This window comes from Halanaerobium sehlinense, assembly GCF_055379485.1.
Genome location: NZ_AP042442.1, coordinates 1,903,157 through 2,018,499 on the forward strand (window position 1 = coordinate 1,903,157; position 115,343 = coordinate 2,018,499).

107 protein-coding genes, 7 tRNA genes, 3 other RNA genes and 1 pseudogene (2 of these 118 running past the window's edge) are annotated in these 115,343 nt (G+C 32.3%); 7 read left to right on the forward strand and 111 right to left on the reverse strand.

From position 1 onward, the window contains the following. From ACZ446_RS09320 to lepA, 60 genes and pseudogenes are all read right to left on the reverse strand, one after another. Positions 1 to 127, reverse strand: the beginning of a protein-coding gene (locus ACZ446_RS09320) for a cysteine desulfurase family protein (RefSeq protein ID WP_464392291.1). It extends 1,025 nt beyond the left edge of the window; 127 of the gene's 1,152 nt are visible here — the first part of the coding sequence; the start codon lies at positions 125 to 127; its stop codon lies off the left edge, out of view. Next, on the reverse strand, positions 128 to 586 hold the full coding sequence (locus tag ACZ446_RS09325; protein WP_464392292.1) for an RrF2 family transcriptional regulator: 459 nt from the start codon (positions 584 to 586) through the stop codon (positions 128 to 130). Positions 587 to 685: 99 nt separating this feature from the next. After that, positions 686 to 1,321, reverse strand: a complete 636-nt coding sequence (locus ACZ446_RS09330; RefSeq protein ID WP_464392293.1) for an IMPACT family protein — start codon at positions 1,319 to 1,321, stop codon at positions 686 to 688. After that, positions 1,321 to 2,661 carry a replication-associated recombination protein A gene (locus ACZ446_RS09335; protein WP_464392294.1) on the reverse strand — a complete coding sequence of 447 codons (1,341 nt, stop codon included), beginning with the start codon at positions 2,659 to 2,661 and terminating at the stop codon, positions 1,321 to 1,323. The genes ACZ446_RS09330 and ACZ446_RS09335 overlap by 1 nt, the downstream gene beginning before the upstream one ends. Positions 2,662 to 2,674: 13 nt before the next feature. Beyond that, positions 2,675 to 3,250: a 5-formyltetrahydrofolate cyclo-ligase gene (locus ACZ446_RS09340; RefSeq protein ID WP_464392295.1), complete on the reverse strand. Its 576-nt coding sequence runs from the start codon at positions 3,248 to 3,250 to the stop codon at positions 2,675 to 2,677. Positions 3,251 to 3,418: 168 nt separating this feature from the next. Continuing rightward, a non-coding RNA gene (ssrS, locus tag ACZ446_RS09345) (6S RNA) lies at positions 3,419 to 3,592 on the reverse strand. A gap of 68 nt (positions 3,593 to 3,660) precedes the next feature. Next, positions 3,661 to 5,436 (reverse strand): aspartate--tRNA ligase, encoded by a 1,776-nt coding sequence (gene aspS / locus ACZ446_RS09350; protein ID WP_464392296.1) that lies wholly within the window; start codon positions 5,434 to 5,436, stop codon positions 3,661 to 3,663. 1 nt (position 5,437) lies between these two features. Then, a pseudogene (gene hisS / locus ACZ446_RS09355) lies at positions 5,438 to 6,711 on the reverse strand (histidine--tRNA ligase). 129 nt (positions 6,712 to 6,840) lie between these two features. After that, complete coding sequence (locus tag ACZ446_RS09360; RefSeq protein ID WP_464392297.1) at positions 6,841 to 8,109, reverse strand: SurA N-terminal domain-containing protein; 1,269 nt, start codon at positions 8,107 to 8,109, stop codon at positions 6,841 to 6,843. Positions 8,110 to 8,210: 101 nt separating this feature from the next. Then, positions 8,211 to 8,837, reverse strand: coding sequence for an MBL fold metallo-hydrolase (locus ACZ446_RS09365; RefSeq protein WP_464392298.1), 627 nt, complete (start codon positions 8,835 to 8,837; stop codon positions 8,211 to 8,213). 20 nt (positions 8,838 to 8,857) lie between these two features. Beyond that, positions 8,858 to 9,307 carry a D-aminoacyl-tRNA deacylase gene (dtd, locus tag ACZ446_RS09370; protein WP_464392299.1) on the reverse strand — a complete coding sequence of 150 codons (450 nt, stop codon included), beginning with the start codon at positions 9,305 to 9,307 and terminating at the stop codon, positions 8,858 to 8,860. Between the two features lie 17 nt (positions 9,308 to 9,324). Beyond that, a complete protein-coding gene (locus ACZ446_RS09375) occupies positions 9,325 to 11,472 on the reverse strand; it encodes a RelA/SpoT family protein (protein ID WP_464392300.1) in 2,148 nt (715 codons plus the stop codon). A gap of 38 nt (positions 11,473 to 11,510) precedes the next feature. Beyond that, a complete protein-coding gene (locus ACZ446_RS09380; RefSeq protein WP_464392301.1) occupies positions 11,511 to 12,023 on the reverse strand; it encodes an adenine phosphoribosyltransferase in 513 nt (170 codons plus the stop codon). Beyond that, positions 12,013 to 14,232 (reverse strand): single-stranded-DNA-specific exonuclease RecJ, encoded by a 2,220-nt coding sequence (gene recJ / locus ACZ446_RS09385; protein WP_464392302.1) that lies wholly within the window; start codon positions 14,230 to 14,232, stop codon positions 12,013 to 12,015. The genes ACZ446_RS09380 and recJ overlap by 11 nt, the downstream gene beginning before the upstream one ends. A gap of 25 nt (positions 14,233 to 14,257) precedes the next feature. Beyond that, entirely contained in the window at positions 14,258 to 15,922 is a 1,665-nt protein-coding gene (locus ACZ446_RS09390) for an AarF/UbiB family protein (RefSeq protein WP_464392303.1), read from the reverse strand. A gap of 79 nt (positions 15,923 to 16,001) precedes the next feature. Next, positions 16,002 to 16,862 carry a protein translocase subunit SecF gene (gene secF / locus ACZ446_RS09395; protein WP_464392304.1) on the reverse strand — a complete coding sequence of 287 codons (861 nt, stop codon included), beginning with the start codon at positions 16,860 to 16,862 and terminating at the stop codon, positions 16,002 to 16,004. A 4-nt stretch (positions 16,863 to 16,866) separates the two neighbouring features. Continuing rightward, positions 16,867 to 18,075 (reverse strand): protein translocase subunit SecD, encoded by a 1,209-nt coding sequence (gene secD, locus ACZ446_RS09400; protein WP_464392305.1) that lies wholly within the window; start codon positions 18,073 to 18,075, stop codon positions 16,867 to 16,869. A gap of 29 nt (positions 18,076 to 18,104) precedes the next feature. Continuing rightward, positions 18,105 to 18,650, reverse strand: a complete 546-nt coding sequence (gene lepB / locus ACZ446_RS09405; RefSeq protein ID WP_464392306.1) for a signal peptidase I — start codon at positions 18,648 to 18,650, stop codon at positions 18,105 to 18,107. Between the two features lie 33 nt (positions 18,651 to 18,683). Beyond that, positions 18,684 to 18,992: a preprotein translocase subunit YajC gene (gene yajC, locus ACZ446_RS09410; RefSeq protein ID WP_464392307.1), complete on the reverse strand. Its 309-nt coding sequence runs from the start codon at positions 18,990 to 18,992 to the stop codon at positions 18,684 to 18,686. A 106-nt stretch (positions 18,993 to 19,098) separates the two neighbouring features. After that, on the reverse strand, positions 19,099 to 20,211 hold the full coding sequence (tgt, locus tag ACZ446_RS09415) for a tRNA guanosine(34) transglycosylase Tgt (RefSeq protein WP_464392308.1): 1,113 nt from the start codon (positions 20,209 to 20,211) through the stop codon (positions 19,099 to 19,101). A 1-nt stretch (position 20,212) separates the two neighbouring features. Then, on the reverse strand, positions 20,213 to 21,256 hold the full coding sequence (gene queA / locus ACZ446_RS09420) for a tRNA preQ1(34) S-adenosylmethionine ribosyltransferase-isomerase QueA (RefSeq protein WP_464392309.1): 1,044 nt from the start codon (positions 21,254 to 21,256) through the stop codon (positions 20,213 to 20,215). A gap of 40 nt (positions 21,257 to 21,296) precedes the next feature. Beyond that, positions 21,297 to 22,304, reverse strand: a complete 1,008-nt coding sequence (gene ruvB, locus ACZ446_RS09425; protein WP_464392310.1) for a Holliday junction branch migration DNA helicase RuvB — start codon at positions 22,302 to 22,304, stop codon at positions 21,297 to 21,299. Positions 22,305 to 22,306: 2 nt separating this feature from the next. Next, the gene (gene ruvA / locus ACZ446_RS09430; protein WP_464392311.1) at positions 22,307 to 22,903 is read right to left on the reverse strand and encodes a Holliday junction branch migration protein RuvA; all 597 of its coding nucleotides are present in this window, start codon (positions 22,901 to 22,903) and stop codon (positions 22,307 to 22,309) included. Continuing rightward, entirely contained in the window at positions 22,900 to 23,397 is a 498-nt protein-coding gene (ruvC, locus tag ACZ446_RS09435) for a crossover junction endodeoxyribonuclease RuvC (protein WP_464392312.1), read from the reverse strand. Before ruvC ends, ruvA begins: the two co-directional genes overlap by 4 nt. A gap of 154 nt (positions 23,398 to 23,551) precedes the next feature. Further along, positions 23,552 to 24,316, reverse strand: a complete 765-nt coding sequence (locus tag ACZ446_RS09440) for a YebC/PmpR family DNA-binding transcriptional regulator (RefSeq protein ID WP_464392313.1) — start codon at positions 24,314 to 24,316, stop codon at positions 23,552 to 23,554. Positions 24,317 to 24,379: 63 nt separating this feature from the next. Beyond that, complete coding sequence (locus ACZ446_RS09445) at positions 24,380 to 24,733, reverse strand: helix-turn-helix domain-containing protein (protein ID WP_464392314.1); 354 nt, start codon at positions 24,731 to 24,733, stop codon at positions 24,380 to 24,382. A gap of 206 nt (positions 24,734 to 24,939) precedes the next feature. After that, on the reverse strand, positions 24,940 to 25,149 hold the full coding sequence (locus ACZ446_RS09450; protein WP_464392315.1) for a hypothetical protein: 210 nt from the start codon (positions 25,147 to 25,149) through the stop codon (positions 24,940 to 24,942). Beyond that, positions 25,142 to 25,351: a hypothetical protein gene (locus ACZ446_RS09455; RefSeq protein WP_464392316.1), complete on the reverse strand. Its 210-nt coding sequence runs from the start codon at positions 25,349 to 25,351 to the stop codon at positions 25,142 to 25,144. The genes ACZ446_RS09450 and ACZ446_RS09455 overlap by 8 nt, the downstream gene beginning before the upstream one ends. A gap of 52 nt (positions 25,352 to 25,403) precedes the next feature. Beyond that, an RNA gene (gene rnpB, locus ACZ446_RS09460) (RNase P RNA component class A) lies at positions 25,404 to 25,740 on the reverse strand. A gap of 83 nt (positions 25,741 to 25,823) precedes the next feature. Beyond that, complete coding sequence (locus ACZ446_RS09465) at positions 25,824 to 26,939, reverse strand: Nif3-like dinuclear metal center hexameric protein (RefSeq protein WP_464392317.1); 1,116 nt, start codon at positions 26,937 to 26,939, stop codon at positions 25,824 to 25,826. Positions 26,940 to 27,024: 85 nt separating this feature from the next. Next, positions 27,025 to 27,101, reverse strand: a tRNA-Ile gene (locus tag ACZ446_RS09470). A gap of 149 nt (positions 27,102 to 27,250) precedes the next feature. After that, positions 27,251 to 28,342 (reverse strand): RNA polymerase sigma factor RpoD, encoded by a 1,092-nt coding sequence (gene rpoD, locus ACZ446_RS09475; RefSeq protein ID WP_464392318.1) that lies wholly within the window; start codon positions 28,340 to 28,342, stop codon positions 27,251 to 27,253. 1 nt (position 28,343) lies between these two features. Beyond that, complete coding sequence (gene dnaG, locus ACZ446_RS09480) at positions 28,344 to 30,155, reverse strand: DNA primase (RefSeq protein ID WP_464392319.1); 1,812 nt, start codon at positions 30,153 to 30,155, stop codon at positions 28,344 to 28,346. Positions 30,156 to 30,298: 143 nt separating this feature from the next. Next, entirely contained in the window at positions 30,299 to 31,309 is a 1,011-nt protein-coding gene (locus ACZ446_RS09485) for a deoxyguanosinetriphosphate triphosphohydrolase (protein WP_464392320.1), read from the reverse strand. 11 nt (positions 31,310 to 31,320) lie between these two features. After that, positions 31,321 to 32,127 (reverse strand): pyruvate, water dikinase regulatory protein, encoded by an 807-nt coding sequence (locus ACZ446_RS09490; RefSeq protein ID WP_464392321.1) that lies wholly within the window; start codon positions 32,125 to 32,127, stop codon positions 31,321 to 31,323. Positions 32,128 to 32,150: 23 nt separating this feature from the next. Then, entirely contained in the window at positions 32,151 to 34,214 is a 2,064-nt protein-coding gene (glyS, locus tag ACZ446_RS09495) for a glycine--tRNA ligase subunit beta (protein WP_464392322.1), read from the reverse strand. A 5-nt stretch (positions 34,215 to 34,219) separates the two neighbouring features. After that, positions 34,220 to 35,068, reverse strand: coding sequence for a glycine--tRNA ligase subunit alpha (glyQ, locus tag ACZ446_RS09500; protein WP_464392323.1), 849 nt, complete (start codon positions 35,066 to 35,068; stop codon positions 34,220 to 34,222). 78 nt (positions 35,069 to 35,146) lie between these two features. Continuing rightward, positions 35,147 to 35,914 carry a DNA repair protein RecO gene (gene recO, locus ACZ446_RS09505; protein WP_464392324.1) on the reverse strand — a complete coding sequence of 256 codons (768 nt, stop codon included), beginning with the start codon at positions 35,912 to 35,914 and terminating at the stop codon, positions 35,147 to 35,149. Positions 35,915 to 35,930: 16 nt separating this feature from the next. Further along, a complete protein-coding gene (gene deoC, locus ACZ446_RS09510) occupies positions 35,931 to 36,614 on the reverse strand; it encodes a deoxyribose-phosphate aldolase (protein WP_464392325.1) in 684 nt (227 codons plus the stop codon). Between the two features lie 84 nt (positions 36,615 to 36,698). Further along, positions 36,699 to 37,580 (reverse strand): GTPase Era, encoded by an 882-nt coding sequence (era, locus tag ACZ446_RS09515; RefSeq protein ID WP_464392326.1) that lies wholly within the window; start codon positions 37,578 to 37,580, stop codon positions 36,699 to 36,701. Next, on the reverse strand, positions 37,570 to 37,989 hold the full coding sequence (locus tag ACZ446_RS09520) for a cytidine deaminase (protein ID WP_464392327.1): 420 nt from the start codon (positions 37,987 to 37,989) through the stop codon (positions 37,570 to 37,572). The genes era and ACZ446_RS09520 overlap by 11 nt, the downstream gene beginning before the upstream one ends. A 33-nt stretch (positions 37,990 to 38,022) precedes the next feature. Then, on the reverse strand, positions 38,023 to 39,108 hold the full coding sequence (locus ACZ446_RS09525) for a DUF3048 domain-containing protein (protein ID WP_464392328.1): 1,086 nt from the start codon (positions 39,106 to 39,108) through the stop codon (positions 38,023 to 38,025). A 20-nt stretch (positions 39,109 to 39,128) separates the two neighbouring features. Then, a complete protein-coding gene (locus ACZ446_RS09530) occupies positions 39,129 to 40,385 on the reverse strand; it encodes a hemolysin family protein (RefSeq protein WP_464392329.1) in 1,257 nt (418 codons plus the stop codon). A gap of 30 nt (positions 40,386 to 40,415) precedes the next feature. Continuing rightward, positions 40,416 to 41,117, reverse strand: coding sequence for a diacylglycerol kinase (locus ACZ446_RS09535; RefSeq protein WP_464392330.1), 702 nt, complete (start codon positions 41,115 to 41,117; stop codon positions 40,416 to 40,418). Between the two features lie 8 nt (positions 41,118 to 41,125). Continuing rightward, positions 41,126 to 41,557, reverse strand: a complete 432-nt coding sequence (gene ybeY, locus ACZ446_RS09540; RefSeq protein ID WP_464392331.1) for an rRNA maturation RNase YbeY — start codon at positions 41,555 to 41,557, stop codon at positions 41,126 to 41,128. After that, the gene (locus tag ACZ446_RS09545; protein WP_464392332.1) at positions 41,550 to 43,799 is read right to left on the reverse strand and encodes an HD family phosphohydrolase; all 2,250 of its coding nucleotides are present in this window, start codon (positions 43,797 to 43,799) and stop codon (positions 41,550 to 41,552) included. Before ACZ446_RS09545 ends, ybeY begins: the two co-directional genes overlap by 8 nt. A gap of 11 nt (positions 43,800 to 43,810) precedes the next feature. Beyond that, positions 43,811 to 44,770 carry a PhoH family protein gene (locus ACZ446_RS09550; RefSeq protein WP_464392333.1) on the reverse strand — a complete coding sequence of 320 codons (960 nt, stop codon included), beginning with the start codon at positions 44,768 to 44,770 and terminating at the stop codon, positions 43,811 to 43,813. A 118-nt stretch (positions 44,771 to 44,888) separates the two neighbouring features. Then, entirely contained in the window at positions 44,889 to 45,302 is a 414-nt protein-coding gene (locus ACZ446_RS09555) for a hypothetical protein (RefSeq protein ID WP_464392334.1), read from the reverse strand. 81 nt (positions 45,303 to 45,383) lie between these two features. Further along, positions 45,384 to 46,361 carry a flotillin-like protein FloA gene (floA, locus tag ACZ446_RS09560; RefSeq protein ID WP_464392335.1) on the reverse strand — a complete coding sequence of 326 codons (978 nt, stop codon included), beginning with the start codon at positions 46,359 to 46,361 and terminating at the stop codon, positions 45,384 to 45,386. A gap of 3 nt (positions 46,362 to 46,364) precedes the next feature. Beyond that, positions 46,365 to 47,645 (reverse strand): NfeD family protein, encoded by a 1,281-nt coding sequence (locus tag ACZ446_RS09565; protein ID WP_464392336.1) that lies wholly within the window; start codon positions 47,643 to 47,645, stop codon positions 46,365 to 46,367. Positions 47,646 to 47,707: 62 nt separating this feature from the next. Further along, on the reverse strand, positions 47,708 to 48,157 hold the full coding sequence (locus ACZ446_RS09570; protein ID WP_464392337.1) for a GatB/YqeY domain-containing protein: 450 nt from the start codon (positions 48,155 to 48,157) through the stop codon (positions 47,708 to 47,710). 59 nt (positions 48,158 to 48,216) lie between these two features. Continuing rightward, a complete protein-coding gene (locus tag ACZ446_RS09575; protein WP_464392338.1) occupies positions 48,217 to 48,561 on the reverse strand; it encodes a histidine triad nucleotide-binding protein in 345 nt (114 codons plus the stop codon). A 107-nt stretch (positions 48,562 to 48,668) separates the two neighbouring features. After that, positions 48,669 to 49,979, reverse strand: coding sequence for a tRNA (N(6)-L-threonylcarbamoyladenosine(37)-C(2))-methylthiotransferase MtaB (gene mtaB, locus ACZ446_RS09580; RefSeq protein WP_464392339.1), 1,311 nt, complete (start codon positions 49,977 to 49,979; stop codon positions 48,669 to 48,671). A 1-nt stretch (position 49,980) separates the two neighbouring features. Next, complete coding sequence (locus tag ACZ446_RS09585; protein ID WP_464392340.1) at positions 49,981 to 50,733, reverse strand: 16S rRNA (uracil(1498)-N(3))-methyltransferase; 753 nt, start codon at positions 50,731 to 50,733, stop codon at positions 49,981 to 49,983. Between the two features lie 56 nt (positions 50,734 to 50,789). Continuing rightward, positions 50,790 to 51,914, reverse strand: a complete 1,125-nt coding sequence (gene dnaJ, locus ACZ446_RS09590; protein WP_464392341.1) for a molecular chaperone DnaJ — start codon at positions 51,912 to 51,914, stop codon at positions 50,790 to 50,792. An 87-nt stretch (positions 51,915 to 52,001) separates the two neighbouring features. After that, positions 52,002 to 53,885 (reverse strand): molecular chaperone DnaK, encoded by a 1,884-nt coding sequence (gene dnaK, locus ACZ446_RS09595; RefSeq protein WP_464392342.1) that lies wholly within the window; start codon positions 53,883 to 53,885, stop codon positions 52,002 to 52,004. A 101-nt stretch (positions 53,886 to 53,986) separates the two neighbouring features. Then, complete coding sequence (grpE, locus tag ACZ446_RS09600) at positions 53,987 to 54,622, reverse strand: nucleotide exchange factor GrpE (RefSeq protein WP_464392343.1); 636 nt, start codon at positions 54,620 to 54,622, stop codon at positions 53,987 to 53,989. 5 nt (positions 54,623 to 54,627) lie between these two features. Next, complete coding sequence (gene hrcA / locus ACZ446_RS09605) at positions 54,628 to 55,677, reverse strand: heat-inducible transcriptional repressor HrcA (protein ID WP_464392344.1); 1,050 nt, start codon at positions 55,675 to 55,677, stop codon at positions 54,628 to 54,630. A gap of 95 nt (positions 55,678 to 55,772) precedes the next feature. Then, a complete protein-coding gene (gene hemW, locus ACZ446_RS09610) occupies positions 55,773 to 56,936 on the reverse strand; it encodes a radical SAM family heme chaperone HemW (protein ID WP_464392345.1) in 1,164 nt (387 codons plus the stop codon). Continuing rightward, positions 56,929 to 58,716, reverse strand: coding sequence for a translation elongation factor 4 (lepA, locus tag ACZ446_RS09615; protein WP_464392346.1), 1,788 nt, complete (start codon positions 58,714 to 58,716; stop codon positions 56,929 to 56,931). The genes hemW and lepA overlap by 8 nt, the downstream gene beginning before the upstream one ends. Before the next feature lie 273 nt (positions 58,717 to 58,989). Here lepA and rpsT point away from each other — a divergent pair, with 273 nt between their 5' ends. Continuing rightward, positions 58,990 to 59,250, forward strand: a complete 261-nt coding sequence (gene rpsT, locus ACZ446_RS09620) for a 30S ribosomal protein S20 (protein ID WP_464392347.1) — start codon at positions 58,990 to 58,992, stop codon at positions 59,248 to 59,250. Positions 59,251 to 59,383: 133 nt separating this feature from the next. Here the strand turns inward: rpsT and holA are convergent, their stop codons facing one another. From holA to ACZ446_RS09665, 9 genes are all read right to left on the reverse strand, one after another. Beyond that, positions 59,384 to 60,391 carry a DNA polymerase III subunit delta gene (holA, locus tag ACZ446_RS09625; protein WP_464392348.1) on the reverse strand — a complete coding sequence of 336 codons (1,008 nt, stop codon included), beginning with the start codon at positions 60,389 to 60,391 and terminating at the stop codon, positions 59,384 to 59,386. 103 nt (positions 60,392 to 60,494) lie between these two features. Then, a complete protein-coding gene (locus tag ACZ446_RS09630; RefSeq protein WP_464392349.1) occupies positions 60,495 to 62,822 on the reverse strand; it encodes a DNA internalization-related competence protein ComEC/Rec2 in 2,328 nt (775 codons plus the stop codon). Further along, complete coding sequence (locus ACZ446_RS09635; RefSeq protein WP_464392350.1) at positions 62,819 to 63,472, reverse strand: helix-hairpin-helix domain-containing protein; 654 nt, start codon at positions 63,470 to 63,472, stop codon at positions 62,819 to 62,821. The genes ACZ446_RS09630 and ACZ446_RS09635 overlap by 4 nt, the downstream gene beginning before the upstream one ends. A 99-nt stretch (positions 63,473 to 63,571) precedes the next feature. Continuing rightward, complete coding sequence (udk, locus tag ACZ446_RS09640) at positions 63,572 to 64,186, reverse strand: uridine kinase (protein ID WP_464392351.1); 615 nt, start codon at positions 64,184 to 64,186, stop codon at positions 63,572 to 63,574. A gap of 39 nt (positions 64,187 to 64,225) precedes the next feature. After that, positions 64,226 to 64,441, reverse strand: coding sequence for a hypothetical protein (locus ACZ446_RS09645; protein WP_464392352.1), 216 nt, complete (start codon positions 64,439 to 64,441; stop codon positions 64,226 to 64,228). A gap of 21 nt (positions 64,442 to 64,462) precedes the next feature. Further along, on the reverse strand, positions 64,463 to 65,659 hold the full coding sequence (locus tag ACZ446_RS09650; RefSeq protein WP_464392353.1) for a patatin-like phospholipase family protein: 1,197 nt from the start codon (positions 65,657 to 65,659) through the stop codon (positions 64,463 to 64,465). A gap of 235 nt (positions 65,660 to 65,894) precedes the next feature. After that, positions 65,895 to 66,974 carry an aldose epimerase family protein gene (locus tag ACZ446_RS09655; RefSeq protein ID WP_464392354.1) on the reverse strand — a complete coding sequence of 360 codons (1,080 nt, stop codon included), beginning with the start codon at positions 66,972 to 66,974 and terminating at the stop codon, positions 65,895 to 65,897. Between the two features lie 65 nt (positions 66,975 to 67,039). Further along, complete coding sequence (locus ACZ446_RS09660) at positions 67,040 to 68,398, reverse strand: DUF711 family protein (RefSeq protein WP_464392355.1); 1,359 nt, start codon at positions 68,396 to 68,398, stop codon at positions 67,040 to 67,042. Between the two features lie 60 nt (positions 68,399 to 68,458). Then, entirely contained in the window at positions 68,459 to 68,728 is a 270-nt protein-coding gene (locus ACZ446_RS09665; protein ID WP_464394392.1) for an ACT domain-containing protein, read from the reverse strand. Positions 68,729 to 68,974: 246 nt separating this feature from the next. On the opposite strand from ACZ446_RS09665, the gene ACZ446_RS09670 reads away from it, so the two are divergent. Beyond that, a complete protein-coding gene (locus tag ACZ446_RS09670) occupies positions 68,975 to 69,985 on the forward strand; it encodes an SDR family oxidoreductase (RefSeq protein WP_464392356.1) in 1,011 nt (336 codons plus the stop codon). Between the two features lie 156 nt (positions 69,986 to 70,141). Here the strand turns inward: ACZ446_RS09670 and ACZ446_RS09675 are convergent, their stop codons facing one another. The 12 genes from ACZ446_RS09675 to ACZ446_RS09730 all read right to left on the reverse strand — a co-directional run bounded on the left by ACZ446_RS09675 (position 70,142) and on the right by ACZ446_RS09730 (position 83,969). Further along, complete coding sequence (locus ACZ446_RS09675) at positions 70,142 to 71,431, reverse strand: TRAP transporter large permease (RefSeq protein WP_464392357.1); 1,290 nt, start codon at positions 71,429 to 71,431, stop codon at positions 70,142 to 70,144. Beyond that, a complete protein-coding gene (locus ACZ446_RS09680; RefSeq protein ID WP_464392358.1) occupies positions 71,432 to 71,980 on the reverse strand; it encodes a TRAP transporter small permease in 549 nt (182 codons plus the stop codon). Positions 71,981 to 72,074: 94 nt separating this feature from the next. Continuing rightward, a complete protein-coding gene (locus tag ACZ446_RS09685; protein ID WP_464392359.1) occupies positions 72,075 to 73,055 on the reverse strand; it encodes a TRAP transporter substrate-binding protein in 981 nt (326 codons plus the stop codon). 128 nt (positions 73,056 to 73,183) lie between these two features. Then, on the reverse strand, positions 73,184 to 74,692 hold the full coding sequence (locus tag ACZ446_RS09690) for a response regulator transcription factor (protein WP_464392360.1): 1,509 nt from the start codon (positions 74,690 to 74,692) through the stop codon (positions 73,184 to 73,186). 21 nt (positions 74,693 to 74,713) lie between these two features. Beyond that, on the reverse strand, positions 74,714 to 76,012 hold the full coding sequence (locus ACZ446_RS09695; RefSeq protein WP_464392361.1) for a sensor histidine kinase: 1,299 nt from the start codon (positions 76,010 to 76,012) through the stop codon (positions 74,714 to 74,716). Positions 76,013 to 76,374: 362 nt separating this feature from the next. Then, the gene (locus ACZ446_RS09700) at positions 76,375 to 77,856 is read right to left on the reverse strand and encodes a glycoside hydrolase family 32 protein (RefSeq protein WP_464392362.1); all 1,482 of its coding nucleotides are present in this window, start codon (positions 77,854 to 77,856) and stop codon (positions 76,375 to 76,377) included. Between the two features lie 9 nt (positions 77,857 to 77,865). Beyond that, positions 77,866 to 79,788: a sucrose-specific PTS transporter subunit IIBC gene (locus tag ACZ446_RS09705; protein WP_464392363.1), complete on the reverse strand. Its 1,923-nt coding sequence runs from the start codon at positions 79,786 to 79,788 to the stop codon at positions 77,866 to 77,868. Positions 79,789 to 79,884: 96 nt separating this feature from the next. Next, the gene (locus tag ACZ446_RS09710) at positions 79,885 to 80,895 is read right to left on the reverse strand and encodes a LacI family DNA-binding transcriptional regulator (RefSeq protein WP_464392364.1); all 1,011 of its coding nucleotides are present in this window, start codon (positions 80,893 to 80,895) and stop codon (positions 79,885 to 79,887) included. Positions 80,896 to 81,015: 120 nt separating this feature from the next. Further along, the gene (locus ACZ446_RS09715) at positions 81,016 to 81,663 is read right to left on the reverse strand and encodes a hypothetical protein (protein ID WP_464392365.1); all 648 of its coding nucleotides are present in this window, start codon (positions 81,661 to 81,663) and stop codon (positions 81,016 to 81,018) included. Between the two features lie 176 nt (positions 81,664 to 81,839). Further along, a tRNA-Arg gene (locus ACZ446_RS09720) sits at positions 81,840 to 81,916 on the reverse strand. A gap of 51 nt (positions 81,917 to 81,967) precedes the next feature. Continuing rightward, entirely contained in the window at positions 81,968 to 82,930 is a 963-nt protein-coding gene (locus ACZ446_RS09725; protein ID WP_464392366.1) for a polyprenyl synthetase family protein, read from the reverse strand. Beyond that, positions 82,920 to 83,969 carry an FAD:protein FMN transferase gene (locus ACZ446_RS09730; protein ID WP_464392367.1) on the reverse strand — a complete coding sequence of 350 codons (1,050 nt, stop codon included), beginning with the start codon at positions 83,967 to 83,969 and terminating at the stop codon, positions 82,920 to 82,922. Before ACZ446_RS09730 ends, ACZ446_RS09725 begins: the two co-directional genes overlap by 11 nt. Positions 83,970 to 84,267: 298 nt before the next feature. Here ACZ446_RS09730 and ACZ446_RS09735 point away from each other — a divergent pair, with 298 nt between their 5' ends. Beyond that, complete coding sequence (locus ACZ446_RS09735) at positions 84,268 to 86,046, forward strand: FAD-dependent oxidoreductase (RefSeq protein WP_464392368.1); 1,779 nt, start codon at positions 84,268 to 84,270, stop codon at positions 86,044 to 86,046. Between the two features lie 134 nt (positions 86,047 to 86,180). Here the strand turns inward: ACZ446_RS09735 and ACZ446_RS09740 are convergent, their stop codons facing one another. The 22 genes from ACZ446_RS09740 to ACZ446_RS09845 all read right to left on the reverse strand — a co-directional run bounded on the left by ACZ446_RS09740 (position 86,181) and on the right by ACZ446_RS09845 (position 104,840). Continuing rightward, positions 86,181 to 87,107, reverse strand: coding sequence for a class I SAM-dependent DNA methyltransferase (locus tag ACZ446_RS09740; protein WP_464392369.1), 927 nt, complete (start codon positions 87,105 to 87,107; stop codon positions 86,181 to 86,183). Between the two features lie 2 nt (positions 87,108 to 87,109). Further along, positions 87,110 to 87,712 (reverse strand): ribosome biogenesis GTP-binding protein YihA/YsxC, encoded by a 603-nt coding sequence (gene yihA / locus ACZ446_RS09745; RefSeq protein WP_464392370.1) that lies wholly within the window; start codon positions 87,710 to 87,712, stop codon positions 87,110 to 87,112. Continuing rightward, positions 87,699 to 90,050, reverse strand: a complete 2,352-nt coding sequence (gene lon / locus ACZ446_RS09750; protein ID WP_464392371.1) for an endopeptidase La — start codon at positions 90,048 to 90,050, stop codon at positions 87,699 to 87,701. The genes yihA and lon overlap by 14 nt, the downstream gene beginning before the upstream one ends. A gap of 208 nt (positions 90,051 to 90,258) precedes the next feature. Next, a complete protein-coding gene (gene clpX / locus ACZ446_RS09755) occupies positions 90,259 to 91,530 on the reverse strand; it encodes an ATP-dependent Clp protease ATP-binding subunit ClpX (protein WP_464392372.1) in 1,272 nt (423 codons plus the stop codon). 21 nt (positions 91,531 to 91,551) lie between these two features. Beyond that, the gene (gene clpP, locus ACZ446_RS09760; RefSeq protein WP_464392373.1) at positions 91,552 to 92,148 is read right to left on the reverse strand and encodes an ATP-dependent Clp endopeptidase proteolytic subunit ClpP; all 597 of its coding nucleotides are present in this window, start codon (positions 92,146 to 92,148) and stop codon (positions 91,552 to 91,554) included. A 117-nt stretch (positions 92,149 to 92,265) separates the two neighbouring features. Then, entirely contained in the window at positions 92,266 to 93,546 is a 1,281-nt protein-coding gene (gene tig / locus ACZ446_RS09765) for a trigger factor (RefSeq protein WP_464392374.1), read from the reverse strand. Positions 93,547 to 93,659: 113 nt separating this feature from the next. Beyond that, positions 93,660 to 93,745, reverse strand: a tRNA-Leu gene (locus ACZ446_RS09770). Positions 93,746 to 93,953: 208 nt separating this feature from the next. Continuing rightward, positions 93,954 to 94,367: a YkvA family protein gene (locus ACZ446_RS09775; protein WP_464392375.1), complete on the reverse strand. Its 414-nt coding sequence runs from the start codon at positions 94,365 to 94,367 to the stop codon at positions 93,954 to 93,956. A 24-nt stretch (positions 94,368 to 94,391) separates the two neighbouring features. Beyond that, positions 94,392 to 95,024 carry a TetR/AcrR family transcriptional regulator gene (locus tag ACZ446_RS09780; RefSeq protein WP_464392376.1) on the reverse strand — a complete coding sequence of 211 codons (633 nt, stop codon included), beginning with the start codon at positions 95,022 to 95,024 and terminating at the stop codon, positions 94,392 to 94,394. Positions 95,025 to 95,253: 229 nt separating this feature from the next. Next, positions 95,254 to 95,330 (reverse strand) — tRNA-His (locus ACZ446_RS09785). 25 nt (positions 95,331 to 95,355) lie between these two features. After that, a tRNA-Arg gene (locus tag ACZ446_RS09790) sits at positions 95,356 to 95,433 on the reverse strand. A 6-nt stretch (positions 95,434 to 95,439) separates the two neighbouring features. Next, positions 95,440 to 95,516, reverse strand: a tRNA-Gly gene (locus tag ACZ446_RS09795). A gap of 25 nt (positions 95,517 to 95,541) precedes the next feature. Then, positions 95,542 to 95,618, reverse strand: a tRNA-Pro gene (locus ACZ446_RS09800). A gap of 139 nt (positions 95,619 to 95,757) precedes the next feature. Then, complete coding sequence (locus ACZ446_RS09805; RefSeq protein ID WP_464392377.1) at positions 95,758 to 96,357, reverse strand: XTP/dITP diphosphatase; 600 nt, start codon at positions 96,355 to 96,357, stop codon at positions 95,758 to 95,760. Between the two features lies 1 nt (position 96,358). Beyond that, positions 96,359 to 97,078 (reverse strand): ribonuclease PH, encoded by a 720-nt coding sequence (gene rph, locus ACZ446_RS09810; RefSeq protein WP_464392378.1) that lies wholly within the window; start codon positions 97,076 to 97,078, stop codon positions 96,359 to 96,361. A 25-nt stretch (positions 97,079 to 97,103) separates the two neighbouring features. Further along, positions 97,104 to 97,925, reverse strand: coding sequence for a glutamate racemase (murI, locus tag ACZ446_RS09815; RefSeq protein WP_464392379.1), 822 nt, complete (start codon positions 97,923 to 97,925; stop codon positions 97,104 to 97,106). Between the two features lie 25 nt (positions 97,926 to 97,950). Beyond that, a complete protein-coding gene (locus ACZ446_RS09820; RefSeq protein ID WP_464392380.1) occupies positions 97,951 to 98,490 on the reverse strand; it encodes a GerMN domain-containing protein in 540 nt (179 codons plus the stop codon). Between the two features lies 1 nt (position 98,491). Continuing rightward, a complete protein-coding gene (locus tag ACZ446_RS09825) occupies positions 98,492 to 100,747 on the reverse strand; it encodes an N-acetylmuramoyl-L-alanine amidase (RefSeq protein WP_464392381.1) in 2,256 nt (751 codons plus the stop codon). 18 nt (positions 100,748 to 100,765) lie between these two features. Continuing rightward, a complete protein-coding gene (locus ACZ446_RS09830) occupies positions 100,766 to 102,334 on the reverse strand; it encodes a sensor histidine kinase (protein WP_464392382.1) in 1,569 nt (522 codons plus the stop codon). A gap of 38 nt (positions 102,335 to 102,372) precedes the next feature. Beyond that, on the reverse strand, positions 102,373 to 103,296 hold the full coding sequence (locus ACZ446_RS09835) for an ABC transporter ATP-binding protein (protein WP_464392383.1): 924 nt from the start codon (positions 103,294 to 103,296) through the stop codon (positions 102,373 to 102,375). Continuing rightward, positions 103,289 to 103,786 (reverse strand): hypothetical protein, encoded by a 498-nt coding sequence (locus ACZ446_RS09840; RefSeq protein ID WP_464392384.1) that lies wholly within the window; start codon positions 103,784 to 103,786, stop codon positions 103,289 to 103,291. Before ACZ446_RS09840 ends, ACZ446_RS09835 begins: the two co-directional genes overlap by 8 nt. After that, on the reverse strand, positions 103,779 to 104,840 hold the full coding sequence (locus ACZ446_RS09845; RefSeq protein WP_464392385.1) for an ABC transporter permease: 1,062 nt from the start codon (positions 104,838 to 104,840) through the stop codon (positions 103,779 to 103,781). Before ACZ446_RS09845 ends, ACZ446_RS09840 begins: the two co-directional genes overlap by 8 nt. 335 nt (positions 104,841 to 105,175) lie before the next feature. Here ACZ446_RS09845 and ACZ446_RS09850 point away from each other — a divergent pair, with 335 nt between their 5' ends. The 4 genes from ACZ446_RS09850 to nagB all read left to right on the forward strand — a co-directional run bounded on the left by ACZ446_RS09850 (position 105,176) and on the right by nagB (position 107,972). After that, positions 105,176 to 105,760 (forward strand): chromate transporter, encoded by a 585-nt coding sequence (locus ACZ446_RS09850; protein ID WP_464392386.1) that lies wholly within the window; start codon positions 105,176 to 105,178, stop codon positions 105,758 to 105,760. Between the two features lie 2 nt (positions 105,761 to 105,762). Continuing rightward, positions 105,763 to 106,326, forward strand: coding sequence for a chromate transporter (locus ACZ446_RS09855; protein ID WP_464392387.1), 564 nt, complete (start codon positions 105,763 to 105,765; stop codon positions 106,324 to 106,326). 103 nt (positions 106,327 to 106,429) lie between these two features. Continuing rightward, the gene (locus ACZ446_RS09860; RefSeq protein ID WP_464392388.1) at positions 106,430 to 107,161 is read left to right on the forward strand and encodes a GntR family transcriptional regulator; all 732 of its coding nucleotides are present in this window, start codon (positions 106,430 to 106,432) and stop codon (positions 107,159 to 107,161) included. Between the two features lie 40 nt (positions 107,162 to 107,201). Beyond that, positions 107,202 to 107,972 carry a glucosamine-6-phosphate deaminase gene (gene nagB / locus ACZ446_RS09865; protein WP_464392389.1) on the forward strand — a complete coding sequence of 257 codons (771 nt, stop codon included), beginning with the start codon at positions 107,202 to 107,204 and terminating at the stop codon, positions 107,970 to 107,972. Here nagB and ACZ446_RS09870 read toward each other — a convergent pair. The 8 genes from ACZ446_RS09870 to ACZ446_RS09905 all read right to left on the reverse strand — a co-directional run. Continuing rightward, a complete protein-coding gene (locus ACZ446_RS09870) occupies positions 107,940 to 108,221 on the reverse strand; it encodes a DUF503 domain-containing protein (RefSeq protein ID WP_464392390.1) in 282 nt (93 codons plus the stop codon). The genes nagB and ACZ446_RS09870 overlap by 33 nt on opposite strands. A 36-nt stretch (positions 108,222 to 108,257) precedes the next feature. Next, the gene (locus tag ACZ446_RS09875; protein WP_464392391.1) at positions 108,258 to 109,367 is read right to left on the reverse strand and encodes a mechanosensitive ion channel family protein; all 1,110 of its coding nucleotides are present in this window, start codon (positions 109,365 to 109,367) and stop codon (positions 108,258 to 108,260) included. A 23-nt stretch (positions 109,368 to 109,390) separates the two neighbouring features. Continuing rightward, entirely contained in the window at positions 109,391 to 110,803 is a 1,413-nt protein-coding gene (locus ACZ446_RS09880; protein ID WP_464392392.1) for a GGDEF domain-containing protein, read from the reverse strand. Further along, complete coding sequence (locus ACZ446_RS09885; RefSeq protein ID WP_464392393.1) at positions 110,800 to 111,849, reverse strand: cobalamin-dependent protein; 1,050 nt, start codon at positions 111,847 to 111,849, stop codon at positions 110,800 to 110,802. Before ACZ446_RS09885 ends, ACZ446_RS09880 begins: the two co-directional genes overlap by 4 nt. Positions 111,850 to 111,991: 142 nt before the next feature. Then, positions 111,992 to 112,348: a transfer-messenger RNA gene (ssrA, locus tag ACZ446_RS09890) on the reverse strand. A 116-nt stretch (positions 112,349 to 112,464) separates the two neighbouring features. Then, complete coding sequence (gene smpB / locus ACZ446_RS09895; protein WP_464392394.1) at positions 112,465 to 112,947, reverse strand: SsrA-binding protein SmpB; 483 nt, start codon at positions 112,945 to 112,947, stop codon at positions 112,465 to 112,467. Positions 112,948 to 112,995: 48 nt separating this feature from the next. Then, a complete protein-coding gene (gene rnr / locus ACZ446_RS09900) occupies positions 112,996 to 115,143 on the reverse strand; it encodes a ribonuclease R (protein ID WP_464392395.1) in 2,148 nt (715 codons plus the stop codon). Between the two features lie 94 nt (positions 115,144 to 115,237). Next, positions 115,238 to 115,343 carry the end of an HDIG domain-containing metalloprotein gene (locus ACZ446_RS09905; RefSeq protein ID WP_464392396.1) on the reverse strand. The gene runs 446 nt beyond the window's last position, so 106 of the gene's 552 nt are visible here — the last part of the coding sequence; its start codon lies off the right edge, out of view; the stop codon is at positions 115,238 to 115,240.

Genomic DNA, 115,343 nt, shown 5'->3' on the forward strand with positions numbered 1-115,343 from the left:
CCTTTTGTCCAGAAAGATGTGAACTTGCAGGATTTGCATAAATTTGATTATAAAAGGGCTTCATTACTTCAATAACTTCTTCAGCTGCCGGAGTTGTTGCAGCATGATCAAAATAAATGTCCTTCATCTATTTTGCCTCTAACTTTTCTTTATTAAATTTCTCTTCTCTCTGCTTTTCCTGAATAGCTTTATCTCTTAAATCAGCAAGAGTCATATTTTCAATAACACCATTGATTGCATCTGCTAATTCTGACCATAAACCATGGATAACACATTTATCAACATAATTACAAAAATCGTCTTCTATAACACAATCAACTGGAGCAATAGGTCCTTCCAAGGTTGTAATAATTTGAGCAACCGTAATATCTTCTGGATCATGATTTAACATATAACCACCATGAGCTCCTCGTACACTTTTAACTAATTTTGCTTTCCTTAATGTAGCAAATAATTGTTCTAAATACTGCTCTGAAATATTTTGTCTTTCAGAAATTTCGCGAATAGGTATTGCCTTGCCTTCATCATGTTCGGCTAAATCTACTAATGCTCTTAAACCATATCTACCTTTCGTTGATACTCTCATATTTTCACCTCATATAAACTTGACATCAATAATCAACTTTCAATTAATTTTAACATATGATAAAAACACTGTCAATGTGGATTCCCAATAATATCAAGATTATTTGAATATACTCTTAATTATATTAAAACTGCAATCGGCTGCTGTCTTTTCTTTTATTATATTTTTTAGTCTCTCTTTAATAGCTGTCGGAATAACTGCTTTCACAACAGCACCTTGATTATTATATTCTGTATTTTTTATATCAGCTTTTAATGCTTCTAACTGACCTAAAACAATGCCAATTTTATCAAAAGAAGTTCCAACCTCTATCTGATAAAATTCATTTAATCTTTCTATTCCTGCTTCTGAAATTGCTAATCTTGCTGTATCACCATAGGCTCTGATTAGACCACCAATTCCAAGTTTTGTACCACCAAAATATCTTGTTACTATAATTACAGTGTTTATAAGTTCTGCCCCTTTGATAGCTTCCAAAATCGGAGGACCTGAAGATCCAGATGGTTCTCCATCATCATCAAAATATTCAATTGGATCCTGCTCAATTTTATCATTTTCAACTCTAAAGGCAGAAACATTGTGGGTAGCATCTGGATATTTACCCTTTATTTCTGAAATTCTTTGCTCTGCTTCTTCTCTATTTTCTACAGCAAAAATACTCCCATAAAATTTGCTGTCTTTAACCTGATTTCTGACTTCCATATTCTTAGCAGGTTTATTTTTAGAATTGGGCATTAATGATCACCTTCGCTACCATTTTCATTTCTTAAATATTTTAAAAACTTAGCTGTCTTTTTTTCTCTACCCATTTTACCTGGTTCGTAAAAAGAGACTGACTTCATATCTTCTGGTAAATAATTTTGTTCAACATAATTTTTTGAATAACTATGAGGATATTTATAGTCAATTCCATGTCCTAAATCTGAAGCACCAGCATAATGGCTGTCTTTAAGGTGAGGAGGCACACTACCAGCTTTATTATTTTCTACATAATCTACAGCACTATTAATTGCTTTAACTACAGAGTTGCTTTTAGGAGCAGAGGCAATATATATAACAGCTTCTGCCAAAGGAATTCTAGCTTCCGGAAAACCAATTTGTTCGACAGCTCTGGCAGCAGACTCCGCAATTATTAAGGCTGTAGGATCAGCCATCCCAACATCTTCTGCTGCATGAATAACCACTCGACGAGCAATAAATTTTGGATCTTCTCCACTAACTATCATCCGGGCTAACCAATAAATAGCTGCATCAGGATCTGAACCTCTCATACTCTTAATAAAAGCAGAAATAATATCATAATGATTATCACCAGATCGGTCATAATTCAAAATTTTCTTCTGCATCGAATCTTCAATAATTTCCTTATTTAAGTTTATTATTCCATCAACATCCGCTGGAGTTGTTAAAACTGCTAATTCCAACGTATTTAAAGCTACCCGAGCATCTCCATCAGCCAATTCAGCAATGAACTGGAGATCTTTGTCTGAAATATTAACATTTAGTTTGCCCAAACCTCGTTCTGCATCTTCTAACGATTTTTCCAAAATAGAAAAAATCTGTTCTGAATTGAGTTTTTCTAAGCGAAAAATTCTAGAGCGTGATAAAAGAGGGGAGTTGACTTCAAAATAAGGATTTTCAGTAGTTGCTCCAATCATAATTACAGTTCCATTTTCAACTGAAGGAAGTAACGCATCCTGCTGTGATTTATTAAAACGATGAATTTCATCAATAAAAAGTATTGTTTTTTTATTATATAAATTTCTATTAGATTTAGCTTTCTTTATAACCTCTCTAATATCCTTAACTCCAGATGTAACTGCATTTAATTTAACAAACTCAGCTTCAGTCTGATTAGCAATTACCTGGGCTAAACTTGTTTTTCCAGTACCCGGTGGACCATAAAAAATTAAAGATTGTAGTCGATCAGCTTTAATAGCTCTGCTTAATAACTTATTTTCTCCAACAATTTCTTCCTGTCCATAAAATTCAGCTAAAGCTCGAGGGCGCATTCGATAAGCTAAAGGTCGATCACTATTATCTTTTTTAGCATTAGTATTTTCAAAAAGATTCACATTTTCACCTCGATTATTTTGTATTAATAATCCTTTTTTCAGTAATAATTATATCAACAGGTACATCATGTGATTCCACTGGTATAGAATCAACTATAAAACAGTCATAAGAAAATCCTACTTTTAGAGAATTATTAGCATGTTTAGATAAAAAACTATCATAATAACCTCCACCATAACCTATCCGATAGCCTTCATAAGTAAAACAAGCTCCTGGGACAATTACTATATCCAAATCAGGCGGAATTTCTTCATCTCGAATTCTCTTTATTGGTTCTTGAACACCAAAAACCCCTTCTTTTAAATCTTGATTTAAATCATTTATTTTTGCAGTTCCAAGATCAATAACTTCTTTGCGGGTATAAGGTAAATATAATAAAAAACCTTGATCCAATAAGTCTTCTAAAAGTTCAAAAGTTTTGATTTCCTTCCTCATAGAAGCATAAGCCATTACTTTTTTAGCAGTTTTTAGCTGAGGTAGTTCCCAAAATTTTGCTATAATTTTTTTACTCCACTTGCTGACTTTTACAGAAGAAATTTTTGATCTTTCATTTAAATACTTTTTTCGTAATTGTTCTTTTTTGTTCATAAAAACACCCCGGATAAAAGTAATTTTACTTATTAATTCTAAATCTATAATAGCAGAAAAAATAGCTTACTGCAAAACTAAAATAACCGCTAAACCAAAATTTAAATCAAGCTGCTTTTTAAATATCATAAGCTAACAAAAAAGCTAACCTTATTTAGGTTAGCTAAAAGTTCATCCGCCGTGCCGGTTGATTTGGAATTTTGATCCCTGTCTGCCAAGTGGGTGCCCTCCTACCTGGTTTGTAGGTCCATCTAAGGCTTCTACGCCGCAGGTAGAGCTCAAGCTCCCTATGTCTAAGTGTTGGTCAAAATGTTTAATCATTGTCGAACACGGCAGATGATATTTACTTTTCTATAAATAATATTAACATATTTTTGTTAATGCTGCAAGCAGAAAAGCCTGCAGTTTCACTAAGAACGGATAGAAATTCCTAACTCCTGAAGCTGCTTTTTATCAACAACTGAAGGTGCATTTGTTAAAGGTGATGTTGCCTTTTGTGTTTTAGGAAAAGCAATTACATCTCTAATTGAATCTGTTCTACCAACAATCATCATTAAACGGTCAAGTCCAAAGGCAATTCCTCCGTGAGGTGGAGTTCCATAATCAAAAGCCTCCAGCAAATAACCAAATTTTTCCTGCTGCTGTTCTTTAGTTATTGATAATGCTGAAAAAACTTTTTCCTGCAGCTCATGGTTATTAATTCTGATACTTCCTCCGCCTAACTCTTCTCCATTTAATACTAAATCATAAGCCTTAGACCTAACAGCGGCAGGATCTTTTTCTAACTTCTCTATATCAGCCTCTTTTGGAGCAGTAAATGGATGATGAATTGCAGCTAAACGATCTTCTTCCTCATCATATTCAAATAATGGGAAGTCTACAATCCAGACAAATTCATATACTTCTTCTGGAATCAAATTATTTTCCTTGGCAATTTTTAAGCGCAAATTACCTAAAGCAGAAGCTACAATAGATTTGTTATCTGCAACAATTAAAAGAAGATCTCCTGCTTCAGCATTCATCTGCTCTTTTATCGCTTCAATTTCAGCTTCAGTTAAGAATTTAGCAATCGGAGATTTCAAACCGTCATCCCTTAAAGCAATCCAGGCTAAGCCTTTAGCTTTAAACATTTTTACATAATCTTCAAAATCATCAATTGTACTGCGCGGAGAATCAGCTCCACCTTTAAAATTAATACCTTTAACCTGACCTCCACTGGCTACAGTACCACTAAATATGTTAAATTCACTATCTTTTACTACTTCAGATAAGTCTTTAAGTTCCATTCCAAAACGCAAATCAGGTTTATCAGAACCAAAACGATTCATAGCTTCCTGATAAGACATTCTTTTGATCTTGGCTGGAACATCAATATTACCTATAGCAAATAAGTCTTTCATCAACCCTTCAGTAATTTCCATTACATCTTCCTGATTTACAAAAGACATTTCCATATCAATTTGAGTAAATTCTGGCTGCCTGTTAGCTCTTAAATCTTCATCTCTAAAACAGCGTGCTATTTGAAAATATTTTTCCATACCTGAGACCATTAAAAGCTGTTTGAAAATTTGAGGAGATTGTGGCAGTGCAAAAAATTGACCTGGGTTAACTCTGCTTGGAACTAAATAATCTCTTGCACCTTCAGGAGAACTTTTAGTTAAAATTGGTGTTTCAATTTCCCAAAAGCCCTGCTGATCAAGATAATCTCTACAAGCTTTGGTGATTTTATGCCTCAAGCCAATCATCTTAGTCATTTTTGGCCTTCTTAAATCCAAATATCTATACTTTAATCTAATATCTTCCCCAGTATCTATATTATCTTCAATTTGAATTGGTGGAGTCTTAGCTGCATCTAAAACTCTTAATTCTTCAGCTTTAATTTCAACTTCACCAGTTGGTAACTCATGGTTAACATTACCAGTAGGACGAGGTTCAACCTCACCAGAAATTGCAACAACATATTCTGAACGAAGGGTATCTGCTTTTTGAAACAATTTTTCTCCTGAATCTGGATTAAACACAACCTGAACAATACCACTTCTATCTCTGATATCGGTAAAAATAACACCACCGTGATCTCTTCTTTTTTGAACCCAACCCATGATAGTCACTTTTTTTTCGTTATCTTCTTTTCTTACTTCTCCACAAAGGTGGGTTCTCTTCAAATCTTTTATTGTTTCCCCCATTTTATAATTCCTCCTTATCTACTAGCTGCTTCATTTCCTCTAATAAATTGCTTAATTGAATTTCTTTTTCATTACCGGTTTTCATATTACGAATTGTAGCAGAGTTATTATTTAATTCATCTTCTCCAATGATTATTGTATATTCAGCATTCATTCTATCGGCTGATTTCATTTGGGAACCAACACTTCTATCTAAATAATCAATTTCAGTTTTAAAGCCCTGATTTCTTAGTTTATCGAGCAGCTTAAAAGATTCGACTTTTGCTTTTTTACCAATTACTGTTATGTATAGATCAACACCAGATTCTAAAGGCAGTTCAATTCCTTTAGCTTCCAGTGAAAGCAGTAATCGTTCAATACCTAAAGCAAAACCGATACCTGGAAGATCTCTATTTCCTATTTCTTCAGCCAGGCCGTTATAGCGACCGCCACCAAAAACAGTATCCTGAGCACCTAAAGCATTATCTTTAATTTCAAAAGCTGTATTAGTGTAATAATCTAAACCTCTCACCAGAAGTGGATTAATTATATAATCAAGATCTAAAACATCTAAATAATTCTGGACCTCATCAAAATGATCAGAACAACTTTCACAAAGATTATCAGTTATTTTTGGAGCTTCTTCAATTACTTTTTTACAGCTATCATTTTTGCAATCTAAAACTCTTAAAGGATTTCTTTCAATCCTACTCTGACAATTATCACATAATTGATCTTTGTTTTTAATAAGATAATTTTTTAACTTTTCAACATATGCAGGTCTACAATCTCCACATCCTACACTATTTAAATGGAGTTCTAAATTATCCAGACCAAATCCTGCAGCAGCCTAATACCTAAAGAGATAATTTCAGCGTCAAGTGCAGGATCATTAGAAGCTATTGCTTCTACACCCAGCTGATGAAACTGTCTAAATCTCCCTGACTGTGGCCTTTCATACCTGAACATAGGCCCAATATAATAATACTTTGTTGGTTGAGCCTGTCCGTAAATCTTATTTTCTAGAAATGACCTAATCACAGAAGCAGTTCCTTCAGGTCTTAAAGTAATACTTCTGCCTCCCTTATCTTCAAAAGTATACATTTCTTTTTCCACAATATCAGTTACTTCGCCGATACCTCTCTGAAAAAGCTCTGTATATTCAAAGATAGGTGTTCTAATTTCCTGATAATTATAGTTTGAAAATATTTCATGTGTCTTTTTCTCAACATACTGCCATTTTAAAGTATCTGGTGGAAGTATATCATTAGTTCCTCTTGGAGCATTAAACTTCATTTTTTAATTCACCTACTATTTATTCATTTGTTTTTTACTTTTATTTTTAGAAAATCTATCAGCTCAAACTCATTTAAAGAGTGAACTGATAGATTAATGGTTCTTAATAACAACTCATATAAATAAAATTTAATTATTATTTTCTGTTTCTAAAGGAGTTTCAACTTCGATATTTTCTTCCAATTCTGCCGCTTCTTCTTGAATTTCTTCAGCATTTTCAGTATCAATTTCAACATCTTCCTGGTTTTGCTGCATATTTTGACTTATTCTTTGTACTTCTTCGATAGCAGATTGAGCTTTTTCTTCAGCTCCGAGCTGGCTGTAAAGCATAAAAAGCTGATAATAAGTCATAAAATCATCTTCAGCACCAGCAGCTACTTCATCTAATAATGCAATTGCTTCATCATTTTTTTCTTGTTCAGCTAAAAATTGAGCAAAATTAAATTTTAAATCATTATTTTCAGGGAATGATTCAACTGCTGTTTCGTAAGTTTGCTCGGCTTTATCGTAATCATTCTGACCCTCATAGGCCTGTGCTAAATAACTATAGAAAATAGCATCAGTTTCTTCCTGTTCAACAAAAGTTTTAAACTCTTCTACAGCTTGATCATAATTTTCATTTTCTAAAGCATGATAAGCACTTAAAACCGGCTCATTAATAGTTATTTCTGCAGCTGCTTTTAATTCTTCTAACCAGCTGTTAACAGCCTGATTACGCTTTTGATTTCTAATTTCAGCTTCTAAATCAGCTTTAACATCTGCTAATTCTGGTCTTTCAGTTTCAGTTCTATCAGCTTCTACTGTTGATTCTTCCGAATCAGTGTCACGCTGAGGATATCTTTGATCATAAAGTTCCTGAATTTCTTGATCATTAACAGTAACTTCTGGAATGCTCTGATTAATAGTCTCAGTTATAGTCTTACTCTCTTCTAGATTGGCTTTAATATCTTCTCTTAACTGACCAATTGTATAACCCTGCTCAGCTAATGCATCAGCCAAATCCTGATCAGTCATTTCATTTTGATCTAAAATATTCTGATAATTTTCGTCTACTTCAGACTCTGAGACCTCTACATTAACTTCCATTTTTTCTGCCTGATCCATAATCAGTTTTCTTTCAATAAGAGCATCCAAAATATTATATCTAAATGGAATGATTTGAGTGCTGCTTAGATTAGATTGGGGCGCCTGCTGCTGTAAAAGTGTAAAATATTCCTGCTGTGAAATTTCAATCCCATTTACTTCAGCAATCACTGAAGGGTTCTGATTTGGAGACTGTCCGCCTCCACCTCTATTATTTAAATAAGCACCATAACCCATAAATCCTCCGGAAACTACAAAAGCAATTACTACTACATAAACAATAATTCTACTATTGTCGCGTAAAGTATCAAACAAACCTTACACTCTCCTCTCTTGTGTCATAAATTTTATAAAAAATATATAATAATTAAAATAATCCGATTTAATTTTAACCTATTAAAAATTAGATGTCAAACCTATTTAATTGCAGGCCATACTCTATTTTTAAAAGAACCAATATTACTCTTAGGACCATGACCTGGATAAAATACTGTATCCTCAGGTAATGAAAACAATTTCTTTTCTATCGAATTAATAAGCTGCTTAAAACTGCTGTCACTAAGATCAGTTCTTCCAACTCCTGTGGCAAAAATACAGTCACCAGAAAAAAGAATTTTATTGGTTTTCAAATAGATAGAAATACCGTCGTTACTATGTCCTGGTGTATAAAATATCTTTAGTTTCAAATTTTCAAAATCTATTATATCACCATCATTTAAAGCTCTGTCTAAAACTGGTGATTTAATTTTTTGCTGCATAAAAATTTCAGATAAGTTTAGCTTTGGATCTTTGAGTTTAAGATTGAGCTTTGGATGCCCCAATATTTCAGCACTAGTTTTCTCCTTTAGAAACTGATTTGCAGCTATGTGATCAAAGTGCCCATGAGTATTGATAACATATTTAAGCACCAAATTATTTTCCTGAAGATAATTATATAATCTTTCGCCTTCAGCTCCAGGATCAATTATAATTGCTTTTCCATTTTCAGAAACTAAATAGCATTTTGACATCAATTCTCCAACAGTAAATTCTTTTAATTCCATATACTCACCTATTCTAAAATTTAAAATTTCTTTTTACTATCAACTAAAATTGTTACAGGGCCATCATTTACTAATTTGACATCCATCATAGCCTGGAATTCACCAGTTTCAATCTTAAGTTCTGACTTTTTAGCCACTTCTACAAAATAATTATATAACTTTTCTGCCTCAGCTGGTGGTGCAGCCTCAAAAAAACTTGGTCTTCTCCCTTTACGGCAGTCACCAAAAAGAGTAAATTGTGAAACCAGCATTAAATCCTTATTTAAATCTAAAGCTGATAAGTTTAATTTATCATCTTCATCTTCAAATATTCTTAAATTAATTATTTTTTCTAAAAGATAATCTGCATCTTCCTGACTATCCTCTTTACCAATTCCTAAAAACACTAATAAACCGGAGTCAATTTCTCCGGTTATTTCAGCATCAACTTCAACTTTTGCATTTTTTACACGCTGAACTACTGCTCGCATTTATTTCCACTCCTTGTTTAAGCCGGTTTTGCTCGACTTACATTCAGAACTCCCGATATTGATTCAATTTTTTTCATAATATCATACATATGCTCTGTTGAACTTAATTCTAAAGATAAGTTGACTACAGCCCGATTTTGATCACTAGTTCTGGCCATTACTGATAATAAGTTTATTTTTTCTTCTTTAATAATATGTGTTATATCATTGAGCAGAGCACTTTTATTTACTGCATCAATCCTTAGATCAACCTGATAAGATTCAGTCCGTCCTCTTTCCCAGCTAACCTCTATAATTCTTTCTGGTTCACTATCAGCAAGGTTTTTTAAATTTTTACAGTCTGATCTATGAACTGAAACCCCTCTACCTCTAGTAATATAACCAACAATATCATCACCAGGTACAGGATTACAGCATTTTGCCATTCTGACCAGCATATCTTCCATACCCTTAACCGATACACCTTTATCAACTGAAGTTGATTTTTGCTGACTGGATGTTTGTTTCTTTTCTAAATCTTTTTCAGGTTCATAATCTTTAAATTTACTAACAACCTGTTTCGGACTAATATTGCTGTAACCAAGCTCTTCTAATAAATCATCAACATCTTTTCTACCTAATTCTTTTGTTATTTCTTTTAATTCTTTCTCTTTTTCTTTTTCACTTATATTAATATTATATTTATCAAGATGTTCATCTAGAATTCTATGACCTTTATCTATTATTTCATCTCGGCGCTGTTTTTTAAACCAGTGCTTTATTTTACTTCTAGCTTTAGATGTTTTAACAAATTTCAACCAGTCTCTAGATGGGCCATTACTTTTTTTAGAGGTCAATATTTCTACTATATCACTATTTTTAAGCTTGTATTCTAAAGGAACAATTTTACCATTAACCTTGGCTCCTACACAGCGATGCCCAACTTCAGTGTGAATATGATAGGCAAAATCAACAGGGGTACCACCTCTGGGAAGGGAGACAACATCTCCTTCTGGTGTGAACACAAAAACTTCATCTTCAAAAAGATCAATTTTCAGCGTCTCCATAAATTCCTGGGGTTCCTGAAGATCTTTCTGCCACTCTAAAAGTCTTCTTAACCAGGATAATTTTTCTTCAAATTTTTCATCGCCAACTTTACCCTCTTTATATCTCCAGTGAGCAGCAATTCCATATTCTGCAGTTTTATGCATTTCATAAGTTCTAATCTGAACCTCTAATGGATCCCCGTTAGGTGCAATAACTGTTGTGTGAAGTGATTGATACATATTAGATTTAGGCATTGCAATATAATCCTTAAATCTACCTGGCATAGGCTTCCATATTTCATGGATTATACCCAGAACTTCATAACATTCTTTTACATTTTCAACCAAAACTCTGACAGCTGTTAAATCATAAATTTCATCAAATTCAACTTCTTTACGGCTCATTTTGTTGTAAATACTGTAAAGATGCTTTGGACGACCATAAATTTCAGCCTCAATATCATGGTTTTTTAAAGTTGTTTTTAAAGTTTCTATAGCCTCTTGAATATCTTTTTCTCGCTGTTTACGATTAGCCTGAACTTTATGTGAAACTTCATAATACATTTCAGGTTTTAAATATCTAAAAGCTAAATCCTCTAATTCCCACTTGAGTTTAGACATCCCTAAACGGTGGGCAAGTGGAGCATAAATTTCTAGAGTTTCTTTAGATTTTTCTTTTCTTTTTTCCTTTTTTAGATAATTAAGAGTTCTCATATTATGCAGTCTATCAGCAAGTTTTATTAATACAACCCTAATATCTTCTGCCATAGCTACAAACATTTTTCGCAGACTCTCAGCCTGCTGATCTGCTTTAGTCTTAAACTGCATTCTAGTTAGTTTTGTGACTCCATCTACAATATGAGCCACCTCTTCTCCAAATTCTCTTTCAATTTCTTCACTGGTAATACCGGTATCTTCAACAACATCATGCAGTAATGATGAAACTATTGATACAATATCAAGTTCTAAATCAGCAAGAATTATAGCCACACCTAGTGGGTGTTCAACAAAAGGCTCACCTGAGACACGATACTGTTCATTATGTGCTCTCTCAGCATATTCATAAGCCTTTCTAACCATATCTAAATCTGGGTCATCCATATATAATTTTATTTTATCTAATAAGGTATCTAATTCCATCTATATTTATACTCCTTTAATTATCTGAAAGCAAAAAATTATTCAATTAAGAGTGACTTAACCTCATAATCTTTTAAAACTTCCCTACCGTCAAGTGCATCAAGTTCTAATAAAAATGCACAACCAACAACTTCTCCACCTAGTTCTTCTATCATTTCTGTTGCAGCAAGTGTAGTTCCTCCTGTAGCAAGCAAATCATCTACAATTAAAATCTTATCACCTTGATTAACTGCATCTTTATGTATTTCAATTTCATTCTTTCCATATTCCAGTTCATATGATTTTTTTAATACTTCATGTGGTAATTTACCCGGTTTTCTAATTGGAATAAACCCCTTGTCAAGTTCTATTGCCAGAGGTGTACCAACCAAAAATCCTCGAGCTTCAATTCCTACCACATAATCAATCTCATAATCTCTAAACATATCCGCCATTTTTTCTATGGCTTCTTTAAGTGCCTCCTTATCCCTCAATAGAGGTGTAATATCTTTAAATAAAATTCCTTCCTTGGGGAAATCGGGGATGCTTCTTATTTTGTCACTAAGATTCATTTTTATCCTCCTTAAAATTAGATACATTTGCAATCAGGTCAAAAAGATTTTTTTGGAAAGCTAAATCTTTAAATTCCATAAAATTATCCATTCGCCTGGATAATTTATTATATCGTACTGAGCCTTTAAAGTCCAATTCATTTTTGGGACTTGCTGACTGCTCCTGCTGCTTAAGAAATTCTATTACTTTCGAATTGTACTTAATATCTGAATTTCCAAAAACAAATATAACTTTAGTCATTTTTTTGCTGCATTTAAGCTGATAGTTATTGATTATTTCAGTAAATTGTTTAAAAGAAAAAGGAAGCGAATAAAAAATCAAATGGGAAAAAGTATTATTGAAATTATAGCTGCTGCCAAAAAAGTAATGGTTTTTAAATTTTTTCTTAAAATATACCTTCTTTTTTTTATGATTAATATAAACGGCAGCCTTTCTAACAGCTTTATTAGAAAGAAGTTTGTTCAAATTTAGCTTCTTATCACCACTGTTTCTGAAATCATAAAAATAATAGTCATTTTTTTTAAATACTAAGGCTGCGTTAGGATTGTCTGTTAGCCGATAATCATCAACTTTCACCTGAATACTTTCTTTACCACGCCAGCGATTAATTTCAGGTTGAGCTATTAAATCAAAGCTACCAGAAGCAATCTGGTCTACTTGATCACCTAAATTAAATCCTACAGCCTCCACTCCATTTTTTAAATAGATTTTAAGATGTTTATTATCTTTTCCCATTTGGTAACACTTTTTACTTTCTAGATTTTGAAAAAGAAATTTAGGAGCTGGATTTGCCACTCCAAAAGGCTTAAATTGATCTAAAGTTGATATAATATCCTGGTCAAGCTTTGAAACGTCATAATTTAGATCAATTCTTTTTCTTTTTAGAAATTCTTCTTCAGCTAAATTTGTCAAGAGATATTCTTTAAACTTATTTTTAAAGTTATTAATCTGCTCAAGCTTAACACTAAGTCCTGCCGCTGCTTTGTGCCCCCCAAAATCAATTATTTCAGACTGGCAGTGTTTTAATGCTTGATAAATATTTAAAGACGAAATACTTCGTGCTGATCCCTTTGCAGTTGATTTTTTTTCATCGACTGCAAATAAAATAACAGGTAAGTTATACTTCTCTAATAACCTTGAAGCTACTATCCCAATTATTCCCGAGTGCCAGTTTGCATCAGCTAATATTATTGACTTTTCTCTTTCTAAATCAATATTTTCGATCTTTCTTTCTGCTGCCTGATAAATTTTTTCCTCCTGCTGCTGTCGTTTCTTATTAGTTTTTATTAACTTTTCAGCAATCCTTTTTACTTCTCCCAGGTCTTCACTAATTAAAAGTTTTAATGCTTCTTGTGCATCATCAATCCTACCAGCAGCATTCAGAGGCGGGGCAATAATAAAGCCTATTTGTCCTGCACTTAGATTTTGTTTTTTTAGCTTTAATTTTTCAATTAAAATTTTTAAACCAAGAACTTTATCTTCTATGATCATTTCCAGACCATTTTTAACAAGTATTCTGTTTTCATTTTTTAAGGGAGCAATATCAGCAACTGTTCCTAAGGCAGTAATTGGCAGCAATTCCTCATTGATTTCTTTGACTGCTGCTGGATTTAGAGCTTGAACTAACTTATAAGCAGTTCCTACCCCTGCAATTTCTGAGGCAAAATATTCTTCTTCATCAACAAGATGGTGGTTAATTACCGCTTCAGCTTTAGGTAACTTTTTTGAAGGCGTATGGTGATCAGTAATTATTAAATCCACCCCTGCTTCTGAAAGATATTCAGCCTCTTTAAAAGCTGTAATTCCGCAATCAACAGTTATAATTAAATCAATATTTTCTTTGACTATTTTTTCTAAAGCTTTAATATTTAATCCATATCCATCCTTTATCCTATCCGGTAGATAATAATTTAGCTCAAGATTATACTCCTTTTTGAAAAATCTAAATAAAACTGCTGTCGAAGTTATTCCATCAACATCATAATCTCCATAGACTAAAACTTTTTCCTTATTTTCTACTGCTTTTTTTATTCTTTTAACTGCCTTTTTCATTCCAGGTAATAAAAAAGGGTCACTTAAATATTTTAAACTAGAGCTTAAATATATTTCTTTTTCTTTTTTTGTTTTAATACCTCTGTCAGCCAAAAGTTGATCTATATTTAGTTTTTCATCTTCCAAATAAGAATTCAATTCCCAAATTTTCTCCATTAAATATCACCAATATTATATTAATTTAGTATTTTCCTGATCTAAAAATTGAAATAACAAGTAATAATCCTAAAACACCTGCAAATGAATAACCAATAAAGCCAAGCAGGGGAATATTAAAAATACGCGGCTCCATATTTGTCTGAATTAATAAGGTTGATCCAATTATCAAAGAAGCAATTATTAAACTCATTGATAAACGATTTGAGATAATATCAAGTCTTGAAATTAAGTTTTCTAAATTAGTATGCCTAAAATTGATTGTAAAATCATCTTCAACTAATTTACTTAAAACTGATTTAAGCTGTTTATTTAATTCATATTTTTTGCGACCAAATTTCCAAATTTCAGATCCAAATCTAGAAACTATTTTATCCAGCTGTAGCCGATCATCTAAAATTTCATCAATGAACTCTTTTCCAACTTCTACAACATTGAAATCAGGATCCAAATCCTGCCCAACTCCTTCGCTAACAGCTATTGCTCTAAAAAGAAGAAAGAAGTCTTGAGGCATTCTGATCTGATGTTCATAAATAAAATATTGTAAATCTTCAAATACAGCTTTAATTTCAATATTTGATAGGTCACTGCCATAATATCTATCAAGTATTTTTTCCATATCAAGTTGAAACCGTCTTCTGTTAAAATTATCCGGCTTTTCACCTAATATTAAAATTACATCCATCAAAACATTTATTTTTTTGTTAACTAAAGCATAAAAAAGTAATGCCATTAAATCTCTATCTTCTTCGGTAATTCGTCCAACCATACCAAAATCGACATACGCTATTGTTTTGTCACCTGTAATAAAAATATTGCCCGGATGCGGATCAGCATGAAAAAACCCATTAATTAAAACCTGCCTCATTAGAGCCTTTGCTCCAAGTTCTGCAATAAACTTGTTGTGAGGGTGACTCTGATCAATATCCCGCAATTTAGTCCCTTTGATCTCTTCCATAATTAAAACATTAACAGTAGAAAGTTCAGAAAACACTTTGGGCGCTGTAATGTAAGGATTATCAGCAAAATCACTGCGAAAGCGAATGATATTTGCCATTTCTCCTTTAAAATTTAACTCATCTTTAATCGTTCTTTTAAATTCTTTAATAATTTCTACCGGTCTAATAATGGAGTTAAATAAATTTCTTTCAGCCGCCTGTTTAGCAAGACTTTCCATTATTTCAACATCTACATTAATCTTTTTGTCAATCCCAGGTCTTTTTACTTTCATAATAGCAGACCTATTATTTTTAAGCGTTATCTTATGAGTCTGTCCAATTGAAGCAGCAGCTTCGGCTTCTTTTTCAATTTTTATTATTTCTTCTTCATATTTGGAACCCAACTCATTTTTTAAAAATTCTTCTATAATCTCAAAATCTTCAGCAGGGACTTTATCCTGAAGTTTTCTCATCTCTGCAATAAAAGTTGGTGGGAAAACGTCTGCTCTTGTACTCAGCAGCTGTCCCAATTTTATATAAGCAGGACCTAATTCCTGCAGAACTTCTCTTATTTTAACAGCAAGCATTTTTCCTGTAGGTCTTTCTACCGTGTTTATTCTCTTTCTAAATGGTAAGTATTTATTCAATTCTAGCTGAGAAATTATAAAACCAAGCCCATTTTTAACAAGAATTTGTGCAATCTCACTGTAACGCTGAAAGTGCCTATAATGTTTGGGTAAGTTCATATCCATTTTATCACAGCCTTTTTTAAAGATAGAAACCCCTCCAAGCTTAAGGAGGGGTTTTATAGTCTAAATAAATTTCTAATTATTATCTACTGATTTTCTTCTGCCAGGTAACTAATAAAGGGCTGGCAACAAAAATTGAAGAATAGGTACCAGCAAACATACCAATAAAGAGAGCTAACATAAATGTTTGAATTGAAGCTCCTCCAAAGAAATAAATAGCTAAGATAGTAATTAATGTAGTTATCGAAGTGTTAATTGATCTTGGTAGTGTATCAACAACTGCAGTGTTTGCCTGTTCTATAAATGGAGCCTTATGCTTTAGTTTCATATTTTCTCTAATTCTATCAAAAATAACAATAGTATCATTAATAGAATAACCCACTATAGTTAATAATGCTGCTACAAAAGGTGTGTTAACTTCTCGACCTAAAATAGCGAAAATACCTAGAGTTATTAAAACATCATGCATTAAAGTAATAATAGAAACAACCGCAAATCTAAATTCAAAACGGAAACTGATATAAGCAACTATGGCGATTGAAGCTGCAATCATTGCCAGCAAAGCATTAATTCTTAATTCTCTACCAATAGTTGGCCCAACCATTTCTGTTCTCAACATTTCTGCGGATTCAAATTCATCTCTAATTGCATTATCTAAAGCAACAATCTCTTCAGATTCTAAAGTCTTAGCTCTAATAATTACTCCATGTTCGCCAGCAGCCTCAGACTGCTGAATTTTGCTGTCTTCTGCTATTTCTATTCTTTCCAAAACAGCTCTTACATCCTCTGAGCTAACATTCTCAGCAAAACTAAATTCCATTAATGTTCCACCATTAAAGTCAATTCCTAAATTTAAACCATTTATCATTAAAAATGCTAAACCGATTACAATAACTGTTATAGAAATTGTATACCACAATTTTCTTTTTCCTAAAATATCCACTTTATTACCCCTTTCTGACCCCGAAAGATTTATTTTCACGTAATAATTTACTGCCTGCAAAAATATCAATTACATTTCTTGTAACAAAGAAAGCAGTAAACATACTGACAATAATACCTATACCAAGTGTCACAGCAAAACCTCTAACTGTACCACTAGTAAAATAGGCCAGAATAAGAGCAGTCATAATAGTAGTTACATTAGCATCAATGATAGTTGTATAAGCTCTCTTAAAACCTGCGTCAATTGAAGCTCTAAGTGTCTTTCCAGATTTTAGCTCATCTTTTATTCTTTCAAAAATAATGATATTCGCATCAACTGCCATACCTATAGAAAGAATCAAACCAGCAATACCTGGTAAAGTTAAAGTAGCCTGCAGACCAGCCATCGTTCCCATTAATATCAAACCATAGATTGCTAGAATTACAGCCGCTAAAACACCAGGAAATCTATAATAGATAACCATATAAATTGCAACTAAGAGCAGACCAATTAGTCCAGCTCTAATACTTTTTTGAATAGAAATCGAACCTAAAGTAGGCCCTACTGTTCTAGTCTCAATTACATCAACAGGTACAGGTAATGCACCTTCTCTAATCAAAATTGCATCTTCTTCTGCAGCCTGTATTGTTTCATAACCGGTAATTTGACCTCTTTCTTCAATTACAGCTTGAACAGTTGGATTAGTCAGCTGTTCATTATCAAGGTAAATACCAATCTTTTTACCTATGTAGCGGCTTGTAATATCAGCAAACTCATCAGACCCCTCGTCTGTCAAAGTAAAAGCAATTACAGGCCTACCATACTGATCATGATCAGCTCGGGCATCTTTGACAGCTTCTCCGGTCATCAAAACCTCTCCAGCAGAGTTTTTAAAGGTTAACATTGCAGTTCTACCTATTGTTTCAATCGCCTCATTAGGGCTATCTACTGCAGGCAGTTCAACAATAATCCTGTCACTACCCTGCCTCTGGATTAAAGGCTCACTTAATCCTAACTGATTAACTCTGCGTTCAATAACACTTTGAATACCTGTCATAACTGTATCGTTAATTTCTCTTTCTTCTGTTGGCTGAGCCTGTAAAACTATATGGGCTCCCCCCTGTAAATCAAGTCCTAAATTAATACCATGCTGAAAGTATAAAAATGCAGCAAAGGCCATTATTGCTAAAATAATAATTAACTTAATTCTTCTTTTTTGTTTATACCTCATTAAATAAATGTCCTCCTAACAATAAACAATTAATTTTCAAATGATAAACTGTATTCCTGATGATCTATCACCCGCATTTCAGTTAAAGGCCAGTAAACCCAGAAAGCCTTCCCTGAAATATCATCATATTCTACAAAGCCAACAATACTACCAAATCTACTGTCAGCACTGTGATTTCGATTATCACCTAATACAAAAACTCTTTCTTCTGGCACCTCATAAGGACCAAAATCTCCAATCATTCTTTCCGGTAAATATTCTTCTTCTAAAGCCTCACCATTCACATAGGTAGTACCATCTTTAATATAGACAGTGTCACCTGGTTTACCAATCACTCTTTTAATATATTTTTGGTCTGGTGATCCTTTAGGAGCAAAAACTATAATATCCCCTCTTTCAGGTGGATGAAATCTATAAATAAACTTATTAACAAATAACCTTTCACCATCCTGAAGAGTGTTAGCCATTGACCTTCCATCTACTACAAATGACTGGGCAACAAATGTAATAATAAAGAAGGCCAGTATTCCAGCTATTACTAAAGATTGCAAAAATTCTTTGACTGCATTTTTCACATTATTTTCCCCCAGTTCTCAGCTAATCAGTTATTATTTGTCATTCTCATTTTTTTCTGTAATCTCTTCTTTTTTGCTGCTGCTTTTTTCTTCTACTCTAGAAATAGCATTCTTTATAAAATCAATATCAACATTAGAAGAAACCCTAATTCTAACATTGTTATCATTGATTTTAATAATCTTACCTTTAATACCACCAATAGTAACTATCTTATCACCAATTGCTAAATTATCTAACATGTTCTGATGTTCTTTTTTCTGTTTCTGTTGAGGTCTAATTAAAAAGAACCAAAAAATACCGAAAATTAAGACCCATGGTAAAATTGCGTATAAATATTCCATTTACTATCCTCTCCTAATTAATTTTTTTCTCTCATAACTATTTCAACAATAAATATGATATTCCTGCTAAAAGCTAAATATTATTTTAAAAAAATGTAAATAATATTTATTTTAGTTCATATTTACTATAAAACTCTTCTCTAAAATCAATGAAACTATCATTACTAATTGCATCTCTTATTTCTTCTGAAAATTTTAGCATGAAATATAAATTATGATAAGTAGTTAGCCTTACTCCTAAAATCTCATTTCTTTTAAGTAAATGCCTCACATAACCACGGCTGTAGTTTTGACAAACATGACAGTCACATTCTGAATCTAAAGGGGTGAAATCTTCTTTATAAGTTGCGTTTCTAATTGTTTTTCTGCCAGCATGGGTAAATATTTGTCCATGCCTGGCAATTCTAGTCGGCATAACACAGTCGAACATATCTATACCGTGGTAAATCCCTTCAAGTAAATCTTCTGGAGTTCCCACTCCCATTAAGTAACGCGGTTTATTTTTAGGCATTAAAGGGGTTGTGTGATCTAACATCTTATACATTTCTGATTTAGGTTCTCCCACACTTAAACCGCCAATTGAATAACCTGGAAAATCAAACTTTGTTGTTTCTTCAACACTCTGTTTTCTCAGTTCTGGATAAACACCGCCCTGGATTATACCAAATAATGCCTGTCCTTCTGCATCTTCCATTTCTTTTTTGCATCTTTCTGCCCAACGAAGAGTTCTATTTAAAGAGTTTTCTACATATTCTTTTTCAGCTGGGTAAGGCGGACATTCGTCAAAAGCCATTACAATATCAGATCCCAAATTCTGCTGAATCTGCATTGATTTTTCAGGAGAAATAAAATGTTTTGAACCATCTAGATGTGATTGGAAATAAACACCTTCTTCTTCAATTTCTCTTAGGTTTGCCAGTGAAAAAACCTGAAACCCTCCACTATCAGTTAGAATTGGACGGTCCCAATTCATAAATTTATGCAGACCACCAGCCTTAGCAATTAAATCATCACCTGGTCTTAAATAAAGATGATATGTGTTACCAAGTATAATCTGTGAACCAATTTCTTTTAATTCTCTGGAAGACATTGCTTTTACTGTCGCCTGAGTTCCAACTGGCATAAAAATTGGTGTTTCAATTTTTCCATGGTCTGTTGTGATTTCACCCAATCTCGCCTCTGATTTCTTATTTTCTTTAATTAACTTAAAATCAAACAAACTAATCTTCCTTCCTGTTTAAGATCAACATTGCATCTCCAAGACTAAAAAATCTATATTTATCTTCAACAGCTTTTTTATAAGCTGACAAGATAAAATCTTTACCTGCTAAAGCTGAAACAAGCATCAATAAAGTTGATTTGGGTAAATGAAAATTAGTAATTAAAGAATCAATTACCTTAAACTCATAACCTGGATAGATAAAAATATCTGTCCAACCTTTATATTCACTTAAATCTCCAGTTTGAGCAGCTGATTCTAAAGTTCTGGTAACTGTAGTACCGACTGCAATTATCTTATTACCTCTAGCCTTAACCTCTTTTATTTTAGCAGCCGTTTCAGCAGATATTTCCGCATATTCTTCATGCATTTCATGATCTTCTATTTCTTCACTTTTTACAGGTCTAAATGTTCCCAAACCTACATGAAGTGTTATATAATCTAAAATAACACCATACTCCTGCAGTTCTTTCAATAAATTTTTGGTAAAATGCAGACCTGCTGTAGGAGCAGCAGCTGATCCTTTCTTTTGACTGTAAACAGTTTGATAACGCTCAGGATCATCTAATTTCTCATTAATATATGGGGGGAGAGGCATTTCGCCAAGCTGGTTTAAAACTTCTTCAAAATCATAATTATCCTGATCCCAGCTGAATTCAACAATTCTACCACCAAAATCAGTATATTCAACAACCTCAGCTTTCAAAATGTCATTGAAATTTATTTTAACACCTTTTTTAGCTCTACGACCAGGTCTGACTAAAACCTCCCATCGGCCTTCGGCTAATTCGTTTAATAATAAAAGTTCAATTTCTGTACCTGTTGGAACTTTAGCCCCATATAATCTTGCTGGAATAACCCGGCTGTTGTTCATAATAATCATATCACCCGGTTCTAAATATTCCTTTAAATTCTTAAAAATGTTTTCTTTTATTTTATTCTGCCTGGGATTTAAAACCATCAATCTCGATTCATCTCTTTTCGGAAGAGGATTTTGTGCTATTAATTCTTCCGGAAGATGATAATCAAATTCCTCTACTTTCATTTGAAAATAACCTCCAAAAACATTAACTTTTTCTTGATTTTTATTCTGAGTTTTGCTTAATATCTAAATGTTGATAAGCCTTTGTAGTTGCTACTCTACCTCTTGGAGTTCTTTCTAAAAATCCAAGCTGCAGAAGGTATGGTTCATAAACATCTTCTATTGTTTCTGTTTCTTCACTAATAGCAGCAGCTAAAGTATTTAAACCTACAGGACCGCCCCTGAATTTCAACATTATAGTCTTTAATAATTTGTGATCAATTCTATCCAGTCCCAGCTCATCAATTTCTAGTAGTTTTAAAGCTGAATCAACAACTTCCCTATTAATTATACCATCTGCTTTAACTTCTGCAAAGTCCCTGACTCTCTTTAAGAGCCGATTAGCGATTCTAGGGGTACCACGTGAGCGGCGGGCAATTTCTAAAGCCCCATGTGATACAATATCAACATTTAAAATATCAGCAGATCTAGTGACTATTTCCTGCAGCTCTTCCTGTTTATAAAATTCCAAACGATTTATAACTCCAAACCTATCTCTAAGTGGTGAGCTAAGTCTACCGGCTTTAGTTGTAGCTCCAACCAGGGTGAAGGGAGCCAGGTCAAGCCTTACTGAACGAGCACTTGGACCCTTTCCAATTATTATATCCAAACAGTAATCTTCCATTGCTGGATATAAAACCTCTTCTACCATTTTATTTAATCTGTGGATTTCATCTATAAATAACACATCGCTTGGCTGTAAATTAGTTAATATCGAAGCTAAATCTCCAGGCCTTTCAATTGCCGGGCCAGAAGTTTGATGAATATTAACATTTAACTCATTTGCTATTATATTTGCAAGAGTGGTCTTACCAAGCCCTGGAGGACCGTAAAGCATGACATGGTCAAGAGCCTCTTTTCTGCCTCGAGCAGCCTGAATAAAAATCTTTAATTTTTCTTTTGTTTTATTCTGGCCAATATATTCACCTAAACTTAATGGTCTTAAACCTTTATCAACAGAATTATCATCTTTTTTCTTTTTTGGAGAAACAACTCGTCTTTCATTTTCCATTATTATCTCTCCTTACCAAGTTGGCTTAAAACTAATTTTATCTTTTCAGAAACATTTATATTATCTTCAAAGCTAAGTTCTCTTAAAGCTTTATTAATTTCAGAAATTTTATAACCTAAAGCTGTAAGAGCATCTACTACATCCTGCCTATCTCCATCAGCTCCACCAGTAAATTTGTTAGAATCATTTTGAAGATAAGCAAATTCTTCTAATTTGCTCTGCAGTTCCAGAATAAGTCTCTGAGCAGTTTTTGGACCAATACCTGAAATCTCTTTTAGCACTGCCTCGTTTTTTTGCATAATTGCACTTACAAATCTAGAAGCAGGCATTGTATTTAATATATTCAAACCAGCACTTGGACCAATACCGTTGACTGTTATTAATATTTCAAATAGTTCTTTACCTACCTTTTCCGGAAAAGCAAATAACTTTAGCGCATCTTCTCTAACATAAGTATATGTATAGACTTCTAACTCTTCTCCGACTAAAGGTTGTTTTTTAAAACCTGCCAGCTCTAATTCATAGCCAACTCCATTAATCTCTAGAATAATTTTATTAAGTTCAGAATTTATGACTTCTCCTTCTAAATAGCCAATCATAATCTTTCCTCCCATCCAGAATGAGCACTGTAAACATGTCCGTGACAGATTGAAATTGCCAGTGCATCAGCCGCATCATCCGGTCTTGGAAGTTCGGATAAATTCAGCAGCGATTTTACCATCTGCTGCACCTGCATTTTATCAGCCCTACCATAGCCAACTACTGCCTGTTTTATCTGCAGCGGAGTATATTCTGCCACTTTTAAACCAGCCTGAGAACCAGCTAATAGAATTACTCCTCTAGCCTGCCCAACAGCGATTGCAGTTTTCACATTTTTATTAAAAAATAATTCTTCAACTGCCATCTGCTCCGGTTTGAATTCTTTGATCAATGCTTCAATATTTCTATGAATAATTTCCAGTCTTTCTATATCCTCTTTATCTGCTGAAGTTTTAATGACTCCATATTCTAAAACTTCAAAATGATTTGTTTCTTTATCTACTAAGGCATAACCAATCGTGGCAAGCCCTGGATCAATACCTAAAATTCGCAAATCCCACACCCCATTCAAACTAATGTTTGAAATAATTATATCATATAAAGCTTAATTATAAAAACAAAAAAATAAAGACACTGTTATCCAGTGCCCTTATTAAAATCTAAATTTATTTTATAACAAAATCATTAAAATTAAATTAAAATATTAATTAATTTTCTTCTGCTTCTATTTCAGCTCTAACATCTTCTGGAATATTAAAATTAGAATAAACATCTTGAATATCATCATGATCTTCCAACTGTTCCATTAATCTTAACATTTTTTTGGCATCGCTTTTATCCAGAGTAACTTCATTATCTGGAACCATGGCTAAATCAGCAGACTCAAATTCATAGCCAGCTTCTTCTAAAGCTTCACGAGCAGTTTCATAATTGGAAGGATCAGTGTAAATCACTGCTTCTTCTTCACCATATTCTAAATCTTCTGCTCCTGCTTCGAGTGCTTCTAATAAAAGATCTTCTTCGCCAACTTCAAATTCATTTAGGTCAATTACTAATTCTCCTTTTCGCTGAAACATCCAGGCTACACAACCATTAGAACCCAGATTACCACCATTTTTATCAAGGATGTGGCGCACCTCTGAAGCAGTTCTATTTCGGTTGTCAGTCATTATATCTAAATATAATGCAACTCCACCAGGGCCATATCCCTCATAAACAAAGGACTCATAACTCATGCCTTCTAAATTACCAGTTCCTCGTTTAATCGCCCTCTCAATATTGTCATTTGGCATATTGTTATCTTTAGCCTTTTGAATAGCCATTCTGAGATCAGAATTCATCTCAGGGTCTCCGCCACCCTCTCTGGCAGCAACTGCAATTTTACGACTCAATTTTGAAAAAAGCTTACCTCTTCTCTTGTCTTCCTTTTGTTTTTTATGCTTTATATTAGCCCACTTAGAATGTCCGGCCATATAATAACCCTCCTTAAATCAAATTACAATCTTAAAATCAGTTTGCAGTTTATTGTACCATAATTATTCCTTTTTTTCAATATCAGGCTGATTGTCAATAATCTCGATTAGATTTTTAAGCAAAGTGTATATCATTTCTAACTCTTTTTGATTACGATTTAAAAGTAAATCTGTTATATTTGAGATTTGAATCTTAACATCTGAACTCAGATCGTAATTTATGAGCAGTTTATCTATACCTACTTCTAAAGCTTCAGCTATTTTATTCAAAGCTTTAAAAGATGGTTCTTTTTCTCCCCTTTCTACCTGTCCTATGTAAGTATAATGCAGCCCCGCCTTTTCCCCAAGATCTTCCTGAGTTAATTCCTGAACTCTTCGATATTCCTTAATTTTTTTACCTAAATCTTCTGTTTGCATTTACTTCACCTCTAACTATATATTAGAGTTTAAACCAGGATTTTTAAAGAGACTATAAATATTATAAAAAATAATATAAGTATTATTAATGTATTTAAGTATTTTTTTTAGTCTAACCAGCCATAAATAATAATTATAGTATAAATTAAAATTTTAAAGATCTTAAAATAATAAAAACCACAGCTGGTAGCTATGGTTTCTAAATCTTACTGCTGGGCTCTTAAATCATTTATCAAAGAAATTATTTTATCTCTGCCGCCATTATTCCAGCTATTTAAAAAGTTATTAATTTTTTCCTGATCATAACTGTTCAAATCTTTTCCTAAAATATCAAGTTCTAAATCATCTAATTCTTTCATAACATCTATTGCTTTTTTTAACGGGTACTGTACCTTATAGTATATCTGGTCAACCATTATTAGCCTCCTCAAGTATTTCTAAAAGATTTTCAAGAACGGGTATCGTTTCCCGTTCAATGTACCTTATGTAGGCTTCGAGTGTTATTATCCGATTATCTAATACTTTACTACTAATTTCAGGAGAGTAATTATTTAATTGCTCTGATTTGTTTACTGCCTCATCAATATAGTCTATTGCATCTATTACTGCCTTCTCCATCTCAACACCCCTTTTTTTGAGTTTTATAAAAATTAAAAAAATAATAGACAAAAAAATAAGTCAACCTATAAGCCGAGTTCTGTATTAAATGATCATCTGTCTAGGGGAACAGTTACCTGAACCCTCAAGCGTCCTTACCCGGAGAAAAGCGGATCACTCTTTCATCTCCCTATTTGGACTTACTCCAGATGGGGTTTACCTGGCATTCCAGTTACCTGAAATCCGGTAAGCTCTTACCTTACCTTTTCACCCTTACCTTAATTTAATAAGGCGGTATATTTCTGTGGCACTAGCCTGGGAGTTACCTCCACCGGGCGTTACCCGGCATCCTATCCTGTGGAGCTCGGACTTTCCTCATCAATTAATGATGCGATCATCTGGTTAACTTATTTTTTTACCATATAAAGTATACCACCAGTTTTACAATATGTCAAGCAAGCTGCTCAAGTTAAAACCCTTGAAATCATAGTAATCACTGATAATCCCAGGGTCTAGTTTTAAGCTCAGACTTATAAAAATTAAGCTCTTTTAATAACTTAGCAGATGCTTCTTTCTTTAACCTTTCAGTCAATAACTCTCTCACAAATTTTTCGCTTCCATAATGGCCAAAATCGATCAGATTAATTCCTAATTCTTCTGCCAACTGTGCTTCATGATACTTAACATCTCCTGTCAAATATAAATCTGCCCCCTGGTAATAAGCATCCTTAATAAAATCAGCCCCGCTACCACTGCAGAGAGCAACTTTTTTAAGCTTATTTTTAGCCCTTACTACTTTTATTACATCTAAATCATATATATCTTTTATTTGATCTAAAAAAGGCTGCAGTTCTATTTCAAATTTAAAATCGGCGATCCTTCCTATTCCGTGTTCAGTTTTTAAATTTTCCATTTCATATAAGTCCCAAGCCGGTTCTTCATAAGGGTGAACTTTTATAAGTTCTTTAACCACCTTATCTAATTTGTCATCTTCGACAATTACCTCAAAACGATACTCTCTTACTTCATTTAAGACATTTTTTTTACCCAAATGAGGATTAGAGTCTTCTAAGGGTTTGAAATTTCCGGTCCCCTGCTGGTAAAAACCGCTGTGGCTGTAATTTTTATATTCCCCGGCTCCCTTTGCATAAACTGCATCCCTTACTTTTGGAAAATCATTCTCAGGAATAAATGTTACCAGTTTATGATAGTTTTTGCTTTTGGTGGTTTTTAACAGAGAAATATTTTCTACATCTAATTTGTTAATTAGATAATCATTTAAGCCACCTTCAGCAATATCTAAGTTGGTGTGGGCAGAAAATAAAACAATATTATTTTTTATCAGTTCAAAAATTAGTCTTCCACTTTCATTTTGAGTATTAATTGATTTAATGCCTTTAAATATAAAAGGGTGGTGGGTAATAATTAATTGACAATTTTTTTCTAATGCCTCATTTAAAACTTCCTGATTGAAATCAAGTGCTATTAAAATATTTTCAACTTCTTGGTTGACATCTCCTACTTGTAAGCCAACATTATCCCAGTCTTCTGCCAATTCTTTTGGAGCAATTTTGCCCATTAACTGTATGACTTCCGCTGCTTTAATCATGGATAAAGCCCCCTTATTTATCAATACTTTTCATTATTATAAATCAAAAAAACCCTGCTCCGATTGAGAACAGGGTGTTAGTATCTGGTGGGCCCACCAGGATTCGAACCTGGGACCAACCGGTTATGAGCCGGTTGCTCTGACCAACTGAGCTATGGGCCCGCTACAAATTAAATTAATTTGTGACGACAAGAATAATTATATGATATAAATCAGACCAGGTCAAGAGCTTTTTGTATTTTTTTTGAGTTAATAGTATTAATAATCTTGAAATAACTCTCTTTTTCTAAAAAATACAAAGTTTTTCTTTATTATTCTAGATAATCCTTTAATTTTTTGCTCCGGCTTGGGTGTCTTAACTTTCGCAGTGCCTTAGCCTCAATCTGTCTGATTCTTTCTCTGGTAACTCCAAATTCTTTACCAACTTCTTCTAGAGTTCTTGGACGTCCATCTTCTATTCCAAATCGAAGTTCAAGCACCCTTTTTTCCCTGTCAGTAAGAGTATCTAAAACTCCATCAAGCTGTTCTTTAAGCAGAATATAAGAAGCTGCCGAAGCAGGAGCAGGAGAATCCACATCTTCAATAAAATCACCAAGGTGACTGTCTTCTTCCTCACCAATTGGTGTTTCTAGAGAAACGGGCTCCTGAGCAATTTTCATAATCTCTCTTACCTTTTCAGCAGAAATATCCATTTCTTCACCAATTTCTTCAGCTTTTGGTTCTCTACCTTTTTCCTGAAGTAATTGTCTGGAAACTCTAATTAGTTTATTGATAGTCTCTACCATATGAACAGGTACTCTAATTGTTCTAGCCTGATCAGCAATAGAACGGGTTATAGCCTGTCTAATCCACCAGGTAGCATAGGTGCTAAACTTGTACCCCTTAGTATAATCAAACTTTTCTACTGCCTTCATTAGCCCCATATTACCTTCTTGAATCAAATCAAGAAAAAGCATTCCGCGACCAACATATTTTTTAGCAATACTCACTACAAGCCTTAAGTTAGCTTCTACCAACTGCTGTTTAGCCCACTCATCACCCTGTTCCATTCGTTTTGCAAGCTCAACTTCCTCTTCGGCAGTTAATAGATCTACTTTTCCAATTTCTTTTAGGTACATCCTTACTGGGTCATCAATTCCTACACCTTTAGGAACACTAAGATCAAGACCACTATCATCTTCATCATCTTCATCTTCACTATCATCTTCTAATTTTGAACTTACAACTTCTATATTCATTTCACTGAAAATATCATATATTTTTTCAATATCTTCAGAATCTAAATCAATATCTTCAAGAGCATCCATAATTTCTTCATAAGTTAGTTCGCCCTCTTTTTTACCACGACTAACAAGATCCTTAACTTCATCTATTTTAGCAGGACTTATTTCTTTTTCAGCCACTTTAGTCCCTCCTTTCAATATTATAATTCAGACTATAAAAGGTCAATAAGATTCGATTCAATTTATCTAAACTTAATTCCTTTTTGCTGAGTAATCTACATAACTTCTCTTTGTTATTAGCAACCCTTTTCGAACTTAAATAATCAGCAAGTTCTAAAATTCTATCTCTATTTAAAGAATTATCCTGTTTAACTAAAATCTCAGACCAGTAAGATATAAGCTCTCCTTCCAGTTCTTCTTTAACCTTTTCTAAACGGATAGAGTTACTGATAACTGGGCCTTTAAATAAATGTTCAGCCAACTGAGCAGTTCTGCCGCTAAAATCATTCTTAGAGATTCTGTTAGACAATTCCTCTCTTAAAGTTGGGCTGCTGATAAAATGGGCAAGTATTTCTTCCTCAACTTTTTGATAATATGATAATTGTGAGTATAAGTCAAATTTTTTTTCTTTTTGTTGCTTATTTTCATTTTCTCTATTACTTTTATTATTCCTGCTTTTATTTTTTTTAAATTCTTTTTTTACTTCTTCTGCAAGAACATTTTCTTTAAAATTAGTTTTAAGAGCAGCCCTTTCAATATATATTTCCCTCTCCAAATTATCTTCAACTTCACTTAAAAGCTCGACAATTGCTCTTAAAGTCTTTTTTCTAGTTCCTGGATCTGATAGATTTTTATTTTTCACAATCATATTTATTTTAAAATCTATTAGATTAACTGCTTTTCCCAGATAATCGTTAAATATATCCGCACCTTCATCTTTTAAAAGCTGGTCTGGATCACTGCCTTCTTCAAGCTCTATTACCTTGACATTAATTCCGGCCGCATTTAAAATATCTAAACCTCTCAAGGTAGCTTTATTTCCAGCTGTATCAGCATCATAAGCAATAAATGCATTTTCTGCATATCTTTTGATCAGCTTTGCCTGTTCTTCTGTGAAAGCAGTTCCCAAAGAAGCTATAGAATTTTCAAACCCCTTTTTATGTGCCTGAATCACATCAGTATAACCTTCCATTATAATACAGCTATTTTCTTTTCTAATTGAATCCTTAGCTAAATGCAAACCATATAAATTTTTCTTTTTACTAAAAATTTGAGTTTCCGGAGAATTTAAGTATTTAGGACCATAACTATCTTCACTTTCTAATATTCTCCCGCCAAATGCTATTACCTCACCTCTATTATTAAAAATAGGAAACATAACTCTATTTCTAAATTTATCATAATAGGAGTCATTTTTTCCTTCGCTGATTAAACCTGCCTTTTTTATTAAATGAAGGCTGAAGCCTTTTTTCTTTAAAAAATTTAATAACAGCTGCCATTCGTCAGCTGCATAACCGAGCTTAAATTTATTAATGTCTTCTTTAGTAAATCCCCTAGCATTTAAGTATTTTAATGCCACCTCACCAATATTAGTCTCAGTTAAAAGATAATTGTAAAAACGAGCAGCTAGTTTATTTAAAGAAAAAAGTTCCTCACGTTCTTTATAAACCTGACGCTGCTGATTAGTCATATCTGGTAGTTCTATACCTGACCGTTCAGCAAGCATTTTAACTGATTCAACAAAGGTTAAGTTCTCTATTTCCATTACAAAATTTATGGAATCTCCACCCGCTCCACAACCAAAACAGTGATAAAAATTATTATCTGGATTAACAAAAAATGATGGTGTTTTTTCACTGTGGAAAGGGCACAGACCTTTATATCTATTCCCAGTTTTTTTTAACTCCAGATAATCTGAAATCAAATCGACTATATCAACATTTTCTTTTAATTCATCTATAAATTCATCTGAATATCTGGTCAATTTATCCACCCTGACCTTAATTGTATTTCAAAATATCATTTTAGAGAAAACAATAATAAAAGAAAATACTGCTGTAATTATATTTCTCTAAAAAAAAGTTTTATCCTGCATTTATTTAATAAAGTAAAATTATAAGTCCATTTCAAATTATTTTAGTTATTATCTAACCAGGGAGTTGGTATAAAAAATTCCCTACCTAGATTAATTGCATAGCGATCAGTCATCCCTGCAATATAATCAATTACAGCCTGCTTATGATTTTTCTCGAACTCCAGGTATTCATCTGGAATATTACCTATATTCTCCATAAAAAATTCATATAAGAGTTTTAATAGCCTCTTAGCTTTTCCTTCTTCACTTTTGCCTTCTGAACCAATGTAGACATTTTCAAAGAGAAAGTTTCTCAATTTTTCTGTTGCATATTCAACTTCGGCTGAACGTTTTATCTCACGCTGCTCCCAGCTTGTATTAATTAAATCTCTAACCATAACATCTATTCTTTTAGAATGAGTTTCGCCCAGAATAGAGATTGTATCAGTCGGCAGGTCTGACTGTTTTATTATACCAGCTCTTAGTGCATCATCAATATCATGATTAATATAGGCTACTCGATCTGCTATTCTTACAATTTGCCCTTCTAAAGTAAATGGTTTATCAGGGCCTGTATGATTTAAAATACCATCTCTAACTTCTAGGCTTAGATTTAAGCCTCTGCTGCCGCTGCTTCGTTTTTCAATAAGATCTACAACTCTTAAACTCTGAATATTATGGTTAAACTCTTTTCCAGTGATTTCAGTTAAAGCAGCCTCACCGGCATGACCAAAAGGGGTATGTCCCAGATCATGCCCCAAGGCAATAGCTTCAACTAAATCTTCATTTAATTTAAGAGCCCGAGCAATAGTACGCGCAATTTGTGATACTTCCAGAGTGTGAGTTAATCTAGTTCGATAATGGTCTCCCTCAGGTGCAATAAAAACCTGCGTTTTGTGTTTTAACCTTCTAAAAGCTTTCGAGTGAATAATCCTATCTCGATCATGCTGAAAAATAGTTCTAATGTCACAATTTTCTTCTTCTTTTAATCGACCTCTAGTTTCAGAACTCAAACAAGCAGCAGCTGAAAGTTTTTCTTTTTCCCATTCCAGCTGCTCTACTCTGGAAAACATGATATCAACTCCTAATCTTCAAAATATGAAAGTACCTCTACAGCGGTTTCTTCAATATTTTTATCGGTTACATCTATCACCGGACAACCAATTTCTTTCATGATTGAATCAGCATATTCAAACTCTTTATCAATTCTTTCTTTAGCTGCATAAGTAGCATCATCCCCAAGTCCCATTTTTTTTAATCTCTCAATCCGAATATCATTTAATAACTTAGGGTCAATTGTTAAGCCAACTACTTTATTATCTTTGTTTTCTAATACTGCTGGATGAACATCAACCTCAGGCACCAGTGGAACATTCGCAGTTTTATAACCAAGATAAGATAAGTGAACAGAAAGAGGAGTTTTAGATGTTCTTGAAACCCCTACTAAAACTATATCAGCTTCCTCATACCCTTTGGATTCATTTAGATCATCAAATTGGAGAGTAAATTCCATTGCTTCAATTCTTTTAAAATAGGCGTCGTCTAACTGATATTTAAGTGCAAATTCTTGTTTTGGGGCAGTATCTAATCTTTCAGAAACAATTTTTAAGGGCTTTTCCATCATATCAACATATTCCAAACCATAGCTTTCAGCTAATTGATTTAAATGTTTTCTCATTTTACTTTTAACAAAAGTATAGGCAATAACTGCATTTTCTTCTTTGGCCTGTTTTAATACTTCTTCAATTTTCTCAATTGAGCGCACAAAAGCAAATGTTTTCATTTTCATTTCATAATTTGGAAATTGTCCAGCAGTAGATTCCATTAAATTTTTAGCTGTTTTTCCCGTACAATCTGAAATAATATAAGCAACTATCTGCTCCTTACTCACAATACTCACCCCGTTTAATTATTTTAGTCTAAGGCTATTTCTTCAATATCCACAACTTCTGCCATTAAACCGGCTATCCAGCCTAATAGTGCCAGACGATTATTTTTTAATTTTTGATCATCAACCATAACCATTACACTATCTAAAAAGGCATCAATATATTCTTTTAAATCAACTAAAAGATAAAAACCCTGCTGATACTGACCAGAAGCAAAAAACTCATTAATCTTACCAGCTCTTTCATTTACAGCCTTATATAATTCTTTTTCTTCATCTTCTACTAATAATCCTGCATCAACCTCTAATTTATTTTCTGCTTTTTCACTGATGTTTTTAGCACGAACCAGACCTCTTATTAAATCAACAAACAGCTCTGAATTTTCGGATCTAAAATCCATTAATTTATGTGCTCTCTGATAAATGTCAAGCAGGTTTTGATCATTAACATTAATAACAGCATTTATTATATCATAACGGACATCTTCTTCTGTAAGTAAATTTTCAAGACGCTGTTTAATAAATTCTTTTAATTCAAAAGCTGCAGCATCTAAATTTTCCAGGTTAATATCTACAATTTTCATTGCAGATTCAATAACCTGCTCAATGTTAATCTTTAATTTATTATCTAAAATAATTCTCAGCAGACCAGTCGCCTGTCTTCTAAGCGCAAATGGATCCTGTGAACCGCTTGGGATATTACCCAGTAAAAAATGACTGCTTAAATTAAATAATTTTTCTGCCATAGACAGTGCAGTTCCACTCTTTGTTTTCGGTAATTTGTCACCGGCAAAACGTGGTAAATAATGCTCAAAAATTGCCTCAGCACATTCTTCAGCTTCACCTTCTAAAAGTGCATATTCTCTTCCCATTAAACCCTGCAGATTAGCAAATTCATTTACCATTTCCGTAGCTAAATCATTTTTACATAATTCAGCTGCTCTAACCGCTATCGCTTTTCTTGATGAATCAAAATCTAAAGTTTCAGCCAACTCAGCAGTCATTTGCTGTAATTTTTCAACCTTTTGATAAACACTACCTATATCTTTCTGGAAAACTATGTCTTTAATATCTTTGGCTCTATTTAAAAAACCATATTTTTGATCTTCAGCAAAGAAAAACTGCGCATCATCAAGTCTTCCTTTTAAAACCATCTCGTTCCCAGAAATTACTTCATCAAGATAATCACTGCCTCCATCACGAACACCGATAAACTCGGCTTTTAAAGTGTTATCTGAACTCATAACCGGGAAATAACGCTGATGTTTTTCCATAGCAGTAATTAAAACTTCTGGCGGGAGCTCCAGATATTCTTCTGAGAAAGTTCCCTTAAAAGCAGTGGGAAATTCTATTAAATCAATTACTTCTGTCATTAATGAATCTTTAATAACAGCTTCACCAGCCAAATTCAATTCAGAAATCTGCTTTTCAATTAGTTCTTTTCTTTTTCCCTGTTGAACAATTATTGCAGCTTCTTTTAAAGCATCAAAATAGTTATCAGCAGAATCAATTTCTATTTTACCATCACTTAAAAATCGGTGACCAATGCTGTAATTAGAACTATCTACACCAGCTATTTCAAGGTCAAGCTCTTGTTCACCAAATAAAAGCAGCAGCCACTTTATTGGTCTTATAAACTCCATCTTTACACTACCCCAGCGCATAGCTTTTGGTAGTGGAACCTGGGCTACAATTTTCTTTAAAACATCTGATAAGATATCTATAGTTTTCTGACCTTTTTCGATTTTTTCAGCATAGAGATAACCATCTTTTTTTACCAAGTCTGACACAGCTAATCCCTGACCCCGAGCAAAACCTTCTCCAGCTTTTGTTGGCTCGCCATCATCATTAAAGGCTATATTTACAGCCGGACCTCTAACAATCTCTTTATTATCTTCCTGCTTTTCAGCTAAAGAATCAACAGCTAGGACCAATCTTCTGGGAGTAGAGTATACATTCATCATTTGATAATCTAAATTATTATTTTCAAAAACCGCCTCTGCTGTTTTTAAATAATCCTGTCTAAATCTCTGCATTGAAGCAGCAGGCATTTCTTCAGTTCCAATTTCAAAAATTAAATTTTTTGCCATCATTATCACTCCTGATCTCCTGAGTTTAAGTAGCTGGCAGCACATTCATGAGCCAGTTTCCTAACTCTTTTGATAAATCTTGTTCTTTCAGTTACACTAATTGCTCCTCTTGCATCTAAAAGATTAAATGTATGTGAACATTTTAAAGTATAATCGTAAGCAGCCAGTGATAATCCTGCCTGCAGTGAATTTTCAGCTTCTGCTTCATAAATATCAAACATCTGAAATAAGCGGTCAATATCTGCTACTTCAAAATTGTATTTAGACTGTTCAACTTCATTTTGATGATAAATATCATGATATTTAACCCCTTCAACCCAGCATAGATCATATACATTTTCCACTTCTTGTAAATACATGGCTATTCTTTCTAATCCATAAGTGATTTCTACTGTCACCGGGTCTGCCTTAAAACCACCTACCTGCTGAAAGTATGTAAACTGGGTAATTTCCATACCATCAAGCCAAACTTCCCAGCCTAAACCCCAGGCACCAAGTGTTGGTGATTCCCAGTTATCTTCAACAAAACGAATATCATGTTTTTCTGGATTAATACCTAGTGCTCTTAAGCTGTCTAAATATATTTCCTGTATATCATCTGGTGATGGTTTCATAATTACCTGATATTGAAAATAACGCTGTAATCTATATGGATTATCTCCATAACGACCATCTGTAGGGCGTCGGCAGGGCTGAACATAAGCGGTGTTCCATGGTTCCCCTCCTAATGAACGCAAAAATGTAGAAGGACTCATTGTTCCTGCTCCTACCTCAATGTCATATGGCTGTTCGATGACACACCCCTGATCACTCCAAAATTTATCCAACGAAAATATAATCTCCTGGAAATTCATAAATACACTTCCTCTCGTACTCTTTTTAAATATTTTTACTAAAATAAAACCTTATCCCAGGGACAAGGCTAAAACTTATTAATTATTCATTTTCCTTATTGTATAAAGAAAAGATAAAGATTTAGGCTTTAAATCAAGATGATAAATCAAAAATTTCTCAGTTACTTCATTGATTTTTTCCAGTATCTGCTCTCCAAATTGTTCAGCTTTTAATTGAGATATTTCAGCAAATGTTATTTTATATAATGCCCTCATTTCATTTAATGAAAATAGAGTATATTTATAGGAATTATTATTAAAACAATTCTTACAAATTGAGCCCCCTTCTTCTACACTAAGAGGAGTTGATTTATTTAGATTTACCGGTTCTCCACAAACAGTACAATTCTCAATTTCTGGCTTGACTCCTAAAAGAAGTAACAACTTTGCCTTAAAAACAGTAAAATAAAATAATAACTCTTTTTTTTGAGCCTGAGCCATTTTTTCTAAAATAACAGCTAAAAGCGAAAAAAGAGCCTGATCAGCTTCTTCTTCCAGCCCGGCCCGTTCTATATATTCGGAAACAACACTGGCATAAGCCATATAGTCTAAGTCTTCTCTTAATTTAGAGTTCATTGCAATAGACTCAATATGATTTATTTTGGCCAGTGATTTTCCCTGATATAAAATAAAATTATGGTAACTAAAAGGCAGCACAAGTCCTGAACGAGATTTGTTTCCCTTCCGTGCCCCCTTAGCTACCGCCTTTAGTTTACCCTTTTCTCTGGTATATAAAGTAATCAGACGATCTGACTCACCTAAATCAAATTGTTTTAAGACTAATGCTTCTGTCTCAAAAGTTGCCACTTAATTCAACTCCTAATTATTCCTCATCGTCTGTTACAATTGTAACACCAGAACTTGCTCCAATTCGATTTGCACCTGCATCAAGCATTTCTAAAGCCTGTTCAAAGTTTTTAATGCCCCCAGATGCCTTAACCCCAACATCTCTACCAACTGTTTTACGCATAATACTAACATCTTCAACTCTAGCTCCATAATCACCAAACCCTGTCGAAGTTTTAACAAAATCCACCCCAGCATCTTTAGCAATTTCGCAGGCTTTAACGATTTCTTCTTCATCTAAAAAACAGGTTTCTAAAATAACCTTTACTATAATATCAGAACTAACTCCTGCTTTCTTGGTAGCATCTACAACAGATTTAATATCGGCCTTAAAAATTTCATAGGCTCCTGATTTAAAAGCACCAATGTTCATTACCATGTCAATTTCCTGAGCTCCATTTTTAATAGCATTTCTGGTCTCATAAGATTTAACTTCTGTTGTGTTTGCTCCTAAAGGAAAGCCAACTACTGTACACACCTTAACTGAACTTTCTTCTAATAATTTTGCAGCTAAAGGAACATATATTGGATTTACACAAACTGAAGCAAATTCATGTTCTTTTGCTTCCTCACATAACTTTTTAATATCGTCCACAGTTGAAGTCGGACTTAAATTTGTATGGTCAATCATTTTAGCCATATCACGAGGTTTGATCGCCATTTTAAAAACCACTCCTTAAATTCTTATATTTTTGCTTTATCAATATTATTATTCTACAAAGTTTGTCATTGTCCTGCAATAAATTTATTTATAACCCATTCTTTTGAGCAGATTATCCTTTTCTCGCCAGTCTTTTAAAACCTTTACCCATAGATCTAGATAGACTTTTGTCTGCATCAGATCTTCTATTTCTTTTCTGGCAGCACTGCCAATTTTCTTAAGCATCTTACCATTCTTACCAATAATAATACCCTTATGTGATTTTTTCTCTACATAAATATTAGCCCTAATATAGTAATCATCATTTTCTCTTTCTTTAACTTCTTCAACTAATACCGCCACCCCATAAGGAACCTCTTCTCTAGTTAAATAAAAAATCTTTTCCCTAATCATTTCTGCAAAAACAAATCTTTCAATTTGGTCTGTAATCATATCTTCCGGATAATACTGTGGTCCTTCCGGCAGTTTTGAAAAAATTTCTTTTAATAAATTATCTGTATTTTTACTATTCAATGCAGAAATTGGAACAACTTCTTTACCAACTTTTTGAGTGTAGCTTTTTTGTTTTTTTATTAACTCTTTATTAGAAATTTTATCTATTTTATTCATTACATATATAATTTCCTGATCACTATTTTTAATCTGATCATAAATTAACTGATCATTTTTACCCCAGTAAGTACTTCCATCCAGTATAAAGATAATTACATCAATCCCATCAAGGCTGCTGTATGCTTCATCCTGCATATATTTATCCAGCTGATTTCGGGGCTGATGAATTCCTGGTGTGTCAATAAAGATTATCTGGCCTTTATCTTCAGTATAAATTGCTTTGATGCTGTTTCTTGTTGTCTGCGGTCGGGGAGATATTATATTGATTTTCTCTCCAATCAAATTATTAACAAGAGTTGATTTTCCAACATTTGGTCTACCAATAACTGTAACAAAGCCTGATTTATAACTCATTATTTTTCTCCATATCATCATCAGTAAAAGCACCAGGTAGTAATTCTGTACTGGTCATTGTCATTTCTTTACCTGATTCAGTCATCATAATTACTTCTATATCGCCATCAGCAAATTCTTTAATAACCTGACGGCAGGCACCACATGGAGAAACTGGTTTATTAGTAGAACTAACTATTAAAAGCGCCTTAATTTTTCTCTTACCCTCCGAAACTGCTGTGAAAATAGCAGATCTTTCAGCACAATTTGTTAAACTAAAAGAAGCATTTTCAATATTTACTCCAGTGTAAATTGAGCCATCTTCTGTCAAAACTGCTGCCCCTAAAGGAAAGTCAGAGTAGGGTACATAAGCATTTTTTTGTGCTGCTAAAGCCTTTTTAAACATCTTTTTTTTAATTTCTTTATCCATTAAAAACACCTCACATAATTACTTAAATGTATTTTAATACTTAATCTCAGTTCCATTAGGAACCACTTGAATCCAGGTCTGCCCTGGATTAATTTCTACTTTTTCACCATCATTATTTAAATAAACAATTTTTCCATTATTTCTTTCCCAACTGCCGTTAATAACCATACCATCTCTGAAAAGCTGCATCTTGCCACCAGAATTAAGATCAATATCCTGTCTTCCAACATCATCTATGGTTGATGTCTTTACATGCTGAACTATAATGTTTTTGGCTTTTAATTGTTCACCATTTTCAACCTGATGTGGAGTATATCTATTATTTAAAAATCTCAAATAATTATTAGCCAGACTGTCATACTCATATAAAACAGAATAAGATCCCCAATAATCTACTGTTATATTTTCAGCTTTATCAAAATCACTGATTATCGAAGCAGTAAGAAAATTGAACTGTTCTGGATATTCTTTTTCAGAAAGATCGTTTAAATAGTCTTCCAGAGGATCTTTACCAGAATATAAGTTATGAGGAGCTGATTTTTTACTACTCCGCCAAAAATAACGGCTTTTATATAGCTGATCTAAATGTAAAATATCATTTACTGCAAATAGAGCAAATCCACGAGGGCTGGCCCCAGCATGCAGAAATAGCGCATCATAAAACTGAGAGGTATCAATTAAAGCAGGTCTAGCACTACGAATAGGACCCATTTTTTCTGGCACTTCAGGCCAAAAAATTGCTAAAAACCTTGTTATTCCTCCCTCCAGCATAAACTCATAAACAACTGCAGCTTTATCTAAACCACTCTGGGGCCTTGCAGCGGGAGAGTTTTCGATCGAAACAGCAACAGCCCTCCTGTAATAGTTTTTCTCAATTCCAAGCCCTGTAAAGGGGGAGACTGATTTATATTGACTTTGGTAAGCCTCTTCTTCAGGTGTTTCTGTCTCATATTCTTCCTCTAGATCTTTAATTTCTTCTGCAAGTTCTTGCTCAGTTAACTCTTCTTGAGCTGGTCTTTCAGCTTCTTCTGCTGGTTCATCCCCACCAAAACTGCAGGCGGTTAAAAGCATTAATGCTGCCAGCAGCAGGGCTAACAATATAGATAGCTTTGATTTCATCTTTTCACCTCTAAAAAATATTAATCTTCTTCAAACTTTATTGCCTCATCGCTAATTAGCTTGATTTTTCTAATTCTATTGTCAATAATACTTTCAATAACAAAAGTCATATCTTCTAATTCAAGTTTTTCACCCTTAACCGGAAGTCGATTTAAATAATATAATATTAAACCACTTACAGTTTCATAATTGTCACTTTCAAGTAAAGGATCCTGCAAATATTCATTTAATTCTTCAATATCAACCCGTCCATCCAGCATTAGGGTTTTCTCATCAATTACCTCTATATAGCTTTTTTCTAAATCAAATTCATCCTGAATATCTCCCACAATTTCCTCTAATAAATCTTCAATGGTTATTAATCCGGCTGTACCACCATATTCATCAACTACAACCGCCATATGTTCTTTTCTATCTTTCATCTCAGATAAAAGCTGATTAATTGGCTTTCCTTCAGGAATGAAATAAATTGGTTTAACAAATTCTTCAATATTAATATCTGTTCTTTCTGCCAATAATAATTCCAAAAGATCTTTAATATAAATCAAACCAATAATATTATCAATTGATTCTTCAAAAACAGGAATTCTGGAATGACCTTTTTCAACTCCCATTTTTATCAATTCATTTAAAGACGCATTTTTTTCAATACAAACCATATCAATTCTAGGTATCATAATTTCTTTAACTAAAGTATCATCAAATTCAAAAACACTCTGTATCATTTCCTGCTCAGTTTCTTTAATAACCCCTTCTCTCTGACTAACATCAACAAAACGTCTAATTTCTTCTTCACTTAAAAAAGCAGAAGAAATTAAGTTTTTATCTTTCACAAACAGATTAACAATTTTTGTAAAAATATAAATAAAGGGTGATAAAATTATTTCTAAATAATAAAGTGGAGTTGAAGCTGCTTTAGCATATTCAATAGAATGATTATTTCCTAAAGATTTTGGTGTTATTTCTCCAAAAATTAATATAAGTAAAGTTACAACTCCTGTTGCAATTCCTACCCCTTTACTTCCAAATAATTCTATAGATAACGCTGTTGCTATGGAGGAAGCAGCTATATTTACTAGATTATTACCAATCAATATTGTAGTTAATAACTTAGTCTGATCATGCAGCAGCTTATCAACCTTGGCTGCCCTTTCATCACCTCTTTGAACTTTTTCCTTAATTTTAACTCTGTTGACAGACATAAAGGCAGTCTCAGAGCCGGAAAAAAAAGAAGATAAAAATATTAATATAAATAATGATATTAACTCTAAATACATTTCAAATCTCCCCCACAGTCAACTAAATTATCAAATTCTAAAAAAATAAAATATAATTACCGTAATAACCCCACCAAGTAAAATACCCAAAAATATTTCTTTTAAAGAATGAGTGCCAGCTTCTAATCTGCTTTGAGCAGTTAAAAAAGCAAGTATTAAAGCCAACGAAAATGCTAATAAACTTTTTGTTAAAAACCAAATAATCAAAACAACAGAAGTGGCAAGTGCTGTGTGGCCGCTAATAATCCCACCTTTTAAAGGTGTACCACTGCTGAATATCGATTTCAATGTAACAACGGCAATGAATATCAAAAATAAATTTATAAAAATCAAATGAAGGGGCTCATGTCTTATATTAAAAATCAGATTCAAAGATAATTCCTGTGCTTTTTTAAAAAAGACAAGATATGCAATGAAAATCGCATTACCGGCTGCAATAACTACTGCAGCAGCTCCAATATTTTTGGCAATCCTTGCTTTAAAACTATAGTCCTGGGTTAGAATATCAATAATAACTTCTACAGCAGTATTAATTAGTTCAGCAAAAATAACAAATGAAATAGCAATAATCACAAGTGCCAGTTCAATTCTACTTAAATCGAAAAAAAGGCTAAATGTCAAGACAAAAATTGCTGCTGCAAGATGAATCTGCATATTCCGCTGAGTTCTAATTGCATGAATCAGGCCTGCTATTGCATGATTAAAGCTGTTAATTGTTTTCAAAATCCACATTATAACACCTAATCTCTACTTATGCCCAGTTGGGTTAAAACTCTTTCCTCTTTTTGGCGCATTTCATTTTTTTCTTCTTTACTGTGGTGATCATAACCAAATAAATGGAACATTCCATGCACAGTAAGATAAGCTAATTCCCTTTTTAATGAATGACCATATTCAGCAGCCTGCTCAGCAGCCCTCGAAGCTGATATTATAATGTCTCCCAGCATTTCCTCATCAATTGGGAATGATAAAACATCTGTAACTTCATTTTTTTCCCTATAATTATTATTAAGTTCTTTTATCTGGTGGTTACTAACAAAAGCAATACTAACCTCACCACCACTATATCCCTCTAATTCAGCAGCAGTTGCAGCTACTTTTTCCAAAAGTTCCATCATTTCCTGTTGGATTTCAACTTCATTTTGTTGATTATTAAATTTGACATTAACCACTTTTATTACCACCTTTCATTTCTTTCAGCAGCTTGTCTGGATACTCTACTCTTTGATGATAGATACCGGTTAAAACTTTAACAAAACTTTTAACTATTGTATCCAAATCAGTTAAGGTTAAATTAGATTGATCTAATTGATTTTCTATTAGTTTGTCTTTAACCAGACCTCTAACAAAACCCTCTATCCGATCATGATTGTTTTTATTGAAATTTTTAGAACGAATGGCAGCCTCAGTTATATCAGCCAGCATAATAATTGCAGCTTCTCTACTTTGAGGTTTAGGACCATCATAACGGAAATCTTTTTTTTCAATATCATCATGTTTATTGTCCTGAAGAGCCTGCTGATAAAAATATGAAATTAAATTGGTTCCATGATGCTGTTTTATTATATCAATTATCTTAGATGGCAAACCATTTTCTTCTGCTAATTCAACCCCATCTTTAACATGTGACTTAATAATTAGAGCACTTAAGTTGGGAGATGTTTTATCATGAGGATTTTCTCCTCCAAATTGATTATCAGAGAAAAAATATGGTCTTTTTAATTTCCCAATATCATGATAGTAAGCAGCAGCTCTAGCCAGTAAAGAGTCAGCTCCAACATCTTCCGCTGCAGTTTCAGCTAAATTCCCCACAATAATGCTGTGGTGATAAGTTCCCGGTGCCTCAACCAACATTCTTTTTAAAATAGGTTGACTGGGATTTGATAATTCTAATAATTTTACAGAACTTGTCATATCAAATAAATCTTCCAGATATGGAAGTAAACCATTTGCCAAAACACCTACTAATAAACCATTGATAATACCACCACCAACAGACCAAATTAAGTTACTCCAATCCTGATTCTGCTGAAGTAATGATAGGCCTCCAATTAAAAAAACCAAAATAAAACTCACATTTAATCCAGCTCTTATGATATCTCCTCTCTCTTTGACTTTTGATACACTAAAAATACCGATTAATCCGGCGAGAAAAGAGGTCAAAACTATATTAAAATTCATATCATAAATTGGCGCTATCAATAAACTAATAAACAAAGTTGTTATCAGAGCTGTATCACTACTAATTAAAATAGTCAATAAGATCGAGGCCATTGCAGTTGGCACCATATAGTTTACAAAAGGATTTTGAAATAAAGTTAAAATTTTAGCTAAAACTACTACAGAGAAAATAAGAAGTTCGATCAGCAGCAGCTTGCTGTTATCACTCCAAATAGCTGGTTGATATTTATAAAAGTAAAAGCCCAACAGCAGCACTAAAATTAAACTAATTAATATCCTGCCGCTTATATTGTAGTAATTAATCCCACCTTTTTGCAAACCCAGTCTTTCTAATATTTCAATATCAGCTTCAGTAACAACATCACCCTTGCGAACAATAATTTCTCCCTGACGTACAGTTTTTTCTACTGCTTCAACCTCAGAAATAGCTTCTTGACGTCTATTTGCAGTAGCTTCCTGATTTAAAAACATATTGGCTGCAATAACACTTTCACCCAAATCTGCCAGTATTAATCTCTTGTCTCTTGAAATATCTAATTCCATCGCACTCTGTCTTAAATCTTCACGGGCAGAATTCAAGTCAGATGGTAAAATTCTGTTCTGCAGTTTACTCTGAATAAGACTTTCTGCCTGCTGACGGAGCTCAGATAACTCGGAATCAGTTAATGTAATCAACGCTGATAAATTTTGATTGCTAACTTCAAGATTTATTTCGTTATTAATTAATCTAACAATCTCATTTATTTCTCCTTCAGTTAAATTATCAATTTGACTCTGAGAAAAAACATTTTTTTCATTATTGTTTTGCTGCTGTTCTGCAGCTTCTTCTGGTTCAATTTGTTCATCTGCTCTATTTTCTGACAGAGTAATTTTATTGTAATAGAAGAATTCTCTTTCATTTTGAACAGTATCAAACAAAAAACCAAGTTCATTTAACACTTCTTCTTCAACTGTAGAATCTTCTTCGTAAACTCTAGGGGCCGCATCTGCAGCTCTTTGCCTCAATTCAGATGTTCTGCTTTCATCAATAAAAGTAATTGTTCTTGGAGCAGTGATATCATTTTGGCTTACCTGGCCTGCTCTTAAGTCAACCTGATTAGGAATTAAATCAAGACTTAAAGTCAAAGCAATCAGGATAAAGAAAATCACAGCCCAAATCACTTTATAACTGTTAGATGAAAAATCAAGATATTCTTTTCTCCATTTTCGGAGTCTAACTCTTAATTTTTTCATAAATTTCATTTTTATTTCCCACTTTCATAACTTTCATATGCCTTAATAATTTCTTTAACCAGATCATGCCTTACTACATCATGTCGGCTTAGATAGACAAAATCGATACCTTTTATATCTTTCAGTATTTTTTGAACAGTTGCTAAACCTGAACGTTTTTTACTAGGTAAATCAATTTGAGTAATATCACCAGTTATTACAGCTTTTGAATTAAAACCAATTCTTGTTAAAAACATCTTCATCTGTTCTAAAGTAGTATTTTGAGCTTCATCTAAAATTACAAATGAATCATCAAGAGTTCGCCCTCTCATGTAAGCAAGAGGTGCAACTTCTATAATATCTTTTTCTTGATAGAGTTTTGATTTTTCGGGGCCTAAAATATCATATAAAGCATCATATAAAGGTCTTAAGTAAGGATCTACCTTTTCCTGCATATCTCCTGGTAAAAATCCTAAATTTTCTCCAGCTTCAATAGCTGGTCTGGTTAAAACAATTCTATTAATTTCATTATTCAAAAGACTTTTTACTGCCATTACCATTGCTAGATAGGTTTTACCAGTTCCAGCTGGTCCAATTGCAAAGACAATATCTCTATTTTTAATTGATTCCAGATAAAGTTTTTGCCCCATAGTTTTGGCTTTTATTTTCCGCCCTTTGTAATTTTCAAGAACTACCTCATCATAAATTCTATTTAAATCAACAGCTGGATTTCTTTTTAAAAGTTCAGCTGCATATTTTAATTTTCTCGGTGAAAGTTCCTCTTTTGTATCTGTTAGAGAAATTAATTTTTTAATTATTTTATCAATATTTTTATTTTGATTATAATTATTTATTTTTATTTGATTACCACGACCGCTTAATTTTACTGATAATAAGTCTTCCAGTAATTTTAAATTACGATCATTATGACCAAAGAAATTTTGGGCAAGCTGATAATCATTGATTTCAATTATTTTTTCTTTTTGACTCAAATTATAACTCCTCCTTAATACTTTTACTTTTTTATTATATCATATTTATTTCTTTAAACAAATTTAACGAAAAACTGCAGCCGAAATTGGCCACAGTTTTTGGTTGCTCTCTTCTCTATTAATAAGGTCTATTCCTTTTAGCTTGTGGTGGAGAAATAATCTCAGAATAAATCACAGCCTTTTCCGCTTCATTAAAATTGCTAAACTGTGAAAACATATCATTATTTGAAGTGAAATTATCGTTAGAAAAATCATTTGAAGAAGAAAAATCACTACTGCTATCAAAATTACTAGAGGAACTACTATGATCATGAATATTCGAGTCAGTATCTATAATTGTTTGTATGTTTTTATCCCAGTTAGCTGTATTATTTTCAGCACTATTTTCATTAAAATCATTATTTCCAGTAAACCTCTCGTTTTTTTTGCTTTCTTTTATTACAAATTCAAATACTTTTTTAAAAAGAGAAAGTATTTTCAAAAAGATAAATAAAAATAGTAAAAGAAAGGCTAAATTAATTATAAAATACATAATTTTACACCTCACATTAATGGATTACTTAACTCATAACTGATTCCTGCTAAACATAATTTTCTGTTTAGCAGTTAAAATCTATTCTTTTTCATTATTTTTATCTGCAGACTCAGAAATACTGCTTCTCATCTTAGTATCAGATTCAACATTTTTAAGATTAATATAATCCATTACTCCCATGTTTCCTTTTTTTAGAGCTTCAGACATTGCAAGAGGTACTTCAGCTTCTGCCTCAACAACTTTTGCTCTCATTTCCTGAACTCTAGCCTTCATTTCCTGCTCCTCAGCAACAGCCATCGCTCTTCTTTCTTCAGCTTTAGCCTGTGCAATTTCCTTATCAGCTTCGGCTTGATCAGTCTGAAGTTGAGCTCCAATATTTTTACCAACATCAACATCAGCAATATCTATAGACAAAATTTCAAAGGCAGTTCCTGAATCCAAACCTTTATCCAAAACCGTCTTAGATATAGAATCAGGATTTTCCAGCACTTTCTTATGTGATTCAGCAGAACCTACAGTTGTAACTATTCCCTCACCAACTCTTGCGAGTACAGTCTCTTCCCCAGCTCCACCAACAAGACGGTCAATATTTGCTCTAACAGTAACTCTAGCAGTTGCCATAACCTGAATACCATCCATAGCTACAGCAGTAACAACTGGAGTCTGAATAACCTTAGGATTCACACTCATTTTAACAGCTTCTAATACATCTCTTCCTGCTAAATCAATTGCAGCTGCTCTCTCAAAAGTTAAATCAATTTCTGCCCTTTGAGCAGCGATTAAAGCATCCACTACCCGATCAACATTTCCTCCTGCAAGATAATGAGCTTCCAGTTGATCACTACTTAAGCCCTTACCAGCTTTGTGTGATTTTATCATTGGAGCAACTATTGAAGACGGCACCACTCGTCTCAAACGCATTCCAATTAAATTAAAAAATCCTACCTTTACTCCGGCTGCTGTTGCCGAAATCCATAAACCCAGCGGTATAAAATAAAAAAATAAGACAAAAAATAAAATTAAAGCAGCTAAAATTAAAATTGAAAATAATTCCATAATTTATTCCTCCTCTGATATTTTGCGAACAACAACTCGAGATCCAGACACTGAAACCACTTTAACTTTTTTACCTTTTTCGATAAAACTTCCTTCACTAACTGCATCTATCCTCTGGCCCTCAATTTTTATAGTTCCTGCTGGTCTTAACTTGGAAAGGGTTACAGCTTCTTGATCAAGATAATCTTTTTTAGAAGTTGAAGAAAAATAATTTTCAGAACTGCTGTCTAAAGATATTTTTTTCCAAAAACGACTGGTTCCAAATTTTTTAACCATAAAAATTCCTATAACAAGGGTAAATAGGACAACTGCTAATAAAACGTTGATTGCAATTGAGCTATTAGGGAAAATAAAGAATAAACTTGTTAAAACAGCTGCTATTCCACTGATTCCTGCAATTCCAAAACCTGGAATAATAAAAATCTCTGCTAAAATTAATATGATGCCAACTATAAATAAAATGACAATTCCCGTTCCAATTGCACCAGTAAAAATATGACCGGCAAAAAAGATTAACAATGTAATTATCCCAACTGTTCCTCCCAAAGCAAAACCAGGAGTTAATGCTTCAAATATTAGGGCAGAAAAAGCAATAATTAAAAGAAGTGAGCTGGCATATGGATTACTAATTATGCCCATTATCTTTTCTAAATTAGTTTTTTCTATTGTAGTAATCTCATTTAAAGATATATTTTCTACTGCTGCTAAATCTGACAATGTCGAAACATTATAATCAGCAATACCTAATTCTAAAGCTTCTGCTGCAGTAAGCGTTAAAAGTTTATCTTTTTCGATTACACCTTCAATTTCGATTGAAGCATCAACCATCGCTTCAGCAATTTTAGGGTTTTTATTTCTTCTTTCAGCAGTAGCTGCAAATTCTTTTCTTAAAGCAGAAATGTATTTTTCTTCATTAGGCCTTGTTTCAGCAGCTCCAATACTGGAAGCTGGTGAAATATATAATTCTTCACCCGCTAAAGCAATCAAAGCTGCAGCTGACCAGGCCCTGCCGTTTACAAAACTAACAACTCTTATTTCTGATTCTAAAATTCTATCTCTAATTTTGAGAGCAGAATCTACAAAACCACCAAGTGAATTTATTTCTAAAATTATAAAATCTAGATTCAGGTTTTCAGCCTCAGTTACATTTTTATCAATAAAACTAAATTCAGCATTATTAATTTCACTATTTAAGATTAGATGCATAACTTCTGCCTTGGAATCTGAACTATAAAAACTAAAAATTAAAATAAATATTAAAAAAATTAAAATTATTTTTCTCATTATAATACCTCCAATAAAGAGGAATAAAGAAAGAGGAGCTCCCCTTTCTTTAAAAAGATTATTTAACTACTTAATTTTTCTTTTACTTTTGAGCTTACCATAGAGCCATCAGCTCTACCTTTAATTTTAGGCATAATTGCCCCCATAACCTGACCCATATCTGACATATTTTCTGCACCTGTCTCTTCGATCACCTGATCTACAAGTTCATCGACTTCTGCTTCTGACATCTGTTCAGGTAAATATTCCTGTAAAATTTCAATTTCTTTGTGCAGCTTTTCCATAACATCTTTTTTGCCAGATTTTTCAAAGTCAGCCAGTGAATCTTTTATCTGTTTTACCTGTTTAGCAATTACTGCTGTTACTCCCTGATCATCTAGTTCCTCACCAGTTTCTATTTCCTTGTTTTTTATTTCTGACCTGGTCATTCTAATTACAGAAAGTCTTTCTTTATCTTTAGCCTTCATTGCTTTTTTCATGTCTTCAATTAACTTTTCTTTAAGTTTGCTCATTTTTACAACTCCAATCTATAATTAAGTTAAGCTATTTGTTTATCTCTAATAATTTTATATTATCCAGGGGGCCACTGCAGCTGTCTCCCTCCTAAAAGATGAAAATGAATATGATAAACACTTTGACCTCCATCGTCACCACAGTTGCTTACAAGCCTATATCCTGACTCTGCTATTTCAAATTTAGCGGCCAATTTTTTTGCAGTCTGATAAATATGTCCGATCAATTCACCTGCTTCAGGTTTTAAATTATTTAAATCTGGAATGTGCCTTTTAGGAACTATTAATAAATGTACAGGTGCCTGAGGATTTATATCTTCAAAAACGACTACTTTTTCGTCTTCATAAACAAAATCAGTATCCATCTCACCTGAAGCAATTTTACAAAATAAACAATCTTTCAAAAAAACCCCTCCTCGTGTAATATACTTAGTGATATTTAAATATGACTCAAAATCCATATTTATACTTCAACTATTAATTATATTCTCTTAAAAGAAGAAAATTCCTGCTATTTTATAATTTCACCTTTTAAATGATAGGGATCAATTGATCCACTTAGTTTTACTTTAACTAACTCATTTTTTAAATCGTCTGAACCATCAACTAAAATTTTAAGATAATTATCAGTATAACCTGTTAATAAACCAGTAGTGTGATCCCTAACTTCTTCAATTAAAACTTCTTTTTTTCGACCAATAAATTCTTTTTGATAATCCAGCATTAAAGCTTCATTGACCAAACGCAGTTTTTTGCTGTATTCTTTTACTAAATTTCCATTTAACTGCTCCATTTCTGCCGCTGGTGTTCCTTCTCTAGCAGAATAAGGAAAAACATGTACTTTAGAAAAACCTATATCTTTAACGGCTTCTAATGTCTCAGCAAAGGTAACTTCTGTTTCACCTGGGAAACCAACAATAATATCTGTTGTAACAGCTAAATCTGGTATTCTACTTCTTAATTCTGCTACAGTTTTCTTAAACTCCTCTAAAGTATAGGGCCTGTTCATCGCTTCTAAAATCTTGTTGCTTCCACTCTGAAGGGGTAGGTGTAAATGAGGACAGAAAATATCTTCTTCAGCAATTAAATCCATCATTCCTTTATCAATTTCAGTTCCCTCAATTGAGCTTAAACGAACACGATTTAAATTTTCAATTTCAGTTAAAGTTTCCATTAATTGAGTTAATCCTTTTTTATTTCCTTTTTCACTACCATAAGCACCAAGGTGAGTTCCAGTTAAAATAATTTCTTTGACACCCTGGTCAGCTAATCTTTTAATCTCTGCTGCAACCTCTTCTCTTTTACGGCTTCTTACAGGACCCCGAGCATAAGGAATTATACAGTAACTACAGAACTGATTACAGCCGTCTTCAATTTTGACATTGGCTCTAGTTGTATTTGTCAGTCTCTTCAGTTCCAATTCTTCATATTCTTTTAATTCTTTATATTCTTTGACATCATTTTTAATTGATTTTCCAGCCAGCATTTCTTCGGCTTTATCCAAAATATCAGCTTTGTTGTTGCTGCCCATTACAAAATCAATTTCTTCTATATCTCTTACTTCATCCGGAAAAGCCTGAGTATAACAGCCAACTATTGCAACAATACTTTCTTCAGAACGACGCTTTGCTCTCCGAGCTATCTGTCTTGTTTTCCTAGCTGCTTCATTTGTTACAGTACAGCTGTTAACTATATAAACATCAGCTTTTTCGGAAAAATCTACTATTTGATAGCCGTTATCTATAAAAATGTCTATTACAGCTTCAGTTTCATATTGATTTACTTTACAACCTAAGGTATAAAAAGCTGCTCTTTTTATCATACTAATCACCAAGTTCACCTTTCTCATATAAAATAGCTGTTAAGGCAGTTATCCCAGCAGTCTCGGTTCTTAAAATGCGGGGGCCAAGTGTAATTACCTGAGCTTCAAGTTCAGACTTGAATTGCTGTACTTCCGCCTCTGAAAATCCTCCTTCAGGACCAATGATTACCAAGATATCAGCTGCTGCATCAACATTATTTTCTCTAAAAAAATTTTTAAGTGAAAGATTTTCTTCATCTTCCCACAATAATAATACATAATCAAATTTTTGCTTTAAATTTTTAAGCCGACTGCTGCTGTGAAAGTCTTCAATCTTTGGAATAACAGCTCGACCTGATTGTTTTGCTGCAGCTTCAGCAACTCTCTGCCAGCGGCTTCTCTTTTTTTCTTTTTTCTTATGGTTATATTTAACAATAGTTCTTTTGCTTTCTAGCGGGATTAGTCCAGAAAAACCAATTTCAGTTGCCTTTTCAACTATTAAATCCATTTTACTCTTTTTAGGTAGGCCTTGAGCCAGCCAAACTTTTATCCCAGCCTCAACTCCTGATTTTTCCTTTTTTAAAACTTTCAAAATAACTTCATCATCATTAAAATTAGTTATTTCAGCTTCCATATCAAAACCATTACCATCAGAAAGAATAACCCTGTCACCTATATTTAGGCGCAGGGAATTTTTAAGATGGTTATAGTCATTTCCAGAAATAATTACGCTTTCATTAACTTCAGTACTCTGATCTATAAAAAATCTATGCATTTTTTTCACTCCAAAGTTTAGAGTTGAATTCATAATAATCTATCTTAAATCTCAATTTAAATATTAATTGCGTCTTTTATCTTTTTTAAAAAACTTTTGTGCTCCGGGTTGATTTCTTCACCACTTATTTCAGCAAATTCTGCCAGAAGTTCTTTCTGTTTATCATCTAAGTCTTTAGGAATCATAACTTTGACCTTAATATACTGATCTCCTCTTCCATAACCATTTAGATGGCTTATACCTTTATTTTTCAATCTAAAGGTTGTTCCAGGCTGAGTCCCTTCAGGAATATCGAATTGTACCTTACCTTCTAAAGTAGGTACTTTAATTTTATCGCCTAATGTTGCCTGGACAAAACTTATTGGAACTTCACAGTAGAGATCATCGCCTTTGCGGTCAAATATTTTATGATCCTGTACATCCATTATAATATATAAGTCACCTGCTGGTCCACCTTTTTCACCAGCCTGACCTTCTCCAGACATTCGAAGTCTGGTTCCAGTATCTACTCCGGCAGGTATATTAACAGTTAATTTTCGCTGTTTGCGAACTTTACCTGATCCACTACACTTGTGACAGGCTTCTTCCACAATTTTACCATCTCCACCACAGCGGCTGCAAACTCTGCTTTGCGTAAATTGGCCAAATGGTGTCTGTTGACTGGTGCGAACCTGACCCTGACCATTACATTCAGGACAGGTCTTTACATCTGTACCTGGTTCAGCACCACTGCCACCACAGCGGTCACATTCTTCTTCTCTGGGTATTCTAATTTCTTTTTTACCACCAAAAGCAGCTTCTTCAAAAGAAATTTCCATTCTATACTGCAAATCAGCTCCACGGCGGGGTCCATTTTGTCTACGACCACCCATTCCACCGCCAAAGCCAAACATATTAAATAAGTCATCAAGACCACCAAAACCACCCTGAGCGAAATCGTCAAAGTTAAAGTCCTGGTCATTAATACCTGAATGTCCATACTGATCATAACGTGCTCTTTTATCCGGATCACTTAAAATCTCATAAGCCTCAGAAATTTCCTTAAACTTTTCTGAGGTGTCTTTATCCTGATTCATATCAGGGTGATATTTTTTGGCCAGCTTACGATAAGCTCGCTTAATTTCTTTTTGATCGGCATCCCGGTCAACACCGAGCAGTTCGTAATAATCATTTTTTGCCATCTTAAAATCACCTCTCTAAAAAAAGAAAGAGAAAACAGTTATAGGGAGAGGAATACTCTCCCTAAACTGAACTATTCTTCCCTTAATTTATTTCTCTTCATCATCTACTTCTTCAAAGTCTACATCAACTGTATTATCGTCTGCCTGAGAAGCTGCTCCAGCTCCAGGTTGTGGACCCGCTTGACCGGCTCCTTGCTGTGCTCCTGCCGCGCCAGCACCTGCTTGTGCTCCTTCAGCTTGAGAATACAGCTCAGAACTTAGCTCTGTTAATTCATCAGTTAGAGCTTCCATTTTTTCTTTTATTGCTTCAATTTCAGCATCTTCATTTTCTAAAACTTCTTTTAATTCATCTTTAGCAGCTTCAACTTTATCTTTAATTGCTGAATCCACCTTATCTCCAGCATCTTCCAGAGTCTTTTCTGTTTGATGAACTAGAGCATCAGCTTCATTACGAGTCTCAATCTTTTCTACCCGCTTTTTATCTTCTTCAGCATGCTCTTCAGCATCTTTTACCATTTCTTCTATTTCTTCATCAGAAAGACCGCTTGTAGATTTAATGGTAATCTTTTGTTCATTGCCTGTCCCCTTATCTTTGGCAGATACATGAACAATACCATTTTTATCAATATCAAATTCTACTTCAATCTGAGGCACTCCACGTGGTGCAGGTGGAATATCAGTTAATTGGAAACGTCCTAAGGTTTTGTTGTCCTTTGCCATCTTTCTCTCACCCTGCAGAACATGGATATCTACACTTGACTGATTATCAGTTGCTGTAGAGAAAATCTTAGATTTTGAAGTAGGAATTGTGGTATTTCTATCAATTAATTTGGTAAATACTCCTCCAAGAGTTTCAATACCAAGAGATAGAGGTGTAACATCTAATAATACTACATCATCTACATCCCCTGCTAAAATACCACCTTGAATTGCAGCACCAACAGCTACAACTTCATCTGGGTTGATTCCTTTATGTGCATCTTTACCAATTAGATTCTTAACTGCTTCCTGAACAGCTGGAATTCTAGTTGAACCACCAACTAAAATTACTTCATCAATATCTGATTTATCCATACCAGCATCTTTTAAAGCTTTACGAGCTGGCTCCATAGACTGCTCAATTAAATCACTGATTAGGCTCTCAAACTTAGCTCTTGTTAGATCAATATCTAGGTGTTCAGGACCTTCATCAGTTTGAGTAATAAATGGTAGATTAATATTTGTCTGCTTAACACTTGATAACTCAATTTTAGCTTTTTCAGCTGCATCTTTTAAACGCTGAAGTGCCATTTTATCCTTCTTTAAGTCAATTCCAGTTCTATTTTTAAATTCTTCGGCAAGATAATCAATAATTCTCTGGTCAAAATCATCTCCACCAAGGTGATTATTACCATTAGTTGCTATAACTTCGAAAACTCCATCTCCAATATCTAAGATGGAAACATCAAAAGTACCTCCCCCAAGGTCATAAACTAAAATAGTTTCTTCACCTTTATCATCAAGGCCATAAGCTAAAGAAGCAGCTGTAGGCTCATTGATAATTCTTTCTACTTTTAAACCAGCAATTTTACCAGCATCTTTTGTTGCCTGACGCTGGGCATCACTGAAGTATGCAGGAACTGTAATTACAGCTTCCTCAACTTCTTCACCTAAATATTCTTCTGCATCTCTTTTTAATTTCTGTAAAATCATAGCAGAAATCTGCTGTGGATTATAATTTTCTCCATTAAGTGTCACACTATAATCTGTTCCCATATGTCTTTTAATTGAGGCAATTGTCTGCTCAGGGTTTGTTACAGCCTGACGTTTAGCATGTTCACCGACAATTCTCTCTCCCTTTTTAGAATATGCTACTACAGAAGGAGTAGTTCTAGCACCTTCTTTATTTGGAATAACGGTTGGTTCTCCACCTTCCATTACAGCCACACAGGAATTAGTTGTACCTAAGTCAATACCAATTACTTTACCCATTTTATATTCCTCCTTATAAAATTGTTTGCAAGTTTTTCTTTATTTTATAAAAGTTTGTAAAACCCAAAAAAGTTTAATAAATTTATTAGATTGAAATATTATTATCCAGCTACTTTAACCATAGCAGGTCTAATAACTCTATCTTCTAAAATAAATCCTTTTTGTACCACTTCTATCACAGTATCTTCTTCATATTCAGGTGTTTCAACTCTCATAATTGCCTCATGATATTCTGGATTAAATTCTTCTCCTTCAGCAATTATTTCTTCAATCCCTTCCTCAGCAAAACTCTTTAGAAGTTGATTATAGATCATTTCTACACCTTTGTAAAAATCATTTTCTTTATCTTCTGCTTTTAGAGCACGTTCAAAGTTATCTAACACCGGTAGTAAACTCCCACAAAGCTGAACTTTACCTCTGGTGGTCATTTCTGCCTTTTCTTTTTCACTTCTTTTTCTGTAATTAACAAAATCAGCCTGTAATCTCTGTAACCTACTCAAAAGATCATCAATTTCGGCATCCATCGCTTTTATTTTTTCATTTTTTTCTCTTACTTCTTCAATCAATTCTTCTCGCGAAAGCTCCAGTCGGACTCCCTTTTTTTCTGTTTTTTCTGTCTCAGAATCATTATCTGCTGCAGCTTCGTCTTTTTGATTTTCATTTAATTCAGCATCTTCTTTATTTTCTGCCTCTGCATTTTCTTTTAAATCAATATTTTCTTTTTCTTCTTTATTCATTATTATCACCCACTAGCCTTAGAAATTAATTTACCTAAAATATCTGAAATAACATCAACCGATGAAATAACTCGTGGATATTCCATACGGGTGGGACCAATAACTCCAATTTTCCCAACTGCTCGATTCGAAATATAGTAGGTTGCAACAACCAGCGAGCAGTTTTTAATATCCTCTACTTCATTTTCCTGACCAATCTTTATTTCAAGATCAGAACCAGAAATACTGTTAATAATTTTATTCAACATTTCCTCCTGATCAAGTAATTTGAGCATTTTTTTTACTTTTTCCAGATCATTAAACTCCGGCTGCTCTAAAATATAGGAGGTACCTCCTAAATAAACTTTAACTCCACCAGGTTCAAATGCACCTTCAAATTCATTATAAAATTGTTTAAATAAGTCAACAGAAAGATCAAGTCTTGCCATAAGTTCTTTCTCAACTTCATTTAAATAGTTTGAATCTAGATTAGCTAATAATTTATTTTCTAATTTATCACTTAAAAATTTATTAATATATGAAATCTTTTCAGATGATAAATTCTGATCTAAATTGATAATTTTATTATTAACCATCCCAGCATCAGTAACTAAGACTAAAAGCAGCGAATTATTCGCTAACTGCATAATCTCAACTTTCTTTAATTTACTGATCTGACTTTTAGGCTCACTAACCATGGCCGTATAATGAGTCATATTTGAAAGCATTTTAGCCATACCAGAAATTATATCCTGTACATCCTGAAGATCTTGATATAAATTCTCAATATTTTCTATTACACCAGGTTCTTGATTTTTCTCCCGGCTGACAAGCTGATCGACATAATAACGATAACCCTTGTCAGATGGTATTCTACCGGCAGATGTATGAGGCTGTTCTAAATAACCAAGTTCTTCCAGATCAGCCATTTCATTTCTGATAGTTGCAGGACTTACATCCAGATTATATTTTTTCGCAAGTGTCCTTGAACCAATTGGAGATGCGGAAATTATGTGTTCCTGAATGATGGCCTGCAGTATTCGTTTTTTTCTTGAATCCAGTTCGTCAACCATCATTTCTCACCTCTCTTTTTAGCACTCAACAACAGAGAGTGCTAACAGCTAATAATAAAATAACATATTGTTTTTTTTTTGTCAAATAATATTAAGAGTTAATCCCTTAAAAATTTAAGAAAAACTTCATTTGCCAGCTCCCTGCCTCTGGTTGTTAGATAAATTCTCTCATTTGCTTCTATTATCAATTTATTCTTTACTAAATATTTAATTTCTTCTTTATATACAGTTTTAAAATTAAGTTCAAATTTTCGATAAAATTCATGATAAAATAAACCCTTATCTGTTCTCAAAGCTAAAAATGAATACTCTGCCATCTTTTCTTCTTTTGACAAACAATTTATCTTTCTTATTTTATCTTTACTTATATTTTCTGAATTATAATGTTTAATATATTTCTCCAGATCTCTAATATTTTGATATCTGCAGTTACCATCAAAACCTGATGCACCCGGACCTAGAGCCAGATAAGGTTGATACAACCAATATATATAATTATGGCGCGCCCTATATCCAGACCTGCAAAAATTTGAGATTTCATAATGCTGATAGCCCGCAGAATTTAGTTTTTCTAAAGCCAACTCATACATATCTGCGTCTAGCTCTTCTGCAGGAAGTTTTAAATCACCTTTTTTATACCTCTCATAAAAAGGAGTGTCTTCATGCAGCTCAAGATTATATAAAGAAATATGTGGTGGCAAAAAATTAAGCATCTCTTCTAAATCATCTTCAAATTGATCTAAACTTTGATTTGGTAAAGCAAAAATTAAATCAGCACTATAATTATCAAAATATTTATCAATCAACCTTAATTTATTTTTATTGTTTTCTGAATCACTTCTGCGACCAAGAAAAGAAAGATGCTTGTCATTAAAACTTTGAATGCCAACACTTAAACGATTAATTCCAGCCTGTTTTAATTTAATAATTTTCTCTTCATCAATTGAAGTTGGATTAACTTCCATTGTTATTTCAGCAGCTGGAGAAACTTTAAATTTTTCTTTTATTTTCTTAATTAACTCAGCAGCAGTTAAGGGGTCTATTAGAGATGGTGTCCCCCCACCAATATAAATAGTTTGAACTAAATTATTATTTACTTTTTTTGATAATTCTTCTAATTCCAAAAAAAGAGCGGCCCAAAACTGGCCCACCCCTTTTTTAGTATATTTAGTTGAATAAAAATCACAATAAGGACATTTGCTGCTGCAATATGGAAAATGAATATAAATAGCATTAGCAGTTTCAAAGTTTAAATTATACATTTTCATCTCTTTCTAATACTGTCATAAATGCTTCCTGAGGAATTTCTACACTACCAACCTGTTTCATCCTCTTTTTTCCTTCCTTCTGCTTTTCTAACAACTTTCTTTTACGACTAACATCCCCACCATAACATTTCTGCAGCACATTTTTACGCATTGCAGGAATATTAACTCGAGCAATAATTTTACCACCAACAGCAGCCTGGATTGGAACTTTAAACATATGACGAGGAATTACTTCTTTTAATCTTCTAACTAAAGCATTACCCTGCTGATAAGAGTTTTCATCATGCACAATTGTCGATAGAGCATCTACAACTTCTTTATTTACTAAAATATCAAGTTTAACAAGTTTAGATACCTTATAGCCTTCTAATTCATAATCTAAAGTTGCGTAACCTCTAGTTTTAGATTTAAGCTGGTTAAAAAAGTCTGTAATAATTTCGCTTAAAGGCATTTCATATTTTAAAGTAACTCGATCTTGATCAATATACTGCATATCTTTAAATTCTCCACGATTATCCTGACAAAGTTCCATTGCCTGACCTACATACTCCTCCGGAAGGTGGATTTCTGCTGTCACAAAAGGTTCTTTTATTTTATCAATTTCACTTGGGTCCGGAAACGCAGCTGGATTTTCAATTTTTAATTCCTCACCATTTTTTTTGATGATTTGATATTCTACACTTGGAGCTGTTATTACAAGATCTAAGTCATATTCTCTTTCTAATCTTTCCTGGATAACCTCCATATGTAATAGTCCTAAAAAGCCACAGCGAAAGCCAAATCCTAATGCTTCCGAAGTTTCTGGTTCAAATGTAAAAGATGCATCATTTAACTGCAGTTTTTCTAAGGCCTCTTTTAAAATTTCATAATCAGCATTATCAGTCGGATAAAGCCCACTAAAAACCATAGGCTGAACTTTTTGATAACCTGGTAGTGCCTTTTGGGCTGGATTATTTTTCAGAGTAATTGTGTCACCTACACGGCAATTTCTGACATCTTTAATTCCTGAGATAATATAACCAACTTCTCCGGCAGTTAATTCATCTTTTTTCTGCATAGCAGGACTAAAAAATCCAACCTCATCTACCTCATAACTTTTTTGGTTAGACATTAATAAAATTTTATCTCCTTTTTTTACTGACCCTTCCATAACTCGAACATAAGCTATTACACCCTGGTAAGAATCATATAATGTATCAAAAACCAAAGCTCTTAATGGCTGATTAATTCCATTATTGGGAGCGGGAACTCTTTCAATTATTGCATCAAGAATTTGATCAATATTAGTTCCAGTTTTCGCACTGGCCAAAATTGCCTCATCTGGGTCAATTCCAATATCTAAGAGCTGCTCTTTAACCCGCTGAGGGTTTGCAGAAGGCAGATCTATTTTATTGATCACTGGAATAATTTCCAAATCATGTTCTAAAGCAAGGTAAATATTAGCCATAGTTTGAGCTTCAACACCCTGAGCAGCATCAATTACCAAAACAGCACCTTCGCAGGCTGCAAGGCTTCTAGATACTTCATACGCAAAATCAACATGACCGGGAGTGTCAATTAAATTTAATTCATAGCCCTGATATTCAATGCTCACAGCTTGAGCTTTTATTGTAATACCTCTTTCTCTTTCTAAATCCATCTTGTCTAAAACCTGTTCCTGCATTTTTCGATCTGTAATGGTCCCTGTATATTCTAACATACGATCAGCAAGAGTAGATTTCCCGTGATCTATATGAGCTATTATGCAAAAATTTCTTATTTTATCAGTTTGCAACAAAACTTCCTCCTTTTTACTTTTTCATTTAGCTCCAGCAAGTAATTTGCTCGAGACAGCACTTTAATTATATTATACTTAGAGCTATTAATCAATTGTCAGAAAGCAATAATATTTTTCTTTAAAATATTGATAACACAGAATAAATCTAGAATTAGATAGCTTATTTTTTAATTTTGCTCTTGCATTTTGGATTATGACATGTTAAAATTGAAATGTTGCAAATTAAGTCTGAGAGTATAAATATTTACTTTTAAGAGGGGGTGAAGTTAGATGCCTATTATTAAATCTGCTAAGAAAAGAGTTAAAACAACAGAAAAGAAAACTGCTCAAAATCGCATGTGGAAAGATAGATTAAAAAACACGATTAAAGATATGGAAAAGGCAGTTGAAGCAGGGGAAAAAGAAGCTGCTGCAGAACAGTTAAAAGAGACTAAAAAGGTCATCGATAAGGCTGTAACAAGAAATATTATTCATAAAAACAATGCAGCCCGCAAAAAATCCCGCCTCACAAAGATGTATAATAATATGTAATTTAAAGTTACAAATTATCTAAAAGATAGCTATCTTTTAAATTATAAACTCATCCAAATGGATGAGTTTTTTTATTTTTTAAGAAATCAAAAATTCAATATTATTTAAATATTAAATAGCCAACTTTGCTTATTTAATAGGCGATAGATTTGATAATTATCATTTCCAGTGCAGTAGTTTGATCTGGATAATAGCCAGTTAAAAAATGATAATTAGCCCTCAAAATTTCTTCTAATATTTTTTCCAGCTCTTTTTGAGTAAAATTCCTACTACGCTGAAGGGCTTTTTTTACTGGATAAGGATGTTTTCCCAATTTTTTAGCTATTTTTCTATTATCACGTGTATATTGACTATAAAATTTTACCTGCATTAAAAGTTCAATTTGATTTTTTAACATTGTTAATAAATATAAGGGATAAACACCTCTATTTAGCATCTCTTTTAAAGTAAGCAGTGCCTGATCTGTTCGTTTATCTCCTATTAAATCTAGAAATTTAAATATTTCTTCATCTTCAATAAACTTTTCTCTACTAATTATTTTTTGAATGTCATGATATGAAATTTTTTCTTTATCTGGATAGCGGGTTACTATCTTTTCAATTTCACTATTTAAAATTTCTAATTTATTACTAAACATATTTTCAAGTATTTTAAGACTCTGCTTATCAATTCTTTTGTTGTATTCTTTAAAACGCGAAACAATCCACTGATCTAAATCACCATAACGTGGTGTTTCAAATTCCTGATATAAGACATGATTTTTTAAAGTTCTGTAAAACTTTTTCCTTTTATCAATTTTATTGGCAGTTAAAAAAAGCAGAGTGGTACTTTGATTAATATTTTTAAAAATATCTAATAGTTTTTCTTTTTCATCTTTATTTAAAGAATCACCTTCCTCAAAGTGAGAAATCACAAATCTTTTTTCCGCTCCCATCGGAGGTGTCTGAACAGTATTTTTTAATTTTTTTAGATATCCCTCACCTGGATTTACATACGAAAGATTGAAATCTCTAACTGCTTCTGGAATAAACTCACTAATAAAATCTTCTTTAAATTTATTTCTTAAATAGGAATTTTCAGCATAAATATAATATGCTTTTTTAATCTTTTTTTGTTTATTTATAAAAGCTTCAACATCCAATTTATTACACCTCACAATCTGCCACGATTTTACTTCTAATTTATTTTAACATATTTAGGGTAAGCTCTCCAGTTTTTCAATATTATTTCTAGATTCTGAATAACTACTTATAAGTATTAACTAAAATTTCATTCCCATCAGATATAAATTTTATCATTCCCTGTTGATCAGTTCTTAAATAATCAATTGATTTTTGATCATATCTTGCTGTAACTTCAGCTGCTGGGTGGCCAAAATTATTTTCACCTACAGAAATAACAATAATTTTTGGATTGATTTCATTTAAAAATTTATCTCCACTCGAGGTTTTACTGCCGTGATGTCCCGCTTTTAAAACATCAATTTCTGGCAGATTAAAGTTTTCAACTATTTTATTTTCTCCTTCTTTTGACAAATCACCTGTGAATAAAAAACTATTATTCTCATATGTTAATAAAAAAACTATTGAATTTTCATTCCGGTCCTCTTTTAATTCATTTGGCTCTGGATTTAAAATATTAATTCTACAATCATCAACTTTGAACATCAAATTAGAATTTAAAAAGTTTAAACTAATGTTTTTCTTAACAATTTCTGCTTCCAAAATATTATGAAGTTCTGTTTTCTTTTTAAATGGAGGAATCAAAACATGCTCAACTTTCTTTCTTTTAAGTAGATGAGGCATTCCACCTGCATGATCTGCATCAAAATGGCTGAGCATTAAATAATCAATTTTTTTAATTCCCTGATTATTTAAAAATGAAATTATACTATACTCAATGTTTCTTCCATCATTTCCAGGTGGTCCAGTATCAACTAACATATTTTTCCCATTGGGGAAATTAATAAATATTCCATCTCCCTGACCAACTGCTAAAAAATTAACCTCTAATTTGCCTGAGTTGTAATTTACAAAAAATGAAAGAATAATAAATAGTAAAAGTATTGGAATGATTTTCTGCCAAATTAAATATTTCTTTGCTTTAAGATAAATATATCTCTTCTGATAAAAATATGGTAAAGAAAACAACAGCAGATAATACACAATAATTACCAGTAATTTAGGTTCTGCAATAACTAAAGGCCTCTGCTGAAATACAGTCATCAATTCTAAGCCTTTAAATAAAAAACCGAGACCAGTTTCTACAAAAAAAGCAAGAGGTTTAAAAAAACTAAAACTAATCAGAGATAAAATGACTAAAACAAAAATAAGTGGTAATAAAATTGTGATATATGGAATCAACCATAAATTAGTAATTAATGCTATATAAGAATACTCATTAAAATAATATGCTATTACTGCAATCGAAGCAATTTGTGCTGAAAATGAAACTGCTAAAATAGGTGTTAATATTTGACTAAAAAGTGGTGTGAGATAAAACAAAGCTAAAACTAATAGATATGAAAGCTGGAGCGAAACTGTAAATAAAGCTGAAGGATTTAAAATTAAATTGATGATTAAAGTCAAAGCGATTATATTTAGAAAATCACCTTCACGATTAAATTCTGATGAAAAAAGAAATAAAAGAGCCAGCAGTGATGCTCGAATAATAGAAACAGATGCCCCGACTAATATAATATAAATTAACGATAAAAAGCTGAGCAAATAAAGAGCCGTTATTTTTTTCGAGAAAATTCTAAATAAGATTAAAGAGAAACATAAAATAATTATTCCCATATGCAGACCAGAAATAGCAAGCAAATGGCTTGCTCCAGCTGTTTGCAGTAGATTTTCCTGTCTATAACTCAAATATTCTTTTTCTCCCAACAAAATTGATTTTATAAAAGCGGAATCATCCTTATTAAATAAATTATTAATATTATTTAATAATAATAATTTGAATTTGATTAAGAGATTTTTAATTGATTTTTTTCTTTGAATTAATTTAATGTTATTTAAATTCCACCCCTGTAAATAAACACCTTTGTTTTTTAAATATTGGAGATAGTTAAATGCTCCTGGATTTAAAGGTGCTGCAGGTAGAACTGTATCTAATTCTAAATTTATTAAGTCACCATTATTATAAGTTTTTAATAATTGAGAGTTAACTAGAATTTTCCCATATTTAACCTTTCTGCCATTTATATAATATGGTTTTAAATAAAGCTTATTACTTTCTAAATCACCTAAATCAAAGACAATTTCAGCTAAAATTTTAGCAGAATTTAAATCTGAAAAATTTTTAATTGAAAATTTATTTTGGTATTGATATTCTAAATTGGCACATAGAAAAGTTCCTAAAATAAGAAATAGAATTATTAGTAAAATGTAAATTGATTTTTTAGATTTTTCAAGTCTAAAAAATAGATAAAAAAGAAAATATATTATCTCAACTACTGCTATTATTTTTAAAATTAAAAACCACTTATTTTTAATAAATAAATTACTGCTAATTATTCCTGCTGTTAAAGAAATAGCCATTAAAAATGCTGGTCTTCTTGTAATTTTCATTGTAAGGTTATCTCATTTTCTAACTTTTCCAAAGTTTTTTCACCTATTCCACTTATATTTAACAGATCTTCTTTTTTATTAAATAATTTTTGCTGTCTATACTTTATTATTGCTTTAGCTTTAGCAGGTCCAATTCCACTTAAAGATTCAAGAGACCTTTGGTCTGCCTTATTAATATTTACTAACTCATTTTGAACAGGATTTGAAAAATTAGCAAAAACTTTTTTATTCGAATTTGAATTAACCGCTTCAATAAGCTCCGAGCCATTAGTTTTATTTAGCTTTCTATTTAAAATACTTGGAATTACTATTTTTTGACCATCTGCTATTTTTTCTGCAAGGTTAATTTGATCTAAATCAGCTTTAGCTCCCAATCCTCCGGCCGCCTTAATTAAATCTATCAGTCTTTCTTTGTTTTTTAATTTATAAACACCAGGATTTTTAACTTCTCCACTTAAATGAACAATTATTTGCCTATTTTCATTTTGTTCTAGGGTTTTATCTGCTGCTGTACTATTTACCTCTAAGGTTAAACTTGAAGCCTTATTTAATACTTCTTTTTGTGAAGCAATCTGGTTATAATAAGCTAAACCCAAAACAAAAAAAATTGTGACCAAAATTAGAATCTGTTTAGTAGAAATTTTTGACATAAAAACACCTCCTATGTCACTATTCGAGATAAATTTTATAATTCCTGTAATTTTTTAACATTTAATGCAAAAAAATATAGCAGCCTGGGCTGCTATTATTTAAATCTGGCGTAAATGATCTTTTATTTTCTTGATTATTAAATCATTTGCTATCTCATTTAAGCCACCATGAGGAATAATTATATCTGCCTGATATTTACTCGGCTCAACAAATTTTTGATGCATCGGTTTTACTGTTCTTAAATATTGACTTTTAACTGATTCAAATGTTCTATCCCTCTCTTTAATGTCTCTACTAATTCTCCGCAATAATCTGATATCTGCATCAGTATCAACATAAATCTTTAAATCAAAAAGCTCCTTTAACTTCTCATAATGAAAGATTAAAATTCCTTCAACTATAATTATTGGCGCCGGTTTTACTTCTTTAGTTTCTGCTAAACGTTCATTAGTTTTATAGGAATAGACAGGTCTTGCTATTGCTCTACCAGCCTTTAATTCCTGAAGCTGTTTTACTAATAAATCAGTTTCAAAAGAATCCGGATGATCAAAATTAATTTTATGATCTGCTACTTTAAAATGACTTCTGTCATAATAATAATAATCATGTTTTAAAATTGTAACCTTATCTTGAAAAGAATCCTTTAGAATTCTGGCAAGTGTTGTTTTACCAGATGCTGTTCCTCCTGCTATTCCTATTAAAAGTGCACTCATATCTTTAACCCCTTTTATAAATATTTATCAACTTATAAATTAAATATCTGAATTATCTTTTCTTAAATCTGAAAGACAGGTATCACAGATATACTCATTTTTATATGTATGTAAATCATTATCTGAACCACAAAAAACACATTGATTATTAGAATATGAATTTTTAGAACTAGTTTCATCATCACCATAAACTCTTTTTCTCAAATCTTTAATCATTTCCATTTCAGCATTTACATTTTCACCCTTGTTTTTCATAAAAAAATTATATCCTCCCATTTAAATAAATAATTTTTCAGCAATATCTAAGATCAAATCTTCTTTTAGCTGTTTAGGAAGCAAACTACTTGTTTTGATAAACGCTGGCAGCTTCCGGCTTATTTTTTTATCCTTTTTCTTATAATTTTCCCGAACTATTTTTAATAATTCTTCAAAAGTATAGATTTTATATCTGTCAATTTTTAAATAAGCTGCTAGTTCTTCTAATAAACGAATAACAATCACTGTATAATCAGCCTGATAATTTATTTCTAATAGACTAACTAATTTAGGAATTAGATTTTCAAAAAAAGAACGAAAATATGGCTCTTCTGCTAAAGATAGCTGCTTTAATAATCTTTTAATTATCTGCTCATCTAACTCTAATAAATAATTAATGAAAAAGTTCTCATCTCTTTTTATATTTAAATAATATTTATTTCCAGCTAAATTTTTGAAATATCTCATTGTATCAAAATAACCCATTTTAATATTTTTCCGTGCATTTTCTTGATCAAAATTAAGCATTCTTCCTAATTCTTCACTTGGATTAATAAATATTAACTCTTTTTTATCATCAACTTTTTTCTCAATTTTACCTAAACCATAAGTTCTAATGGCAATAATTTTTTTATACCCTTTATTTAAAAGAGTATTTAGAGGTAAATTTTCATAAAAACCACCATCAATCAATATTTTCCCATCTATTCGCTGCATTTTAAAAGCTGGCAGATAAGAACTGGCCATTATATATTCTACAACTTTGCCCTGTGGAATATCATCAATAAATAGCTCTAAAGGTTTTAAGTCACTTAAAGATAAAGTAACTATAGCAAAGTCTATTTCAGAATTTCTTAAACTTTCCTCATCAATATTGTTTTTTAAAATTTCTTTTAGAAAAGAATTATCTAAACCTCTATTTTGTAATACCTCTTTTGCTTTTTTAATAAAATAAGATATATTATTTTGATTAATGCTTAAATTTAAAAGCTCTGACAAATATTGATCTTCAATATCTAAAACTTTAGAAGTAGAAATATTATACCAGTAATCGTAAGCAAGATCGAGTTTGTTTTGAACAAACATTGCTCCATTCATTGCCCCAATAGAAGTGCCTGCAACTGCTTCGATCTCAATATTTAATTCCTCAAGGGCTTTAAGAGCTCCAATATGATAAGCTCCTTTAGCTCCCCCACCTTCTAATACTAATCCATACATAAATACTCACCTCAGCAAAAGTCAGAACAATATTTATAAGCTTCAAAACCAAAAAATAAACTACAGTCCACTGACTGCAGTCAAAAAGCTTTCTTTTGTTTACTATAATAATTCTAACATTATTATTATTTTTCATCAAGTAAATTTATGGGAGTTTTTAGTTTTTTAAAATATTAAATATTTAACTAAAAAAAAGAGAAATGCAGTTTAAAATGCATTTCTCTAAATTAATTAACTAAATTGATTCAAAATGAAATTCAGTTGTTGTTCTATAAACTTTACCTGGTCTTAAAATAGTTGTCGGAAATTTATTCTGATTTGGAGAATTGGGATAATGCTGTGTTTCCAAACAAAAAGCACCTCTTTTTTTATATGCTTTATTATCTTTAGCATTCCCTTTAACAGAAACAGCATTACCTGTATAGAATTGTAGCCCCGGCTCTGTTGTCCATACTTCCATCTGTCTTCCGGTCTGAGTTTCTATTACACGTGCAGCAAGCTCTAAACAATTATCTTTTTTATTTAAAATCCAGTTATGATCATAGCCACCAGTGATTTTTAGCTGTTCATTATTTTGATTAATATCCTTAGAAATTTCTTTAATCACACTAAAGTCAAAGGGAGTATTTTCCACATCTTTAATTTCACCAGTTGGAATCATCGAATTATTTACCGGAGTAAATTTGTTTGAATTAATATAAACCAGGTGATCCTCTATTGTTCCCCTTCCATGGCCCTTTAAATTAAAATAGCTGTGTTGGGTTAAATTTACAACTGTTGCTTTATCTGTTTCTGCTTCATATTCTACTCGTAATTTGTTATCTTCAGTTAGAGAATAACAAACGGTAGTCTCCAGATTACCGGGGAATCCACCCTCACCATCTTTACTTAAGTATGTTAATTTAAGAGCATTTCTATTATTGATTTTTATCTCTTCTGCTGTCCATAGTTTAGAATTAAAACCGCTTTTTCCTCCATGTAAAGTACAGCAACCAGAATCAAATTTTTCGTTTATCTCTAATTGATATTTCTGATCATCTAGTTCAAATGTACCTTCAGCAATTCTATTAGCATAAGGACCTATTATTGCACCAAAGTAATTTGGATCATCAAAATAGTGCTCTAATTTATCATAGCCTAAAACTACATCATCAAAATTACCATCTCGATCTGGAAGCAAAAGGCGAACTATTATACCGCCATAATTAGTGATTTCTACTTTAACCCCATTATCATTTTCTAAAGTATATAAGTCTGCAGTCTTTCCATCAGGCAGTTCAGAAAATTCTCTTTTAGTAATAGTAATTTCTCCCATCAAATTCCCCTCTCGTAGAAGTTATAAATTATTTTCAACAATAATCGAAACTCCTTCCACAACATTTAATTTTTTAAACTCTGAAGTGGTGCTGGAATTCTCCCACCTCTAGCAATAAAATCACTGCTAGAAAATTCACTAACTTTCATAATTGGAGCTCTGCCAAATAAACCTCCATAAACAACCTCTTCTCCCACATCTTTACCTGGAACAGGAATAACCCTAACAGCGGTTGTTTTATGATTGACCATCCCAATAGCAGCCTCATCAGCAATAATTGCCGAAATAGTGGCTGGAGTTGTTTTACCGGGTAGAGCTATCATATCAAGGCCAACTGAACAGACTGCAGTCATTGCTTCTAATTTTTCCAAACTTAAAGCTCCTTTTTCTACAGCTTCTATCATACCTGCATCTTCACTGACGGGAATAAAAGCTCCACTTAGCCCCCCAACATGGGAAGAAGCCATTACTCCTCCTTTTTTTACTGCATCATTCAATAGAGCAAGGGCAGCTGTAGTACCATGAGCCCCAGCAACTTCTACTCCCATTTCTTCTAAAATACGAGCCACACTATCACCAACAGCAGGAGTAGGTGCTAAAGATAAATCTACAATACCAGAAGTTACACCTAATTTTTCTGAAGCTTCTTTAGCAACCAACTGCCCCATCCTTGTGATTTTAAAAGCAGTCTTCTTGATTGTTTCAGCAACCTGATCAAAAGGCTCACCTTTAACTTTTGTTAAAGCAGCTTTAACCGCCCCCGGACCAGAAATACCAACATTTATCATACATTCTCCTTCACCAACTCCGTGAAAAGCCCCTGCCATAAATGGATTATCTTCAGGCGCATTAGCAAAAACAACTAACTTACTTGCAGCTACTCCACCACTGTCTGCAGTAAGTTCAGCACATTTTTTAACAATCTGCCCCATTTTTGCGACAGCATCCATATTAAGCCCAGCTCTGGTAGTTCCAATATTGACTGAAGAACATACTCTCTCAGTTTGGGCCAGAGCCTCAGGTATTGAATCAATCAATTTTTTATCAGCAGCAGTCATCCCTTTATGCACTAGAGCTGAAAATCCACCAATAAAATCAACACCAACTTTTTTAGCTGCTTGATCAAGTGTTTTAGCAAATTCTATGTAATCTTCATCATCACTGGCTGCAGCTATAAGAGAAATTGGGGTAACAGATATTCTTTTATTAATAATTGGAATATCATATTTAATTTCAATTTCTTCAGCAACTTTAACTAAATCACCAGCATAACTAATTATTTTATCATATATTTTTTCTCGTGCTTTTTCTCCATTACTGTCTGCACAATCACTTAATGAAATTCCCATAGTTACAGTTCTTATATCTAATTTTTCTTCTTCCAGCATCCGAATAGTTTCCATTATTTCATATGTATTTAACATTAATCCACTTCCCTTCTAAATCAAAATTTAGTATCTAATTAACTTTTAAAATAACAAACTCTAGATTCTGTGCATTGAACGGAATATATCCTCATGCTGTAAGCGAATAGAAACTCCTAATTTTTCTCCACTTTCTGCCAGCTCTTTTTTTAATTCTTCCAAAGAAATCTCAAGTGCTTCCAGACTAACAAGCATAGTCATAGTAAAGTAATCATCAAGCACTGTTTGATTAATATCTAAAATATTAACATTTTCAGCAGCTAAAAGTGTACTAACTTCAGCAATTATTCCAATTCGATCAACACCAATAACAGTAATTATAGCTCTCACATAAATCTTCCTTTCCATATTATATAATTATTGTAAAACTCTATCACTTTACCACAGTAAATTATAATTCTTATCATTTATCTTATCACTTATTTTATTTCTTTACAACAAAAGTGCTTAAATATAGTTAATAATTAAAATCATAAATTCATTAAAGGTTTAGATTTTAAAGGAATAATCTAAATTACAGTGAATATATTATATAAGACATAAACTAATTTTAATAGATATAAGGAGTGAAAAACAATGAAAGTATTATTTATTGGAGGAACAGGAACTATTAGCCAGGCTGTATCAGAACTTGCAGTAAAAAATGGGATAGAATTATATTTATTTAATCGAGGAAATAATAATCACCTGGCTCCTAAAAAAGCAAAGATAATTGAAGGAAATATTCGCGACCCTAAAGAAACAGCGAAAAAATTAGAGGGCCATAAATTTGATGCTGTTGTAGATTGGGTAGCCTTTAACCCAGAACATGTTAAAAATGATATAGAAATTTTCAGAAATAAAACTGATCAGTATATTTTTATAAGCTCTGCCTCAGCTTATCAGAAACCGCAAACCAGCTATTTAATTGATGAATCAACCCCCCTTTCTAATCCTTATTGGGAGTATTCACAGAAGAAAATAGCCTGTGAAAATATTTTGATGGCTGAATATAGAAAAAATAATTTTCCTATTACCATCGTAAGACCATCACATACTTATGGTAAAACTTCAATTCCAGCTGCTATAAATAGTTCTAAAGCTCCCTGGACTTTAATTGATAGAATGCGTAGAGGTAAAAAGATACTGGTCCATGGTGACGGCAGCTCTCTCTGGACAATGACTCATAATAGTGATTTTGCTCAGGCATTTTTAGGCTTAATTGGCAGCATACAGACAGTGGGGCATGCTTTTCAAATTACTTCTGATGAAAGTTTAAACTGGAATCAAATTTATAAAGCTTTAGCTTCAGCTGCAGGAGTAGAAAATCCAAAACTGGTTCATGTTGCCTCAAGAAAAATTGCTGAATATGATGACATATATATCGGAAAATTACTTGGTGATAAAGCAGCAAGTGTTGTTTTTGATAATTCTAAAATCAAGCGTTTTGTACCCGGGTTTAAAGCAGTTGTTCCCTTTGCTAAAGGTGTTAAAGAATCTATAAATTGGTTTGACTCGCATCCTAAACTACAAAATATTGATCAGGACTGGAATAATTTGATGGATAAAATAATTGAAGAAAATGAGAGTAAATATTTATCTTTGTAAAAAATTTAAAATTATATTTATATTATTGAAAATAACTATAAAAAAAGCGGACCCGGGGAAGGGACCGCTTTTTTTGCAAATATTAATATAATAAGGAGATATTTGCTTCAATATCATCTAATTTTTAATTTAATCCCTGATAAACTAAATTTATTCTTAACCCATCAAGAAAGTAGGTAACCATAGTGTTAAGCCTGGAACAAAAGTTAAAAGTAATACCATAATTACAAGCACTACATAAAATGGCATTAGTGATTTTGCAATATCTTCTATTGGAGCATTACCAATTGAACAACCAACAAATAAGGTTGAACCAACTGGAGGAGTTAATAATCCAACCCCAAGGTTAAGCATCATTACAACACCAAAAGTAATTGGATTCATTCCCACACTTTTAACAACCGGCAGTAAAATCGGAGTTGCAATCAAAATGAGTGGTGCCATATCCATAATAGTTCCTAAAAATAATAAAATTAGATTAACAATTAATAAGATAACAATTGGATTATCAGATAAATGAAGTAACGAATCAGTTATCATCTGAGGCACCTGCAGATATGACATCATCCAGGCAAAAGCACTGGAAGTTGCAATAATAGCCACAACCATTGCTAAAGTGCTTAATGAACTTCGCAGAATATCAACAAATCTGCTAATTGGAATATCTTTATAAACAAAGAATGTTATTATAAATGCATATACTGCTGCAATCGCAGCTGACTCGGTAGCTGTAAATACCCCTGTTGTAACACCACCAATAATAATAACTGCTGTTAGGAGCCCAAGCATACTATCTCTAGTAATTTTTAAAGCTTCTTTAAAAGATACTTTTTCTTCTCTAGGGTAATCTCTCTTAACTGCTATAGCATAACTTAAGATCATCAAAGCTATACCTAAAAGAACTCCTGGCACAATTCCACCCAGGAATAGTTTAGCAACTGAAATACCTCCACCTGCTGCTAGTGAATAAATAATCATATTATGACTTGGAGGAATAATAATGCCCTGTACAGAAGAAGTAATGGTTACATTAATTGAATAATCTTTATCAAATCCCTTTTTCTCCATCATAGGAATCATGATAGATCCAATTGATGAAACATCAGCTACAGAAGAACCAGAAATCCCACCAAAGAACATACTGGCTAAAATATTAACCATAGCCAAGCCACCACGCATCCAGCCAATAATTACATTAGAAAATTTTATTAAACGGTCAGAAATTCCACCCTGACCCATAATTTCACCAGCGATGATAAAAAATGGAATTGCCATTAAAGAAAAAGAATTTATCCCTTTTACCATCTGCTGCATGACCACCATTGGGGGTAACCCTACATAAAAAGCCGTAAACATTGTTGAAAGACCCAAACTAAAAGCAATGGGGATTCTGATAAATAACATAAATAAAAATGAGCCTAATAATATGAAAACTGCTGGATCCATTTAATTTTCCCCCTTTGCTTCTTTTTGTTTCATAGATTCAGATTGTATAGTAAGATGTTCTTCACGTAAAATACCAAAAAACTTTGCTATAGAATAAATTATAATTAAAATACCTGCCAGTGGAAACATAATAAATAAAAGCCCACGGGTCCATTGTGTCGCTGGCAAAACTGTAGCTTTTGTTGCATTGTACAGATCCCAGCCGTACTTTAACATGAAGCCTCCGAATATTCCTACTAAAATATCTTCAAGTTTATAAATATACTTCTGCTGTTTTTTTGGAAAAAGACTCATAAAAAATTCAATACTTAAATGTACTGAATTTTTAACTCCCAAAGCCATTCCTAAAAAACCAAACCAGATCATCATCAATAATGCTACTTCATCTGACCAGCGAAATGTAAAATTAAATAAATATCTGGTAAAAACTGTTGTACTAACAATTATAATCATTGCCACTAAAAAAATCATTGCCAGATAACTAATTAGCTTTTCTGATAGATCAAGAGTTGATAAAATGATCCCCTTTTTTTCATTTTTTTCTTCCATATAATTCACCCTTTATTAAGAGGTGGAGGACAAAATCCTCCACCATCCTTAATTATTATATTTATCAAATTAAATTGATAAATTATTTTTTAAGTTATTCCATTTCAAATTCTAAAATGCTGTTTAGAAGATCTTCATAACCTTCACTGTACTTAGGATATAAACCTTTAACTTTATCCTGGAAAGCTTGTTTCTGATCAGCATTTAAAGTGGTAATTGTAGCGCCTTCTTCTACAGCTAATTTCTTAGCTTCTTCAGTACGCTTATCCCATGCTTCACGCTGTACTTCAGTTGAATCTACAGCAGCCTGCTTAATAATCTCTTGATCTTCAGAACTTAACTTATTCCAGGTGATTTCACTCATGATTATTAATTCTGGAATACGGTTATGTGCATCTTCAACAAAATATGGAGCAACTTCGTGGTGACTGTTGTAATACCAACCAGGATAGTTATTCTCACCAGCATCTACTACACCAGTCTGAAGTGCACTGTAAACTTCACCCCAGGCGATAGGAGTCGGTGAAGCACCTAATGCTTCAACCATATCCATCATAAGCTGACTTTCCTGAACTCTAATTCTTAATCCTTCTAAATCTTCAGGACTTGTAACTTTTGTATCAGCAGTATAGAAACTACGGGCACCTGAGTCATACCAGGTTAAACCAACAATACCAGCATCTCTTAAGCCATCTAATACTCCCTCTCCAACTTCGCTAAATAAAACTTGGAACATATATTCTTCACTTGGATATAAATATGGAAGAGATAAAACATTCATAGCTGGCTCAAAATTAGCCATTGGAGTGATTGAAGTTCTTACAAAATCAATTGCACCAAATTGAACCTGTTCGATTGTAGAACTTTCATCACCTAAAACTCCACCAGGATAAACCTCAATCTTAATTCTACCATCTGTTCTTTCTTCAACAAGACGTGCAAATTCTTTAGCACCTACAACTGTTGGATAACCTTCAGGCTGATTGTCTGCCAGACGTAATGTCATTTCCTGAGCTGAGACTGCAAAAGAAAAAATCAAAAGACCTGCTAAAACCAAAACTAAAACTTTTTTCATTGTTTTTCTTCCCCCTTATATTATTTTCTAAATTCATTGTATCAGGAGAAACAAGCAAAAACTATAGACTAATTTGTTATCTTATTCATTTTTTTGGTTGTTTTCAGAAAATTTAAGCTTAAGCTAAATTACTGGAATTTACCGGGAGAAATTCCAGTATACTTTTTAAATGCTCTACTAAAATAGTTTCTATCAGAATAACCAACTTCTGAGGCAACAACTTTTATTTTATCGCCGTTTTTAAGTCTTGTTTTAGCCTCTTCCATCCTAACTTTTATTAAATAATCTTTATAATTAATACCCTCAACTTCTTTAAATAATTTACTGAGATAATATTTGCTAAACGAAATATAATCAGCTATGTCATCTAAATTAATATCTTCACTATAATTTTCATTAATATAATCTTTTACTGTTTCAATTATTTCTACTTTTTGTTCTTTAGCATTATCACAAAGCTCATCAATCAAATCTTCAAGTATACGTTCAAAATATATTTTTAATCCTTTCAAATTATTTATTAAATCAATTTCGTTCTCTAATTTTTGCATTTCTAGAAATGGCTGCCCTTCATTATAATATTCCATTAATCTGCGGTTAAGAAAAATTAAAAATCGATGCAGGAAAGACTTAATTCTATTTAGATTCCCTTTTTCTTCATTTATTAAATAACTATATATTTTATTAAATTCTAATTTAGCCAGTTTTTTGTTTTTATCAATTATTTTAGAAAAAACTTTTTTCTCACTTTGATAGGGATAATTATTAATTGAGAATTGTTCATCCTTATCAGATTTTTTGGTTTGATTATAAATTTTACTAACCTGCTTAAAATCATCTGCGATATCACTTTTTATTAAATTAATTTCTTTTCTATTTGCTGCACCTTCATTTTCTATCAAATACTTTATAGCTTTAAAATCATCAGAATCCAACTTTAATTCTAAGTCATCATCAATAACCATAAATATGCTGTTAATTAAACCATTATATGAAATAACTCCAGCAAAAAGTTTCTTGAATTCAAATCTTAATTTCTGATAAAAAGCATCTTCTATTTTGCTGTGATCCTGAAAATTAACAGTAATAAATATATATTTATCTCCTTCTAAACCAAGCATTTTTTTGTGTTCTAAGAAATTCGTTAACGAGGATTGAGTGTTATAAATTATATTTAAAATAATTTCTTTTTCTAAAACAGGTGTTATATTTTTTATTTTTGCCAGAAGTCTGCTTTCTTTTTCCTTTATCTTCTTGCTGACTTTGATCTTTTCTAAAGCTTTATCTATTACATCTTTAAAATCAGTTTCAACATATGGTTTAACTAAATAATCACTAACTCCAATTTGAATTGATTTTCTTGCATAATCAAACTCACTATGAGCAGTTAAAATAATAATCTCAACTGCTGGAGATTTTTCTTTCAATATTTCTGCAGCTTTTAAACCGCTCATCTTAGGCATCTGAATATCCATTAAAACTAAGTCAACATCATTTTCTAAGGCCTGAAAAACTGCTTCTTCCCCATTACTAACTTCAGCTCTTATTTCTATCTCCTGATCATAGAGTTTGTTGAGAAAGAATTTTATTGCTTTTCTTTCTAAATGTTCATCTTCAGCTATTAAGATATTTACCATTATATCCTCCTTCAAAAACATTTATTTATCAATAGGAATTTTAATTATTACTTCTGTGCCTTTATTAACTTTTGAATTAATATTTAATAAATTTTCACCATACTGTAGTTTCAACCTCTTGATTACATTTAAAAGACCAAGACTTTCTCTTTTACTATTTTTATTTTTTTTATCCTGCTTTAGAATATCTACTAATTTTTCCTCTTTAATTCCAACTCCATTATCTATAATCCTAATTATTAAATCATGCTTTTCTTTATTAATATCTATTAAAACCTTACCTTCTGAGTCGATATCAGCCAGGCCATGAATTATAGAGTTTTCAACAATAGGCTGAATAATCATTGGCGGGATTTTAATGTTGGATAAATCGCCTGCAGTTATAATTTCAAAATTCATCTGTTCTTTAAATCTAGTTTCCTGAATTGTTAGATAAGCTTTTAAAACTTCTATCTCTTTAATTAATTCAACCATTTTACCTTTATGATCCAAGTTATACCTCATTATTTTAGAAATTGCAATAATAAGTTCCTGGGTTTTCACTGCATTTTCAAACATAGCAGTCCTCGAAACTGTGTTTAGAGTATTAAATAAAAAATGGGGATCCATCTGCATCTGCAGATTTAAAAGTTGAGATTCTTTCAGCAGTCTTTCTTTTTCTATATTCTGCATTTTTTCCTGGTTAAGTTTATTTTCAAGCTCTGATTTTTCTTTTAACTCTTTGATATATTTTCTAATATTGTTTTTCATTAAATTAAAAGTTTGTCCTAAAATATTTAATTCTCTATAATTTATTTCTTCTATATTATCAATCTCCCAGTGTCCCAAAGAAAGATATCGAGCAAATGAAGATAATTTTTCAATAGTTTCTAAAATATTATTTGCCATTAACACAGCAAAAATAAAAACAGCTATGCTTATTATAACAACAAAGAAATAAATATTTTTAGTTCTATTTTGAGTATCCAGAAGTAAGTCAACATAATTATTACTGTGATAAGCAAGATAAGAGTTAATTAGATTCTGGGTATGGCTGTTCAAATAGGAGTAAAGAATATCAATATCAGTTAAAGTCTGATAAGTACTCTGATTCAAAACATTAGAGTTAAATAAATTTGATGCCAGCTGATCATGATATTCTAACATATTACTAAGATTTCTATAAAATGTTCGGCTCTTTTGATCTCGACTAACTTCGTCCTCAATTTCAGTCATCAATTTTGCTATCTCAGTTCGTGAAACCTGATAAAGTTCACGATTTTCATCACTTCTTTCTTGAAAATATTGATCAAAATGGCGTGAGTTTTCAGTTATTTTCAAAGATAACTGGTTAAGTTTAAAATTTACATCTACATTTTTTTGGTAAATTTCTATCTCTCTATCTCGTCGAACAAATGATAGAAAAAAAACTACATTTAATATTATAATTATTATTATAAAAATACTTATTATTCTACTTCGAATTGACCTCTTGGGCTCTTTTATAAAGTCGATAATTCTGGAAAATATAACTAACACCTCCAAAAGCATACTAACAAATTATTTAAAGACTACTATTATGATACTACTTTAATTACTAAAGTGTCAAAATATAATTTGATTAAATCACAAAAAGAGCCCGACCTTTTAGGACTAGGCTCTTGGAATCACAAATATTTACAATAAAATTCAAAGTTAAAGATTTAGCTTTTTTTAAGCTGCCACTTTTTAAGATTTCTTATTATTACCTCACCATTTTTAGCAAAGAACTTAATTTTTGTACTTTCCGGTTTAGGATAAATTCTACTTGTAAAAACTTCTTCTCCCTGATTTACAAAGATTTCTATTGAAGAAATATCAATGAAAAAATGCAGTTTTAAATTTTTACTATTTTTTATAAAGCAGCTGCGCTGTCCTCTGCCCACTTTATCTAAATTACTCATATCTAAGGTTAATTTTTCTTTTTTTTGATTATAAGAGATTATTGATGCTTCTCTGCCAGAATATGAACTTCTAACTTTTAGACCAAAATTATCTGCATTAACATTTTCAAAACCTACAATTAATTCAAGACTTTGGCCTGAAATCCCTTGTAATTCAATCTCTTTATTTTTAAGTTTAATATTTTGATGACTTATTTTATCTGTTCTAAGTTTTTTTAATTCTGGCACAGGTTTCTGAATTAATTTATTTTCTTGATTAAGTTTTAAAACTCTCGGTATAGTCAATGCATGAATCCAATCATTGTTTTTTTCAAGATAATTTTCCGCCTGATCTGGAACTCCCATCCAGGCAATTAAAATTCTTCTCCCCTTATTATCCAGTGTTGTCTGAGGCGCATAAAAATCAAATCCACGATCTAATTCTATAAATTCTTGATGCTCAAATTCAGCTTTTTCATAGTCAAGTTTTCCTACAAAATAACCACTTTGATAAATATTATTATATAAATCTCCTTCAGGATTAATTCCCTGAGGTGAACCAATTAAAATTTCTTTCTCAGCTAAACTAAACAAATCTGGACATTCCCACATATAAATAGAATCATTCAAATTTTGTATCTTATTATTTACGATCTCTCCCAATAGAATCCAGTCTTTTAAATTTTTTGATCTATATAAGAGAACTCTCCCTTTTTCATCTTTATTTTGAGCTCCTATAACCATATACCAGCTACCATTTTTATTCCAGACCTTTGGATCTCTAAAATGAGCAGTATAACCAGGAGGCTGCTCATTGATTACAGGACCTAATTTATTAAAATTAATACCATCTTCTGTGACTGCCAAACACTGATAACTTTGACGGTTATCAGCCTGATCTTTTACATTTCCAGTGTACATCAGTGTCAGCTCACCTTGATTATTAACTGCACTGCCAGAATAACAGCCATGGCTTTCATATGCTTGAGCAGGAGCAAGAGCTAGAGGAAGCTCCTGCCACTCTACAAGATCCTTACTTTTTAGATGTGCCCAAAATTTTGCTCCATGAACTGTATCAAAGGGATAAAACTGATAAAAAAGATGGTAATCATCCTCAAATTGAATAAACCCATTTGGATCATTCAACAAGCCAGCTGGCGGCATAATATGATAATTTAAACGATAATAGTCATTTTCCACTATTTCTTTCTTTTGAGCTATAGCTTGTTCTGCTTTTTCTATTAATTCTATTTCATTTTTCATCTTAACCACCTAAAATTTGATTTCTAATACTTTGTTTTCAAAACTTACGCTCCCAGCTGCTAAATTGTTTATCTCAGTAAAATCAGCTGTATTTGTAATTACCATTGGAGTTATAATTGATTCTGCTTTTTCTTCTACTAAATCTAAATTAACTTCAATTAATTTATCCCCTGCCTTTACACTATCTCCTTGTTCAACAAAGGCTTCAAAACCCTCTCCACCCATCTGAACTGTATCTAAACCGATATGAATTAGGATTTCTACACCAGATTCAGTCTTTAAACCAACAGCATGTTTAGTATCAAATAAATTTACTATTTCTGCATCAGCTGGAGCTAAAATTTTTCCTTTTTCCGGTCTGAACGCTATCCCATCTCCCAGCATTTTTTGAGCAAAGGTTGGATCCGGAACTTCTGATAGTTTTAATATTTCACCGTTAATGGGTGAAAAAAGTTCTTCTACTTTAGCATCAGCTTTATTTTTATCTGATTTTATTTTACTATTAACCACAGATTTTTCCAATGCTTGAGACTGTGTTTTATTATCTTCCTCAATTATATCTTCGGCAGCTGGTTCTTCTTCAAAACCAATTATCCAGGTAAATATAAAAGCGCCACCAAAAGCCAAGAGCATTCCAATAATATAATTAACTAAAGAACCAGATTCTACTATACTTATTCCTGGCAAGGCTGTTAAACCCAAAGCTGTCATTCCAACATTAGTTAAAACTACATAAGCTCCCCCTATTAAACCACCTATTGCTGCAGCAATAAAAGGCTTAACCAACCTTAAATTAACACCAAAAATAGCTGCTTCGGTAATTCCTAACAAACAGGAGGTGGCTGCTGGTAAAGCAATTGCCTTCATTTTGGTTCTGTTAGTTTTAAAATAAACTGCCAGGGCTGCACCACCTTGAGCTGTATTAGCCATTGCCCAGATTGGCAAAAATAAATTAACACCAACTTCAGATAATAATCCTGCTTCAATAGCATGAAAACTGTGATGAACACCACTAATAACTATCGTTGAATAAAGACCTCCAAATATCATACCTGCAATTATACCTGTTGTATCATAAATCCCCTGCAGGCTTGTTGAAATACCTTCACCAATTAAACGCATAACCGGGCCAACCACCATTAAAGAAACAAAGCCCGAAGTCAAAATTGTTAAAAATGGTGTCAGGATAATATCTAAAGCATCAGGAACAATTTTTCTAAAGCTTCGCTCTACATAACCTAAAAACCACACTGCCACCAGTATTGGTAGTACTGTCCCCTGATAACCAACCATCCCTACTTTGATTCCAAAAACATCAATTGACTGTTCAATTCCGCCACCTAAGGTCCATGCATTCTGCAGAGCTGGATGAATCATAATTGCACCTAAGACCGATGCCAGATAAGGGTTCGCATTAAATTCTTTGGCAGCACTAAAGGCTACAATAACTGGTAAAAAGACAAAGGCAGCATTAGAGAACATATCCAGCAGAGTTATAAAGCCACTATCTGAATTAACCCAGCCATAAGTCTGCATCATTCCCAAGAGCCCCATCAGCAAACCACTTGCTACAATTGCAGGAATAATTGGAACAAAAATATTGGACAAAGTTCTTGCAAAACGCTGAGCAGGATTTAAATTTTTCATTGCAGCTCTTTTAACTTCACCCTTACTTGCTTCAGATATGTTTGCAATCTTTATAAATTCAGCGTAAACTTTATTTACTGATCCCTGACCAATTATAATCTGAAATTGTCCTGAATTAACAAAAGCTCCTTTAACACCGTCAATATTTTCGACTAACCTTTGATCACTTTTAGCTTCATCTTTTAAAACAAGTCTTAATCTGGTCGCACAATGGGCAGCACTATCAACATTATCCTTACCACCTATTGCTTCAATTACTTCTTCAGCAACTTTTTTATAATTCATTATAATCCTCCTTGAATTTTATATTATCTAATTTTATTTTTTGGGAACGATCCCAAATTAGACAAAAATATATAAACACAAAATTTAATTGATATTCTAATTTATTTTTTTTACACTATTTCTAACTATCATCTGAAAGTCCATTACTTCTTTGCCTTTCTTAACTTCTCCCTTAATAGATTCTAGTAAAATTCGTGAAGCTTTTTCACCAGTTTTGAGATGATCATAATTAATTGTTGTAATCTCAGGCACTACCCAGGAACTTATATCAGAATTACCTAAACCAACAATTGAAATTTCTTCCGGGACATTATATCCCTTGTCTTTTAAACATTTAATTGCACCTAATGCCAGCCTGTCTGTTACTGCAAAAACTGCCGTTGGCAGTTCTTTTGAGTTTTCTAAAATTTTCTTCATACCTCTGTAACCAGATTTGATACTAAAATTCCCTTTATAAAGATAGTTATTATTAATTTTCAAACTATTTTCTCTTAAAACCTTTAAATAAGCTTCTTTTCTTAATTGACCGACAGCAATATCTGTTTCTTTTACTCCTATGTAGGCAATTTTTTTGTGACCCTGTTTGACTAAATAACTCACTATAGTTTCAGCAGCATTGAAATCATCCTGGATTACACAGGGATAGTCAAGCACTTTACTGCTGTCCTGCCCGACAATAACTATTGGAATATCTATTTTAGCAAATACAGCCAAATGTTCTTCCGTAATTTCAGTTGCAAAAAATATAATTCCTCGCACTCTTTTTTCTTTCAAAAGTCTTAAATATGTAATTTCATCTTCAATATTCATCTTAGTATTAGTAAGTAGTAGATTATATCCCTTTTGATACATAATATTACTGATACCCTCAACAGCAGAAGAAAAGGTACTGGTATTAATCTTTGGTAAAACAACTCCTATTGTATCTGTTTGATTTCTTTTTAGATTCTTTGCTAAAGAATTTGGAACATAACCAGTCTCGTCTATTACTTCTTTAACTTTTTCTCGTACTTGATCACTAACATGCTCTGAGTTATTTAGTACTCTAGAAACTGTAGATTTAGATACACCTGATAATTTAGCTATTTCTTTAATAGTCAAATCCATTATCTTGCCTCCCTCCTTTGTATTCTTTGGGAAGGATCCCACAAAACTATAAAATAATTATACATAAGTTAATAATTACTGTCAACTTATAAGTTTTAAAATCAACATAATTTTTTTGTCTTATTTGGATAACATATATTTCTCTCCATCCCAGCGGAAAATATCCTCTTCAAGTTTATATATCTGTTTGTTTGCATATTTTTCATTTTCAAACTTAACATTAACCATATATCCATTTTTTATTATTTCATAATCCTGGTTGCCAGAAATATTTTCAAAATTTATTTCATAAAAATACTCTTTTGGGTTATATGAGCCCATATGATAATCTGATATAAAAATTGATTCCCTAAATATTTCAGATAAAAGTTTATTATGGTATCTAAAAATAATCAGATCTTTACCATACATTCCTGTCCCAAAAGAGCCAGCGGTATTTATTATTATTTCTTTTGTCTCGTCAGCTACAAGGTCCATAAATCTACAATTATAGATAACCTGTCCTATATTTTTTTGGTAGGTAATTAAATTATTATATTTATCATAGATCAATAACGATCCCATTTCAGGCCCATAATGATATATATAAACAACGATTTCTTCTTTACCATCGTTTTCCAAGTCAGTTACAAATATTTCTTTGTATAACTCATTAACATTCTCATAGCCTAATAGAATTAGCGTTCTCTCGGCCACCTCAAAATCAAAAGCTGAAACATTAAAATTTATTATTGTCAAAAATATAACTAAAAAAATAATTATTTTCATTAAATCATCTCCCTAATTTTTTTCTTTTATAATATCTGTGTTTCATTATTTTATTTCGACACTAATGAAAATAACCCTTTTTATAATAAAAATATGCACTTTACAAAACTGAAAAAAGCCCTACCGATTAACCGGTGGGCTTTGAGTGTCTTTACTGTTATATCAAGCATTATAAGTGGTGGGGTTAGGCGGATTTGAACCGCCGGCCTACAGATTAGGAATCTGTTGCTCTATCCAGCTGAGCTATAACCCCAAAAGCTATTTATATTCTATAATTAATGATCTTAAATATCAAGTAAATTTATTAAAATTTACGATCAATCTGCAGCTCAATTAGTTTTTCTAGCTTTCTTTTAGCTTTATTTTTAGGAAGCTGATCCATATATTTTTTTACTCTGTTAATAAAAACAAGCAAAATTTCTCGGCTTTCTTTTAAAACACCACTTCTTCTTACATCCTCTATTATACTATTTACTACACCTTGGTCTAAAACATTTTTATTATAAATCTGATACTTATCATTATACTTGGGTTTTTCCATCAATAATATTACTGGTAGAGTAACGATTCCTTCTTTTAAATCTCTTGCCAGTACTTTTCCTGTATTATTTTCATCACCCTCAAAGTCCAAAAGATCATCCTGTATTTGAAAAGCCATTCCAATTTCTAGACCTAATTTATATAATATATTTAGTTTTTTCCCTCTAATACCACTTACATAAGCCCCCAAATAACTGCTTAAAGCAAATAGCAGAGCTGTTTTATGCCTTATTCGCCTATAATAATCACGAATTCCAATCTGGAGGTCATAGCGTTTTTCTGACTGTTCAATTTCTCCTTCACAAAGTAATCTTACATGTTTATTCATTTTTTTCAATACATCTCTATCAAGATAATCAAAAAATATATCAAAAGTCTTTGATAAAAGAAAATCGCCAATAAAAACCGCCTCTTTTTTCCCAAACTTTTTTTGTGCACTTTCTTTACCTCGACGCAGATCAGCATTATCAATTATATCATCATGAACTAAAGATGCCATATGAAGTAATTCAATTCCACTTCCTAACTGAAGTAATTTATCCTTATCATAATCATCTCCAAAAGAAGCTGCAAGAAACATCAAAAATGGCCTTAATTTTTTACCCCCACCATCAACTAAATCGTTAACGGCCTCATTGACAATGTGCCTTTTTGAATTAGTAATTTCAATAATATTTTTATTCAATTTAGAATATATTTTTTGATAAAGTTTATCTTCAATTAACAATATTTTCACCTTCAATTAAATTAAAATCTGAATTATTGATATCAACAATATCTTCTAGACCTGAAGAAAGATAAACATCTAGTTCTTTTGTGATAAACATAACATTAACATCATCAATATTTTCAATAAATTCCATTCCTCTTTCAAGGCCCATTACATAAACAGCTGTGGAAAGTGCATCTGCATCAAATGAGTTGCGGCTAATAATACTGACACTTAAAAGATTATTTTCAGCTGGATAACCTGTTTTAGGATCTATAATATGATGATATAGTTTATCATCTTCTTCAAAATATCTCTCATAATTACCTGATGTGACTATAGTTAGATCAACCGCATTAATAATTGCCATCACATTTCCTCTTCCAGCTCTAGGATCCTGAATTCCAATTTTCCAGGGAGAGCCGTCAACTTTATTTCCAATCACCAAAACATTTCCACCTAGGTTAACAAATGCATGCTCAACCTCATGTTTTTCTACAATTTTTTTCACTTCTTCTGCTGCATAACCTTTAGCTATACCTCCAAGATCAAGTCTTACTCCAGCTTTTGTAATTTCAGCAGAATTATCATCTAAGTTTAAATATTTATAACCAGTATTTGCTAGAGCCTCTTTTATTTTACTTTTTGGTGGTACTGAAGCATTTTCAGTTCCTATCCCCCATAATTCAACTAAAGCACCTATTGTTGGATCAAAATCACCTTCAGTCATTTCAGCATAATTTTGGGCTTTTTTTAAAACTTCTAAACTTTGATCACTTATTTCTATTTTTTGATTTGGATTATTATTTAATTGATAAATATCACTTGTTTCTACTGTTTTACTCATTAAATTTTCAATCTCTTCAATTATTTCCATACTTTCCTCAACAGCTGCATCTGCATTTTCACCATGTGCCCTCATTTGAACCAAGGTATCCATTAAAAAGGCATTATCTTCAGCTGTTTTAACTTCTACTGTATCACTACTGCAGGCTGTTAAAATCAATGGAAATATAAGCAATATAGTTAAAGTAATTATAGTCTTCTTATTTAACAAACTATCACATCCTAAATTATTTATTTATAGTCAAGTTAATTCTTACACAAAAACTATTACAAATTATTAATTCCGGGTAAATCACTTACATTTTATCATAAAATTATTCTTTTGCAAAATTAATTCCGAGGAAATTACTTGCAATTTAATTTTGGTGTGCTATAATTAAAGTGTGAAAAAAATAACTCATAATTTTTTAATTAAAGTATGTGAAATCACATATTTGATTTTAAGTCCTGATTATGAGATATATTTTTATAAAATATCAAAAAAATACATATTTAAAGGAGGAAAAAAATTGAGTAATAACATTATAGTACTTGGAGCAGGATATGGTGGAGTAGCTGCTGCTCAAACTCTCCATAAAAAATTAAAAAAACATCCTGATTCTACAATTACTCTTATTGATAGGAATTCTTATCATACCCTATTAACAGAATTGCACGAGGTTGCAGGAAAGAGGATTGAAGAAGATGCTCTTGAAATTGATTTAGAGCGAATTTTCTCATCAACAAGGGTAAATGTAATTCAAGATGAAATCAATGATATCGATTTCGAAAATCAGATTTTAAGTTCTGATGACCATCAATACAGCTATGATTATTTAATTATGGGAGCCGGAAGCAAGCCAAGCTCCTGTGGAGTAGAAGGTGTAGAAGAACATGCCTTTACTCTCTGGTCAATGGATGACTCTAAGTCTATCAGAAAACATGTAGAAAAGTGTCTTCAGGAAGCAAGAATGACAGATGATCAGGCTGAAAGAAAGGAACTGCTTTCCTTTGCAGTTGCTGGTGGAGGTTTTACTGGTGTCGAGATGGTTGGTGAGTTGATTGAATGGCTTGATGAGTACAGTAAAGAATATAATATTCCACGGGATGAAATAGAAATTTATAACTTTGAAGGTCTTGATCAAATACTTCCCAATCTCAGTGATGAACTGGTTAAAAAAGCAAGTAATTATATGAGAAAGAAGGGAGTTAATGTTAAGACTGGTGAGTTTGTTGATAGAATTGAAGAAAATAAATTAATTTTAAATGATGGCTTAGAAGTCAAAGCTAGGACCATCATCTGGACCTGTGGTGTAGAGGCAGCTGACTTTGCTGCAAATTCTGGTCTAGCTACCAGTCAGGCAAATAGAATCAAGGTAAATAAATATCTACAGACTGAAGATTATTCCAATGTCTATGCTATTGGTGATAATGCTGCAGCTCCCTGGAATGACGATCAGATTTTACCTGCTTTAGTGGAATCTGCTCAGCAGACAGGTAAATGTGCAGCTAAAAATATTATTGCTGAAATTAAAGGTGGCGCTAAAGAAGAACTTGAGCCTAATTTGCATGGTGTAATGGTTTCAGTTGGCAGCAGCTTTGCTGTAGCTGAAGTTATGGGTTTATCTTTAACAGGAGTCCCAGCTATGTTTATGAAGCATTCTGTTAATATGTTCTACCGTTTTGAAATTGGTGGTTTAAAAGAAACATACAGTATGATTACTGATTATATGAAAGAACAGGCCTCTCATAAAGGCTTACTACCAAGTCTTTTTGGTTTTGTTAGTGAGACTTCTAGATCACTCTGGCTGGTTTTATTACGTGTTTTTGTTGGAATTATGTGGCTCTATGAAGGTTATACTAAAGTAAGAGATGGCTGGTTACAGAGTGGAGATTATCTGGTTTCAGGAGCTTCGTCATCACCAATTGGTGATTATGCTGTTGGCTGGTATGTCTGGTTAAATGAAGCAATAATCTTTAAGTTTCCTCTTTTCTTCCAGACTGTAGTGACTTTAAGTATGATCGGAATTGGTCTTTCCTTAATCTTTGGTTTATTTGCAAGCCTGGGTGCCTTAGGTTCAGCCGGATTTTCAGTTAACTTTTTACTGGCAGGTCAGTATGCACACTGGTCCAGTGACTGGCCCGGACACTTTAGTCCATTATTCTGGTTCTTCTTTGCTTCAATAGCCCTAATTGGATCGGGACGTTCCTTTGGCCTTGACTATTATGTTCTTCCCTGGCTGAAGAGTAAAATCTGGAGCAGACCCAAAAATAAAGATGCTGATCTAAAAAAAGTAGTTAAGAAATAGATTTCTGATAAAATATTAACCTATGAATACTTTAAAAAATTCAATAGAAAAAAGCAGGAGCTCTGATCAGAGCTCCTGCTTTTTTAATTTAAATTTACATTCATTTTTTGCTGTAAACTATCTTCATAGTAATACTAAAAAATATATTTTAAACTAACTAAAAAATAATCTATTCTATTCTTTATGCTGTAATATATTTTTTTTAGTTTCCCCTGATTATTTTGCAGTCTATTTTCATCTAAAGATGCTACAAAATATAATCTGTCCGAATTATTTTTTCCTCGAGCAAAGCTAAAAGCATTATAGACATTAACTGCTTTAAAACCACTATTTTTTAACAATCTCAATATAGTATTTATCTTATATCCTCTTTCACTGTGAATCTCTTCAAAACAGGGTAGTTGTTCATTTTGGGGACAAATTTTTAATTTAACCTGCCATAAATTTTCTTTCTTATTTACAATGTCTTCCCAGAAGCATTCATAGCTGTCGCCTTCAATTACAAATGACTTCTCTTCTATTGTCTTAATTCTTCCAAGTGAATTCATATCGAAAATAAATAAACCGGATTTAGATAAAGAATCAGCAGCACTTTCAAAACAACCCTGCAGCTGATCAATATCGGTTAAATAATTAAGACTGTCAAAAAAAGAAAGAATTAAATCAAACTCTTCTGCAAAAGAAAAATCAATCATATTTTGAGCAGAAAATTTAATCTTTAAACTTCTACTGGGACTCTGTAGTTGATAATTATCGTCATTTTTAATCAGATTAAATTTTTTAAGATTTTTTTGATTTAATGTTCTATACTCTAACTTTTCAGCCGCTTTCGAAATCATAGCTTCTGACAAGTCTAAAGCAGTGATGGTATTGACAGATTCTAATTTAATTAAATTAAAAGTCATATTAGAAGTTCCAGAAGCTAATTCCAGAATTTTATCTGGTTTAAATTTATAATAGTTTAAAAGATCTTTTAAATAGCGAAACCAATATTTATAGGGAACATTTTGCATCACTTCATCATAAATTTCAGCAAAATATGTGGTATAATTGTGATCCATTTTTAGCCCCTATCTTTAGCCAGCTGCAGTAAAAATTCAAGATATTCATAAACTTCTCTGCTTCCTTCTCCAGTTTGAGCGGAAAAGAAAGTAAAATTATCCTCTTCTATTAAATTTAATTCTTTATAAATCAGCTTTTTTTGTTTAGCTTTTTTATTATTAGAAATTTTATCTACTTTAGTAGCTGCAATTAAATAACTCAAACCACTTGCCTGCAGCCATTCGACCATCATTTTATCATCTTTAGTTGGTTTATGACGAGAATCAATGATTTGAACTACTCCAATTAAATTATCTCGATAATTTAAATAGGTGTCTATTAATTCAGCCCAATCATCTTTTACTTTTTGAGGTACATTTGCAAATCCATAACCAGGTAAATCAACTAAATAAAATTTATCGTCTATATTAAAATAATTTAGACACTGAGTTCTACCCGGGGTATTACTAGTTCTTGCTAATTTTTTCTGTCTGGTTATACGATTAATTAAAGATGATTTACCTACATTAGAACGACCACTAAAGGCTACCTCAGGCTGCTGGAGCCTGGGGCAGTCTTCATATTTATATACACTTTTATAAAATTCAGCATTAGTGATCTGCATGATTCTCATCCTCTAATAGTAAAATATCCATTACCTGATCCATATGAGAAACAAAAGTTACATCTAAACCTCTAGTAATTTCTTTTTCGATTTCTTTAAAGTTATTTTCATTTTTCTTTGGTAAAATAAACTTTTCGATTCCAGCTCTACGACCAGCTAGAATTTTTGTTTTTAAACCACCAATTGGAAGGACTCTTCCCCTCAGTGAAATTTCTCCAGTCATTGCATAATCTCCTCTAACCCTTCGCCCTGTTAAAGCAGAAGCTAAAGCAATAGCAATTGTAATCCCAGCTGACGGACCATCTTTAGGAACCGCTCCCTGAGGAACATGGATATGGATATCAAACTTCTTATAAAATCCATCACTTAAATTTAAATCATTTTGTTTAGAACGAACATAGCTTAAAGCAGCTTGAGCAGATTCTTTCATGACATCACCCAAAGAACCAGTCAAAGTAAGTTCGCCTTTGCCTGGAACAACTGCAACCTCAATATCTAAGATATCTCCACCTGCCTGATTGTAAGCAAGTCCAGTTGCAACACCAATTCTATCTTCAAGATCACTTTCCTGATATTCATAGTCAGCTAGTCCTAAGTATTTCTCTACACTATTAACAGCTACAAGAGCTTTATTTTCCCTGCCTTCAACAAATTCTTTAGCAACTTTTCTTGTAACAGCAGCTAATTTGCGCTCCAGATTTCTAACTCCTGCCTCTCTAGTATATTCTCTAATAACCTTTAAAATTGCATTTGAAGATATATTAATCTGCTCATCTTTAAGTCCGTGATCTTCATAAATTTTAGGAAGCAGATGTCCTTCTGCAATTTTAAGTTTTTCATCTTCAGTATAACCTGGAATTTCTATTAACTCCATTCTATCTAATAAAGGAGCAGGTATTGTATGAGCAACATTGGCAGTTGTTACAAATAAAACCTGTGAAAGATCAAAAGGAACTTCTAAATAATGATCTCCAAATTCTTTGTTCTGTTCAGGGTCTAAAACTTCAAGTAGCGCAGAAGCAGGATCTCCTCTAAAATCGGAACTCATTTTATCTACTTCATCCAAAAGGAATACAGGGTTTTTACTGCCCGCATCACGCATGGCATTGATTATTCTACCTGGTCTAGAACCAATATAAGTTCTGCGGTGACCTCTTATCTCAGCTTCATCTCTGACACCACCTAAGGAAAGACGAACAAAATCTCGATCTAAGGCCCTTGCAATTGATCTTCCTAATGAAGTTTTACCAACACCTGGAGCACCAACTAAACATAAAATTGGACTCTTTTTAGCTGGAGCCATCTTTCTGACAGCTAAATATTCCAGGATCCTTTCTTTAACATCTTTTAATCCATAATGATCAGCTTCTAAAATTTCCTCAGAATTTTTAATGTTAATTTCTTCTTCCTTTAACTTATTCCAGGGTAGATCTAAGACGCAGTCAAGATAATTTCTAATTACTGTAGCTTCAGGTGACATATTAGGAGTGCGATCAAGCTTTTCTATCTCCTCTTCCACTTTTTCAGCAACATTTTCAGGTAGTTCAGCTTGCTCTAGTTTTTTATAGTACTCTTCAATCTCATCAGATGAACTCTTATCTTCATCTAATTCATCCTGGATAACTTTCATTTTTTCTCTTAAATAATATTCTTTCTGGTTCTTTTCTACTTTCTTTTTTACCCGGTTATTGATATCCTGTTCAATTTTTAAAACTTCTATTTCGTCCTGCAGCAAACTCAACATTTTTTCTAAACGTTCAATAATATCAGTTGCTTCTAATAATTCCTGCAACTGCTTATATTTTAACTCAACTTGAGAAGAAATGACATCTGCTAAACGGCCCGGTTCTTCAATATTACTTGCTGACATAATAGTTTCAGCCGGTAAATTTCTATTATATTTTATATATTCTTCAAACTCTTTAACTACTGTTCTCATTAAAGCCTTGATATCTGTATTGACTTCTACTTCCTCTTCAGGGCGACTTTCAACCTCAGCTAAAAAATATTCTTCTGTATCAAGATATTCAATAACCTCAGCTCTTTCTATTCCTTCAACAACAACTTTTATCATTCCATTAGGAAGTTTAACCAGCTGTTTAACCTCAGCTATTGTACCAAATTGATAAATTTCGTCTATTTCAGGTTCCTCAACTGTTTCATCTTTTTGGGCTGCAATTATAATCTTCTTTTCTTCCATCATTGCCTCTTCTAGAGCAGCAATTGATTTATCCCGACCTACTAAAAGCGGGATAACCATATGGGGAAAGACAATCACACCACGAGAAGCTAACAAAGGTAGTTCCATAACTTCTTTTATTTCATTCTTATCGGCCATTTACTTTCACCTCAATCGATTATATTTAAGTAATTTAATCACATATAATTAATTCTATTTTTATAGTTCTAGATAACAAAAATTATTCCTTTGAATATATTAAAAAACGAAAGAGATAATACCACTCACTCTTTAGGAGTAATATTATCTCTAAATCTACTACAGCTTAATTTAAATTAAACAGTTACACTATTTTATCATTCAGCTGTTAGGCGCTTTCTTCCTCTTCTAGATGTTGATCTTCAATCTCTAGAATTGGATCAGCGTTATCGTCTATAACTTCCTTAGTAATAATACACTTTCTAATTTCAGGTCTTGATGGTAAATCATACATTATTTCTAAAACAGCATTTTCTACAACTGATCTCAGACCACGTGCACCTGTATCGCGCTCTAAGGCTTTAACTGCTATTGCTTTTAAAGCTTCATCAGTGAATTCTAACTCGATATTATCCATAGCAAAGAATTTTTCATATTGTTTTACTAAAGCATTACGTGGTTCTTTCATAATCCGAACCATATCTTCTTCCTCTAACTGATCTAGAGTTACCTGAACAGGCATTCTGCCAATAAATTCAGGAATCAAACCATAATGTAATAGGTCCTGAGGTTGAATGTGCTTTAAAGTATCTCCAATATTTTTGTTCTCTTCTTTGGTTTTAATATCAGCACCAAAACCCATAACTTTTTCGCTAATGCGGGAGTCTATCAATTTCTCTAAGCCATCAAAAGCTCCACCAGCTATAAACAGAATGTTTGTAGTATCAATCTGAATAAATTCTTGGTGAGGATGTTTACGTCCACCCTGTGGTGGAACACTTGCAACAGTACCTTCAATTATTTTAAGTAGTGCCTGCTGAACTCCTTCACCAGAAACATCTCTTGTTATAGAAGTGTTTTCAGATTTTCTAGCTATTTTATCAATTTCATCTACATAGATTATACCTTTTTCTGCTTTTTCTACATCATAATCAGCTGCTTGGATTAGTTTGAGTAGGATGTTTTCTACATCTTCTCCAACATAACCAGCTTCTGTTAAGGAAGTAGCATCAGTTATTGCAATTGGTACATCTATTATCTTGGCCAGAGTTTGAGCCATCAATGTTTTACCACAGCCAGTAGGTCCAACCATCATAATATTACTTTTTTGTAATTCTACATCATCTACCACCATGTTAGAATTAACTCGTTTATAATGGTTATAAACAGCTACAGACAATGACTTCTTAGCTCTATCCTGACCAATTACATACTGGTCTAAATATTCTTTGATTTCTTTAGGTTTAGGAACACTTTCAAATTCGAGTTCCAATTCTTCATCTAACTCTTCTTCTACAATTTCATTACAGAGTTCTATACATTCATCACAAATATAGACTCCTGGACCAGCAACTAATTTTTTTACCTGATCCTGGCTTTTACCACAAAAGGAACATTTAAGATCCCCATTTTCGTGATCGTGATCGCCAAATTTAAACATTATATCACCTCTTGGGCTAAATTACTTTTCACTTAATTCATTTCTTGTAATTACTTCATCAATTAATCCATAATCTACAGCTTCATCTGCAGTCATGAAATAATCTTTTTCTACATCTTGAGCAATTTTTTCAGTGCTTTGTCCAGTGTGTTTACTGAGAATATTGTTTAATAGCTCTCTAATCCTCATTAATTCTTTAATATGAATTTCAGCTTCAGTTGCCTTACCCTGTGCTCCACCTGCTGGTTGATGAATCATAACTCTAGCATAAGGAAGAGCATATCGCTTTCCTTCTGCACCTGCTGCCAACAATAAAGCTCCAGCGCTTGCAGCCTGCCCCATGCCAATTGTAACTACATCAGGTTTTATATACTGCATTGTATCATACATGGCCAGAGCAGCAGTTACTGAACCACCTGGACTATTAATATATAAATAAATATCTTTATCAGGATTATCTGCTTCTAAGAAAAGCAGCTGTGCAATAACAGTATTTGCTACATCATCTGTTACTGGTGATCCCAAAAATACAATTCTATCTTTTAAAAGCCGTGAATAAATATCATATGATCTTTCTCCACGATTTGTTTGTTCAACTACCATTGGAATTAAACTCATTGATTAAAACCTCCTCTGATTTATTGCCAGCAGCTGTATAAAATAATATCTGCTGCATAACTATTATATCTAAGTTTATACTGAAAAACAGTTATTGTTTAACAATATAATCAAATTCTAGTTGTTTTCGATTAAAAACTCAATGGTTTTTTGTCTTCTAATATCTTCTTTCAGCTGTGCTAACTGACCCTGCATCTGAAGAATAGCTTTAATTTTTTCTGGTTCTTGATCATGCATTTCAGCAATTTCATTTACCTCTTCATCTATTTCTTCATCAGTAACCTCAATTTCTTCAATGTCAGCAATAGCTTCAAGGACAAGCAGTTCTTTAGCTCGATCAGAAGCAGTTTCTCGATTATCTTCTCTCCAGCTCTCTTCATCCATACCCATATATCCAAGGTAATCTTCGACATCTAAGCCCTGCTGTGAGATAGATTGTGATAATCTCTCAAACATTTGATCTAACTGCTCATCAACCAAAGTATCAGTAACATTAACTTCAGCATTTTCACTAGCTTTTTTAATTAATTTTTCTCTGAAGTTATTTTCAGCAGATGTTTCTTTTTGTTCAGCTATTTCTTCTTCAATACTAACTCTAAGTTTATCTATAGTTTCATAATCACTTGCTTCAACAGCAAAGTCATCATCTAGTTCAGGTCTCTGCTTAACTTTAATTTCTTTTAACACTACATCAAAAGAAGCATCAGCACCAGCTAAGTCTTCAGCATGGTAGTCTTCTGGAAAAGTAACTTCTACTGTTTTTTCTTTTCCGACTTCCATTCCAATAAGCTGTTCTTCAAACCCAGGAATAAAACTTCCGGATCCAATTTCTAAACTGTACTCTTCCGCAGATCCACCAGGAAATTCTTCACCATCAACATAACCGGTGAAATCTATAATTGCAAAATCCCCTTCCTGAAGTTCTTCACGCTCTGCAGTCATTAACTGACTGTGTTCATCCTGCATCTTTTCCAGACGCTGAGAAACTTCCTCTTCTTTCACTTCGGTATCTTCTTTTTCTATACCCAGACCTTTATATTCACCAAGTTCAACCTCTGGTTTTACTTCTACAATTGCAGTAAATGTAGCAGCTTCTCCCTTAGAAATATAAAAATCTTCTATATCAGGCTGTGCTATTGGTTCAATATCAGCTTCTTCAACTGCCTCACTATATCCTTGTGGAATTAAAATATCAAGTGCATCTTTGTGCAGAACTTCTTCACCAAATCTTTGTTCGATAATTTTTCTTGGTGCTTTCCCTTTTCTAAAACCAGGAATTTCTACATCTTTAACTACCTGACGATAAGCCTGTTCTAAAGCTTCATCTACACGATCACTTTCTATTTCAATTTCCAATTTAACTTTGTTACCTTCTAGAACTTCTTTTTTTACTTCCATTAATATTCCTCCTAACTGATATTTAAATAAAACTTTTAAAAAACTCTCTATATGTTAATAATCCCCGATCTGGCACCGGGCCAATATCGGGGGTCAATGACAGAATTATTAAATGGTGCGAAAGGTGGGACTCGAACCCACACGGGGATTGCCCACTAGATCCTAAATCTAGCGCGTCTGCCAATTCCGCCACTTTCGCATAGTAAATAATGCTGTGAGTGAAAATTCTTTTTTTCTTTTTCACAAAAAGCACATATAATGTTAGCATAGCTTTTTGCTATTGTCAAGGATTTTTTAAAAAATTATCAAATAAAATTAATTTTCCTAAAAAATCCCCGAATTAAAATTTCCATCTTTTCAATTATATAATAAAACTAATAAAATATCCAGTGATTTTATAAATTAATTTACTCTTTTTCAATTTCTATAGTTTTAGATTCCAATTCTTTCCATCTGCGAAAATTCTCAATTTCTTTTGCAAGCTGTCTAAAAGCAAGTATAAATGCTGCAGCATCATCTGTTAGACCAATACCAGGTAAAAAATCTGGAATTAAATCTGTTGGTAAAATCAAATAAGCTAATGCTGCCACTATCCATCCTACGGCTGCATCATCTAGTTGAAAGTTCCCCTTAGAATATTCACTTAACATTTCCAAAAACTCACTTACCTTATCAATAAAAGGAATCTTATATTTTTTAGAATCAATGAAATCTCTTGTTTTATCTAAGATTTTATTTACACTTTCATGTCCTGTTCCCCATTTGTTTGTTAAACGACCTAAAAAAGCCAGCAGCTCATTATCATTAAAATCTTTTTTCATTTTCTCACCACCAATTTTTTAGACTCATTTTTCAGGCTTCATTAATGATAAGTCTACTTTTCTTGACTTAACGTTTAAAGCCCTATTCAATAATTCTTCTACAGCAGCAAATTTATCTATATACATTTCTTCGGTTGTAAATTTCGCATAATGTCGGTGAAGAAAATTATCGATACCCATAAATAATATCTCAGTGACTTCTTCTGGATAATCAGTTTCAAATTCTCCTCTCTCTACTCCTTCTTTTACAATCGAAGTGAATATTGGCATAAATTTATTCCAAAATTCTTTATTTCTTTCTTTCATAAATTTCGCATTTTCATCAATCTTAAAAAATTCATAAACTTTAAAATTTCCTCTTCTGCTAAAAATTAATCTCAAAATTATCTTTTCTAGTTTTTCCAAAGAAGTCATATTTTTATTTTCCAGAACATGTTTCGCTTTTTTTTCAGTTTTTCTATATCTTTTTTCTAATAAAGAAGAAATTATATCCTCTTTTGTATCAAAATAATAATAAAAAGTCCCCTTAGCTACACCAGCTCGTGCTGCAATGTCCTTTACAGTAGTTTTTTCAAACCCTTCTTCTATAAATAACTTTTCTGCTTCATTTAAAATTGTGTTACGCCTTTTAAGCGATTTTTTTGTTTGCTTTGCCACTCTTTTTACCTCCACTTATATTTTTGACCGACAGTCAGCATAGAGTGAATTCATTATAGCACAACTTATTAGCAAATTAAAGAGAAATATATCTAAGCTTAATTTTTTCTCACCTTAATTATATAAAGTTGAAACTTTATTAGTCAAGATTTTAGAATTTTAACTTAAATTTAAATATGTTATTATTTTAAATACAAAAAATCACCTTCTCAGGTGATTAACATTTAAATGGGGTGGATGATGGGGCTTGAACCCACGGCCTCGGGAGCCACAATCCCGCGCTCTAGCCAACTGAGCTACATCCACCATATCAGGCTTATTAAATTTAAAATGGCGCGCCCGACAGGATTCGAACCTGTGGCCTACGGATTAGAAGTCCGTTGCTCTATCCGGGCTGAGCTACGGGCGCATAAAATGGAGCGGGAAACGAGACTCGAACTCGCGACCCTCAGCTTGGAAGGCTGATGCTCTAGCCAACTGAGCTACTCCCGCTTAAAAAATGTACTATAATTTAAAATGGTCGGAGCGAAAGGATTTGAACCTTCGACCCCCTGCTCCCAAAGCAGGTGCGCTACCAAACTGCGCCACGCTCCGACGTGTTTTGTGCCGCTAAAATTAATAACTTTTTTCGCGACGACAATTAATAGTATATAGTAAATGCCGCTTTCGGTCAAAAAAGAAAACGGCATATATTGACTCTTAGAGTTAATTAGATATTTATTACTCTTTTTTTCTACTTATATCTCTGTTTTATTTCTCTTTTCATTTTCTTCAAAGCTCTTCCACGATGACTAATTTTATTCTTTTCTTCCTGGCTTATTTGAGCCATAGTTTTATCATATTCCGGCAGATAAAATATTGGATCATAGCCAAATCCATTCTCACCAGCAGGCTCTTCAGCAATAATTCCAGAACATTTACCTTCTACTATTATTTCTATATCATTAAATGGGTCAACAAGTACAATTACAGATATAAATGCAGCCTTCCTTTTTTCAGCAGGTAAACCCTTTAATAATTTTAAGACTTTTAAGTATTTTTCTTGATCATTCAAATCATCGCCACCAAACCTTGCAGAGTAAATACCCGGGGCACCATCTAAATAGTCTACTGATAGCCCTGAATCATCTGCAAGCACTATTTCATTTAATTCTTGAGATCGCTGTCTTGCTTTTTTTAAAGCATTTTCTTGATAACTTTCTCCATCTTCAATAACTTCAGGCAGATCTAAATTAGGATCAAGACCAACAAATTCAAATTTCAAATCAGAAAAATAAGCCTGAATTTCCTCTATCTTATGCTGATTACCACTACCGATAATAATTTTTTCCATCTTAATCACCAATTAAAGCTAATTTTTGTTCTTCTATCAGCTCTAAAATACCCTTTTCTGCCAGATCATAAAGCTGATCTAATTCATCCCTTGTAAATGGATGTTCCTCTGCAGTTCCCTGAATTTCTATTATTTCTCCTGCTTCTGTCATCGCAATATTCATATCCACTTGAGCTTTAAAATCTTCTTCATAACATAAATCTAGCATTGGAGTTCCATCAACAATACCTACACTCGTGGCAGCCATAAAACCTTTAAGAGGATTTTCTTCTAATTTTTCTTCTTTGATCATAAAATTAACTGCATCAACTAAAGCAACATAAGCCCCAGTAATTGAGGCTGTTCTGGTTCCACCATCAGCCTGTAGAACATCACAGTCAATCCAGATTGTTTTTTCCCCGATTTTATCAAGGTCAATAATTGCTCTCAGACTTCTACCTATTAAACGCTGAATTTCTTGAGTTCTGCCGCTTAATTTTCTTTTAGCTGCTTCTCTTATATTTCGATCCTGAGTCGCTCTCGGCAATAAAGAATATTCCGCAGTTAACCAACCTCTATTTTGTCCTCTTAAAAAATATGGAACACTATCTTCAATTGATACATTACATAAAACCATTGTATCACCAGTTTCTACAAGCACAGATCCTTCCGCATATTTTGTGTAATTTCGCGTTATTTCAACATCCCTTAATTGATCTAATTTTCTTCCGTCAGTTCGCATTATATATTTCCTCCCAGTTTATTCATTAATTAAAAATATTTTTTTCTTCAAACTTTAGTTCATCCAACTTCAAAAATTGTTTTCCGTGTTCTAAAAATCTTTTAGATATTCTCTCCTTATCACTGACAATAAATTTATTATTTGGTTCTAAATTTTTTTTGTTCAACAGAGCTAAACTGCTCAAGTTAGACCGAACTTCTAATGCCATTTCATGAGCTGGATTAATCAACCTGACCTTCTCTCCCATTATTCTACTTAAAACAGGAGTTAAATATGGGAAATGAGTACAACCAAGAATTAAAGAATCAACTTCAGCTTCTATTAACGAATCAAGATAATCATGGGCAGTTTTTTCTACCTCAGCTCCGTCAAATTTCCCTTTTTCAACTAAATTAACAAATCTGGGACATGCTTTAGCAAATAATTTAACTTCTGAATTAATATCTAAAATTGCATTCTGATAGGCTCTGCTTTCAACAGTGCCTTCAGTACCTATAATAGCTATTTTTTTATCTTTACTCAATTCTACAGCTCTAGCAGCTGCACTTTGGATCATTCCAAAAATAGGTACTTCAAATCGCTGTTTTACATAATCTAAAGCAGCAGAAGTTGCTGTATTACAAGCTATAACAACCGATTTAACATTTTCTTCTTCAATCAGATAATTGATTATCTCCTCCACATATTCTCTAACGATATTTAAGTCTTTAGGTCCATAGGGAAGATGTAATGTATCTCCGTAATAAAATATATCTTCTTCCGGCATAAATTTAAAAATTTCTCGAGCAACAGTAAGGCCGCCAACCCCTGAATCTAACAACCCTATTGCTCTATTTGAAGCTTCCAAAAAAAACCAACTCCTATCTAAAAAATTAATTATCTTCAGTCAGTTTTTGATTGTACATCAAGGGCTCGGTTAAGTCAAGATGACCAACAAGTGTTTCAACCTGTTCCCCTTCAATTAAAATTTTAACACTGTCAACCTCAGGCAAAGAGGTATAGGTGTTCACAATCGAGTATACTGTCATAATCTCACCAGTGCTGCCTCCCCAATGATTATCTCTTAATTCAAGACTAAAATTCAAAGTTAATAATTTCCCTTCTAGTTTATAATCTAATAATCTGCTGGCTTCTGGTATTGTTATTCCCAATTCACTGCTTTTAGGGCCAGCTTTTAGCTCCTCAAACAGCTGAATAAACAAATCACTTTCTTCGTTTAAGCTTCTTTTTTCAACTCTCAAATAATTTGCATCAGCTGAAGCAAAATATAGTTCAGCCTTATTTTGAATAAAATAATTATTGTAAAGAAAAAATAAAAGATATAATACAGCTGCAGTTAAAAGTAAAATTCTTAATATAAGAAGTATTTTGCGATTTTGATCAGCTTTAAAAATTTTATTTTCAGCAGCCATTTTATTCTCCTCCATTCTCTTCCAGATAGTCTAGAATTCCATCCACTATTAATGAAGCAGCTTTATTTTGAAATTCTTTGTTTTTCAATAATCTTTCCTCACGTGGATTACTTAAAAATGCAACTTCTATTAAAGCAGAAGGCATTTTAGTATATTTAATCACATAAAAATTACTGTCTTTAATTCCACGATCAATCAGACCTAAATTTCTACCCAGCTTATCATGTATTTTTTCAGCTAAAAAGCGGTTTTGATTGCTGATGCTCTGATTATAATATGTTTCTACCCCTCCAGTACCTGAGTTATTAAAAGAGTTAGCATGGATACTAACAAAAATATCTGCTCCTCTCAAGTTAGCAAATTTAACTCTGTTTTGTAAAGAATGAAATTTATCGGAATCTCTAGTTAAAAGCACACTTTGATCTTCTTTTTTTAATAATAAAGCCACCTGTTTTGCAATAGCAAGATTTGGCACTTTCTCTTCCAAACCATTACTACCTATAGCTCCTGGATCAAATCCTCCATGACCAGCATCAATTACAATTAAATGTCTATCAAGTTCTTTCCTTTTTTCTCCTTCATCTTTCAAGTACTCTTTAGCCAGAGCAATTTTAATTCCATGACCATTTTGATAATTATTTACCTTATGACTATAATACTCGTTAAGTTCAAAAACTAATCTGGTAACTTCTTTCTCATCAAGCTGATAATTACTACTTCTAATATCTTTAATTAAAGAAGTTTTTTCAACCTCTGCAAATTCATCTAAATTATTTAAAGTATTTTTAAAGTCAATAACTATACGATGAGGGTAATTAAATTTCTTAACTTCATAAATTGCTTTTGAATCCATCAAAATATTTAGATACTGATAATCCTTATTATCTTCAGTTGTAATTTCAGAAAATTTATTTTCTAAATTAACCGTATAGTGATAAAGTCCATTTTTTTCTTCTTCAACCCAACTGTAGCCTGTTAGCTCCTCTAGATCAGCAACAATTCTTACTGTTTGTTCATCAAATCTTGCTGTCCTTATTCTTTTAATTAAAGTATTGTTAACATTGATTTTATCAAGTATTCCCTTTCCCCTATTTACATGAAAGAGATTCATAACTAATCTTGGCGGAGATTCCAGCAGAAATAGTTCCGGATTTAAAGCTGAAGAAGAAGTGAAAGTAAAACTTCCCTCTGCATACTGCAAATCTGAAATTTCTGATCGCTGTCCCGGTTTAAAAGTTAATAAATTATTCTTTTGCCGCTGAAGCTGTTTAAAAATATCCCCATTAGCCATTACTGCCTCAATTCTTAAAACTACTGGATCCAAATCATGCTGACTAACTTCAATATCTTTAATAAGTGGATTTTCTTCAATATCTAAATTAAAATTACCAATTACAACTGATGGAATATCAATAACCATCCTCTTAGAATCCGAAAAATATTCAGTTTTAGCATTAGGAATTTCTCCAGTTGCTTCAATAGTCAAAAGATTATCTTTGTTAATTCTAATATCTTTTAATTGTGGTAAGAAACTTAAAACCAAAGAGTCATCATGCTCATAAATACCTCCGTCAATTTGAAAAGGGATGGGAGTTCTACTTTTAATAATTAATCTTAATAAAGCTCTATCTGGTACATTTACAACTTTAAGATAGTAATTATTGTTAGAAATATTGTCAGTAAACTCCTGATCGATCTCAGCCTTATCTATTTCAATAGTTATTTCAGTTCCATCTTCACTATGTAAAACTCGATAAGGAGTAATTTCATCCATTCTTATCTGGAGCTGATTGCCATCTTCCTGCCAGGATACACCATTTATAGTTGTTTCTGGTTGGAAAATATATAATTCTTCATTATCTCGCTGGTATTCCAATAAATAGCCAAAAGCTTCTATTGATTTTACCAGTGGAATATATGCCTGATTGTCAACGAGCTGTAATCCAGCTTTCGTTCTAAGCGCATTATTCCCAATCTGGATATAACGGCTGTTAGCCATCATTTTTATTGTCACAGATTCTGATTTCATTTCTAAAGACTTTAGAGCTGCTCTCCATGTTAGCTCTGCATTAAGCAGCTCTGCTAAATCCCTTGCCTTAATTAAAAGCTCACCATTTCGACTAACAGTTTTTATTTCTGAAGTTATATCTTTACTATTAAAATAGATTGTATTTTGAGCAGAAACACTGCTCAAAGTCAAAAATAAAAATAAAATTATTAATAATAATACAAGTTTTTTGTTTTTAGAAACTGACAAGGGAAACCCTCCTTAACTCTATATATGGTTTAGATCACTAAATTCTAATTCAACTTTATTTAATAAGCTATCTGCAGAATGATTTTCTAATTCAGCATCATCTTCATCTAATTTTACTATCGGTAAATATACATTAAATCTACTATAAATACCATATATGCTGTCTAAAGTTATCTGACCTCCATGCATTTCAACAATAGATTTTACCAGTGATAGCCCAATCCCGCTGCCTTCTCTTTTTTTGTTGAAATTTTGATCAACCTGTCTAAATTGTTCAAATATTATGTTCTGATTTTCTTTTTTTATTCCAATACCAGTGTCTCTAAGAGAAATTATAATGTTTCCATTTTTCTTCTCAATTCTTAATAAGATTTCATCTCCAGCTGAAGTGAATTTTACAGCATTAGAAATTAAATTTAGAATCACTCTTTCTATATTAAAAGGATCACAGGCAATAATTTGAGAATCCAACTCGCTTTCAAAACGAAAGTCTCTATTTTTTGTTTCTAAATAATCTTTCGTGCTCTCAGACACGGCCTCCACCAGGCTAATAATATCAAAATTACCTCGATGTAATTTAAAGGTATTTACATCAATTTTGGTTATATCGATTAAATTATTTACCAGTCTTAAAAGTCTAAAACCATTATTTCTAATAGAAGCTAAATACTTATTAAATTGATTTTGATCCGCAGAAAGATTATTTTTAAGTTTATATTCTAATAACTGCAGACTAGAAAAAATTAAATTTAATGGAGTTTTTAATTCATGGGAGATGTTAGCAAAAAATTGAGTCCTTAATTCACTATATCTAAGCTCTTCTTTTTGGATTTTCATTCTTTTTTGGGTGTCAATTTTTTCTGTAATATCCTGTGCAATAGAAATGATTTCTAGTATTTTATTATTTCTATCTTTAATTAGAGCTGTATTCCATTCACAAAAAATTTCATTTCCATCTTTATCAATGTTTTTATTAATATTATAACTTTCTTTGCCTTCAAAAACATTTTCCACCAGCTCAGTAATTTCTGAATAAGAATCCTCTTCTACAATAATATTGAAATTTTCATTTATTACTTCTTCTTTTTTCCAGCCAAAAATTTCTTCCGCTTTGTCATTCCAGTCTATTATATTAGTTTCTCTATCAGAAACAACAAAAGCTAAAGGAGCCTTTTTAAAAATACTGCTGTATCTCTTCTTATTTCTATAAAATTTCTTTTCTTTTTCAATCTCAGCTGTAATATCTTCTGCCAAGCAGAGTAAATAATCTACTTTAGAATCTGAATTATGATGAGGAATTGTATCAACTTCCACTATTTTTTGCTCATTATCAATTTCAATTTCCATTCTCGCTGTTTTTTGCTGACCTTTTTTAAATATTTCTTGATTAAACTTTTTAATATCTGAAATTTTTTCCTGATCTAAAATAACTGAAATTGGTTTTTCTTCAAGTTCTGAAATACTTAAACCACAAAATTCGGCCATTTTTTTATTTACAGAACCAAAATGGGTAGGGTCTTTCAAAATATATGAAATTTTATTTAAATTATTAAAAAGAAATTTAAAATCAGTTAAATTTTTTTCCATTTTAACCCTCCCAAATTGAGTTAAGCTTTAATTTGAATTTAATTATTAATATTATTAAAAACCTTCTGCAAATCGGCTTCAATTTTATCTAAATCAACAAAATTAAACCTTTTTGATACTTCAGCTGCCTTCTTGAGTACAGTTGGAGAAACCTTTAATTCTAAAATTAAATTACCTGATTCAAAAAAATAATTATCAGCTTCAGACAAATGATCCGATAAATAATTTCTTATCTCAATTTCAGTTAGCTGTTGATTATTTACTAGCTTTATTTTTAAATATTTTTTGCTGAACTGCTCCTTAAATACACTCGGTTGGTCAAAGGCTATTACTTTACCTTTATTAATAAATGCTACTTTGTCACACAAACGATCAGCCTCTTCCAAATAATGAGTGCTTAAAATAACTGTTTTTGATTTTTTTTTAAAACTCAAAACTTTTTTTCTTATTATTTCAGCTGAAATTGGATCTAAACCACCAGTGGCTTCATCTAAAATTAAAATTTCTGGGTCTGAAAGTAAAGCTCTACAAATCATCAAACGTTTTTTCATACCTTTAGAAAATGTCTTGACTTCTTTATTAGCTGAATCCTGAAGTTGGAATTCCGAAAGCAGCATATCAATTTTTTCTCTATCAATATTATTAATGCCAGCAAATAAACTCAAATTATCAACAGCATTTAACCTTGAATATAGGTTGCTTTCTTCAAAAACAACAGCAATTTTTTCTTTAATCCAGACAGGGAGCTCTCTTTTTATTTTCTCTCCCATAATTTTCACATTACCAGAATCCGCTTTTAAAAGTCCAGTCAATACTTTAATTGTTGTACTCTTCCCAGCCCCATTTGGTCCTAAAAGCCCTATGATTTCTCCTTTTTCAACCTTTAAATTTATGCCCTGGAGAGCTTTAAAATTAGAAAATGATTTTTTTAAGTTAGTAATTTCAATTATTGTTTCATTCATTTTCAGCACCTGATCCAGCTGCCTTTTCATCATCTATAGCACTTTGATAATCCCAAAAAATCTGGAATTCATCATTAATCTTCCGAAGATATACCATTTTTTCTGACCTTTCTTCTCTACTGCCAAAGCGGTTAAATTTTATTAAATAACTTACCTGAAGTTGATAGTAGCTGCCAAAATCCATCGCATAATCAAAATCATTTTTGATTTTAGAAAAATCAACTTCTTTAGCTGTACCAACTTTTATCTCTGTATACTCCAAATCATATTTTTTAAAATTTTGCTTTTGAAAGTCTATATATTTTTCCTCTGCCAGAACTCTCTTTAATTCAGCTGCAAAATTATTATAAACCTCAGCAAAGTTTTTTTCAGCATAATTATAATAAATATATTCTGTAAATGTTTTTGGACTTTCAAAATCTTCTGCCTGTATTACTAAGGAAGGAATTAAAATGAAAAGCATCATTAAAAAAATAATTGTTTTATTCAACAAGAGAATCAGCCTTTCTTATATAAATAAAGATTATTAAGTAAAAAATAATAGCAAATAAAATTAATGCTGATAATTCTACAAATAAATTGCTGTGCCTCCCCTGATAAACTAAAACTTTATCTAAGGCCTGATAAAGATAGTGGGTTGGAAAAAACAAAGCAAGTTTTTGGGTTAAAGAAGAAACATCTGCTACCAAAGCAGGGAAAATAATCGGGAAATAAATAACTGTTGAAATTGATCTTGCTGATGACTGACTTTTTGTAAAAAGACTAATGATTAGACCCAAACCACTAAAAACAAGGGAAGCAGTACTAACTATTAGCAATGATAAAAACAACCGCTTCATTCCAATTCCCAGAACTCCATTCAGTGATCCCATTAAAAAAGAAGTAATTATAGTTAAAATCCAGGCAAACAAAGTTTTAGCTGCTATAACTTGATAAATATTAACCCTGGTTACTAAGAGAGCTGCAAGTGTTTTATTATCCTTTTCTTCAGATAAAGATGCAGAAATTAACATCAAACCAATCATTGTAATTGTTACAGTTAACCAAACTGGTAAAATTGAGCTGCTAACCTTAAAATCTGCAGCAGGTTTAAAATTAAAATCAGGACCCTGATCAAGCCCATGATAAGCCACTAACAAATCAGCTATGTTTTCCTTTAATATAAAGAAATTAACAGTATCTCTGCTGTCTAAAAATATCTGATAACTATTTTCTAATTGTTCTATTTCTGCATCATAATAAATTGCAGCATCAATACTTCCGGATGCAGTTGCTGATTTACCTGTTTCTAAGTTTTTAAATTCCTGGACAGAAAAATTACGAAAATTTTGATTGATAAAATCTACTAATTCTTCTGTATCCTTTCCGCTAATTCCTAATTCAAAGTTTCTAACAAGCTGCTCAGAACTAACTAAAGAAAACATCAAAGAAGCAAAAAGTGGTAGTAATATTATCATTACTGCTGTTCTATTTTTAAGTGATTCTTTTAAATCTTTTTTTATTAATAAGAATATAATTTTTATACTTCTTTTAAGATTAAACATTATTATTCTCCCTTGACAAATCTATTTCTCTAATTTTATGGAAAAGAAGGGAGAAATTAGTTAATTTCTCCCTAGTTTTTTCTTATGGAGCCATTCTATCAAAAAAGTAAACAAGGGCCCAAACTATCACAATAATTCCTACTATTTCTGCCATAAGAAAAACCCCCTTTCAGTTTCTTAAATAATTAATTAAAGGTTATATATATTTATTCTCTAAAAAAATTTATTATCCTCTTTATTATCAAGGTTAAATAGGATTTGTTAACTATTTTACTAAACTTTTTAGCTTTAGCTTTTTTTATATGTTATAATATTAGCCGGAGGTTGATCAAGCAGTGACAAAAACACTTAAGATTTTCTTAATCTTTTTTAAAATCGGATCCTTCACTTTTGGAGGTGGTTATGCCATGCTGCCAATCATAAAAAGAGAGCTAGTTGATAATTTAGGCTGGATTAAAGAAAAAGATATTTATAATTATTATGCAATTGGACAGAGTACACCGGGAATCATAGCTGTTAATACCGCGACAATGACCGGCTACAGCCTAATGGGAATCAAAGGAGCTCTTGCAGCGACAGCTGGTTTTATTTTCCCCTCTCTATTTATTATAACCCTTATCGCTTCATTTTTTAAGCGTTTTCAGGAAATTAATACTTTTCAACATGCCTTTGCAGCCGTTCAAATTGCTGTAGTAGCCTTAATTATTGATATTGTTATTAAAATGTGGCAGAAATCTGATAAAAGCAAATTTAGTCTTTTCTTATTTTTGCTGGCTTTTTTACTACTTGTAATTTTTAATATTTCACCGGTTTTTGTAGTTTTGGGAGCTGCTGGATCTGGTATTTTAATTCAATATTTACGTGGCAATCTGCGGAAAGCTTATCAAATCTATAAAACTGAAAGTAAGGATAGTGATTAATTATGATATATTTGACCTTATTTTTTGAGTTTTTTAAAGTTGGTTTATTTGCACTTGGAGGAGGGTTAGCTGCTCTACCCTTTTTGCAGGATTTAATAGTTAAATATGGCTGGATGACAGCGGAAGAGCTGCTGAATATGATAGCAATTTCGGAATCAACTCCAGGTGCAATTGGAATTAATACCGCTACTTTTATAGGGTATAATACTACTGGTGTTTCTGGCGGTATTACTGCAACATTAGGTTTGGCTGCACCTTCTATTATTATAATTATTATAATTGCCCACTATTTTCAAAAGTTTAATGAGCATCCACTTGTTGAATCAGCCTTTAGTGGTATCAGACCAGCCGTAGCTGGTTTAATTGCTTCAGCAGCTTTTGAATTAGCTCAGGGAGGGCTCTTTGAGTTAAGTAAACTACAGCTGAATCATAATATAGTAGATTTTTTTGACTATAAGTCTTTATTCTTATTGATTCTTATTTTTGCTGCAGTTAGGAAATTCAAGCAGCATCCAATAGTTTATATTATTTGTGCAGCAGTAATTGGTATTATTTTTAAATTTTAAGTTAAAATTAAATTATTATCTGAATTTCAGCTTGCAGATAATAATTTTTTATAATATAATTGGTATAGACCACATGTTGTATATTCCTAAATAGGAGGATTATATGAAAGAAATTAATAAAAACAGCCCTTTACCACTCTATTATCAGTTAAAAGAAAGTATTTTAACAGCAATTAAAAATGAAGAATTTATGGTTGACGAAAAGCTTCCTTCAGAAAGAGAATTGGCAGAATATCATAATATTAGCAGAATGACAGTTAAAAAAGCTGTCGATATTTTAGTTGACAATGGTTATCTGATTCGAAAGCAGGGTAGCGGAACATTTGTTTCTAATTATAAAGAAAGCTATAGTATATCACCTCTTCTGAGCTTTACTAAAGAGATGGAAAAAAAGGGATTGGATTATAATAGCAAAATTTTAGATTTTTCTAAGGTTAGAGATAAAAATATTGCCTTAAAACTCGAACTTCTAGAAAACCATGATATTTTTAAAATAGAGAGGTTGAGGCTAATAGAAAATCAGCCGTTTTTATTAGAAAACACCTATCTTTCTGCTAAAAAATTTAATGATTTAAAAAAAGAGGACCTTGAAAATAATTCTCTTTTTAAAATGATTAAAAATAAATACAACATTCGACTCAGTACAGCAGAAGCAGAAATAGAATCTGTAATACTAAATAATAAAATCGCAGAAAAAATGCAGGTTAAAGAAGGACTATTAGGACTCTATTTTGAGCAAATAAGCAAAGATATAAATAATGAAATAATAGAGTATACTTCTGCTTATTATAGAAATGATAATTATAAATTCAAATTTAAATTTGATTTAGAATAGCTCCAAATAGTGAAAGTATATTAAAAAGGGATGTGTAAAAATGAGAATTATTGTAGAAAAAAATTATCAGTCAATGAGTAAAAAAGCTGCTTTAATGGTGGCCAGTCAAATAACTCTTAAACCAAATAGTAACTTGGGTTTAGCTACTGGAGGGACTCCTCTGGCAATGTATGATAAATTAATTAAAATGTATAAAAAAGATGAAGTTGATTTTAGTGAGGTTCAGAGTTTTAATCTGGATGAATATTGTGGTTTAGAAGATGATCATCCAAATAGTTACCACTATTATATGTATAATAATTTTTTTAATGAAGTTAATATAAAAAATGAAAATATTCATATTCCTAATGGAGGAGCTGAAGATTTCGAAGAGGAGTGCAGAAATTACGAAAAGTCTATAAAAAAAGCACGGGGTATTGACCTTCAGATTTTAGGAATTGGCTCTAATGGACATATAGGTTTTAACGAGCCAGCTGAAAGTTTGAATGTAGCAACAGAAGTTGTAGACTTAACTGATGAAACAATTGAGGCCAACAGCAGATATTTTGACAGCATAGATGAAGTCCCCAAAAAAGCAATCTCAATGGGAATGGCAACAATCTTAAAAGCTGATAGAATAATTTTACTGGCTAGCGGTAAAAATAAAGCTGAGGCTATCCAAAAAACTGTTAGTGGAAAAATTTCAACTCAAATTCCAGCCTCACTGCTCCAAACCCACCCGGAAATAACTATCTTACTTGATCAGGAAGCTGCTTCTTTAATTAATCAAGATCAACTATCAGCTGATTGTCACTTCGAAATCTGTGACTAAAAATTCAGGAAATGATTCAATAAAATCAAGATATTTATCCATTTTACTCTGAAGATAATTATAATCATTACCCACTGCTGCCACACCAAGAACTGCAGTTTGGATATAATCCTGAGCATCTGCTTCTGCTGCAGAGAACTCAAATTTGTTTTTACTTTTCTGCAGCAAACTTTTTACTATCTTTCTCTTGTCTTTTAATGTTGAAGCACCAGGTATATATAATTTAAATTCACAGCTGGCAATTAACATCTAATCAGCACCTCTTTTTAGTCTTATTTTTAAGATTTAATCATTTTCTTTAACTGCTGATTTTTCACTATTTACAATTCTACTTTCAAGTCTTTTATCTTCATTTAAATGAATAGTATGAGTTGGAAAGGCAAAACTAACCTCTAGTTCATCCATTTTCTCTCTTAATTTAAAATTAATCTGCTGCTGAATATCCATATACGTTTTATAATCACTATCTTTGACAAAATACACTACATCAAAAAGAAGTGATGATTCAGCATACTGAGCAAAATGGGCTCGGTCAAACTCAGTCTTTTCTATTGACTTGATAATCTCCTCTATAATCCCTGGGATCTCTTTGATTTTCCAAAGTGGTGTATCATAAGTTAAACCAAAATTAAAATTTATTCTCCTTCTCTGCATTCTCTTATAATTATTGATTCTAGAATTAACCAAATCAGTATTTGAAATTATTAACTGCTCACCACTTAAACTCCTGAGCCTGGTTGTTTTAATCCCTATATGTTCTATTGTACCTTTATAATTTCCAGTAATAATAAAATCTCCTATATCAAAAGGTTTATCAAAAAATATAGTGAAATAATTAAAAAGATCTGTTAACACACTCTGCGCTGCAAAAGCAATAGCAATACCACCAATACCAAGTCCGGTAACCAGACCTGTTATTTGAATATTTAAATTATCAAGAACAAATATTAAAGCAATGGTCCAAATTAAAATTTTAATTAAAAACAAAGTAACATTTAAGACTTTTAACTGCTCTTCACTTCTATCTTTTTTAGCCCAATATTTTTTCAAACTATAGCTTATAATATCCAGCAGTGTTAAAACAATAAAAATAACAGTTAATATCATTAAAATCAAGTTAACAAAATTGTCAAGCTGAGGAACTGTTTCTAACTGCCTAAAAGCAAGAAAAAAGGCTAATAAATATAAAAGAGGATAAATTCTTCTCTTAATAATTTTTTTCAAAAGCTTCGAAAAGGACTGAGAAAATCTTTTAATTAATAGATCCATTTTTTTTAAGATAAATCTGTCAAATATTTTAACAGAAAAATAAACTGCTGCTAAAAAAATAACAGCTAAAATATAATTTTCGATGCTGTTGTTTAAAATTATTGTTGTTAAATCAATTTGTCTCATTCTAAAAGCCTCCTCAACAGTATTTAATCAGTTCTTTCAGATTTTATTTTTTTCTTTTCCTCATACATCAATTTATCTGCTTTTTTTATTAATTGATCTAAACTTTTTTTATAATCAGGACTGTACTCTACTGCACCATGACTTACTGAGATCTTATAGTTCTTTTCATTTTCAACTGAAACTTTTTCAAATTCTTTCTGAATTCTCTCCCAAATCTTTTCAGCTGCTGCTTTATTACTCTGAGGTAAAATTAAAAGAAATTCATCTCCACCAAGCCGTACAACCTTATCATTTCTTCTTATAGACTGCTGTAAAATATCGCTTACCTGCTGCAGCAATTTATCCCCCTCCTGATGGCCAAAATTATCATTAACTAATTTTAAATCATTGACATCAATAAAAATTATTGCCAAAGTATAATTATTTAACTCAACAAAATTCATTTCTTTCTGCAAATATTTCAAGCCAGCTCTTCGATTTAAAACTTCAGTCAGTAAATCAGTTGAGGCATATTTTTTCAAGCGTCTTTCAGTATCTTTTCGCTCACTAATATCTCTAAATATAATTACTTTTCCCTTACTTTCTTCTATTTTTGCTGCAGAAAATTCTATTGGAAAAGATTGATCATTTCTAGGAGTCAAAAGAGCTTCCTGATTATTAATTTCACTCTTTTCTTTTAATAAAGAAGATAAAAAAACCTCTGAAACTGCTGCTTCTGAATCAGATTCAGAAATCATTTCTAAGTTATAACCATTGTTATTTTTTATAAATAATTTAAAAACACTACTGCATTTTTTTCCTTTTGCCTTTTCTAATGACCAATCTAACATTTCTTCTGCTTTAGAATTTAAATAAACAATTTTATTCTCATTATCAGCTGTTATTACACCTTCAGCAATACTTTCTAAAGTTATTCTGTACTTTTCTTTTTCTGCTTTTAAGAGAGAATTTTGTTTATTTAATTGACGCTGCAGATTAACTAATTCGTTATTTAATCTGCTCATCTCATTATATATTTCTTCATCACTAGTTGGTCGACTGTTATCAATTTTTTCTTTGGTATTGGATCTTAACGTATTTACATATTCATTATTGATCTTCATTAACTCTTCGTAATACTTAATTAAATCTTCTGATTGATTAGCTGCTATAACAATATTTTCCTCATCAAGATTATTTAAGATAGTAAAAACATATGATTCTCTTTTACCCCTGATTTTAAGATCAATTTCTCTTCCAAAAATAACTTCATTTTCTTTCGCTTCATTTAATAAATCGAAATATTTCTTTAAGCTTCCTTTTTCAATAAATTTAGTTAGATTTTCTCTGTTGAAATTTATATCTGCTGCTAAAGAATTAAAAATAACTTCTTGAATTTGACTGTCAGCATCCATCTTAATAATAAAGCCATTTTTTAATTTATTATTTTTTATCATAAGAGTGAATCAGCCATCTTTACTGCTTCTTTTGCATCGACTGCAAATCCATCGGCACCAATTTTTTGCCAGAGCCTGTCATTCTGTATGAAAATTCTTCCGCCAACCAAAACTTTTAACTGCTTCAGATTATCATCCTGACGAATTGCTTTAATTAAATTTCTTGTTTTCTCTAACTGCTTAGGCAAAGTTGCAGAAAGAGCTAATAGATCAATTTCTTTTTTTACAATTATATCTAAAATTTCTGAGGTGGGAGTATTTGAACCCAGGTGAATTGTATCCCATCCATTTAACTCCAATAAATCAGCAACCATTCTAATCCCCAGTTCATGCAGTTCATCACCAATACAAGTTGTTAATGCTTTCTTCCCCTTGGCAAAAGAATTAAATATCTTAGGATAAAGCTGTGACATCGCAAGTTGAGTTACAGAAGTTGCATAATGCTCCTGAGCAACACTTATTTTATTAAGCTGCCAGTACCGCCCAATCTCATACTGAGTCGGCTGAAATATTTTAAGATAAATATCTTCTACAGCTGTTCCACTCTCAACTAAATTCAAAATAAAACTTACAGCCTTTTCTCTTTCCATATCTAATAAAAATGAGAAATATTCTTTTGCTTCGTCAGCGAAGTCATTAGCTTCTGTTATAAAAGATTGATAATGATTTTTAGGTTTTTCTATGCTTTCTGCTGCAGCAGTTAGATAACTCTCTATTATTTTCAAATTCTCTTCTGATAACTCTTCTTTCAATACCTGTCTAACTGCTTCTAGATGAGTTTTTAAAACTTCAGCTCTAACCCCTCTTTCTTTCAAGACTGTATAAAGCCAGTTATAATAATTAGAAAAGATATTAACTTCATTTGCTAATACTGCCTGGGCCAGGTAATTTAAATTATAAGAAATATCACTTTTACTTTTTTCAAGATCCTTTTTATCATATTTCTCTTTCAATTCTGGCATCAAATTAAACTGTTCATCCATTATTTTATCAATCAGATCTTCCCTATTATTTAAAATATAATCTTTTATCTCTTTTTTGGACATAAGAATCTCCTCATTTCTTCTAGCTTCTACTTATATATATTAAAGATTTCAATGATATTTCCTGCTTTTATGTAAATAAACAAAAAAAGAACCCTAAGTACAGGTTCTTTGTTTAAAAAATTAATTATATTGTGGATATTAATGGTGGAGGTGGTGGGAGTCGAACCCACGTACTGAATAGCTCACCCAGTAGTTTCTACGAGTTTAGTTCAGCTTCTAATCTCACAGTAAACACTCCGCTGAACTGGATTATTTACTGCCAGCCTGTTAAATGTCCCTTCTTCCTACAGACATCAGAAGAAGGTTAGTCTGCTTTTTATGACACCTGAAACGACTCCACAGACAGGACCCGCTCAGGCGTTAACTGCCTACGCGGCAGCTAAAGCGTAATTATTATCGTTTGCAGATAATTTTATATTTCCCAGTGTTTAACGAGTGAAAGGAACTCCTCGACCCGCTTCTAAAAGGTTCACTATCCAGGCGAAGCCAGAACACCCCCTGAATAGATATTTCTTTTCAGCATAATTATTATAACGTAAAGGTCAGAAAATGTCAAACATTATTTTGACTGCCTCAATCCAGGATCAATAATAATCAAATAAACCTTAGTTAAAATTAATAATCTCCTTTTTGACTGCGTCTAAATGCCTTTTCCATTTCTCTTTTGGCAGTTTTCTTAGCAATATCTCTTCTTTTATCATGCTGTTGTTTACCTTTTGCAACTGCAAGTTCAACTTTGCAGAGGTTTTTCTTTAAATAAAGAGTCAGAGGAACCAGTGTATACCCTTTTTGGGTTGTATAACCAATTAACTTTCTGATCTCATTTTTATGCAGCAGGAGCTTTCTTTTTCTTTCTGGTTCATGGTTATAACGGTTACCCTCTTTATAAGGGCTTATATGCATATTATGAAGATAAACTTCTCCATTTTCTACCAGAGCGAAACTATCCTTTAAATTAACTCTATGATTTCTAATAGATTTAATTTCTGTCCCTTTGAGTATAATTCCAGCTTCATAAGTCTCTTCTATATAAAAATCATGTCTGGCCTTTTTATTTCTAGAAATAATCTCTATCTCATTATCTTTGTTTTTAGCCATGACTATCACTTCCTTAATCTCTTTTTCTAAAGTTTCTACCAGTCTATTTTAGTCTATTTTCTCTAATAACTCAAAATCGAGTTCTCTCTCATCTTGATTGACCTTAGCAACTTTAATTCGAACTTCATCGCCAATTCTATAAATCTTTTTAGTTCTTTCTCCAATTAAATGATATTTTTCCTGATCATAATGATAGTAATCATCGCGAAGATTTTTAATATGAACCAAACCTTCTACAGTATTTTCCAACTCAACAAATATTCCAAAACCAGTTATTCCACTGATAATTCCTTCAAATTCTTCACCAATTTTATCTTCCATAAACTCAATCTTCTTTAAATCAACGGAATCTCTTTCTGCATCCATTGCTCGCCTTTCCTGAAGTGAACAGTGGTCAGCAATTTTAGGAAGCTCACTATCCAACTCATCCTGGCGTTCTTCACTTAAATATCCTTCAGTTATAGTTTCTTTAATAATCCGATGTGCTGTCAGATCTGGATAACGTCTGATTGGAGAAGTAAAATGACTATAGTGAGTTATTCCAAGTCCGAAATGACCTATATTTTTCTCAGAATAAACTGCTTTTTTCAATGAGCGCAGCATTACTGTTTCAATAATTTTTTCTTCCTTAGTATCTCTTACATCTTCTAAAATTTCCTGCAGAGCCCGAGGGTGAACTCCATTTTTTACCCCTTTTAAACGATAACCAAAGTTATGAATAAACTCATTAAACTGCTGCATCCGATCTAAATCTGGTTCTTCATGAACTCGATAAATAAAAGGCATCTCTCGCCATGACATTTCAGCAGCAACCACTCTATTAGCTGCAATCATAAATTCCTCAATTAATTGTTCTGCCTCTCGATGGCGCCTTTTCTTTAAATTAATAGGATGTCCTTCTTCATCAAGTTCAACCTTAACTTCAGTAAAGTTAAAGTCCATACTCCCCTCTTCAAAACGATTTTGACGGAGTCTAGATCGCAACTCATTCATCATTTCCAGCTCTTCGACAAAATCACTGTATTTATTTCTTTCAGGACTCTGTTCATTTTCTAAAATATTCTGTACTTCATCATAAGTTAAGCGATGATTGGAATTAATTACTGATTTAGTAATCTGGTGGTCAATAATTTCTATTCCATGTTTTCCCCTTAGCTTATATTCAATGAAAACAGACATAGTTAATCTATCTACTTGAGGATTTAAGCTGCAGATTCCATTTGAAAGTTTTCTAGGCAGCATTGGAATGACTCGATCAACTAAATAAATGCTGGTTGCTCGAGAATAAGCTTCATCATCAAGCGGGCTGTCCTTTGTCACATAATGACTAACATCAGCAATATGAACCCCCAATTTATATACATCAGAACTTAATTTTTCTATAGAAACAGCATCATCTAAATCTTTGGCATCCGCACCATCAATAGTTACCAGCTTAAGATTTCTTAAATCGATTCGCTCAGCATCTTTTTCAACTGTTTCTTGACTAACCTGATCAGGAATATTTTCGATCTGTTTCAAAACCTTTTTGGGAAACTCTCCTGGCAAGTCGAGCTGTCTAATTATCGCTTCAATATCTACTCCTGCATCATCTTTATCACCCAGGATTTCTATTATTTCTCCCTCTGGATTTCTGTTTTTTTCCGGCCAGCGGGTTATTTTAGCAACAACTTTCTGCCCATTTTGCGCATTATTTAAAGCTTCCGGTGGGATAAAAATATCATTGCAAATTCTTTTATTATCTGGTATTAAAAAACCATAATTTTTATATTTTTCTAAATTACCCACTACTTGTTTATTAACTCTTTCAATTATTTCTGCAACTTCTCCCGCCTGACTCTTACCTCGATCAGAACGAACAGGACGCACAAATACCTTATCATTATGCATAGCTCCATTCATATTTGCTGAAGAAATATAAATATCATCTTTCGCTGGATCATCTGGAATTAAAAAAGCATTACCTGAGGCAATTTTTTCAATTCTACCCCCAATTAAATTAAACTTTTCCGGCACTCCATATAAACCCTGGGAGTTTTTAAAAATTTGACCTGATTTAATTAAATCATCCAGTAAATCAGAAAAGATCTGCTGCTGTTCTTTAGCAATCTCAAACTTTTGAAAAATTTCTTCTTTACTCAGTGGACGATGAACATCTTCCCTCAATCTTTTTAACAATTGACTCCTTGCACTCATTAATAATCATCCCCAATCTTTTTGGTGATTCTGAGCCTAATTCTATCCTAATTTGCAGCTGCTAATTTGTAGTTAAAACTTGAAAAACTATTATTTAAAGCCCCAAATCATCAGAAATAGCTTTCATTGCTGATAAAGAAAGACCAATAAATTCTTTCAGTTCTAAGTCCATTTCTTTACAAGAAGCAATTACCTCTCTG

Coding starts and splice junctions, on each gene's coding strand:
- dnaJ (WP_464392341.1), bottom strand. CDS start 51,914: ATGGCAAAAAATGATTATTACGAACTGCTCGGTGTTGACCGGGATGCC.
- yajC (WP_464392307.1), bottom strand. CDS start 18,992: ATGGAATATTTATACGCAATTTTACCATGGGTCTTAATTTTCGGTATT.
- udk (WP_464392351.1), bottom strand. CDS start 64,186: ATGAGTGCACTTTTAATAGGAATAGCAGGAGGAACAGCATCTGGTAAA.
- ACZ446_RS09660 (WP_464392355.1), bottom strand. CDS start 68,398: ATGTTAAATACATATGAAATAATGGAAACTATTCGGATGCTGGAAGAA.
- rph (WP_464392378.1), bottom strand. CDS start 97,078: ATGCGAACTGACGGAAGAAAATTAGATCAATTAAGGGATGTTGAAATA.
- ACZ446_RS09365 (WP_464392298.1), bottom strand. CDS start 8,837: ATGGAATTAAAAGAATTTACTGTTGGAGAATTGATGTCAAAATGCTAT.
- ACZ446_RS09485 (WP_464392320.1), bottom strand. CDS start 31,309: ATGTTTTCCAGAGTAGAGCAGCTGGAATGGGAAAAAGAAAAACTTTCA.
- dtd (WP_464392299.1), bottom strand. CDS start 9,307: ATGCGAGCAGTAGTTCAGCGTGTAAAAAATGCAAAAGTTGAAGTTGAT.
- ACZ446_RS09655 (WP_464392354.1), bottom strand. CDS start 66,974: ATGGGAGAAATTACTATTACTAAAAGAGAATTTTCTGAACTGCCTGAT.
- ACZ446_RS09530 (WP_464392329.1), bottom strand. CDS start 40,385: ATGTATTTAGAGTTAATATCATTATTTATATTAATATTTTTATCTTCT.
- ACZ446_RS09700 (WP_464392362.1), bottom strand. CDS start 77,856: ATGAAAAATGAAATAGAATTAATAGAAAAAGCAGAACAAGCTATAGCT.
- hrcA (WP_464392344.1), bottom strand. CDS start 55,677: ATGATGGTTGACGAACTGGATTCAAGAAAAAAACGAATACTGCAGGCC.
- ACZ446_RS09465 (WP_464392317.1), bottom strand. CDS start 26,939: ATGATTAAAGCAGCGGAAGTCATACAGTTAATGGGCAAAATTGCTCCA.
- ACZ446_RS09845 (WP_464392385.1), bottom strand. CDS start 104,840: ATGTTTAATCTTAAAAGAAGTATAAAAATTATATTCTTATTAATAAAA.
- yihA (WP_464392370.1), bottom strand. CDS start 87,712: ATGCAGATCACTAATGCTGAATTTTATAAAAGTGTATATAAATATGAA.
- ACZ446_RS09455 (WP_464392316.1), bottom strand. CDS start 25,351: ATGGAGAAGGCAGTAATAGATGCAATAGACTATATTGATGAGGCAGTA.
- ACZ446_RS09330 (WP_464392293.1), bottom strand. CDS start 1,321: ATGCCCAATTCTAAAAATAAACCTGCTAAGAATATGGAAGTCAGAAAT.
- recJ (WP_464392302.1), bottom strand. CDS start 14,232: ATGGAGAAAATTTGGGAATTGAATTCTTATTTGGAAGATGAAAAACTA.
- ACZ446_RS09650 (WP_464392353.1), bottom strand. CDS start 65,659: ATGTATGGATTAGTATTAGAAGGTGGGGGAGCTAAAGGAGCTTATCAT.
- ACZ446_RS09375 (WP_464392300.1), bottom strand. CDS start 11,472: ATGGAATTAGATACCTTATTAGATAAAATAAAATTATATATGGATGAC.
- ACZ446_RS09380 (WP_464392301.1), bottom strand. CDS start 12,023: ATGAATCTTAGTGACAAAATAAGAAGCATCCCCGATTTCCCCAAGGAA.
- ACZ446_RS09450 (WP_464392315.1), bottom strand. CDS start 25,149: ATGGTTGACCAGATATACTATAAGGTACAGTACCCGTTAAAAAAAGCA.
- ACZ446_RS09690 (WP_464392360.1), bottom strand. CDS start 74,692: ATGGTAAATATCTTAATAGCTGAAGATGAACATTTAGAAAGAAAAGCA.
- ACZ446_RS09670 (WP_464392356.1), top strand. CDS start 68,975: ATGAAAGTATTATTTATTGGAGGAACAGGAACTATTAGCCAGGCTGTA.
- ACZ446_RS09520 (WP_464392327.1), bottom strand. CDS start 37,989: ATGGATAAAGAAATTAAAAAAAAGATGTTTAAAAAGGCTTTAGCAGCA.
- ACZ446_RS09830 (WP_464392382.1), bottom strand. CDS start 102,334: ATGGAAAAAAATTTAACTGATTTTAAATTTCTTTTTAATAATTTAAAT.
- glyS (WP_464392322.1), bottom strand. CDS start 34,214: ATGGCAAAAAATTTAATTTTTGAAATTGGAACTGAAGAAATGCCTGCT.
- ACZ446_RS09635 (WP_464392350.1), bottom strand. CDS start 63,472: ATGTCAAAAATTTCTACTAAACAGATTCTAATTTTGGTCACAATTTTT.
- ACZ446_RS09645 (WP_464392352.1), bottom strand. CDS start 64,441: ATGAAAAACAAGGGTGAAAATGTAAATGCTGAAATGGAAATGATTAAA.
- nagB (WP_464392389.1), top strand. CDS start 107,202: ATGAGAATTATTGTAGAAAAAAATTATCAGTCAATGAGTAAAAAAGCT.
- ACZ446_RS09570 (WP_464392337.1), bottom strand. CDS start 48,157: ATGAGCAAACTTAAAGAAAAGTTAATTGAAGACATGAAAAAAGCAATG.
- ACZ446_RS09860 (WP_464392388.1), top strand. CDS start 106,430: ATGAAAGAAATTAATAAAAACAGCCCTTTACCACTCTATTATCAGTTA.
- era (WP_464392326.1), bottom strand. CDS start 37,580: ATGAGTTATAAATCAGGCTTTGTTACAGTTATTGGTAGACCAAATGTT.
- ACZ446_RS09820 (WP_464392380.1), bottom strand. CDS start 98,490: ATGGCTGCTGAAAATAAAATTTTTAAAGCTGATCAAAATCGCAAAATA.
- floA (WP_464392335.1), bottom strand. CDS start 46,361: ATGGAATTATTTTCAATTTTAATTTTAGCTGCTTTAATTTTATTTTTT.
- ACZ446_RS09630 (WP_464392349.1), bottom strand. CDS start 62,822: ATGAAAATTACAAGAAGACCAGCATTTTTAATGGCTATTTCTTTAACA.
- ACZ446_RS09740 (WP_464392369.1), bottom strand. CDS start 87,107: ATGGATCACAATTATACCACATATTTTGCTGAAATTTATGATGAAGTG.
- ACZ446_RS09870 (WP_464392390.1), bottom strand. CDS start 108,221: ATGTTAATTGCCAGCTGTGAATTTAAATTATATATACCTGGTGCTTCA.
- grpE (WP_464392343.1), bottom strand. CDS start 54,622: ATGAATAAAGAAGAAAAAGAAAATATTGATTTAAAAGAAAATGCAGAG.
- ACZ446_RS09445 (WP_464392314.1), bottom strand. CDS start 24,733: ATGCAAACAGAAGATTTAGGTAAAAAAATTAAGGAATATCGAAGAGTT.
- ruvA (WP_464392311.1), bottom strand. CDS start 22,903: ATGATTGGCTATTTAGAAGGAGAAGTCATAAATTCTGAACTTAATAAA.
- ACZ446_RS09535 (WP_464392330.1), bottom strand. CDS start 41,117: ATGTGGATTTTGAAAACAATTAACAGCTTTAATCATGCAATAGCAGGC.
- secD (WP_464392305.1), bottom strand. CDS start 18,075: ATGAGGTATAAACAAAAAAGAAGAATTAAGTTAATTATTATTTTAGCA.
- ACZ446_RS09880 (WP_464392392.1), bottom strand. CDS start 110,803: ATGATAAAAAATAATAAATTAAAAAATGGCTTTATTATTAAGATGGAT.
- mtaB (WP_464392339.1), bottom strand. CDS start 49,979: ATGATAAAAAGAGCAGCTTTTTATACCTTAGGTTGTAAAGTAAATCAA.
- ACZ446_RS09875 (WP_464392391.1), bottom strand. CDS start 109,367: ATGAGACAAATTGATTTAACAACAATAATTTTAAACAACAGCATCGAA.
- ACZ446_RS09675 (WP_464392357.1), bottom strand. CDS start 71,431: ATGGATCCAGCAGTTTTCATATTATTAGGCTCATTTTTATTTATGTTA.
- ACZ446_RS09835 (WP_464392383.1), bottom strand. CDS start 103,296: ATGAATGAAACAATAATTGAAATTACTAACTTAAAAAAATCATTTTCT.
- ACZ446_RS09680 (WP_464392358.1), bottom strand. CDS start 71,980: ATGGAAGAAAAAAATGAAAAAAAGGGGATCATTTTATCAACTCTTGAT.
- rnr (WP_464392395.1), bottom strand. CDS start 115,143: ATGAGTGCAAGGAGTCAATTGTTAAAAAGATTGAGGGAAGATGTTCAT.
- ACZ446_RS09565 (WP_464392336.1), bottom strand. CDS start 47,645: ATGAGAAAAATAATTTTAATTTTTTTAATATTTATTTTAATTTTTAGT.
- ACZ446_RS09885 (WP_464392393.1), bottom strand. CDS start 111,849: ATGTCCAAAAAAGAGATAAAAGATTATATTTTAAATAATAGGGAAGAT.
- hemW (WP_464392345.1), bottom strand. CDS start 56,936: ATGTATAATTTAAACTTTGAAACTGCTAATGCTATTTATATTCATTTT.
- glyQ (WP_464392323.1), bottom strand. CDS start 35,068: ATGAATTTCCAGGAGATTATATTTTCGTTGGATAAATTTTGGAGTGAT.
- queA (WP_464392309.1), bottom strand. CDS start 21,256: ATGAAAGTAGAGGAATTTGATTATCATCTTCCGGAAGAATTAATAGCA.
- ACZ446_RS09555 (WP_464392334.1), bottom strand. CDS start 45,302: ATGTATTTTATAATTAATTTAGCCTTTCTTTTACTATTTTTATTTATC.
- ACZ446_RS09775 (WP_464392375.1), bottom strand. CDS start 94,367: ATGAAAAAAGATTTTAATGATAATGAGCTGCTGGCTTTTTTAGGTCGT.
- ACZ446_RS09440 (WP_464392313.1), bottom strand. CDS start 24,316: ATGGCCGGACATTCTAAGTGGGCTAATATAAAGCATAAAAAACAAAAG.
- ACZ446_RS09805 (WP_464392377.1), bottom strand. CDS start 96,357: ATGGAAAAAATTATTATCGGTAGTGGTAATCAGCATAAGATAGAGGAA.
- ACZ446_RS09715 (WP_464392365.1), bottom strand. CDS start 81,663: ATGAAAATAATTATTTTTTTAGTTATATTTTTGACAATAATAAATTTT.
- ACZ446_RS09585 (WP_464392340.1), bottom strand. CDS start 50,733: ATGCATAGATTTTTTATAGATCAGAGTACTGAAGTTAATGAAAGCGTA.
- deoC (WP_464392325.1), bottom strand. CDS start 36,614: ATGGCGATCAAACCTCGTGATATGGCTAAAATGATTGACCATACAAAT.
- ACZ446_RS09855 (WP_464392387.1), top strand. CDS start 105,763: ATGATATATTTGACCTTATTTTTTGAGTTTTTTAAAGTTGGTTTATTT.
- dnaK (WP_464392342.1), bottom strand. CDS start 53,885: ATGGGTAAAGTAATTGGTATTGACTTAGGTACAACTAATTCCTGTGTG.
- clpP (WP_464392373.1), bottom strand. CDS start 92,148: ATGAGTTTAATTCCAATGGTAGTTGAACAAACAAATCGTGGAGAAAGA.
- ruvB (WP_464392310.1), bottom strand. CDS start 22,304: ATGGAAAATGAAAGACGAGTTGTTTCTCCAAAAAAGAAAAAAGATGAT.
- ACZ446_RS09525 (WP_464392328.1), bottom strand. CDS start 39,108: ATGAAATCAAAGCTATCTATATTGTTAGCCCTGCTGCTGGCAGCATTA.
- ACZ446_RS09545 (WP_464392332.1), bottom strand. CDS start 43,799: ATGAAAAAATTAAGAGTTAGACTCCGAAAATGGAGAAAAGAATATCTT.
- ACZ446_RS09705 (WP_464392363.1), bottom strand. CDS start 79,788: ATGAATTATAAAAAAGTTGCTGAAGAAGTAATTGAAGCAATAGGTGGT.
- ACZ446_RS09325 (WP_464392292.1), bottom strand. CDS start 586: ATGAGAGTATCAACGAAAGGTAGATATGGTTTAAGAGCATTAGTAGAT.
- ACZ446_RS09685 (WP_464392359.1), bottom strand. CDS start 73,055: ATGAAAAAAGTTTTAGTTTTGGTTTTAGCAGGTCTTTTGATTTTTTCT.
- tig (WP_464392374.1), bottom strand. CDS start 93,546: ATGGAAGTAAAAAAAGAAGTTCTAGAAGGTAACAAAGTTAAATTGGAA.
- ACZ446_RS09390 (WP_464392303.1), bottom strand. CDS start 15,922: ATGGATATGAACTTACCCAAACATTATAGGCACTTTCAGCGTTACAGT.
- aspS (WP_464392296.1), bottom strand. CDS start 5,436: ATGGGGGAAACAATAAAAGATTTGAAGAGAACCCACCTTTGTGGAGAA.
- ACZ446_RS09710 (WP_464392364.1), bottom strand. CDS start 80,895: ATGGATTTGACTATTAAAGAAATAGCTAAATTATCAGGTGTATCTAAA.
- smpB (WP_464392394.1), bottom strand. CDS start 112,947: ATGGCTAAAAACAAAGATAATGAGATAGAGATTATTTCTAGAAATAAA.
- lon (WP_464392371.1), bottom strand. CDS start 90,050: ATGGCCGATAAGAATGAAATAAAAGAAGTTATGGAACTACCTTTGTTA.
- clpX (WP_464392372.1), bottom strand. CDS start 91,530: ATGTTTAAATTTGGCGATCACGATCACGAAAATGGGGATCTTAAATGT.
- ACZ446_RS09340 (WP_464392295.1), bottom strand. CDS start 3,250: ATGAACAAAAAAGAACAATTACGAAAAAAGTATTTAAATGAAAGATCA.
- rpsT (WP_464392347.1), top strand. CDS start 58,990: ATGCCTATTATTAAATCTGCTAAGAAAAGAGTTAAAACAACAGAAAAG.